This window comes from Amycolatopsis sp. ATCC 39116 (genome assembly GCF_000231075.2).
Classification (GTDB): Bacteria; Actinomycetota; Actinomycetes; order Mycobacteriales; family Pseudonocardiaceae; genus Amycolatopsis_E; species Amycolatopsis_E tucumanensis.
Genome location: NZ_AFWY03000028.1, coordinates 1 through 92,057 on the forward strand (window position 1 = coordinate 1; position 92,057 = coordinate 92,057).

The following is a 92,057-nucleotide window of genomic DNA, read 5'->3' on the forward strand; positions in this document are numbered from 1 at the left end:
CCTCGCCCCCGGCGCTCCGGCCCCCCGGCCCGTCCCGCGCCGTCCCAACGGCGGCCCGGCTTCCTCCGCCCTCGGCCCGGCTCGCCTCGCGGGGCCAGCCTCGCCCACGGCCCCGGCCCCCCACACCACCACCGCCCCCAACACCACCCCTACCCAGCAGACCCCAGATCCGCCGAGAACCACCGCTCCGGCCGCATCCTGATCACCACGTGCTCGCCCAGCCGCGTCCGTTCGTAGGCCACGAACTCCTCCACCTGGCCCGCCGGCAGGTACTGTCCCGCCATCTCCCGCGCCCGCTCCGGGGTGTCCGCCTCGATCGCCGTCACCGGGCCGGCCACCGACACGTACCGCACCGTCGGCCCGGTCCGCTGCACCATCAGGCTGAACCGGCCCGCGGCCTCGATCGCCCGCGCCTTCCGCGAACCCGGCGGCGTGCGGACCCACAGCTCACCGCCCGGCGTGTACCGGTACCAGACCGGGACCGTCAACGGCGCGCGGTCGGGCGCCTCCACGACCGACAGCGCGCCGACGTGCGGCTCGGCCAGGAACCGTTCGCGTTCTTCCACTGACAACGCCATGCGCCCGAGGCTAGGCGGGGGGTACGACAAAAACGGGGTGTCAGGGTCGTGACAGCCCGGTGTCAGCCGCGGCGGCGAAGGTGATCACACGCCCCCGAAGAAGGAGTCCCTCCGATGATCACTTTCGCCACCCCCGAGCCCATCACCGCCGGCCTGATGACCGCGGGCGCCCGGGTCCGCATCGCCGCGAGCGAGCGCCCGGACACCGTCGTGCGGGTCGAGCCCGTCGACCACGCGAACCAGTCCCACGTGAAAGTCGCCCAGCGCACCGAGGTCTCCTTCGCCGACGGCCACCTGTCGGTCAAGACCAGGAAGCCGGGCCACCGGGACGGTTCGGTCGTCGTCACCATCGAGCTGCCCGCCGGGTCGCGCCTGGTCCTGCACAGCACGTGGACCGACGTGCGCGCCGACGGCCGGTTCGGCGACTGCGAACTGAACCTGGGCTCGGGCCACGTCCAGCTCGACCACATCGCCGCGCTGCGCGGGAACCTCGCCGCCGGTTCGGTCGCCATCACCCGGATCGCAGGCCCGGCCGACGTCGACGGCGGCGCCGCCGCGCTGCGGATCGGCGAGGCCGGGGGCGCCGTCCGGTACCAGGGCTCGACCGGCACGGTCTGGATCGGCCACGCGAAGTCCGGCGTCGACCTCGGCAGCGCCAAGGGGAGCTTCCACATCGACCGGGCCGACGGCGGGGTCGTCGCCAAGGCGGGCGACTGCCCGATCCGGATCGGGCGGCTGGCCCGCGGCGTCGCGGAGCTGGTGAACGCCTCCGGGGGCATCGAGGTCGGCATCGGCGACCGCACCGCCGTCTCGGTGGACGCCCGCAGCACCAAGGGAACCGTGCGCAACTCCCTGCCCGCGCGGGAGAACTCGGCCGGCTTCGACGACCAGGTCAGCCTGCACGCCCGCACCCGGCTCGGCGACATCGTCGTCCACCGCGCGGCCGTCTGAACCTAATCCAGCTCGATGAGCCCCCGGCGCAGCGCGAGCGCCACCGCGGCGGCCCGGTCCTTCACGCCGAGCTTGGCATAGGCGTGCAGCAGGTGCGTCTTCACCGTCGCCTCGCTGATGAACAGCTTCGCGGCCGCGTCCTTGTTCGTGCCGCCGCGCGCGACGAGCGTCAGCACCTCGATCTCGCGCTGGCTCAGCTCCTCCCGGGCGGGCGCGCGCACCTGCCCCATCAGCCGGGTCGCCACGGCGGGGGAGAGCACCGCCTCACCCCGCGCCGCCGCCCGCACCGCCCGGAACAGCTCCTCCCGCGGCGCGTCCTTGAGCAGGTAGCCCGTCGCGCCGGCTTCGATCGCGGGCAGCACGTCCGAGTCGGTGTCGTAGGTGGTCAGCACGAGCACGCGGGCCGGGTTGCCGCGGCGCGCCAGCTCGCCGATCGCGTGCACCCCGTCGGTGCCCGGCATCCGCAGGTCCATCAGCACGACGTCGGGCCGCACGCGTTCGGCGAGCGTCACCGCCTCCGCGCCGTCCGCGGCCTCGCCGAGCACCTCGAACCCGTGCTCGGCCGTGAAGATCCCGCGCAGCCCGTCCCGCACCACCGGGTGGTCGTCGGCGAGCACCAGCGTGATCATGCGGCTCCGATCGCGGGCAGGCTGGCCGAGATGGCCGTGCCGGCGCCGGGTTCCGACTCCACCGCGAGCGTGCCCGCGAGCCGCTGCACCCGCTGCAGCATCCCGGGCAGCCCGAACCCGTCGCCGCGCCGCGCCGGGTCGAACCCGGACCCGTCGTCCCGCACGTCGAGCGTCACCTGATCCTCCATGTAGGACAACGTGAGGCCGACGCGCCGCGCGCCGGCGTGCTTGGCCACATTGGACAGTGCCTCCTGTGCGACGCGCAGCAGCGTGGCCTCGATCTCCGGGTGCATCGGGCGGGCGGTGCCGGTCGCGGTGAACTCGATCGCCACCTCCGACCGCTGCGCCCACCGCTCCGCCACCGCCTTCAGCGCGTCCGGCAGCCGCGCCTCGTCGAGCGGGCCGGGCCGCAGCGCGTGCACCGACCGCCGCGCTTCGGCGAGGTTCTCCCGCGCCAGCGCGGTGGCCGTGGCCACCCGCCGCCGCCACTCGCCGGGGTCCTGTTCGGCGGCCTCGAGCTGGGTGATGATCCCGGTGAAGCCCTGCGCGAGGGTGTCGTGGATCTCCAGGCTGAGCCGCTGCCGCTCCTCCATCACCCCGGCCTCGCGGGCCTGGGCGAGCAGCTGCCGGTGCAGGCCCGCGTTCTCCGCCTGCGCCGCCTCCAGTTGTTCCAGCGCCGCGCGCCGCGCCTCGTTCTGCTCGCTGACCTTGCGCGAAATGATGGTGCCGAAGCAGATCGCCCCGGTCTGCACGGTCACGATGGTCACCCACAGCACCGGCTCGGTGCTCAGCGCCTTGCCCGGCCCGCCCGCGCCGATCGTGTTGATGAGCAGGGATGTCGTGGCCAGCGCCAGCACGCCCAGCGGCGCGGGCTTGAGCCGCAGCGCGCCGAAGAAGCAGGTGAGCATGAAGACCAGGAACAGCACGTCCCGGAACATCAGCAGGGACGCCAGCGTCAGCGTCCCGGCGAACGAGACCGCCAGGGTGATCCCGTGCGACCGCCACCGCGGGGGCATCGCGGGGCCGGTCAGCAGCAACCACGCCAGCGCCGCCCCGGCCAGCGGCAGGGTGTCGGCGCGGTGGACGAGCAGGGTCGCCAGTCCCAGCAGCAGGTACGGCAGGTAGTGGTCGACCAGCCGGCTCCACGTCTCCGACAGCGGCCCGCCGGGGCCCTCGGCGAAGTCGAGGGACTGTGTCCAGGAGCGGCGGTTCACACCGGGCATTATCCGGTCCCCACACCCAGATCCCGCATCCGCGGCCACACCGCGGACCACGGTCCGGCGCGGCCGGTGGCCAGCCACAGCGCGGTGCCCTGGCCGAAGCCCGGGCCGTCGTCGATCCGCCCGGCCGGTGTGATCGCGGCGAAGTGCCCGGCCAGCACCGCCGGGTCGTCGCCGACGAACAGCACGTCTCGCGAGCCCTCCGGCGGCGTGCCCAGGTCCCAGTAGCCGCGGCTGCCGCTGTAGGGCTCGGGCAGCCCGAGCGGACGGCCGAAGCGGTCCAGCGCGGCGGCGTGCCAGTAGAAGCCGGTGACGATCGCGGTGCGGGCGGGGTCGGGCACCTGCCGGTAGGCGCGCGCCACCGACGCCGCGACGTCGGGCCAGCCGATCTCCGCGGTGGCGAACCCCGGCGCGGGCGCCCTGCCCAGCCAGGACACCGGGACCACGGGCAGCGCGAACGGCACCGCGATCAGCGCGCTGACCGCGTACACCGGCCAGGTCGCGACCCAGCGCCACCACCGCGCGGCCGCCCCGGCTTCCAGGCTCACGGCGGCGGCCGCCCAGCACACCGCGAACATCCCGGCCACGTAGTAGGACCGCCCGCCCGTCGCCAGGAACACCGCGGTGAGCCCGGCCGTGGCCGCCCCGAGGAACCGGTACGCGCGCAGCTCCGGCGACCGCAGCAGCCGCCACACCCCGTACAGCAGCAGGACCGCGCCCACCACGATCCCGGCGCCGGCCAGCATCCCGGGCAGGAACATCAGGCGCCCGCCGTAGACCTGCTCGACCTCCGCGCTGATCGCGGCGTTCATCTCCAGCTGCGGCCAGCCGTGCGCGGCCTGCCAGACCACCGTCGGCGCCGCGCCGGCCGCGGCGATCAGCGCGCCTGCCCACAGCAGCGGCCGCCGCAGCAGCCCGCGCGGCCCGAACACCAGCACGCAGATCCCGGCGACCAGCCAGAACGCCAGGACCAGGAACTTCACGTTGACCGCCACCGCGGTCACCACTCCCGCCCACACCAGCAGCCCGTCCGCGCGGGTGCGCACCCAGCGCACCAGCAGCCAGCACAGCACCGTCCACAGCAGCGGGTCGAACGTGGAGGTCGCCAGGTAGTGGCCGGTGCCGAGGAGCTGCCCGCTGATCGCGAAGGTCCCGGCGGTGAGCACCTGCGCGTGCCGCCCGCCGCCGAGCTCCCTGGCGATCAGCGCGGCGACGACCACCCCGGCGGCGGTCGCCAGCGTCGCGGGCAGCCGGAACACCACCAGCGACCCGGGCGCCAGCGCGTCCACCAGGTGCGCGAGCAGGGGGAGTGCCGGCGGCTGGTCGGCATACCCCCAAGCCAGATGCCGACCAGCCGCCAGGAAATACAGCTCGTCGCCGAAGTAGCCGTAGCGGCCGCTCGTGACGAGCAACAGCAGCCCGACGGCCCCCGCCATGGCGAGCACGGGAACGCGAGCGAGCTTCGCAACTCTGACGCCGCCCGGGGCCGTTCGGTTGCCCACGAAAGTCAACTTCTTCACTCCCACCGGAAGAAGCGGACGGCCAGACCACCGCAGACCAGGGCGAACACGATCATCGCCGCCAGCTGCAGCGGCTCCGGCGCGCCGCCGGTCCAGCACGCGCGCAGCGCGTTGAGCATCGCGCCGAGCGGCAGCACGTCGGCCAGCTCCCGCAGCACCCCCGGCAGGTTCTCCTTCGGCACCCACACCCCGCCGAGCGCGAGCATCGGGAAGAACACCGCGGTCCCGGCCCCGCCCGCGGTCCGGCCGGTCGGCGCGAGCGCGGCGACCAGCAGTCCCGCGGCGAACAGCGCCGTGGTGCCCAGGACGAGCGTGAGCAGGAAGCCGCCCGGGTTGGCGGGCAGCGCCAGGCCGAGCACGACGTGCCCGCCGACGACGATCAGCAGCACGACCACGAGCGCGGCGGCCAGGTTGACCAGCAGTTGCGCGGTGAGCAGGCGGGACGGCGGCACCGGGCTCGCCGCGAGCCGCCGCAGCACCCCGCGTTCCCGGTGGGTCGCCATCGCGCCGGGGAACAGTGTCAGCGCCAGCATCCCGATCAGGATCGCCACCGCGAGCGGCGCGATGAACCCGGACAGCGGCGGCTGGCCGCCGAACTCCTCGCTCGGCCGGTTCGCGTCCGCCAGCAGCCCGAACACCAGCAGCAGCGCGATCGGGACGCCGAGCACCGTGATCGGCGCCCCCGGGTCGCGCAGGAACAGTTTCGCCTCGACGGCGGTGAGCCTGGTGAGCATCAGCGGTCCCCCTGTCCGATCCGGCGGCCGGTGAGCGCGACGAACGCGTCGTCCAGCCCGGCCTGTGCCACCCGCAGCTCGCCGGCGACGATCCCGCGCCGCGCGAGGACGGACGTGACGGCGTGCAGCACGTTGCCGACGCCGCTGACCTCGACCTGCTCGCCGCGCCGCGTCACGGTCCGCACCTCGGGCAGGCCGGTGAACAGCTCGTCGGGCACCGGCTCCGACGGGCGGAACCGGATCACCTGCTCGTCGGCGACGCGCGCGACGAGCCCGGCCGGCGTGTCGACGGCGACCACGCGGCCGGCGTCGATCACCGCGATCCGGTCGCAGAGCCGTTCGGCTTCCGCCATGAAGTGGGTGACCAGCAGGATGGTCACCCCGCGGTCGCGGATGCCCTCGATGACCTCCCAGGTGTCCCGGCGGGCCTGCGGGTCCAGTCCGGTGGTGAGCTCGTCGAGCACCGCGACCTCCGGGTTGCCGATCAGCGCGAGCGCGATGGACACGCGCTGCTGCTGGCCGCCGGACAGCTTCCGGTAGGCCGTGCCGCGCCGCCCGGACAACCCCAGCTGTTCGAGCAGGGCGTCCGGATCGGCCGGGTTCCGGTAGAACGACGCGTACAACTCCAGCGCCTCGCCGACCCGGAGCTTGTCCGGCAGCCGGCTCTCCTGCAGCTGGACGCCCAGCCGCTGGCGCAGTTCCGCGGTGTCGCGCCACGGGTCGAGCCCGAGCACCGTCGCCCGGCCGCCGTCCGGGCGCCGAAGTCCTTCCAGGCACTCGACGGTCGTGGTCTTGCCCGCGCCGTTGGGCCCGAGAATCCCGAAGATCTCGCCCCGTTCGACCGTGAAGGACACGTCCTCCACGGCGGGCTTCCCGCCGTAGTGCTTCCTGAGGTTCCGCACCTCGATGACCGGCATCGTGCCGCCCCCTTTCCTCCGCCCGACCAGCATGCGGGGGAGGGGGCGGGCGCCGGATCGACTCCGCGGCGGGACTTCGCTCAGCCGCCCGGTGACCGGCCATCCACCGATCGGTGGATGCTCAGCGGCGGCGCCAGGTCAGCTCGATGCCGTGCGTGGCCAGCCAGCGGTCCACGCGGTAGCCGTGCGCGGCGAGGCCGTCGACGGCGTCGTAGGCGATCTCCAGCGCGCGCCGCGCCTCGCCCGCGGTGAGCAGCCCGGCGCCGGCCGCGGCGAGCAGCTCGTCGATGTCGACCACGTCGACCCGCTCGCCCTCGCGCACCACGAGGTCCAGGTACCAGTCGGTGGTGCGCCAGGTCGCGTCGTCGCGCTCGACCGAGACGACGTCGAGGTAGAAGTCCTGGTCGCGTTCGTGGCCGGGGCGGAACCAGAAGTCGGTCAGCCGCAGGCCGAGCGCGGGCAGCAACCAGGATTCGAGGTAGTGGAACTGGGCGCGGCCGGGGGTGGGCCGGGCGAGGTAGAGCCCGAACGGCTCGACCCGGTACTCCTCGACGGCGCGGGCGATGCCCTTGGGATCGGTGTTGGTCCGGTTCGCGACGTCGAAGGTCTCGATCTTCGGGGGGTGGATCGTCCCGGCGTGCGCGGTCATGCCTCCCATTCTGCTGGTTTACATAAGTTTGGGAACTGTCACGACGGTAGGGTGATCACGTGGCGGACGAGGCAGACGCGGTCGAAGGAGTGGCGCGGGTGGCCGCCGTGCTCGCGGAGCGGGCCACCGAGCTCACCGGCGATCTGGTGCAGTTGTACGCGCGCGAGCTGCCGAACCTGGTCAACGACGACGAGAGCGTCGTGAGCCTGCTGTCGGCGAGCGTCTACCAGAACGTGGACACCGCGCTGCGGATCTTCCAGCACGGCATCGACCCGCGCCGGGTGGAGGCGCCGGCCGCCGCGATGGAGTACGCGCGCCGTCTCGCCCAGCGCGGCACCCCGGTGGTCGACCTGATCCGCGCCTACTACCTCGGCCAGACCGCGCTCCTCGATTATTCCCTGCGCGAGGCGGTCAGGTTCGAGTCCGATCCGGAGCTGCTGGGCGCCATGATGGGGCACGCGCTGACCGGCGCGTTCGCCTTCATCGACCGCGTCACGCAGCAGGTGGTGTCGGCCTACCAGGAGGAACGCGACCGCTGGCTGGTCAACCGCAGCGCGGTCCGGGCCGCGAGGGTGCGCACCCTGCTTGAGGGCGGGGCCACCGACACCAGCGAGACCAGCCTCGGCTACCGGCTGCGCGGCACCCACCTGGCGATGATCGTGTGGCAGGACCCGGTCCCGGGCGCCGGGCACGTGCTCGGCGGGCTGGAGGCGGTCGCGGCCGAGCTCGCCGCGGGCCTGCCCAGCGCGGGCGCGCCGCTGTTCGTGCCGAACGACGAGGTCTGCGCGTGGGTGTGGGTCCCGCTGGAGCGGCCCGCGATGCCGGACGAGGAGCGCGTCCGGAAGGTGCTGGATAAGGCCGATCCGGGCATCCGGCTCGCGCTCGGCGACCCGGGGGAGGGGCTGGACGGGTTCCGGCGCAGCCACCGGCAGGCGCAGCGGGTGTACAACCTGGCCTTCGCCGCGGGCGAGCACTGCGACCGGGTCCTGACGTTCCGCGAGGTCGGGGCGATGGCCCTGATGGCGGGCGACATGGCGGCCGCGCGCGGCTGGGTCGCCGACACGCTGCGGGACCTCGCCACCGACGACGAGCAGCACGCCCGGCTGCGCGAGACGCTGCGGGTCTTCCTGGCCGCGGGCGGCAGCTACACCGCGGCGGCCACCCAGCTGACGATGCACAAGAACTCGGTGCAGTACCGGGTGCGCAAGGCGGAGGAGATGCTGGGCCGCCCGGTGTCGGAGAACCGCCTGGACGTCGAACTCGCGCTGCGGCTGTGCCACCGGCTCGGCGCGGCCGTGCTGGCGACGCCGTAACTGCGCTGCCTCCGCCGGCCCGCGCTTCGGAACCCGCGGCACCCGACCTCACCGGACGACACACCGGAACGGAACGCCTGGTTTGTCTCTTTCGGGTGTTTCATCGACCCCCGCGGCAGGCCGCGGTCCAGCGCTTTCGTCCTTCAGGACCAGTCCTGGCCCCCAGGATTGGGCCGACGGCACGAAGATTCCACGATTATTCCGGTTTACGCTTCGCCCATGGGGAACGTCGTCCACGCCGAGCCGACCGGAGTGATGGCCCTCGTGCGCCTGCGCCGGGGCGCCGCGGGTGAGCGCGACCGGGTCTGCCACCTCGTCCCGATCCCCGAAACCGGCCCCATCCCGGAGGTCCTGATCGCCCGCTGCGGCGCGCCGATCGCCTGCGGGAGCGCCGAGCTGCTGGAGCGGATCTGCGGCATGCCGTGCGAGTCGTGCCTGGCCCGCGCCGCCCGCGACCGCCGTCTGGCCTGCTAGAACGCCGCCTCGCTGAAAACTGTCGGTGGGTCGGCCTACCCTGGTTCCCGTGGCTTTCGCAACCGAACACCCCGTGCTCGCCCAGTCCGAGTTCCGGCCCGTCTCCGAGATCCCGCGCGCGGGCGGCCGGTTCGAGGTCGTCAGCGAGTACCAGCCCGCCGGTGACCAGCCGGCGGCCATCGACGAGCTCGCCAAGCGGCTCGAGCGGGGCGAGAAGGACGTCGTGCTGCTGGGCGCCACCGGCACCGGCAAGTCGGCGACCACGGCCTGGCTGATCGAGCGGGTGCAGCGGCCCACGCTGGTCATGGCGCCCAACAAGACCCTGGCCGCGCAGCTGGCCAACGAGCTGCGCGAACTGTTCCCGCACAACGCGGTCGAGTACTTCGTCAGCTACTACGATTATTACCAGCCGGAAGCCTACGTCCCGCAGACCGACACCTACATCGAGAAGGACTCGTCGATCAACGACGACGTCGAGCGGCTCCGCCACTCGGCGACGATGAACCTGCTCTCCCGGCGGGACGTCATCGTGGTCGCCTCGGTGTCCTGCATCTACGGCCTCGGCACGCCGCAGTCCTACCTCGACCGGTCCTCCAAGCTCGAGGTCGGCATGGAGGTCGAGCGCGACACGTTCCTGCGCGCGCTGGTCGACGTCCAGTACACCCGCAACGACCTGGCGTTCTCACGCGGCACGTTCCGGGTGCGCGGCGACACGGTGGAGATCATCCCGGCCTACGAGGAGCTGGCCGTGCGGGTCGAGTTCTTCGGCGACGAGGTCGACAAGCTGTACTACCTGCACCCGCTCACCGGCGAGATCGTGCGCGAGGTCGACGAGGTGCGGATCTTCCCGGCCACCCACTACGTGGCGGGGCCGGAGCGCATGGAGAAGGCGATCCGCGGCATCGAGGCGGAGCTGGCCGAGCAGCTGGAGCGCCTGGAGAAGCAGGGCAAGCTGCTGGAGGCGCAGCGGCTGCGCATGCGCACCAGCTACGACATCGAGATGATGCGGCAGGTCGGGTTCTGCTCGGGCATCGAGAACTACTCGCGGCACATCGACGACCGCCCTGCCGGGTCGGCGCCGGCCACCCTGATCGACTACTTCCCGGAGGACTTCCTCCTGGTCATCGACGAGTCGCACGTGACGGTGCCGCAGATCGGCGGCATGTACGAGGGTGACGCGTCGCGCAAGCGGACCCTGGTGGAGCACGGGTTCCGCCTGCCCAGCGCGCTGGACAACCGGCCGCTGACGTGGGAGGAGTTCACCGACCGGATCGGCCAGACGGTGTACCTGTCGGCGACGCCGGGGCCGTACGAGCTGGGCCAGACCGGCGGCGAGTTCGTCGAGCAGGTCATCCGCCCGACCGGCCTGATCGACCCGGAGGTCGTGGTCAAGCCCACCGAGGGCCAGATCGACGACCTGGTGCACGAGATCCGGGTGCGCGCCGAGCGGGACGAGCGGGTCCTGGTGACCACGCTGACCAAGAAGATGGCCGAGGACCTCACCGACTACCTGCTGGAGATGGGCATCCGGGTGCGGTACCTGCACTCCGAGGTGGACACGCTGCGGCGGGTGGAGCTGCTGCGGCAGCTGCGGTCGGGTGACTTCGACGTGCTGGTCGGCATCAACCTGCTGCGCGAGGGCCTCGACCTACCCGAGGTGTCGCTGGTGGCGATCCTCGACGCGGACAAGGAGGGCTTCCTGCGCAGCGGCACGTCGCTGATCCAGACGATCGGCCGCGCGGCGCGCAACGTCTCCGGTGAGGTCCACATGTACGCGGACAAGATCACCGACTCGATGCGGTACGCGATCGACGAGACGAACCGCCGCCGCGAGAAGCAGATGGCGTACAACAAGGAGCGGGGCATCGACCCGCAGCCGCTGCGCAAGAAGATCGCGGACATCCTGGACCGCGTCTACAGCGAGGCGGAGGACTCCGAGCAGGCGGTGCAGGTCGGCGGTTCCGGTCGCAACGCCTCGCGCGGCAAGAAGCCCGAGCAGGGCGGCCGCAGCTCCGGGGTGCTGGTGGACCGCGACGTGGCCGGCATGCCGCGCGCCGAGCTGGCCGACCTGATCCAGCAGATGACCGACCAGATGATGCAGGCCGCCCGCGACCTGCAGTTCGAGCTGGCGGCCCGCCTCCGCGACGAGATCGCCGAGCTGAAGAAGGAACTGCGGGGCATGGACGCCGCCGGCGTGAAGTGACCCTTCGCGGTGGTCGGCGCGGGGGTGCCGGCGACTCAGCCGGGATGGGGGCGTGAGTGGCCGGGCACCGGAGTGCCGGTGGCCGGCCTGGCCGCGGGGAGTGGCCGCGCACCGGAGTGCCGGTGGCCGGCTTGGCCGCGGGGAGTGGCTGAGCGCCGGGATGCCGGTGCCCAGCCACCCGGATGGAAGGAGCGGCCGTTGACCCGCGACGAGGTGATCGCGTGGTGCCTGGGTCAGCCGGGCGCCGTGGAGACCTATCCGTTCGGTGAGCACGTGCTCGTCGTGAAGGTCACGGGCAAGGCGTTCGCCTACATCGGCTTCGAGGAGAACTCGATCGCCCTCCGGTGCGGCGCCAACGCCGAGGAGGCCGCCACCGTGCGGGAACGCCACCCGGACGCCATGCGCCCCATGGGCTACCAGTCCCGCCACGGCTGGAACACGATCACCCTGGACAACCCCATCCCGGACGCCGAACTCCACGAACTGCTGTCCGCCTCCTACGACTACGCCCGCTCCTGAACCAGCCGCACGCACGTCACTGCTCGCCTCGGCTCGCGCGGGAACTCGCCATCCGCGCCCGACCGCCGCCGCTCGCTCTCGTGCTGCCGCAGCCGCTCGCGCCTGACCGCTGCTGCTCGCTCTCGTGCTGCCGCAGCCGCTCGCGCCTGACCGCTGCTGCTCGCTCTCGTGCTGCGGCAGCCGTTTGCGCCGGACCGCTGCTGCTTGCTCTCGTGCTGCGGCAGCCGTTTGCGCCGGACCGCTGCTGCTTGCTCTCGTGCTGCGGCAGCCGTTTGCGCCGGACCGCTGCTGCTTGCTCTCGTGCTGCGGCAGCCGTTTGCGCCGGACCGCTGCTGCTTGCTCTCGTGCTGGCGCAGCCGCTTGCGCCGGACCGCTGCTGCTTGCTCTCGTGCTGGCGCAGCCGCTTGCGCCTGACCGCCGCTGCTCGCTGCTCGTGCCGCTGCTCGTGCCGCTGCTTGCGGCTCGTGCTGCCGCTCGCCACTCCGCCGCCGCTCGTCATCCGCGCTGGGGCGCCGCTCGTCGCCGGCGCGGGCGCCGGCCGCTCGCGCGGCCGTCGGCGGAGAGTGCGGCCACCGTCCGCGCCCACCGCACCGCGCGCCGAACGCCACGGCATCAAACACCCACCACCAAGCGCCCCACGATCACTCGGCTTCCGGGGCCGGCTCCAGGATCCCGAAGATGTTCCCCTCGGTGTCCACGCAGTACGCGAGCCACCCGATCCCCGGGATCGGGCTGCGCGGCACCGCCACCTGGCCGCCCGCCTGCTCGACCCGCCGCACGGCCGCGTCGAGGTCGTCCACCTCGACGGTCAGCGGGAAGGCGTTCACCGGCGCGTCCTCGGCGGGCGCGGGGCCCTGCCGCGGCACCAGCCCGCCGTCGATGCCCGGTCCGTCGCCGGTGCTGATCAGCCAGTACGGGTTGCTGCCCCACCGCTCGAACGTCCACCCGAAGACCGTCGCGTAGAAGGTGACGGCTCGTTCCGGGTCGCTCGCGTGGATCTCGAAGTGCACCGGACGCGGCATGGCGGCCTCCGAGAGGCGGTGGGCGGGGAACCGAGAATGCTACCCGCCGAGCGTGGTCCGCACGTACTCCTCGATCGCCGCCAGCGAGGACGGGGCCGACCACACCCGCTCGACGAGCGCGTCGTCCCCGGCGCGCTGCTCGCCGATCCGCTCGTCGAACGGCCGGTGGATCTGCGCCTTCGTGTGCCGGAACGCGTCCGACGGCACCGCGGCCAGCCGCCTCGCCGTCTCGATCGCCCTCGGCAGCACCTCGTCCGGCGCGGCCAGCTCGTCCACCAGCCCGCGGGAAAGCGCTTCGCCGCCCGCGTAGGTCTCGCCGAGGAACGTCAGCCCGGGCAGCCGCTCCGTCCCGTACGCGCAGCGCAGGATCTCCAGGGCCACCAACGGGAACGGCACCCCGACGAGCAGTTCGGTGACGCCGATCCGGCCCTGCCGCTCGTTCAGGATCCGCCGGTCGCACGCCGCCGCCAGCACCGCCCCGCCGGCGATCGCGTGCCCCGTCACCGCCGCGACGACCGGTCCGGGGAACCCGAACACGGCCAGGAACGCGTCCGACAGCGCGGGCAGGAACTCCCGGAGGTAGGCCGGCCCGCCCGCGGCGACCCGCTTGAGGTCCACCCCGGCGGAGAACATCCCGTCGCGCCCGGTCAGCACCACGCCCTTCGCGCCGCCGAGCTCGGCCTCCTCCAGCCGCGCCACCAGCTCCCGGCACAGCTCGGTGTCCATCGCGTTCGCCTTGCCGTGGGCCAGTTTCAGCACGGCCACGTCGCCGGCCTTGTCCACCTCGATCGTCGTCATCGCCCCACCGTAGTGGGAAATCAGCTGGTGATGTCCTTCGTCGCGAAGCGCCGCGCGGCCAGCAGCGTGAACACGGTCGCGTAGATCACCGCGGACAGCGTCCCGGCGGCCATGTTCGTCCAGTCGATGTCGGTCGCGATCAGGTCCATCCAGCCGTACGAGTAGTGCGTCGGCAGGTAGTTGCGCAGCGTGCCCAGCGCGGTGATCTGGTCGAGGATCTGCGACAGGATCGCCGCCAGCACCGCCCCGCCGACCGCGCCCAGCGGCGCGTCGGTGAGCACCGACAACAACAGCGCCAGCCCCGCCACCCACGCCAGCTGGATCACCACGTACACGGTGGACAGCCCGATCGCGATCAGGCTCTGCCCGAACGGGATCGCGTCCCCGGTGGGGCTGACCGCGTCACCGGCGCCGTAGAAGATCAGACCCGCCACCAGGGCCACCAGCGGCAGCAGCACCAGCGCCACCACCGACAGCAACCCGGACGCGATCGCCTTCTGCCGCAGCAGCCGGTGCCGCGGCACCGGCATGGCCAGCAGGTACTTCAGGCTCGACCAGGACGCCTCGCTCGCGATCGTGTCCCCGAAGAACAACGCGACGATCGTGGGCAGCAGGAACGTCCCGGACACGAACAGCGCCAGCACGACGAAGTTCGGCGCGCTCGCCGTCGCCAGGTCGACGAACCCGCCGGAGCGCCGGTTCGGGCTGGACTCGCCGATCTCGAACGCCACCACCAGGATGAACGGCAGCAGCACGACGAACCCGAGCACCAGCTGGGTGCGCCGCCGCCGCAGCTGGCGCCGCAGCTCGACGCCCAGCCGCAACGTCCGCCGCGCCCGGTAGCCCTCGACCGCGCCGTCCGCGCCCACCCCGGAGTGGGTGTGCGCTGCGGCGTCGGTCAGCTCGTCCAGTGCCGCGGGATCGGTGTGGACCCCGTTCTCGCTCATGACGTTTCCTCTCCCACGAGCTGGAGGAACGCGTCCTCCAGCCGTCGCCGCGGCCCGGCCTGCTCGACCGCGACCCCGGCCCGGACCAGCGCCGCGACCGCCTCGGCGCGCGGCATCCCGTCCAGGTCGGCGTGCACGAGGGTCCCTTCGACGTCCACACCGGACACGCCGGGCACCCCGCGCAGGGCGTCGGCCGCCGCCTCCGGCCGGTCGACCCGGAAGGTGGCCTCGCCGCCGGCGGCCACGATGTCGCCGACCTCGCCCGCGGCCACCAGCCGGCCGCGGTGCATCACCACGACGTGCGTGCAGGTCTGCTCGACCTCGGCCAGCAGGTGGCTGGAGACCACCACGGTCCGGCCGGTCGCGGCGTACCGCTGCAGCACCTCGCGCATCTGGTGGATCTGCGGCGGGTCGAGCCCGTTGGTCGGTTCGTCGAGCACCAGCAGCTCCGGCAGCCCGAGCATGGCCTGCGCGATCGCGAGCCGCTGCCGCATGCCTTGGCTGTACGTGCGGACCTTGCGGTGCACGGCGTTGCCCAGCCCGGCGATCTCCAGCGCCTGCTCCAGGTGCGCCTGCTCGATCGGGCGGCCGGTCGCGTCCCAGTAGAGGCGCAGGTTCGCGGTGCCGGACAGGTGCGGCAGGAACCCGGAGCCCTCGACGAACGAGCCGATCCGCGACAGCACCGGCGCGCCGGGTGTGATCCGGTGGCCGAACACCCTGATCTCGCCGGCGGTGGGGGTGATCAGGCCCATCAGCATGCGCAGCGTCGTCGTCTTGCCGGCGCCGTTCGGCCCGAGCAGGCCGAGCACCTGGCCCGGTTCGACGCGGAAGGACAGGTCCTTCACGGCGGTGAGCCCGCCCGGGTAGGCCTTGGTCAGCCCGTCGATCACCAGCGGCACCCCGGCCAGGTCCGGGTCGGCCTGGTGCGACCGCCGCCTGCGCACCGCGGCCAGCGCGGCGACCGCCGCGGCGAGCGCGAGCGTGACGCCGATGCCCACGAGCGTGCCGACCGGCCACCCGCCGCCGACGGCGTTGCCCGGCACCACCGGCACCGCGATGGCCGGGTCGGCGAGCGAGACCCGGTACGCGGCCGGGGTCACCGGGGTCGCGTACGCCTGGTCGGTCGTCGTGACCACGAGCTGCAGGGCGTGCCCGGCCTCGACCGGCCGCACCACCCCGGGCAGCGTCACGGTCACCTCGGCGGTGCCGGACGACGGGATCGCCACCCGGACCGGGGCGATCTGGTTCGCCGGCAGCGTGCGGCTGCCGTCCGGGTTGAGGTCGTAGAGCTTGACGAACAGCACCGCCTCGCCGGTGCCGGACACCCGCAGCCGGACGGTCGACGAGCCGGTGATCAGCAGCTGCGAGTCGACGGGCGCGGTGGTGAACCGCGCGGACTGGCCGGGCGGGTCGAGGCTGAACAGTCCCGACAGCCGCGACGATCCGCTGACCAGCGCGTTCAGGCCGGGGATCCCGCTGACCGCGGCGGGCGTGCCGCCGGGCGGGTTGACGATCGTCTGCTCGTCGCCGTCGAGCTGCAGCGTCCGCCGCTGGGTCTGCGCGGGGTACTCGCCGGCGTCGACGGTGCGCACCGACGGCGAGCCCGACGCGCGCAGCGAGCCCTGCACGTCGTAGGAGAACCCGCTGAACGGGTTGCCGCCCTCGCCGGTGAGCTGGAACCACAGCCAGTCGCCGAGCTTCGCGCGCAGCTGCGGGCCCGGGCGGCCGCCGTCGTGCCCGCCGGTGTACCAGACCTGCTGCACCGTCCCGCCCGCCGCGGTGATCTGCCGCGCGGTGGCGTCGGACTGGTCGAGCCCGAACAGCGTGTCGGCCTCGCCCTGCACCAGCAGGGTCGGCGCGGTGATGTTCCCGGTGACCGCGGCGGGGGACAGGCGCTGCAGCAGGGCCGCGACCTGCGGGCTCACCTTGCCGGTCGTGGCCAGGTCGGCGTAGGCCCGGCAGATCTCGGCGGTGAACCGGCCGCACGTCGCCCCGCCGAGCTGCTGCGGCGCCTGCTGGGGGAGCGGCGCGGCGGCGGCCGAGCCGCCCCCGCCCGTGGTCCCGGCGGTCTGGGTGTCGTCGTCGGTCTCCTGGCCCGGCTCGGGCGCCTCCGCGCCCAGCCCGCCCGCGCCCGAGGGCGAGGTCCCGGCGGAGAAGAGCAGCCCGGCCCACGACTTCTTGAACACCCCGTCCGGGGAGAACGCGCCCGCCGCCGGGGTGCCCGCCGCGGGCGCCGCCGCCGCGGCCGCGTTCGGCGTGAGGCCCTGGGCCAGGTCGTTGTAGGTGATCACCGGCGTGATCGCGTCGACCCGCTTGTCCCGTCCGGCCAGCTGCAGCGCCAGCGCGCCGCCGTAGGAGGCGCCCAGCACGCCGACCCGCGGGTCGCCGGGGCCGTCCAGGCGGACCTCCGGGCGGGTGGCGAGCCAGTCGACCAGGCGGGCGGCGTCCGCGACCTCGAAGTCCGGGTCGTTGAGCCCGATCTCGCCGGTGCTGCGGCCGAAGCCGCGCGCCGAGTAGGTGAGCACCACGAACCCGCGCCGGGCCAGCTCCTGCGCGTCGCCGGCGACGCTGTTCTTGTCCCCGCCGAACCCGTGCGGCAGCAGCACCGCCGGGGCGGGCGTGCGCTCCGGCAGGTAGAGCGTGGTGTCCAGGCTGACCTTCGCGGCCGAGCCGGGCGCCGCGGGCACGTCGAGGATGGCGTCCTGCGTCGGTACCGCGGCGGGCTCGCTCGACGAGCGGGTCCAGACGAGCACGACGGCCGCCACCAGCAGGACGACGACCGCGAGGATCACCATCCGGGAACGGCGTGTGTGCGGGAGCGCGATTCGGGGCACACCGAAACCGTATGGGAGCTTTCCTGAGAACGCGTCAGCGCGGGTCCTGATCTTGGAATCCGGGTGATGAGGGTTACCTAAGGTGGTGTTCGTCCGGTTGATCAGGAAAGATGGATACGACGTGGAGGGGAGTATTCCTTCGCGGCGGTGTCGTCAGCACGGCGGTCCTTCGGGGCACCCGGCACCGTCGGCCGGATCCACCGGCGGAAGAGACCTCCGGCTAGCTGCTGCTGCGCGCTAACCGGAGGTATTGCGTAGATGAATGTCCCCGTGTGGCTGTGGGCTGCCACGGTTGCAGGCCTGCTCGTGCTGATCGCGATCGACCTCGTGATCGTCGACCGGAAGCCACATGAAGTCACCACCAAGGAAGCGGCCAAGTGGGTCGTCTTCTACATCACCTGCGCCGTGTTGTTCGGCATCGGCGTCTGGGTCCTCGCCGGGCACGACTACGGCGTCCAGTTCTTCACCGGGTACATCACCGAGTACTCGCTGTCGGTGGACAACCTGTTCATCTTCATGATCATCATGGCCTCGTTCCGGGTGCCCGCGATCCACCAGCACCGCGTGCTGCTGATCGGCATCCTGCTCGCGCTGGCCATGCGCAGCGTGTTCATCGCGGTCGGTGCGGCCCTGATCGCCCAGTTCGTGTGGGTGTTCTTCCTGTTCGGCGCGGTCCTGGTGTGGACGGCCATCAGCATGCTGCGCGGCAACGACCACGACGAGGAGTACCACGAGAACGCGGTCGTGCGGTGGATCCGCAAGGTCTACCCGGTCACCGACGACTTCCACGGCCACAAGATGACCATCAAGCGGGACGGCAAGCGCTGGCTGACCCCGATGTTCGTGGTGATCGTGGCCATCGGCAGCGCCGACCTGCTCTTCGCGGTCGACTCGATCCCGGCGATCTTCGGCATCACCCAGGAAGCCTTCCTGGTGTTCACCGCCAACGCGTTCGCGCTGATGGGGCTGCGGCAGCTGTACTTCCTGCTCGGCGGCTTGGTGAACAAGCTGGTCTACCTGTCCTACGGCCTGGCGGTCATCCTCGCCTTCATCGGCGCGAAGCTGATCCTGCACGCGCTGCACGAGTACCACGCGGTGCCGGACTGGCTGGACATCAACAACTGGGTCTCGCTGGGCGTGATCGTGGTCGTCCTGACCGCCACCACCGTCCTCAGCCTGGCCAAGGCCAAGCGGGACGAGAAGAAGAAGTCGGAGTCCCAGGCTCTTAGCGAGGCTAACGAAATCCGGTAGGTTCGGGGGCATGCGTCCCTCGGATCTCGAACTCCTCGCAGTGCCCGGCACTCCCGCGCTGCACGGCACCCTGCTGCTGACCGCGGTCACCACCCCCGACCTCGGCGGCAACACCTATCGCAGTTCGCTGTGGCGGGCCGCCCCCGACGGCGGGGCGGCCCGGCAGTGGACCCACGGCGAGCGGGACACCGATCCCGCGATCTCCCCGGACGGCCGCTGGGTGGCCTTCCTCCGCGCGGACGGCGACAAGCCGCAGCTGCACGTGATGCCCGCCGACGGCGGCGACGCCCGGCGCCTCACCGAACTGCCGCTCGGCGCCGGTGCCCCGGTGTGGGCGCCGGACTCGCGCCGCGTCGCCTTCACCGCGCGGGTGCCCGAAGCCGGCCGCTACGGTGCGCCGGACTCCGACGGCGAAGTCCTCGAACCGGCTGCGGAGGCGCCCCGCCGGATCACCCGCTACGACTACCGGCTGGACAACGTCGGCTTCCTGCGGGACCGCCCGCGGCGGCTGTTCGTCCTCGACGTCACCGACCCGGGTGAACCGGAGCCGCTGACCGACGACCAGGCCGACGTCTCCGACCCGGCGTGGCTGCCGGACGGTTCGGCCGTGCTGGTCGTCGCGCCCCGCGAGTGGGGCGCCACCGACACCGAGGAGAGCGACCTCTACCTGGTGCCTGCCGAGGGCGGCGAGCCGGTGCTCGCGGTGCGCAGTGCGGGCAGCGCCGCCAAGCCGTCGGTGACGGTCGACGGCACGATCCTCTTCTACGGCCAGGAGTACACGTGGCCGCACGTCGTGGCCCGCAACCCGGGTCTGTGGGCGGCCGAGCTGCCCGCCGACGGCGAGCCGGCGAAGCCGCGCCGCCTGACCGACGCGGAGTCCGTGTACTGCATGGCCGACGTGCCGCCCGCGCAGTTCCGCGACGAGGTCCTGGTGACCGTGCTCAACCGCGGCGCGATCGAGCTGCGGGCCGTGCCGCGCGACGCCGACCGGGCGCCGCTGGACGGCCTGAGCAGGCTGCTCGGTGACCGCGGCGCGGTGCGGTCGTTCGCGGTGGACGGGGAGCGGATCGCCGCGGTCGTGGCGCGGCCGGACAGTTCGGGTGACGTGGTGCTGCTCGACGGCCCGGACCAGTTCGTGCTCACCGACTTCTCGAAGCCGGTGCGGGAGAAGGGGATCCGCCCGGTCGAGGAGCTGACCGCCACGGCGCCGGACGGCTACCCGGTGCACGGCTGGCTGGTGCTGCCCGAGGGCGAGGGGCCGCACCCGGTGCTGCTCGTGGTGCACGGCGGCCCGTTCGCGGCCTACGACTGGGGCCTGTTCGACGAGGCGCAGGTGTACGCCGCGGCCGGGTACGCCGTGGTGATGGGCAACCCGCGCGGTTCGGCGGGCTACGGCGAGAGCCACGGGCAGGCGATCGTGCACGGACTGGGCACGGTCGACGTCGACGACGTGCTGGCGCTGCTGGACGCGGCGCTGGAGCGCGACGATCTGGACTCCTCGCGGGTCGGCGTGATGGGCGGTTCGTACGGCGGTTTCATGACGACGTGGCTGGCCGCCCACCACGGTTCGCGGTTCCGCGCCGCGTGGAGCGAGCGGGCCGTCAACGCGTGGGACTCGTTCACCGGCAGCTCGGACATCGGCTGGTTCTTCACCGAGGCCTACGTCGGCGCGGACCCGGTGGTGCAGCGCGAGCGCAGCCCGCTGACCTACGCCGCGCAGATCCGCATCCCGTTCGCGGTGGTCCACTCCGAGCACGACTGGCGGTGCCCGGTCGAGCAGGCCCAGCGGCTGTTCGTGGAGCTCAAGCGCAACGGCACGGAGGTCGAGATGCTCCTCTTCCCCGGCGAGGGCCACGAACTGAGCCGGTCCGGCAAGCCGCGCCACCGGGTGCAACGCTTCGACGCGATCCTGGACTGGTGGTCGCGCCACCTGGCGTGACTCGCCAGTGGTCGAGGCGGAGACGCCGGCCCGGATCAACGTCGAGGGCTGGCGCTCCGCCCGCGCACCTGGGACAGCTTGCGGGCCGAGCGCTTCCGCGCCCGGCCCGGCCTCCCCGGCCTCGGAGCCGGCTGGGTAACGCAGCCGGCTGGACAGCGGTGCGTCCCGGACCGGTTGCCCCGGCGCGCCCACCGGCGAGGTGGGGTCGTGGTACGGCGGGCGCGGGGATTTCCCGGCTCCGGTGCCGGCGCTCCGCAGAGCAGTAGGCGGGCTGGCGGCGGGGTTTTGCCACGCCTTGATCCAGGTGTGCCGGGACAGCACCGGCGCCCGCCGCCCCCGGAAATCCGCTGTTCCCGCGCGCTTCAGTTCAGCAGCACGTAGTTCAGCTCCTCGCACACCCGGCCCAGTGGCACGTCCAGCCCGGGGTGGTCGAGCGGCAGCAGCACGTCCGGCGCCAGCGGCAGCGCCTCGCCGGCCGGTGGGTCCCACAGGCACAGCGCGGGGTGCCCGCCGTCCATCGACGAGCGGTACCACAGTCCGTCCAGCTCCGGGAAGGCCGCGCGGATCGCCCGCGCCCACGCCTGCGTGATCTTCTTCGGCCCGCTCGAAATCTCCTGCGACGCCCCGACCCGCGTCGGCCACAGGCCGGTCAGGTCGAGCAGCCTCAGCGACCGCGACGGGCGCACCACGACCAGCCTCGGGAGCCGCGTCCTGCGGTCGACCAGCGACGTCGTCTGGAACACCTCCGCCACGCTCGTCCGCACAGTCAGCCCGAAGTACAGCACCCCGTGCCCCGGATCGGTGACGGCGCGCCCGTCCCGGCTGGGCGGCTGCGGGTCGAAGCGGCCGTGCGGCAGCGGGCCGGTGTAGCGGAACGTGTTCCACTGCTGCGGGTGGTTGCCGCCCGCGGTGAAGATCCGCACCAGCCGCCGCGTCGGCGGCACGGTCACGATGTCGACGTCGGCGCGCAGGGCAGCGAGGAGCTCAGCCCGCGACGGCGGGAGTGGCAAACGGGCCATGAGATGCGGGGCGGCCTCAGAACGGGGTGCCGAGCGTGGCGGCGAGCGCGGCGACCGGCTCGGGGTCGCCCCCGGCCAGCAGCCACTGCCGCGGGGTGGCGGGCCGCCCGCCGATCTGCAGGTCGGCCTGCTCGGTGTTCATGAACGCGGCCACGACCAGCGCGGGCTGGTCGTCCGGCACAGCGGCCAGCACGGCCTCCAGCCCGGGCAGCGCGCCCCGCTCGCCGAACTGCCACGACGGCAGCCGCCAGCCGCCCTGGTCCTTCCAGCCGGTCAGGCGCCGGTCGGCCAGCTTGTGCCGGATCCGGCTCGGGTCCACGCCCAGCCGCCGTGCGGCCTCGGCGACCGTGAGGGCGGACTCGGCCAGCACCGCGTGCGCCGCCACCGACGGCGCGCGGCTGTCCGGCTCGTCGTCGCGCCGGGGCGACAGATCGAGCCCCGCCTCGGCGAGCGCGGCCCGCTGCCCCTCGGAGAAGAAGGACACCGGGTCCGGGTTCGGCGGGGCGAGGCGGCGCGCGGCGTCCTCGACCAGCGAGAGGAAATCCGCGGCGTCGATCCGGAGGCCTGCCTTGGCGAGGACGTTCTCCAGCGCGACCGTCATGAGCCTCAGCATAGCGCTCGGCGTGCGGGTTCGTGCGCCCTAGGGGAAACTGTCCGCAGAGGACACGATCTTGTCCACTCTTGACATGTGTGGCGGGTCACTCTAGGTTCGGCCGAGTAATCGATTTCTCGCAGCGTGGCGAGGGGGGCCAGCATGGACGCGGAGCCACGGTCGCCCCTGGTCGAGCTGGCCGGGGTGAGCAAGTCCTACGGCGGAGTTCATGCGGTGCGTGACGTCGATTTCACTGTGCGTGCCGGAGAAGTCCACGCGCTGCTCGGGGAAAACGGCGCGGGCAAGTCCACTCTGATGAAGATCCTCTCCGGTGAGGTGGGCGGCCACCGCGGGGAAATCCGCATCGACGGCGAGCCCGTCCGGTTCGCCCGGCCCGCCGACGCGCAGCGCGCCGGGGTCGCGATGATCCACCAGGAACTCGACCTCGTCCCGGCGCTGCCGATCGCCGAGAACGTGTTCCTCGGCCGCGAGCCCCGCACCCGCTTCGGCACCATCGATCGCCGCCGGATGGTGCGCGAGACCGCGCGCCTGCTGGACCGCATCGGCGTCGCGCTCGACCCGCGCCGTCCGGTGGAGGAGCTGCGCACCGGCGAGCAGCAGCTGGTCACCATCGCGAAGGCGCTGTCGCTGGACGCCCGGATCATCGTCATGGACGAGCCGACCTCCGCGCTGTCCGCGCCGGAGATCGACCGGCTGTTCGCCGTGATCGCCGAACTGCGCCGCGCCGGCGCCGGCGTCGTCTACATCTCGCACCGCATGGACGAGATCGGCCGCGTCGCCGACCGCGCGACCGTGCTCCGCAACGGCGAGGTGGTGGCGGAGTTCGACGCGCGGGCGATGACCGCGCAGCAGGCGTCCGAGGCGATGGTCGGCAGGCCGGTCGAGTCGATGTTCCGCACCGGCGACGGCGCGGGCGCGGGGGAGGAGCTGCTGCGCGTCGAGGACCTGGTCGTGCAGTCGCGGCGCCCCGGCCGCCGTGATCCGGCCGGCATCAGCCTGCGGGTCGGGCGCGGTGAGATCGTCGGCGTCGCCGGGCTTCTCGGCGCGGGCCGCACGGAGCTGCTCGAGACGATCTACGGCGTCGGGGGACGCTGGTCCGGGCGGATCCTGCTGCGCGGCGAGGAGATCCGCCCGCGCGGCCCCCGCGCGGCGCTGCGCCTGGGCATCGCGTTCGTGCCCGAGGACCGGCGCGTCGCGGGCCTGGCGCTGGAGCACTCGGTGCTCGCCAACACGGTGCTGTCCATAGTGGACCGCATCGCGCGGGCCGGGGTGGTGCCGCGGCGGCGGGAACGCGCCGCGGCGCAGGAGATGGTCGACCGCCTCGGCGTGAAGCTCGCGTCGCTGCGGGACCCGGCAGGCTCGCTGTCCGGCGGCAACCAGCAGAAGGTCGTGCTGGGGCGCGGCCTGCTCACCGAACCCGCGCTGCTGCTGCTGGACGAGCCGACCCGCGGGGTGGACGTCGGCGCGAAGGCCGAGATCTACCGGCTCCTCGGCGAGGCGGCGAGCAGGGGCGTGGGGGTCCTGCTCGCGTCGTCGGAGCCCGCCGAGCTGATCGGCGTCTGCCACCGCGTGGTCGTGCTGCGGGACGGCCGCAGCGTGCGGGAACTGGACACGGCGAACACCACCGAAGCGGAGCTGCTGGCGTTCTCGATGGGCGAGGGGGCCGTCGAGGACCTGGTGGCGGAAGGGACGTCATGACCAAGGTGGCCGCGTTGCCCGACCTCGCCCGCCCCGGCGGCGGGCTGCTGGCGACGCTGTTCCGGTTCCAGAGCCTGTTCGGCCTGGTGCTGGTGTTCATCGCCGCGGTGGTGTACTCGCCGAGCAAGAACGGCGAGCTCGTGTTCCTGGACTCGGGCAACCTGTTCAACGTCGTGCGCTCGATGTCGGAGATCGGGATCCTCGCCGTCGGGATGACGCTGGTGATCCTCATCGGCGGCATCGACTTGTCCGTCGGGTCGGTGCTCGGTCTGGCCAGCGTCGGGGTGGCGGTCCTGCTCACCGAGAACGACCTCGGGCTGGTGCCGGCGGTGGCGCTGGTGCTCGCGATCGGGCTCGGGTTCGGGCTGCTGCAGGGGTTCGCGATCACCTCGTTCGGCATCCAGGCGTTCATCGTGACTCTGGCCGGCATGCAGATCGCGCGCGGCCTGGCGCGGATCTGGTCCGGCGGGCAGGGCGTGTCGATCACCTACGGCGAGGGGCCGGGGCAGGCGCCGGAGACGTTTTCGCTGCTGGGGGAGCGCACCTTCAACGGGCTGGTGCCGATCCCCGCGCTGATCTTCCTGGTGGTCGCCGCACTGGCGGTGGTGCTGCTGCGGGTCAGCGCGTTCTCCCGGCACATCTACGCCATCGGTGGCAACGAGAAGGCCGCGCGCCTGTCCGGCGTGCCGGTCAAGCGGGTGAAGATCATCGTGTTCGGCCTGTGCGGGCTGCTGGCGGCGCTGGCCGGGATCGTGCACGCCGGGCAGCTCAACTTCGGCGGACCCAACGACGGCGCGATGTACGAGCTGGACGCGATCGCCGCCGTGGTCATCGGCGGCACCAGCCTGATGGGCGGGCGCGGTTCGGTGGTCGGCACGGTGGCCGGCGCGCTGCTGGTCGGCGTGCTGCGCAACATCCTGGGCCTGAACAACGTGGACTCCAACGTCCAGTTGCTCGTGATCGGCCTGGTCATCGTGCTCGCCGCGGGGCTGCAGCGGCTGCGCCCGGCATCGGTTTCCTGACGAGAGGGGAAGAATCATGCGGAAGTCCCGTGGCCTGGCGGCGGTGGGCGCGTGCCTGCTGCTCGCGGCCTGCGGCACCACGAACGAGAACTCGGGCAGCGGCGGGGGCGCGCAGGGTGCGCCGGAGCGCTGCGGCGCCGACGGGCAGTACACGATCGGGATGAGCCAGGCCAACGTCGCCGAGCCGTACCGGCAGCGGATGGACGACGACATCCGCGCCGCGGCCGCGTCGGTGCCGCAGTTCACCGTCAACTTCGCCGACGCCGCGCAGGACAACTCGAAGCAGGTCGAGCAGGTCGACAACTTCATCACCCAGCAGGTCGACCTGCTCATCATCAGCCCCAACGAGGCGACGCCGCTGACCGCGCCGGTGAAACGCGCCTACGACAAGGGGATCCCGGTGCTGGTGCTGGACCGCAAGGTCGACGGCGACGCCTACACGTCGTTCATCGGCGCGGACAACGTCGACATCGGGCGGCAGGCCGGCGAGTACTTCAAGACGACGTTGCTGCCGAACGGCGGCAAGATCGGCGAGCTGCGCGGGCTGGCCGGGTCGACCCCGGCGCGGGAGCGGCACGACGGCTTCATGCAGGGCATTCAGGGCTCGAAGATCGAGATCGTGGCCGCGCAGGACGGCGACTGGCTGCGGGACAAGGGCCAGCAGCAGGCCGACGCGATCCTCAAGGCGAACCCGGACATCCAGGCGATCTACTCGCACAACGACCCGATGGGCGAGGGAGCCCGCATAGCCGCGACGAACGCCGGGCGGCCCGACCTGCCGATCACCGGGATCGACGGGTTGCCCATCGAGTCGGGCGGGCTGAAGGCCGTCGAGGCGGGCCGCCTGTCGGCGACGTTCATATACCCGACGGGCGGGCAGGAGGCGATCGCCGCGGCGAAGAGCATCCTGGTGGACTGCCGCCAGGTGCCGAAAACGCAGACGCTGCCGACGAAGCTGGTGACGAAGGACAACGCGGCGGCCACGTACGCGGAGCTGAACAGCGGGTCCTGACCGTGTCGCGCGCCGTCCCGTCGCCCCGGCGGCGGGACGGCCCCGGATCGCCGCCGGAAACGAACCCCGTCAGGCGCGGTGGCTGCTGCCCCGCTCGATGAGCTGCGCCTCCAGCGTCGTCGCGGTCGGGGGCAGCGAGCCATCGGCTATCCGGGCCAGCAGCAGCCGCGCCGCCTCCGCGCCGATCTCGTACGCCGGCTGGGCCACGACGGTCAGCGGCGGGTCGATGAGCGTCGCCCAGGGGACGTCGTCGAAGGCGACCACCCCGACGTCCCGCCCCAGCCGCAGCCCGGCGGCCCGCAGCGCCTCCAGCACGCCGATCGCCATCGCGCTGTTGGCCACCAGCAGCGCGTCGGGCGGCTCCGCCTCGGCCAGCAGCGCACGCGTCGCCGCCTCGCCGCCGGACGCCCGGTACTCGGCCCGCCGCTCGCGCCGCTTCCGCCGCCCGAGCGCGTCCCGGTACCCCGCCAGCCGGTCGTCGGCCGTGCGCACCCCCGCCGGCCCGGTCACGCACCCGACCCGCTGGTAACCGGCCGCCAGCAGGTGCTCGGCCGCCGCCCTGGCCGCGGCCCGGCTGTCGACCAGCACCTGATCACCGGTGCCCGCGCGCAGCGGCCGGTCCACCGCGACGACCGGCGTTCCGCGCCCCAGCAGCATCTCGACCCCGGCCCACTCGTCGGTCGGCGAGATCACCACCCCGGCCACCCGCTCCTGCAGCGCCACGTCGATGTAGCGGCGCTCCTTCTCGGCGCTCTCGTCGGAATTGCACAGCACCACGGAGTAACCGGCCGTCTGCGCCACGTCCTCGACGCCGCGGGCGATCGCGGTGAAGAACGGGTTCTCCACATCGGAGATGATCAGCGCCAGGACCGCGGTCTCCTGCCTGCGCAGGTTCCGCGCGAGCCCGTTGGGCTGGTAGCCCAGCTCTTCCGCGGCCGCGCGCACCCTGGCGACCAGCGCCGGATCCACTGTGGACACGCCGTTCAGCGCCCGCGACACGGTGGCCGTGGACACCCCGGCGCGCCGCGCCACATCGCTGATGGTCGCCACCGCGACCTCCCGTCTTCCTCGCCGCTCACGCGGTGGACGGGCGGCTATTGACACCGTCCGGGGTCCAGAATAGCGTCTTGAGTAATCGATTACCCGCCCTAGGAGGCAGCGTGGCCCGCATCGGCGTGATCAGCATTTCCGACGGGCGTGACCATGTGCACGCGCGCAACGCCCGGTTCATCCAGTCCAAACAGGACGAGCTCGTGCGGTCGCTGACCGCGGCGGGGCACGAGGTGGTCGCGGGCCGGGACCTGGTCGCGACCAACACGCTGGCCACGTCGGTGGCGCGCGAGGTCGCCGCCGCCGGGGTGGACGTCACGATCTTCTACTACGCGGTGTGGAGCTTCCCGCACTTCACGATGCTCGCCGCGGACGCCACGCGCAGCCCGCTGATCCTGGTCGCCAGCACCGACCCGACCGAGCCGGGTCTGGTCGGCATGCTCGCCGCGGGCGGCGCGCTGGACCAGATCGGCCGCGCCCACACCCGGTTGTGGGGCGCGCCGGACGACGCGGACCTGGCCGGCCGGGTCGGCGCGCACGCGCGGGCCGCCGCCGCGGTCGCGTCGCTGCGCGGGTCCACCTTCGGCCGCTTCGGCGGCCGCCCGATGGGCATGAACACCGCGGTCGCCAACACCGACCAGTGGATGCGCCAGTTCGGCGTCGACGTCGAGGAGATCGACCAGTACGAGCTGGTGCTGCGCGCGGAGAAGGCCGACGTCGGCGAAGCGGCCAAGGCGCGCCGCTGGATCGAGGAGCACGCGGCCGGGGTCCACTACGACGGCCAGAAGCTCACGCCCGAGCTGCTGGAGCGGCAGATCCGGTCGTACCTGGCGATCCGCGACATCATCGACGAGCGCAAGCTCGACTTCTCCGGCATCAAGGGCCAGCCGGAGCTGACCGAGCACTTCGCCACGATGGACGTCACCGAGGCTTTCCTCAACGACCCCTACGACTGGAACGGCCCCAAGCCGGTGCACGTCACCGCCACCGAGGCGGACATGGACGGCGCGCTGACCATGCAGCTCATGCACAAGATCTCCGGCGACCCGGTGCTGTTCGCCGACGTCCGCCACTACCACGCCGACCGCGACATCTGGGACCTGTGCAACTCCGGCCAGCACGCCACCTGGTACGCCGCGCGCAGCGACGACCCGGCGGAGAACCTGGCGAAGGTCCACTTCTACCCGGAGGTGTTCTTCTTCCCCGCGGGCGGTGCGTCGGTCCAGCACATCGCCGCGCCCGGGCAGATGACGCTGGGACGGCTCACCCGGCAGGCGGGGGAGTACCGTCTGCAGCTGATGCTGGGCGAGTTCGAGAACTACGACGACGAGACCAACGAGTCCCTGATGCGCCAGTCCACGCCGGAGTGGCCGCACGCGTGGGCGCGCCTGGACGCACCCGCCGAGACGTTCCTGTCGCGGTTCGGGGCCAACCACATCCACGCCATCCCGGGCGACCGCCGCGCCGAGCTGCGTGCCGCGGCCGGCCTGCTGGGCGTCGACGTGCACGAGTGGTCCCGTGACTGACCTGCTGCTCGGCATCGACATCGGGACGTCCAGCTCGAAGGGCGTCCTGGTCACCCGCGACGGCGAGATCGTGGCCCGCGCGTCGCGGGCGCACGACACCTCGTGCCCGCACCCGGGCTGGGTCGAGCACGACGCGGAAACCGTGTGGTGGCAGGACTTCCTGGCGCTGACCCGGGAACTGGTGGCGGCGGCCGGCGACCGGAAGCCGGCGGCGCTGGCCGTGAGTGGCATCGGGCCGGTGCTGCTGCCCGCCGACTCCGACGGCACCCCGCTGCGGCCGGCCATCCTGTACGGCGTGGACACCCGCGCCTCCCGGGAGATCGAGGAGCTGACCGCGGAGCTCGGCGCGGAATCCATTGTGGAGCGCGCGGGCACGGCGCTGTCGTCGCAGGCGGTCGGCCCGAAGTGGCGCTGGCTCGCCCGGCACGAGCCGGAGGTGTTCCGGCGCACCCGGCTGTTCCTGATGTGCAGTTCCTACCTGGTGCACCGGCTGACCGGCGAGTACGTCCTGGACCACCACTCGGCCAGCCAGTGCGACCCGATGTACGACCTGCGCGCGGGGGACTGGGCCGCGGACTGGGCGGCGCTGTGCGCGCCCGGGGTCGAGATGCCGCGGCTGGTGTGGCCGACCGAGGTGGCCGGTGTGGTGAGCGCGGCCGCGGCGGCGGAAACCGGTCTGCCGCAGGGCCTCCCGGTCACGGCCGGGACGGTCGACGCGTGGGCCGAGGCCGCCAGCGTCGGCGTGGCCGAGCCGGGCGACACGATGGTCATGTACGGCACCACGATGTTCCTCATCCAGGTGCTGGCCGACCCGCGCCCGCACACCGGCCTGTGGACGACGTGCGGCGCCTTCCCCGGCACGTACTCGCTGGCGGCCGGGATGGCGACCTCCGGCGCGATCACCGACTGGCTGCGCCGGCTCGTCGGCGGCGACTTCGCGACCCTGGTCGACGAGGCCGCGAAGGTGCCGCCCGGCAGCCGGGGCCTGCTGATGCTGCCCTACTTCGCGGGCGAGCGCACGCCGCTGTTCGACCCGGACGCCCGCGGCGTGCTGGCGGGGCTGACCACCTCGCACGGCATCGGCGAGATCTACCGCGCCGCGCTGGAGGGCATCGCCTACGGCGTGCGGCACAACCTGGAGGCCATGCGCGACTCCGGCGGCGCGGCGCGCAGGCTGGTCGCGGTCGGCGGCGGCACGCAGGGCGGGCTGTGGACGCAGATCGTCAGCGACGTGACGGGCGCCGACCAGCAGGTGCCCGCGGAGACGATCGGCGCGGCGTTCGGCGACGCGCTGCTGGCGGCCGTCGCGATCGGCGCGGAACCGGACGTCACGCGCTGGAACCCGGTGGCGAGCACGGTTCGCCCGGATCCGGCCGCGGTGGACACCTATGACCGGTTTTATACGCGGTACCGCGAACTCTACCCCTCCACAAAGGACATAACGCACTTTCTGGCCGAGCGTCAGCGGGAGAGCGGGCACTAGCCTTGGCCGGGTGTTTTCCGAACCCTCGGGCCAGGGCTGGCAGCAGGTCGGCGAACTCGTGCTCGCGCTGGTGCTGTGCTCGCTGATCGGCCTGGAACGCGAACTGAAGCAGAAGAGCGCCGGCTTGCGCACGCACACGCTGGTCGGGGTGGGCGCGGCGCTGTTCCTCCTGGTGAGCAAGTACGGCTTCACCGACGTGCTCGAGCCGGGGCGGATCGTGCTGGACCCGTCGCGGGTGGCGGCGCAGATCGTGTCCGGGATCGGGTTCATCGGCGGCGGGCTGATCTTCGTGCGGCGCGACGTGGTGCGCGGCCTGACCACCGCGGCGGTGGTGTGGATGAGCGTGGCGGTGGGCTGCGCGTGCGCGGCCGGGCTGCCGCTCCTGGCGGTGGTCGTCACCGCGGCGCACTTCGTGGTGGTCTACGGCTACCCGCCGCTGGTGCGGCTGCTGACGCGCCGGCGCCCCGCGACGACGACGGTCCGGCTGGCCTACCGGGACGGCGAGGGGGCGCTGCGCCGGATCCTGGAACTGGCGACCCGCTCCGGCTACTCGGTCCAGCAGGCCCTGACCAACCGCCGCGACTCCGGCGGCGTGATCGACCTGAGCATGCGGCTGCTCGGGCCGCGCGGCGTCGACGACCTGCTCGCCAGGCTGGCCGAGCAGCCCGGGATCCTCGCCGTCGAGACCGGCGCGATCGACGACACGAGCGAGTAGAAGTCGCAGGTCAGCGGGGTTGCACTACCCCGAGCGGGTGAAAAGCGGACGGTGATGTACCCGCCAGGTAACGATTGACGCTCGGCTTGCGAGGAATGGTTGACGCGCTCGGTGGAAGCGCGGTGAGCCGAGAGAAGACGACGCCATGGGTGTTGTTCCCACCGTGGGTCCCGGGCCGGGACCGCGGCGGCCGCTGGCCAGTTCGATGGCGGTGTTCGCCGCCCTCGGGGTGGTCCTGACGGTCGGCCTCACCTCGCTGCTCGTCGCCGGGCAGCGGTCCGCCGACCCGTCGGTGGGGTCGCTCAGCGGGGCCAGCGCGCCGGTCGTGGCGCCGGTCGCGCCCGTGCCGCAGGTGTCCTACGCCGTGACGTACGAGCTGACGGGCGGCGCCGGGGCGCTGAACGTGACGTACGTGGCGAAGGGCGCCGACATCGCGCAGGTCCTGGAAACGGACACCCCGTGGTCGGTGTCGATCGAGCGCACCGGGCCGCAGGGCTCGGACCAGTACTTCAGCCTGACGGCGCAGAACGCCGGTGGCGGCACCCTGACGTGCCGCATCATCGTCGACGGGGTCGTGGTGAGCGAGCGGTCCGTGTCGGCGCCGCAGGGGATGGTGCGCTGCTCGAAGTCGCTGCCCTGACCCGTCCGGGCCGCCTCCCGCGATCGCCGTGGGGCACGATCACCTCGTGAACGGTGCGACCCTGCATACCGGTCCGGTGCTGGCCGTCGTCCTCGCCGCGCTCGTCGCGGTGGGCGCCCTCGCGGTGTGGCTCGGCCGGCTCGGGCCGGGGTGGGCGGTCGCGACGGCGGCCGGTCGCGCGATCGTCCAGCTGGGCGCGGTGTCGCTGCTGATCACCGCCGTGCTCCGGTCCGGCTGGCTGACCGGGCTGTTCGTGCTGCTCATGTTCACCGTCGCCGCGGTCACCTCGGCCCGCCGCGTCGGGCTCCCGCTGCGCCGCGCGCCGTGGATCGCCGTCGCGCTGGCCGGCGGTGTCCTCCCGGTGCTCGCGCTGGTGCTCGGGTCGGGGGTGGTGCCGCTGGAGCCGATCGCGGTGGTGCCGATCGCCGGGATCGTCATCGGCGGCGCCATGAGCGCGACGTCCCAGGCCGCCCGCCGCGCCCTCGACGAGCTGGCCACACGCCACGGCGAGTACGAAGCCGCCCTCGCGCTCGGTTTCCTGCCGCGAGCGGCCGCGCTGGAGATCTGCCGTCCCAGCGCCGGGCAGGCGCTGATCCCCGCGCTCGACCAGACCCGCACGGTCGGCCTGGTGACCCTGCCCGGCGCGTACGTCGGCGTGCTGCTCGGCGGGGCCAGCCCGGTGCAGGCCGGGGTGACGCAGGTGCTGGTCCTGATCGGGCTGCTGGCCGCCGAGGCGATCGCCGTGCTCGTGGCGGTCCAGCTCGTGGCGGCGGGACTCGTCGATCGCGGTTAGCGTGGGGGCATGACTGTTGCGGACTTGGTGATCGACGGGTTCGGCCGCATCCAGGAGGTCGTGCACGAGGCCGTCGACGGGCTGACCGAGGACCAGCTGGCCGAGCGCCTCGACGAGGACGCCAACTCGATCGCGTGGCTGGTCTGGCACCTCACGCGCGTGCAGGACGACCACATCGCGGACCTGGCCGGCACGCCGCAGGTGTGGAGCGAGCAGGGGTGGCACGAGCGGTTCGGGCTGCCGTTCCGGCCGTCGGCGACCGGCTACGGGCACCGCTCCAAGGACGTCGCCGCGGTGCGCGCGGAGGCCAAGCTGCTCACCGGCTACCACGACGCAGTGCACGACTCGACGGTCGCGTGGCTGGGCTCGCTGCGCGAGGACCGGCTGGACGACGTGGTCGACGAAGCGTGGGACCCGCCGGTCACCCTCGGGGTCCGGCTGGTCAGCATCCTGTCCGACGACCTCCAGCACGCCGGGCAGGCGGCGTTCATCCGCGGCGTCCTGGAGCGGCGCTAGGTGTACTGCTAGGGCGGCGGGAACTCGGCCGCGACCTCGGCGGCGTCGTCCATCGCCGCCGGGTCCGGCCGCCCGCCACCGGGAGCGGCCTCGGCGATGACGACGAGCGAGCCGTCGCGCCGCGACCCGTAGTACTGCCCGGTGAACTCGACGCCGGCGAGGCCGAGCGCGCCGGCCGCGAGGGGCTCGACGTTGCCCGTGCCGTCGGTGTCGGCGAGCTCCTTGAGCTCGGCCGCGGTGCTCGCGGTGGGCATGCGCACCCACGCGATCGACACGACGACGGTGTTGCCGCGCGTGTCGCCGATGGCGAGGAGGAGCCGGTCCAGCTTGCGGCACGGGTGCTTCCGGAAGAACTGCTGGACCTGGCCGTAGGAGTGGGAGCCGCAGGCCGTCGCGGCGTGAGCGGCCTGCCGCAGCTGACGCAGGCCGATGCGGTTCCAGGCCTCGCCGCGCTGCCCCTTGCGGGCGGCGTCCTTGCCGGCCGACTTGCCGTGGGCGGAGGTGGCGGTGCCGCCGGTGACGCCGCCGCCCGTGGTCAATCCGGCTCCGCCCGCCGCGAGCGCACCCACCGCCACGGCCGCGACGACCGCCTTGCCGCCCTTCTTGGGGCGGTCCTCCCCGAAGGGGCGCTTCGTGCCGTTGATCGTGCGGACCATGGCCGAAATAGTCGCCGCTTCACCCCATTGGTTTCATCGTTCGCGGCGAAATCGCTCGAATGGCCCAGTCCCGAATTCCGGCGAGATTTCACATGCTCCCGGTATCCCCGAAAGAACCGCTGGTCGCGACTGACAAAACCGGCACTGTCCAAACAGGACAAGGAAGCAACCGAGGGTGTTCTCGCCGGTTCATCCGAACAGGACCCCGGATCGCTCACCTGGCCGTTGCCGCCAACCGATCACCGGTGGCACCGTCGAAGACATGCAGGCCTTCACTCTGCCCGAGTTCTACGTCCCCCATCCGGCCAGGATCAACCCGAACCTGGAGGGCACCCGCGCGCACAGCATGGACTGGGCGCGCCGCATGGGCATGCTCGACGCGGCCAAGCCCGGCGGAGGTGTGGTGTGGACCGAGGCGGCGCTGGCCAAGATGGACTACGCCCTCATGTGCGCCTACACGCACCCGGACTGCGAGGGCCCGGCCCTCGACCTGATCACCGACTGGTACGTCTGGGTGTTCTTCTTCGACGACCACTTCCTCGAGCAGTTCAAGTACTCCCGCGACATGGCCGGCGCGAAGGAGTACCTGGACCGCCTCGAGTTGTTCATGACCGCGCCCGGCCAGGAGCCGCCGGAGCCGGCGAACCCCGCCGAGGCCGGGCTGAAGGACCTGTGGGCACGCACGATCCCGGCGATGTCGGAGGGGTGGCGGCGGCGGTTCACGCTGAGCACCCACAACCTGATGGTCGAGTCGATGTGGGAGCTGGCGAACATCGACCTGGGCCGCGTCGCCAACCCCATCGAGTACATCCAGATGCGGCGGCGGGTCGGCGGTGCGCCGTGGTCGGCGAACCTGGTCGAGTACGCCGTGCGGGCCGAGGTGCCCGACCGGCTGTCGGCGACGCGGCCCGTCGAGGTCTTGTCCGACACGTTCGCCGACGCCGTGCACCTGCGCAACGACCTGTTCTCCTACCAGCGCGAGGTGCGGGAGGAGGGCGAGAACTCCAACGCCGTGCTGGTGCTCGAACGGTTCCTCGGCTGTTCCACGCAGGAGGCGGCCGAGCTGGTCAACGACCTGCTGACGTCGCGCCTGCAGCAGTTCGAGGACACCGCGCTGGTCGAGGTGCCCGCGCTGCTGGCCGAGCACGCGGCCCTGCCGCACGAGCAGATCGCCGTCGGGGCGTACGTGAAGGGGCTGCAGGACTGGCAGTCCGGCGGTCACGAGTGGCACGCGAGGTCCAGCCGGTACATGAACGAGGGCGCGGCCGAGGGCGGCTCCAGCCGGCTCACCGCCGGGCCGGTCCTGCGCACCCGGAGGCAGCAGCGCGACCACGTGCCGTTCACCAAGGTCGGGCACCTGCCGCTGCCCGAGATCTACATGCCGTACGCGTTCCGCATGAGCCCGCACCTGGAGGAGGCGCGGGAGCAGAACGCGCAGTGGTGCCGGGAGATGGGTTTCTACGATTCGGTGCCGGGTGTGGAGGCCGGCGGGGTGTGGGACGAGGAGCGGCTGCGCGGGATCGACCTGGCGCACTGCGCGTCGATGATCCACGCCGACGCCGATCCGGACGAGCTGCACCTGTCCACGGCGTGGCTGGCGTGGGGCACCTACGGCGACGACTACTTCCCGGCGGTGTTCGGCGCGGGCCGCAACGTGCCCGCCGCGAAGGTGACCAACGACCGGCTGTCGCTGTTCATGCCGCTGGACGCGGGGGAGACGCCGGAGCCGCTGACCCCGCTGGAGCGCGGCCTGCAGGACCTGTGGCGGCGCACGGCGACCCCGCTGAGCGGCGACGCGCGGCGGGTGTTCCGGAAGGCGGTCGAGGACATGACCGCGAGTTGGGTGTGGGAGCTGGCCAACCAGGCGCAGAACCGCATCCCGGACCCGATCGACTACGTCGAAATGCGGCGGCGCACGTTCGGCTCGGACATGACGATGAGCCTGGCGCGGATCACGCACCTGACCGAGGTGCCGCCGGAGCTGTTCGGCACGAGGACGCTGCGTGAGCTGGAGACCGCGGCGCAGGACTACGCGTGCTTCGCCAACGACCTGTTCTCCTACCAGAAGGAGATCGAGTTCGAGGGCGAGCTGCACAACATGGTGCTGGTGGTGGAGCACTTCCTCGGCCTGGACCGGCTCGCTGCGCGGGACGTGGTGAACGACCTGATGACGGCGCGAATGCGGCAGTTCGAGCACATCCTCGCCACGGACCTGCCCCAGCTCTTCGAGGACGCCGAACTGGACCAGCCCGCCCGCGACGCGCTCCTCCGCCACGCCGACGAGCTGAAGGACTGGATGTCGGGCATCCTCGAGTGGCACCGCCAGTGCGTGCGGTACACCGAGCCGGAGCTCAAGCGCCTGACCACGCCCGCGGCGCCGGCGTTCCCCGCCGGGCTCGGCATGTCGGCCCTCCGGCTGGCCGACCGCTTCCGGGCCGCCTCGGCCTGACGCCCCGCGCGGCCACGGGCGGGGGTGAGCGGCGGGTGGTTCAGGCCGGGGCGATCAGTTGCCGAGGGCGGCGCGGTCGCGCCTGGCGCGGCGCGGGCAGTGGCGAGCAGCCTCCGTCCGGGAGACCGTTCACGCCGAGCGGCAGCTCCCGAGCAAGATCACTCCCGGAGAAGTCACCCCCGCCGGGAATCACCCCCGCCGGGAATCACCCCCGCCGGGAGATCACCCGCGCCGGGAGAGTCACCCCTCCGCCGGGGGATCACTTCGCGGGGGAAATCACCCGCGCCCGGCGGCTTCCTTCGCGCCGCGCACGGCGAGCTTGTCCGCGCGTTCGTTCTCGGGGTGTCCGGCGTGCCCCTTGATCCAGTGCCACTGCACCTCGTGCGCGCCGATCGCCGCGTCCAGGCGTTGCCACAGGTCCGCGTTCTTCACCGGCTCGCGGCTCGCCGTCTGCCAGCCGTTCGTCTTCCAGCGCGGCATCCACTGCGTGACGCCGTTGCGGACGTAGCTCGAGTCCGTGTACACCCGCACCACCGAGGGCCGCGTCAGCGCCTCCAGCGCGCGGATCGGCGCCATCAGCTCCATGCGGTTGTTCGTCGTCGTGCCGGGCTCGCCGCCGTAGAGCTCCTTCTCGTGCCGCCCGTAGCGCAGCACCGCGCCCCAGCCGCCCGGCCCGGGGTTCCCGCTGCACGCGCCGTCGGTGTAGATGTCCACGACCGGCCCGTCCTCCTGCACGTGCGGAAGCGTAGCAGCGGCAACGAATCGTTCACCCCACGGCCACACCCGATCAAGTAACTTCCGCGCTCCGGGCGCGACTCCAGGAGGAGGCCCTCCGGACTCACCCGCGGGAGTGGATCATGCGTTACCGGCCCATCGGCAGCGATCCCCTGGACGGGCGGCTCGGCCGCTACATCCCGGACGACTGGCGCCACCTGGAGAACTACCCGATCACCGCGCTGCCGGAGGTGGACCGCCCCAGCGCCGTGCCCGTGGTGATCGGCGTCAACTGGTACGAGGCGTTCGACGAGCCGGAACGCGACGAGCGGTCCGGCGAGATCTTCATCGGCCACCGCCGCGACCTCGGCGCCATCCGGGGCGGGCACTGCGTCTGCCTGGAACCGGGCGGCAGCCCCGACACCGACGACTGGTACCGCTTCTACGACCAGGGCAGCGAGGGCGCGTGCGTCGGTTTCGGCTGGTCGCGCTGCATGACCCTGCTGAACAAGGGCCTGTATGCCGCGCGCTGGCTGTGGGACCGCGCCAAGGAACGCGACGAGTGGCCGCAGACCAACCCCGGCGACGACGAGGGCACCTCCGTCCGCGCCGCCGCCGAAGTGCTCGTCGCCGCCGGTCACGTGGACTGGCAGGAGGACTTCGCCAGGGACGACTCGGGCGAGCGCGCCGGCTACGAGCCGGACGTGGCCGACGGGATCCTCGCGTTCCGCTGGGCGACCTCCGCCGCGGAGGTGCGCCAGGTGCTCGCCAACTCGCGCGCCGACGAGCTGAACGCGGTGCCGATCCTCAACTCCTGGGGCGGCAACTACCCGCACCGGGTGTGGATGCCCGACGAAGTCCTCGACCGGCTCATCGGCGAAGACGGCGAAGTCGCGATCCCGACGGACCGCTGACATGACCGCCTACCCGGACCGCGACGCGGTCGAGAAGCGCGTGCACGAGCGCGAGGACGAACGCCTGCGCAAGATCGCCATCCTGGCCGAGCCGTTCGGGCTCGCCAGGGCCGACGACCCCGGCCGGGTCGCCACCCGCATCGACCGGCTGAGCCGGTCCCGCCCGGACGTCCGCCCGGTCGACCCGGTCGCGATCGCGGAGGGGGAGGAGGGCGCGCTGCGCGACGCGGGCACCGTGCTGGAGCGGATCATCCGCACCGACGACCTGCTCGGTGTCGGCTACCTCGAAGGCGGGGTGCGCGCGGCGAAGGCGGTGGGCCGCATCTCCATCCGCGACGACCGCGGCCGCCTGCGCGGTTACGGCACCGGATCGCTGGTGTCGCCGGAGCTGCTGCTCACCAACCACCACGTGCTCGCCGACGCCGCGACCGCCGCGTGCAGCGTCGTCGAGTTCGACTACCAGGACGGCGCCGACGGCCTGCCGTTGCCGGTGCGGCTGTTCGCGCTGGACCCGAAGCGGTTCTTCGCGGCCGACCAGGGCCTGGACTTCGCGCTCGTCGCGGTCCGGGCCACCGCCGCGGAACTCGCGGCGTTCGGGTTCAACCGGCTCGTCGAGGCCGAGGGCAAGGCGATCGTCGGCGACTACGTGACGATCGTGCAGCACCCGAATGGCGAGCGGAAGCAGATCGCGTTGCGGGAGAACCGGATCGTCGACGTGCTGGAGCGTTTCCTGCACTACGAGACGGACACCGAACCGGGCTCGTCGGGCTCGCCGGTCTTCAACGACCAGTGGGAGATCGTGGCGCTGCACCACGCCAGCGTCGCCGCGCCGCGGCAGGGCGAACTGGGCGGCGTCGTCAACGAGGGGGTGCGCGTCAGCCGCCTGCTGGCCGCCCTGCGCGCCCGCACGTTCCCGCCCGAGCAGCAGGCCCTGCTGGCCGGCGTGTTCGGCGAGCCGTCGCCGGTGGTGGCCGCTCCCGTCACCGAGGCCATCCGCATCGACCCGGACTACGGCAACCGGTCCGGTTACGACCCGGATTTCCTGGCCGGGCACCGGGTTCCGCTGCCCGAGCTGTCCCCGGACCTGGCGCCGCTGGCCGCGGTGAACCGGCAGGCCACGAGCGAGCCGAAGCACGTGCTGCCCTACCACCACTTCAGCGTGGTGCTGAACAAGCAGCGCCGGCTCGCGTTCTTCACCGCGGTCAACATCGACGGCGCCACGAGCGTCCGGTTGCGCCGCGAGAAGGACAAGTGGTCGCTGGATCCGCGGGTGCCGGAGGAGGAGCAGACCGGTGAGCCGGTCTACGCGGACAACCCGCTCGACCGCGGGCACCTCGTGCGCCGGCTCGACCCGGCGTGGGGGCCGTCGCGGGAAGCGGCGAAGTCGGCCAACGACGACACCTTCCACTTCACCAACTGCACGCCGCAGCACGAGGACTTCAACCAGAACCGCACGACGTGGGCGGGGCTGGAGGACTACGTCCTGGAGAACGCCGACAACCGGGACCTGCGGGTCAGCGTCGTCACCGGCCCGGTGTTCGCCGCCGACGACGACCAGTACCGGGGCGTGCAGCTGCCGCGGCAGTTCTTCAAGGTGGTGGCGATGGTCCGGCAGGACGGCAGCCTGTCGGCCACCGGCTACCTGCTCAGCCAGGAAAAGCTGTTGCAGGGCCTGGAGGCCGCGGCCGAGTTCTCCTACGGCGCCTACCGCACGTTCCAGGTGCCGGTCCGGCGCATCGAGGACCTGACCGGGCTGTCGTTCGGCCCGCTCCGCGACGCGGATCCGCTGGGGCAGCAGGAATCGGCGACGACCGCGAAGGAGGTCGGCGGGCCCGCGGACCTGGTCCTCTAGGGCGTCACGCCCGCGGCGTCACCAGGGCGCCCGCCCGACGTTCTGCTCCGCGACGTGCCGCAGCACGATGTCCTCGGCGGGCTCGTCGGCGGCGGGCAGGCTGTGCAGCATCCCCGCCGCGCGCAGCGCGCGTTCGACCGGGCGGGCGCCGGTGCCGGTGACCCGCAGGGCGGCGCCGCGGCGCGCGGCGGCCTGCTGGGTCTCGACGAGCACCGTCAGCCCGGCCGTGCCGAGGAAGGTGACCTCGGACAGGTCCAGTACGAGCAGCGTCACCGGCCCGCGCAAGCGGTGCCCGATGACCGCCGACAGTTCAGGCGCGGTGGCCAGGTCGACGTCGCCGCCGACCTCGACGAGCAGGGTGTGCGGCGCGGGCTGGGACACGTCGACCGTGAACGCGCCGGCGTCCGGGGCCTGGGTCGATCGGGGAACCGGAATGGCCCCCTGCGTGACGGGGGCGGAGCGGGTTTCCGGAGAAGCCATGAGCACGGCCTCCACACTGCGCGGCGAGCGCCTGTCGGATACGTCAAGACGGCTACCTGCTCAACCGCAGGCCCGATGCTACCCCCGCGGCACCACTTCTGCGAGGCGCCCAGGTCAGCGGCCGGCGAGCTGGGCGGCCGCGGCGTGCAGGCCGGTCAGCGCGGCCTCCTCGTCGAGGCGGCCGGGCACGAACAGCACGCACGCGCTCGCCACGCGGCCGGCCCGCAGCGAGACGGGCACCGCCAGCGCGCCGATGCCGGGCAGCACCTCGCCGGTGGTGCGCACGTGGCCCAGTTCGCGGGCCAGGGTGACCTCGGGCCGTTCGTTCGGGCGCGGCGGGAGCGCGGCGAGCAGGGCGAGACCGGGCGCGCCGCGCGTGATCGGGTGGCGCACACCCGGCCGGTAGGACACCGGGCCTGCGGCGGCCGGCGGTTCGACGGTGACCAGCGTGAGCGCCTCCTCGCCGTGGGGGACGGCGAGGAACGCGACGGTCCCGGTGGCCTCGGCGACCGGCGTGAGCGCGGAGTGCGCCAGCGACTGCAGATCCGAGCGCACGGCCGAGGCGACGGTGAGCACGGCCAGACCCACCTCGTAGCGGCCCGCCGCGTCGCGCTGCAGGTAGCCGTGCGCCTCCAGCGTGCACAGGACGCGGTAGGCGATCGACCGGTGCAGGCCGGTGACCTCGGCGATCGTCGCCGTCGTGCACGGGGCGTGCTCGGCGACGGCCTCGAGCACGGCCAGCCCCCGTTCGAGTGTTTGCAGCCCCGCGCCTCCGACGACCTTGCCTTCTGCCATGCCGCCCTCGTACTGTTCTCTCAGAAATAGAACTCTCTGCTCGATAATAGAGTAAGGACAGCGTCGTGACCACGGTCGGCATCGTCGGGGCGGGCATCGCCGGGCTGCACCTCGGCCTGGCCCTGCGTGCCGCCGACGTCCCGGTCACGCTGTACGCCGACCGGCCCTTCGACGAGCTGGCCGCCGGCCCGCTGCTCAACACGGTCGCCCACCACCACCCGCTGCTGGAACGCGAGCGGGCGCTCGGCGTGCACCACTGGCCCGCGGCGGAGTTCGGATACCGGGCGCACCACCACTGGATCGGCGGCCTCCGCTTCACCGGCCGGTTCACCCACCCGTCGTGCGCCGTCGACCACCGCCTCTACCTGCCGCGGCTGGCCGAGGACCTGGCCGCGCGCGGCGGGCACGTCGAAGTGCGCGAGGCCGGCCCGCGCGACCTGGGCGCGCTGGCCCGGCGGCACGAGCTGCTCGTCGTCGCGTCCGGGCGGGGCGCGCTGAGCGGCCTGTTCCCGCGCCGCCCCGAGCACAGCCCGCACGACGCGCCACGCCGGCTGGTGTGCGCCGGTCTGTACACCGGCATCGCGCCTGCCGAACCGGCCGCGGTCACCATCGGCGTCGCGCCGGGCCAGGGCGAGCTGCTGGAGATCCCGCTGGTGTCCCGGCACGGCCGGGTCACCGCGCTGCTGTTCGAGAACGTGCCGGGCGGCGACCTCGCGGTGCTGAACGAGCTGTCCCCGGCGGAGGACCCGGCGCTGTTCCGCAAGACCGTGGTGGAGAAGCTGCACGAGCACCACCCCGCGACGGCCGAGCGCCTGCTCGGCGACTTCGCCCTCACCGATCCGCGCGACCTGCTGCAGGGCGCGGTCACGCCCGCGGTGCGGGAGGACTTCCTGTCGCTGGGCGACGACAGGTTCGCCCTCGCGCTCGGCGACGCCCACGTCGTCGTCGATCCGGTGATGGGGCAGGGCGCGAACATCGCCGCCTACAGCGCGGCCGTGGTCGCCGCGGAGATCGCCGCCGAAACCGTCTACGACGAGGTGTTCTGCCGCCGGGTCGCGCGGGCGCGCGAGGAGGTTCTGCTGGGCGCGTCGGCGTGGACGAACCTGGTGCTGGACCCGCCGCCGTGGCTCGGCGAGCTGTGGCGGGGCCTGGCGGACGACCCGCGCCGCGCGGACGAGTTCACCGACAACTTCGACCACCCGGACCGGCAGTGGCGCGCGCTGGCCACCCGGCGCCGGGTGCGGGCGTTCCTCGACGGAAGCTGACCGGGAGAGCGGAGGACAACGTGGTCCACACAGCGACGAAGATCCTGAGCACGCGGGCGGCGCCCGGCGGCGAGAGCGTCGACTACTGGCGGCACGTCATCTCCGACGCGTTCGTGCCGCTGGAGGCGGCCGCGCCGGAGCCGTCGTTCCGCGGCGAGGTGCGCATCGACCGCCTCGGCTCGACCTTGGTGTCCAGAGTGGACGCCGGGCCGCACCGCGTCCGCCGCACGAAGGCGATGATCGGCGCGAGCGAACGCGGCTACTACAAGCTGGGCCTGCAGGTGCGGGGCAGCTGCCTGCTCGTGCAGGACGGCCGGGAGGCGCTGCTCGGGCCAGGCGACTTCGCGTTGTACGACACCGACCGGCCCTACACGCTGGCCTTCGGCGAGCCGACCTCGATGGCGGTGTTCATGTTCCCGCGCGAGCGGCTGCGCCTCGGCGCCGGGGGAGCGCGGCAGGTACTGGGGCAGCCGATCCGCGGCGACGACGAGCCGGGTTCGCTGCTGTCGCCGCTGTTCCGCCGGCTGGTGCGCCAGCTGGGCGGCGCCGCGTCGCCGATCCCGCTGGCCGACGCCGTGCTGGACCTGCTGGCCGCGCTGCTGACCGAACAAGCGGGCGCGGCGCCGGATTCGCTCGTCCTGCAGGCCCAGTCCTACATCGACACGCACCTGTCCGATCCGGACCTGTGCCCGGATTCGGTCGCCGCCGCGCTGCACATCTCCACCCGGTACCTGCAGAAGCTGTTCGCCGAGCAGGGCACCGGTGTCGCGAGCTGGATCCGCACCCGGCGGCTGGAGCAGTGCCGCCGCGACCTGTCCCGGCCGGAGCTGACCCGCCCGGTGAGCGCGGTGGGCGCCGCGTGGGGCCTGCCGGACGCGGCGCACTTCAGCCGCGCCTTCAAGGCCGCGTACGGGCTCAGCCCTCGGGAGTTCCGCGCCCAGGCGCTGTCCTGACGCCCGGCCGTTCGCGAATCGTCAAGAAGCGTTCGCCTGAGGGAAAGACCGGCAGGGCCGCGCCGCGCAGGATGGTCCCATGAACCTGACCGGGCAACTGCTCATCGGCGGCGAGTGGACGGCCGCAGCGGGCGGAGGCGTATTCGAGACCGTCGACCCGGCCACCGCGCGGCCCATCGGCACGGTCGCCGACGCGCGGCAGGCCGATGTGGACAGTGCCGTCGCCGCTGCCCGCGCCGCGTTCGAACCGTGGCGCCGCCTCAGCCCCGCCGCCCGCGCGCGCATCCTGTGGCGCGTCGGCGACCTGATCGACGAGCACGCCGACGAACTGGCCGCGCTGGAGACCCGCGACCAGGGGCAGCCGATCGGCATCGCGCGGAACGTGTCGGTCGCCGCGGCCGCCGAGCACTTCCGCTACTACGCGGGCTGGGTCACCAAGATCGAGGGCGAGACCTCGCCGGTGTCCGTCCCGGACGTCCTCCAGTACACCCGCCGCGAGCCGGTCGGCGTGTGCGCGCTCATCACGCCGTGGAACTTCCCGCTGATGATCGCGTCCTGGAAGCTCGCCCCGGCGCTCGCCTGCGGCAACACCGTCGTCGTCAAGCCCGCCGAGCAGACCCCGCTCACCACGTTGCGCCTGGCGCGGCTGATGGTCGACGCCGGTGTCCCGGCCGGCGTGCTCAACGTCCTCACCGGCGGCCCGGAGGCCGGCCGCGCCCTGGTGGACCACCCGGACGTGGACAAGGTGTCGTTCACCGGCTCCACCGACGTCGGCCGCGAGATCGTCCGCGGCAGCGCGGGCAACCTCAAGCGGGTGTCGCTGGAACTCGGCGGCAAGGCGCCCGCCGTCGTCCTGCCCGACGCCGACCTGCCCGCCGCGGTCCAGGGCTGCCTGCAGGGCGCGCTGCTCAACTCCGGCCAGGTGTGCGCGGCCTACACGCGGTTCTACGTGCACAGCTCCCTGGTGGACGAGTTCGGCGACCGGCTCGCGCGGGCCGCCGAGAAGATGGTCATCGGCCCCGGCCTGGACCCCACGACCCAGCTGGGCCCGCTCGTCTCGGCCGACCACCTGTCCGCTGTGGACACGGCCGTGCGCAAGGCCGCGGCCGAGGGCGCCCGCATCGCCACCGGCGGCGAAACCACCGGCAGCGACGGCTACTTCTACCGCCCGACCGTCCTCACCGGGGTCACCGACGACATGGCCGTCGCCCGCGACGAGATCTTCGGCCCGGTGCTCGCGGTGCTGCCGTTCGACGACACCGACGAAGTGGTGCACCGCGCCAACGACACCGAATACGGCCTCGCCGCGTCCGTGTGGACCCGCGACCTCAGCGCCGCGCACCGGCTCGCCGACGCCATCCGCGCCGGCACCGTCTTCATCAACATGCCCAACCCCGTCGACGCGGCGGCGCCGTGGGGCGGGTTCAAGTCCAGCGGGTGGGGCCGCGAGATGGGCAGGCACGCCATCGAGCTGTACACCGAGATCAAGAGCGTCTGGACCCACCTGTGAGGAGAGGAGCGACCATGCCGAACATCGGCATCATCGGCGCCGGGATCGCCGGCCTGCAGCTGGGACTGCTGCTGCGCGAGCACGACGTCCCGGTGACGATCTACACCGACAAGACCGCGGCCCAGCTGGCCGGCGGGCGGCTGCTCAACAGCGTCGCCCACCACGCGCCGACGCTGAAGCGCGAGCGCGAGCTGGGCATCGACTTCTGGCCGGTGGAGGAGTACGGCTACTCCTGCCACCACCACTACGTCGGTGGTCCCGAGCCGATGTCCTGGCGCGGCGACTTCGCCGAGTGGTCCAGCGCCGTCGACTACCGCCTCTACCTGCCCAAGCTCACCGAGGCGTTCGAGGAGCGCGGCGGGCGGCTGGAGGTCCGGACGCTGCAGGCCGAGGACATCGAGCCGATCGCCGACCGGCACGACCTGCTCGTCGTCGCCGCCGGTCGGGGTGCGTTCGCCGCGTTGTTCCCGCGCCGCCCGGAGCTGAGCCCGTATGACGGGCCGCAGCGGATCCTGTCCGTCGGCCTTTACCAGGGCATCACCTACTCGGAGCCGAAGGGCGTCACCATCAGCGCCTCGCCCGGGCACGGCGAGCTGCTGGAGATCCCGATGTACGGCAAGGACGGGTTCACCACCGCGCTGCTGTTCGAGAACGTGCCGGGCGGCGACCTGGAGATCCTCGGCCGCCAGTCCTACGACGCCGACCCGAAGGCGTACGAGCGGCTGGTGCTGGACAAGCTCGCCAAGCACCACCCGCAGACGTTCGAACGCGTCGACCCGGCGAGCTTCGCGCTGACCGGCCCGCTGGACATCCTGCAGGGCGCGCTGACGCCGACCGTGCGGCAGGACTACGCGAAGCTGCCGAACGGCAAGTTCGCGTTGGCGATCGGCGACGTGCACACCGTGGTCGACCCGGTCGTCGGGCAGGGCGCGAACTCGGCGTCGCACTCCGCGTGGGTGACCGGGCAGGCGATCCTGGAGGACTACGGGTTCGACGAGCTGTTCTGCCAGGACGTGGCCGCACGCCGCGCCGACGTCGTGCTGGGCGCGGCGAACTGGACCAACCTGATGATCGGCCCGCCGCCGGAGCACCTGCTGCGCCTGTTCGGCGCGATGCACGCGGACAAGGCGATCGCCGACGAGTTCACCAACAACTTCGACTACCCGGACCGGCAGTGGCGCATCCTCGCCACCGCCGAGCGCACGCACGAGTTCCTGGCCCGCCACGCGAAGGCCTGAGGAAGGGAGTTTTTCCGCATGTACCGGCTGACCGTGTTGTACCCGCCGCCCGCGGACCCGGAGCACTTCAAGCAGTACTACGTCAGCACGCACCTGCCGCTCGCGGCGCAGCTGCCCGGCCTGCGGGCCATGCGGTACAGCTTCGACGTGGCCGCGATGGGCGGGGAGAGCCCGTACTTCGCCATCTGGGAGGGCGAATTCGACTCGGCGGAGGCGATGGCCGCGGCGATGTCGTCGGAGCAGGGCCAGGCTGTGGCCGGGGACGTGCCGAACTACGCGACGGGCGGGGCGCAGATCCTGCACTACGCGCCCGTCGAAGGCTCGTGACCGTGGGCGTGGCGACCGACCCGCGCCGGTTCCGCACGGCGATGGGCCGGTTCGCCACCGGGGTCACGGTGATCACGACGCGGACCGCCGAGGGGCACGTGCACGGCATGACCGCGAACGGGTTCCTGTCGGTGTCGCTGGACCCGCCGCTGATCCTGGTGTCGCTCGGCGCCTGCACCATGGCGCGGCACCTCGAGGCGGGCGACCGGTACGCGGTGACCGTGCTGTCCGCGGAGCAGGAGGAGGTGTCCCGCCACTTCGGCGGGCGCCCGTCCCTGTCGGTGGAGTTCACGTCGGAGGGCGCGTACGACTTCGTCCCCGGCGGCCTGGCGTTCATCGGCTGCCGGATCGTGGACCGCCACCCCGCCGGGGACCACACGCTGTTCCTCGGGGAGGTCGAGCACCTGGCCTACCGGGACGGCGCGCCGCTGCTCTTCTACACCGGCTCGTACCGGACACTGCACGCCGGCCTGACGGAGGACGTGTTCTTCTACTGAGCGGGACCGCCGGCTGGGCTTGACGTTTCAGCCGGCGGTTCCGGCGGTGGGTTCGCAGACGCTGCCCCACCACACGAAATCCCGTGCCCGCGTGGCGGCCACAAGACGCTGCCTGTTCCGCAACTCGGTGGATTCCTCTCGCGCAGCGCTGCTCGGCCTGTCCCCGCCGTCGAACTGCACCACCAGGACTGCGCGGAACTCGAGTCCTTTCGCGCGGTGCACGGTGCCGATCTTCAGCCGGTCGTCGGGGGCGCCGGTGTAGTCCTCGAGGGGCAGGGTCGCGATTCCGGCCTCGTGCAGGAGTTTCCGGCACCGAACAAGGTCCCGGTGGTGGAACACGATCAGGGCGGTCTGCCCGAGCGGCGCCGGCATCGTCGCGATCTGTTCCAGTAGCGCGGCGGGAAGCTCGGCGGCGGGGCCGGACCAGGACCGGCACTCACCTCCGCTGTTGATCGCCTCGACCTGGCCGAGAACGACTCCCGGCCCGCCGTCGAGATCGTCGACCTCGTTGGTCGCGTCCAGACCCCGCGCGAAGTCGAGCACACCCCTGCGGTTGCGGTAGTTGACCCGGAGGACCTCACCTCGTCCTTGAACCGGGATGCCTGCGTCGGAGAGCCGCCAGCCGCCCGGGTAGACCTGCTGTTGCCCGTCGCCGACGAGCAACAAGCGGTTCGGTCCATCACCGGCCAGACGTCGCAACAGCCGGAGCCCGGTCAGGGTGATGTCCTGCACCTCGTCGACGGCGATCGCGGCGTAGCCCTGGGCCAGGGGCTCCCGGCGGAGTTCGACGTCCCCGAGCTGGATCATGTCGTTGTAGTCGTGCAGGTCGCGCTCGGAGAGTTTGGCCTGGTAGGTCTCGTAGAGCTCCCAGACGAGCTCCTTGTGGCGCGCGTCCAGCCGCAGTTTCCGGCCTCGCCGGGGAGCGTGGAGGTATTCCTCGAACGTGGTCAGCCCTCGGCCTTTGATGACGCGATCGACCTCCGCCCGCCAGTAGTCGATCGACGATTCGAGCTCCCGCAGGCTCGCGCGGTGCACCGTCCAGGCACGGGCGAAGGCCGTGTTGATGCCGCGGGTGCTGACCCGGACCGCACGTCCACGGGACTGGAGGAAGCGTCGAAGCCAGGCGTGCAGATGCAGGAACTCGACGCGTTCGGCGACTTCGGGCGCGAGCCGCCGGAAGGACGCCGCGTGCACGGTGGGAAGGTTCCGGACGAACGTGCTGAACAGGAGCGGCCCGGTGCTGTTCCGCGCGAGGCGGCGCAACCTGTGCAGCACCACCACCGTCTTCCCGGTTCCGGCCGGACCGCTGATTCTGGCCGGCCCGTTGTAGTCGCGAGCCACGATCGCGTGCTGGTGCGGGTGCAGGAACGTCAGCCAGCTGTCGAAGGGGCGTGCTTGCGCCGCTTCGACCTCGTTCTCCGCGAGGCTCGCCGCATCGAGCAGACCGGCGGTCTCGGGCCGCGCCTCCGGCGGGTCCACCGCCAGGCGTGCGTAACCGGAGAGGAGATCCCCCGCCTGCCGTGCGACGACGTGCACCTGACGCCGGGTGAGGTGCGCGTCTTCGCGGCGGAACAACCGCGCGAGGTCGGTCTCCGGCAGCGACCAGTGCGGCCCGGCCGCCCGGGCCGTTCGCCCCGCGCCCGTCCCAGGGCCGACGATGACTGGATGAATCGCGCTGACCGGCACGACTCGTCCACGTTGGTCTGTAATGCCCGCGCAGCGTTCTTCGGCGTAGCGGAACACCGTCCGCGCGGTCTGCTCGCGCACGCGCTCTTCAGTGATGATCAGGGCAAAGATGCCGTTGGCGTTGATGAGGAACGCGTCGGGCCTGTTCCCGGCACGTTCGTGCAGGTCTTCGCGGACGAAGAGGTGCGCGTTTCCCACCGTGCGGGCCAGTAGCGCGCCGAGGACCCTGCGCGGCAGGGAATCGAGCCGGGGGAAGCTCGACTCCAGCAACCGGACCGATTCCTGATACACGCGGCGTTCGGCGTGCTTGCTCAGGTTCACGCGTTCTCCCGAAGTCGCCACTTACCGCATGCACGCTATTACGCTGCGCGCTGGTCAGCGCTCGAATCTCGAGGCTTCACTCGGATGGCGCAGGAGAATGTCCGGGTTGAGCGCGGACGTTCCGGGCGGGCGAAGTCGGCCGCTTGCCGGCTGGGCGCGGCCCACCGTGGGGACGAGGGGCGCGCCGACGGGGACGCGCCCCTCATCTGTCCGATGAAGAGCGGTCGGGCGATCACCAACCGCGCTCGCGCCACTCCGCCAGCTTCGGCCGCTCCGCGCCGAGCGTCGAGTCGTCCCCGTGGCCCGGGTAGAACCACGTCTCGTCCGGCAGCCGGCCGAACACCCGCGTCTCCACGTCGCCCAGCAGGGACTGGAAGTCCTCCGGCGAGTTCGTCTTCCCGACGCCGCCGGGGAACAGCGAATCGCCCGTGAAGAGGTGCGTGCTGCCGTCCGTGTCGCGGTACAACAACGCGATCGAGCCCGGAGTGTGCCCCCTCAGGTGAATCACCTCGAGTGTGCAGTCACCCACCGTGAGGGTGTCGCCGTCCTCGACCAGGAAGTCCGGGGGGACCGGCAGCACTGAAGCGTCCAACGGGTGAGCCGCCGTGTTCGCTCCGTACGCGCCCGCCACCGCGCCCAGCGCCTGCCAGTGGTCGGCGTGCTGGTGGGTCGTCACGATCGTGCGCAGCGCGGGACGGTCCGGCCCGTGACCGATGAGGTCCGAGATCCGCTCCGGGTCCGCCGCGGCGTCGATCAGCAGCGCCTCGTTCTGCCCGCGGCAAACCAGCAGGTAGGCGTTGTTGTCCATGGGGCCGACCGACAGCTTGGTGATGGCCAGCCGGTCCAGCACGCGCCGGGCCGCGTCCCCGCCCGGCTCCACGTGGCCGGTGTAGTCCTCTACGACGTTCACGCCGCCAACCGTAGTCGCCGCGCCACATCGCGTTCCACCCGTTCAGGTTGGTCTCGGATCGGTAACGTAGGCTCCGAGCGTCCCCGAACCCGATCTTGCGAGACGCCCCGAGACGTGCCGAGCTTCCTCCCCGAGAACCCCCGCGCCAGCACCCGCCGCATCAGCTGGGACGCCGTCCGCGTCCTGGCGGTCCTGGCCGTGATGCTGGGTCACATCACCCACCAGGGCCCGCTGGCCCACACCGAGCTGAACGACTACCCGGTCAAGGTCACCGCCCAGTTCGGCGCCGCGATCCTGATGGTCGTCTCCGCGTTCTTCGTGTGCCAGACCGTCCGGCGCGGCGACAGCGGGCGGTGGATGTGGAAGAAGGCCGCCCGGCTCGTCCCGCCGTACCTGGTCGCGGTGCTGCTGACCTACTTCGTCATGCGCTGGGCGGACGCCTCGTTCAACGGCCAGGAGTTCGGCAGCCACTGGTGGGACAAGCTGTTCGGCCCCACCACCGACGGCGTGGCCTGGGCGAGCTCCTGGTACGTGCCGGTCGGCTGGGACCTCCTCGTCAACCTGACCATGATCCAGGGCTGGCACCAGGGGTTCATCTGGCTCGACGGCTCCTACTGGACGCTGCCCGTCCAGCTGATGGTCTTCGCCGGCGCCGCGCTGCTGTGGTCGCGCACCCCCTGGTTCCGGTCGCCGCACGCGGCGCGGCACGCGAAGCTGCTCGCCTGGGCGATGGTCGTCGTCCCGCTCGTCCTGCGGTTCTGGGTGTTCGGCGTCACGAACACCTCACCGTGGGCGTTCGCCGTCGTCTTCGGGTTCGGGCTGCACCGGCTGCACGCGTTCGCCGCCGGCGTCGCGGTGTGGCTCTGGTCGCGCGACCGGTTGTCCACGCCGCACCTGGCGCTGCTGCTCGCCGCCGTCGTCGCCGCGCAGGACCTGCACCTCTACCCGTTCCACGTGGCGTTGCCCACGGACCCGTCGCGGCTGCCCTCCATCATCGGGTTCGCGCTGGTGCTCGTCCTGGTGTGCGCCGCGGCGAAGGGCCCGGACTGGACGTTCCTGCGCCCGCTGGCGCCGGTAATCGGCTGGTTCGCCGGAATTTCCTACGGCGTGTACCTGTTGCACCAGGAACTGGGCTACATCCTGGCCAAGGCGCTGCAACTCGCGGGACTGCCGGGCTGGGCGCGGCTGCCGCTCGTGCTGGGGGCGGCGATCGGCGCCGGGTGGCTGCTCACGAAGTTCGTCGAACGGCCGGCCCACCGCTGGCTGACCACGCCGCGCGGCGCCACCGCGCCGCCGCCCCGGAGGGCTCCGGACGACCTCGTCCGCGAGGAGCCGACCGGTCCGGCTCCGGTTTCTGTCGGTGGGTCGTCCTAGCATGGATGCGGCTGGCTGATCCGGCCGTCACATTCCAGGGAAGGGACCTCATCCGTGGCTGATCGCCTCGTTGTTCGCGGTGCGCGCGAGCACAACCTCCGCGGCGTCGACCTCGACCTGCCCCGGGACAGCCTGATCGTGTTCACCGGCCTGTCCGGGTCGGGCAAGTCGAGCCTGGCCTTCGACACGATCTTCGCCGAGGGGCAGCGGCGGTACGTGGAGTCGCTGTCGGCGTACGCCCGGCAGTTCCTGGGGCAGATGGACAAGCCGGACGTCGACTTCATCGAGGGCCTGTCGCCCGCGGTGTCGATCGACCAGAAGTCCACCTCGCGCAACCCGCGCTCCACCGTGGGCACCATCACGGAGGTCTACGACTACCTCCGGCTCCTCTACGCGCGCGCGGGCAAGCCGCACTGCCCGCAGTGCGGTGAGCCGATCAGCAAGCAGACCCCGCAGCAGATCGTCGACCAGGTGCTGGCCATGGAGCAGGGCACCCGGTTCCAGGTGCTCGCGCCGGTCGTGCGCGGCCGCAAGGGCGAGTACCTCGACCTGTTCAGCAACCTCCAGCAGCAGGGCTACTCGCGGGCGCGCATCGACGGGCAGGTGTACCAGCTCACCGACCCGCCGAAGCTGAAGAAGCAGGAGAAGCACCACATCGGCGTCGTGGTCGACCGGCTGACGGTCAAGTCCTCGGCGAAGCAGCGGCTGACCGACTCGGTCGAGACCGCGCTGCGCCTGGCGGACGGGCTGGTCGAGCTGGAGTTCGTCGACCTGCCGGAGGGCGACCCGCACCGCATCCGCGGGTTCTCCGAGAACCTCGCCTGCCCGAACGGCCACCCGCTGGCCATCGAGGACCTCGAGCCGCGCTCGTTCTCGTTCAACTCGCCCTACGGCGCGTGCCCGGAGTGCACCGGCATCGGCATCCGCAAGGAGGTCGACCCGGAGCTGGTGGTGCCCGACGACGAGCTGTCGCTGGCCGACGGCGCGATCGCGCCCTGGTCGGGCGGGCAGAGCGCCGAGTACTTCCAGCGGCTGCTGGAGTCGCTGTCGGAGACCATCGGCTTCCGCATGGACACGCCGTGGCGCAAGCTGCCCGCGAAGGCGCAGAAGGCGGTCCTGCACGGCGTCGACGAGCAGGTCCACGTCCGCTACCGCAACCGCTACGGCCGCCAGCGCAGCTACTACGCGAGCTTCGAGGGCGTCATCCCGTTCCTGGAGCGGCGGCTGGACCAGACCGAGTCCGAGTACATGCGCGAGCGGTACGAGGGCTACATGCGCGAGGTGCCGTGCCCGGCGTGCCAGGGCAGCAGGCTCAAGCCGGAGATCCTCGCGGTCACCCTGGAGCACGCCGAGCGCGGCGAGCGGTCGATCGCCGAGGTGTGCGCCCTGTCCATCGAGGAGGCCTCGGAGTTCCTCGACGGCCTCAAGCTGGGGCAGCGCGAGGCGATGATCGCCGGCGCGGTGCTGAAGGAGATCCAGGCGCGGCTGCGCTTCCTGCTCGACGTCGGCCTGAACTATCTGTCGCTGGACCGCGCGTCGGCCACGCTGTCCGGTGGTGAGGCCCAGCGCATCCGGCTGGCCACCCAGATCGGGTCCGGGCTGGTGGGCGTGCTGTACGTGCTGGACGAGCCGTCGATCGGCCTGCACCAGCGTGACAACCGCCGTCTGATCGACACGCTGACCAGGCTGCGCGACCTGGGCAACACGCTGATCGTCGTCGAGCACGACGAGGACACCATCCGCGCCAGCGACTGGGTGGTCGACATCGGCCCCGGCGCCGGTGAGCACGGCGGGCACATCGTCCACAGCGGACCGTTCGCGAAGCTGCTCAAGAACAAGAAGTCGCTGACCGGCCAGTACCTGTCCGGGCAGGAGGTCATCCCGGTGCCGGCGATCCGGCGGCCGGCGAACAAGAAGCGGCAGCTGACCGTGGTCGGCGCGCGGGAGCACAACCTGCGCGGCGTGGACGTGTCGTTCCCGCTGGGCTGCCTGGTGTCGGTCACCGGCGTGTCCGGGTCGGGCAAGTCGACGCTGGTCAACGACATCCTTGCGACGGTGCTGGCGAACAAGCTCAACGGCGCCCGCCAGGTGCCGGGACGGCACACCCGCGTGCGCGGCCTGGACCACGTGGACAAGCTGGTGCGCGTCGACCAGTCGCCGATCGGCCGCACGCCGCGGTCCAACCCGGCGACCTACACGGGTGTGTGGGACCACGTGCGCAAGCTGTTCGCGGCCACCACCGAGGCGAAGGTGCGCGGCTACCAGCCGGGCCGGTTCTCGTTCAACGTCAAGGGCGGCCGCTGCGAGGCGTGCGCGGGCGACGGCACGATCAAGATCGAGATGAACTTCCTGCCCGACGTGTACGTGCCGTGCGAGGTCTGCAAGGGCGCCCGGTACAACCGCGAGACGCTCGAGGTGCACTACAAGGGCAAGACGGTCTCCGACGTCCTCGACATGCCGATCGAGGAGGCCGCCGAGTTCTTCGAGCCGATCAAGGCGATCCACCGGCACCTGCAGACGCTGGTCGACGTCGGCCTCGGCTACGTGCGGCTGGGCCAGCCCGCGCCGACGCTGTCCGGCGGCGAGGCGCAGCGCGTGAAGCTCGCGTCCGAGCTGCAGAAGCGCTCGACAGGCAAGACGGTGTACATCCTCGACGAGCCGACCACCGGCCTGCACTTCGAGGACATCCGCAAGCTGCTCGGCGTCATCAACGGCCTGGTGGACAAGGGCAACAGCGTGATCGTGATCGAGCACAACCTCGACGTGATCAAGACCTCCGACTGGGTCATCGACCTGGGCCCGGAAGGCGGCTCCGGCGGAGGCACCGTCGTCGCCGAGGGCACACCGGAGCACGTCGCCACGGTCGAAGGCAGCTACACGGGCAAGTTCCTGCAGGAACTGCTGAACTGAATCGGGCGCGCCGCGCGGCCGGCCAGCCGCGCGGCGCGTTCCCGGCCGCGTCCGGACAGTGCGGTGCCGGGCGCACCGGCACCGCGCCCGGCTGGTGACCGTCGTGGGCGGCGATCCGCTCCTGGCTCGCCGGACACCGCCGGACGCCAGGCGGTGCGGGCCGGTTCGGACCTGCCGAAAAGCCCGGCGGTGCGGTCCGGCACGGGGTCGCGCCTCGCGCATCCGCCTGCCGGCGCTCCCGGCACGCGGCCAAGCGTGCCGGGCCGGTGAACCGCGGAGCACGCCCTCTCGTGTCAATGGGATGACCCGGTCGCCGTGCACCGGGCTCGCACCGCGGGAGGTGCCCGATGACCCGCCTGCTCGTCGCCGTGATCGTGGCGGTGTTCGCGTCCGCGTGCGGCCCGGCTGCGCCGGAGCGCCCGCCTGCCGATCTGCGCGTCGCCGTCATCAGCGGGCTCGGGGAGGTCGTCGCCGACGACCAGGGCCGCACGCTCTACCGCTTCGAGCTGGACAGCGCGTCACCACCGGCGAGCAACTGCGCCGGCGCCTGCGCGACCCTGTGGCCGCCGGCAGCCGCCGGTGCCGCCGCGCCGACCACCGACGGGATCGACCGCGCGCTCGCCGGGGTTCTCGTCCGCGCGGACGGCGTGCGGCAGCTCACGCTCGGGGGCCGGCCGCTGTACCGCTACGCCAACGACACCGCACCCGGCCAGGTCAACGGCCAGGGCGTCGACGGCACCTGGTTCGTGGTCGCCCCGTCCGGGGCGAAGGTGACCGCCACCCCCGCCGACGGCGGGTCCGGCTATTGATCTTGGCGGATACTCGGTGCCATGCGGGTCAACGCCTACCACTTCCGGGACACCTGGCTGCTCTCCGCGCCCGCGCGCGCCGTCTTCGAGGTGGTCACCGATGTCGCCGGGTATCCGCTCTGGTGGCCGGACGTGCGGGAGGTCACCCGGGTCGACGAGGACACCGCTCAGCTCGTCTGCCGCGCCGCGCTGCCGTACGCGCTCGTCGTCCGCATGCGCCGGGCCGAGCAGGATCCCGATCGCGGCCGCCTGCGTGTCCACCTGACCGGCGACCTCGAAGGCTCGCTCGCGGCGGTCGTCCTCGGCAGGCCGGGCGGCACCCGTCTGGAGATCACCCAGCGGGTCCTCGCCACGAAACCGCTGCTGCGCACCCTCTCCCCGCTGGCCCGGCCGGTGTTCCGCGCCAACCACGCCCTGATGATGCGGCGTGGCCGGCGCGGACTCCAGCACCACCTCAGCGCAGCGGGTGCGCGCTGAAGAACCGCAGGATCACCGGCGTCGCGTCGATCACCGACGGGACGTCCGAATCCGGGTTGGGCGCGGTGCTCGGCCAGTCGTGGCCCAGGCCCTCGACCCGGTAGTGCACGACGTCCGCATCACAGGACCGCCACCGCTCGACCCGCACCCCGTCGCCGAGGTCACGCACCACGGGTTCCGGGGCGCACCCGTCGCGCGACGCCCAGCCCGCCAGCCAGTCCGGAATGGACGGCAGCCCGCGCGCCGGATCGCCGGCGTAAGGAATTGTCGTGTCCGCGGTGCCGTGGAAGTCCAGCACCGGCGCCGGCCGCGACGGGTGGCACTCGCCGCCCTGCGGGTAGAACGCCCCGGACACCGGCGCGAACGCCGCGATCCGCCCGCTCAGCCGGCAGGCCAGCACCCCGGTGAACCCGCCGCCGTTGGACTTGCCCGCCGCGAACACGCGCCGCGGGTCGACGCACAGCTCTCGCTGCAGCTGATTCAGCAGGTCGCTGGTGAACAGCACGTCGTCCGCGGCGGCCGAGTACGGCGCGCCCGTCCACGCGCTCTTCCCGTCGGTCCCGATCAGACCCTGCGGGTAGACCGCGATCACCGACCGGCCGGAGAAGCCGGACAGCTCCTCCTGGTACTCGGCGGTGCGGCCGTGCCCGTGGAAGGACAGGACCAGCGGATCCGGCCGGTCGGGCCGGTAGTCCGCCGGAACGTGCAGCAGATAGCTGCGCGTGAGCCCGCCCGAGGTGACGGTGCGGGTCACGCTCTGTCCCGCCGGCACGGGTGCGGGGTGGCCGCAGCCGGCGGAAGGCACGGGGAAGCCGACGATTCCGGACGCGGTGGCGGCCGGCGCGGCCAGGAGGGTGCCGGTGATCGCGGCGACCACCGCGATCACCAGCCGCCGGGCGCGCATCAGACGCCGGCCTTCACGGGCTCCCGCGCCGGCTCGGCCGCGGGGTGGTCGTCCACCAGCGTGGTCTCGTTGAACGGGTCCTGCCCGGACAGCACCCGCTGGGCCCGCGACCGGTCGAACTCCTTGGTCCAGGACCCGATGACGACCGTCGCGACGGCGTTGCCCGCGAAGTTGGTCACCGCGCGCGCCTCGGACATGAACCGGTCGATGCCGAGGATGAACCCGACGCCGCCGACCAGGTCCGGCCGGTGCGACTGCAGCCCGCCCGCCAGGGTCGCCAGGCCCGCGCCGCTCACACCGGCCGCGCCCTTCGACGCGATGATCATGAACACCAGCAGGGAGATCTGCTCGCCGACGGACAGCGGGCTGCCCTGCGCGGTGGCGATGAACAGCGTCGCCATCGTCAGGTAGATCGCGGTGCCGTCCAGGTTGAACGAGTACCCGGTCGGCACCGTGATGCCGACGACCGGCTTGGACACGCCCAGGTGCTCCATCTTCGCGATCAGCCGCGGCAGCGCCGACTCCGACGACGACGTCGACACGATCAGGATGAACTCGCGGGTGAGGTACCGCAGCAGGCTGAAGATGTTGATCCGCGCGCCCAGCCACAGGATCGCGCCGAGCACGATCACCACGAACAACGCGCACGTGACGTAGAACCCGACCATCACCACCGCGAGGCTCTTCAGCGCGTTCCACCCGGTCGCGCCCACCACCGCGGCGATCGCGCCGAACGCGCCCACCGGCGCCGCCCACATGATCATCGACAGGATGCGGAACACGAGCTTCTGGATGTGCTCGATGCCGCGCAGGATCGGCTTGCCCGCCTCACCCATCTTCTGCAGCGCGAAACCGGCGAGCAGCGCGACCAGCAGCGTCTGCAGCACCGAACCCTCGGTGAACGACGACACCAGCGAGGTCGGGATGATGCCGAGCACGAAGTCGGTGGTGCCCTCGCTGCCCTTGCTGGCCTGTTCCTGCGCCTTCGCGATCGACGACGGGTCCAGGTGCAGGCCGCTGCCCGGGTGCAGCAGGTTGCCCACGATCAGGCCGATGGCCAGCGCGAACGTGGACATCACCAGGAAGTAGCCGATGGCCATCAGGCCGACCTTGCCGACCTTCGCGGCCTTGGCGACCGACCCGATGCCGAGCACGATCGTGCAGAAGATGATGGGGGAGATCATCATCTTGATCAGGTTCACGAACCCGGTGCCGAGCCAGGCGAGGCTCTTGCCGAAGCCGGGGAACAGGATCCCGACCGCGACACCGAGGACGACCGCGGCGATGACCGCGAGGTAGAGGTAGTGCATCCGGTCGCGGCGCGGCTTCGCGCCGGCCGGTGGTGCCGTAGGCAACGTTGCCTCCTGTGGGGACGTGACGCGCCCAGTCCGGCGCAGTTCGCGTGGAACTATCGGCCACGGGTATGACCGCGGTCACCGTTGTGTTCATAGAGTTCGCGGCGCGACCGGCGTCCCCGGGCGGCCGGCCCGGCCGGTGTGCTGGGATGGCGGGGTGCGGATCACGAGCAGGCGCTGGAGCCTCGCGCGGCAGCTGCTCCTGCTGCAGGTGGCGGGAGTGGCCGTGCTGGTCGCGGTCGGGGCGCTGCTGGCCTACTTCGACGCCGCCCGCGCGGTGGAGGCCCGCGCGCAGGACAAGGTGGTCGCCATCGCGAGCACCCTCGCCGACTCGCCGACGGTGCTCTCCGCGTTGAGACTGCCCGCTCCGAGCACCGAACTGCAACCCTTCGCCGAGCAGGTGCGGCGCGACACCGGGGTCGACTTCATCACGATCATGGATCCGGACGGCATCCGCTACACCCACCCGAACCCGGAGCTGATCGGGCAGCGGTTCCTCGGCACGATCGACGTCGCGCGGCAGGGCCGGGTCTACACCGAGACCTACACCGGCACGCTCGGCCCGTCGATGCGCGCGGTGGTGCCGGTGTTCGACGCGGAGCGGCGCGTGGTCGCGCTGGTGTCGGCAGGCATCAAGGTCGACGCCATCTCGGCGGCGCTGGCGCAGCGGATCTGGACGCTCGCCGCGGTGGCCGGCGCGGCCCTGGTGGTGGGCATCGCGGGCAGCTACCTGGTCAGCAGCAGGCTGCGGCGGCAGACCCGCGGTCTCGCCCCGGCCGAGCTGAGCAGCATCTTCGCCTACTACGAGGCGACCCTGCACGCGGTGCGCGAGGGGCTCGTGCTGGTCGGCGCGGACGAGCGGGTGGTGCTGTGCAACGACGCCGCCCGCGAGCTGCTCGGCCTCGGCGCGGACCCGACCGGCAAACCGGTCACCGAGCTGGGGCTGCCGCCGAGCCTGGTCGGGGCGCTGCGCGGCCAGGAGCCGCGGCGCGACGAGATCCACCTGACCGACGTGCGGGTGCTGGTGGTGAGCACCGCACCGGTGCGGTCCCGCGCCCGCGCGAAGGACCACGGCACCGTCGTCACCCTGCGCGACCACACCGACCTGCAGCTGCTCACCGGCGAGCTGACCACCGCGCGCGGGCTCGCCGAGTCGCTGCGGTCGCAGGCGCACGAGGCGGCCAACCGCCTGCACACGGTGGTGTCCCTGGTGGAGATGGGCCGCACCCAGGAAGCGGTCGAGTTCGCCACGGCGGAGCTGGAGATCGCGCAGCGGCTCACCGACCAGGTGGTCGGCGCGGTGTCCGAACCGGTGCTGGCCGCGCTGCTGCTCGGCAAGACCGCCGAGGCCAGCGAGCGCGGCGCCGAACTGGTGCTGACCGAGGACACCGCCATCGAGGACACCGACACCGGCATCGAGCCACGTGACCTGATCACCGTGCTGGGCAACCTGATCGACAACGCGATCGACGCCGCCATCGAGGCCGCGGGTGAGCGGCCGGAGCGGCCGCGGGTCACGGTGACCGCGAAGATCGAGGGGGAGGAGCTGCTGTTGCGGGTCGCCGACAACGGCCGGGGCGTGCCGGACGAGGCGCGGCGGCGCGTGTTCGAGCGCGGCTGGACGACCAAACCGGACGGTCACGGGCTGGGCCTGGCGCTGGTCGGGCAGGTGGTGCGGCGCAACGGCGGACGGGTGGACGTGGCCTCCGGCGAGGGCGCGGTGTTCACCGTGCGGCTGCCGGTGCGGCAGGAGGTGCCGCGGTGATCCGGGTGCTCGTGGTCGAGGACGACCCGGTCGCCGCCGAGGCGCACCGGACCTACGTGGAGCGGGTCGCCGGGTTCACCGTCGCCGCGGTCGTCCACTCCGGCGCGGAGGCGCTGCGGTTCTTCGAGCGCGACACCGCCGACCTGGTGCTGCTCGACTTCTACCTGCCCGACACGCACGGCCTCGCGGTGTGCCGGGCGTTGCGGGCAGCGGGCAACCTGGTGGACGTCATCGCGGTGACCTCGGCTCGGGACCTGGCGGTGGTGAAGGCCGCGGTGTCGGTCGGGATCGTGCAGTACCTCATCAAGCCGTTCACCTTCGCCTCGCTGCGGGACAAGCTCGACCGGTACGCGAAGTTCCGGGAAAGTTTCGGGGAAACCGGCGAGGTCGGGCAGTCCGAGGTGGACCGGGCGTTCGCGGCGCTGCGCTCGCCGGTGGCGACGGCCCTGCCCAAGGGGATGAGCGGGCAGACCCTGGACGCGGTGGTCTCGGCGCTGCGGGACGAACCGGACGGGCTGTCCGCGGGCGCGGCCGCCACCGCGACCGGGGTGTCCCGGGTTACCGCGCGGCGGTACCTGGAATACCTCGCGGACAACGGACTCGCGCGACGAGAGCCCCGATACGGACAGGTCGGGCGGCCGGAGGTTTGGTACCGGGCCGTGACGTGAAGGACGCTACGATCCGCGGCATGAGCCAGCCTTACCAGCAGCAGCCCCGGTTCCCGATCCTGCTGTCCACTATGAACGATTTGCCCGGCTACCGGGTCGTGCGCGTGTACGGCGAGGTGTTCGGGCTGACGGTGCGCAGCCGGAACATGTTCTCCAACCTCGGCGCCGGCTTCAAGGCGATGGCGGGCGGCGAGCTGAAGGGCCTGTCGAAGCTGCTGTCCGATTCGCGGTACGAGGCGCTGGGGCGGCTCTGCCAGGAGGCGATGGCCTTCGGGGCGAACGCGGTGCTGAGCATGCGCTTCGACTGCAACGAGATCGCCCAGACCGCGAGCGAGATCGCCGCCTACGGCACGGCGGTGTACGTGGTGCCCGACGGCACGGACGCAGGCGCGCAGCAGGCCGCGCAGCAGCAGTACCAGCAGCAGCCGCAGGCACAGGGGCAGCAGGGACAGGGCCAGTTCCAGCAGGGCTTCGCGCCGCAGCAGTGACCGCGGGCGCCGGCCCGGCCGTCATCGCGGCCGGCCCGGCACGCCCGGCCGCCGCTGCCACGGGCGCGGCCCGTCGAGGGGCCGGTACTCCACGCCGAGTGCGTCCAGCCGCGGCAGGTGGTGCTCGGCCAGCCGCGTGTGGAACTCCGCGCCATCGCGTTCGGGCGGGCTCCACACGACCTCGGCGAAGGCGCACAACCGCGGGAACGTCGCGTAGTCGACCCGCCGCACCGAGTCCAGGTGCTCGGTCCACACCTGCGCCTGCGCCCCGAGCACCCCGGGCGGCGGCTCCCAGCGGTGGACGTCGGCCAGGGTCCGCACGAACCCGACCGGGATGGGCTCGTCGTCGCCGTCGGCCTGCCGGTGGTCGAGGTACACCGCCTGCTCGGGACACGCGACGACCTGGCAACCGGCGTCGATCGCCCGTGCCACCTGGGTTTCGTCCCGCCACGCGCCGATCACGGTGCCGGCGGGCAAGGCGGTCCCGGCGTCCAGGACCTCGTCCCAGGCGTGCGCCCGCCGGCCGCGCGCGTGCAGGTGCTCGATCATCCGCGCGGTGAACTTGCCGTGCTCCGGTGTGGCGCCCGGCGCCTCGTCCCCGCCGACGCCGATCACCTCGGACGGGAAGATGTCCAGCACCTCGTCGAAGACCGCGCGGAAGAACTCCACTGTGGACTCCGACGGGTCCAGCAGGTCGGTGCTGACGCCCCACGACGTCCACACGTCGAGCTCGCGCCCGCCGCCCAGCTCCGGGTACGCGGCGATCGCCGCGCGGGCGTGGCCGGGCACGTCGATCTCGGGCACCACCGTGATCGCCCGCGCCGCCGCGTAGGCGACGATCTCCCGCAGGTCGTCGCCGGTGTAGAACCCGCCGTGCGGCCGCCCGTCGCGCTCCGGGCCGTCGTGGCGGCCGACCATCGACTCCCGCCGCCACGACCCCACCTCGGTCAGCCGCGGGAACGCCGGGATCTCCACGCGCCAGCCCTGGTCGTCGGTGAGGTGCAGGTGCAGCACGTTCAGCTTGTGCGCGGCGAGCAGGTCGGTGAACCGCAGCACCTCGGCCTTGGTGCGGAAGTGCCGCGCCACGTCGAGCAGGCAGCCGCGCCAGGCGAACCGCGGGTGGTCCACCACCGTCCCGCACGCCAGCTCCGCCGTCCCGCGCAGCGGCACGGCGCGGAACGCGTCCGGCCCGATCAGCTGCCGCAGCGTCTGCCGCGCGTAGAACTCGCCCGCGGCGTCCGGCGCCTCGATCAGCACCCCGTCCGGCCGGATCGTGAGCCGGTAGCCCTCCGCGGGCAGGTCCGCCGCCCGCACCTCGACCGGCGCCGGCCACCGGCACGTCCCGGGCGCGGCGGTGACCGACACCGGCCGGGGGAGCAGCGCGGTCAGCGGGGTCACCCCTTCACCGCCCCGGCCATGCCGCCGACCAGCCTGCGCTGGACGAGCACGAAGAACACCAGCACCGGCACGGTCATCAGCGTCGAGGACGCCATGATCGCGCCCCAGTCGTTCTCCTCCGGTTTGAAGAACACCAGGATCGCCTGCGGCAGCGTCTGGTTCTCCGAGCGGGAGATGATGAACGTCTTGGCGAACAGGAAGTCGTTCCACGCGTGGATGAACGACAGCACGCTCGTCGCCACGAGGCCGGGCGCCACGAGCGGGAACAGGATCTGCCACACGAACCGGAACCGGCTCGCCCCGTCCACCTTCGCCGCCTCTTCGAGTTCGGCGGGCACCGCGGCGACGAAACCGCGCAGCATCCAGATCGCGAACGGCAGGCTGAACGCCAGGTGCACCAGCACCAGCGAGCCCAGTTCGTTGAGCCCGAACGCGGGCGCCACCTGCCCCACCGAGCGCATCAGGAAGAACAGCGGGATCGTCAGCGCCTCCACCGGCACCATCTGCGCGACCAGGAGCATCACCAGCAGCACCGTGCGGCCGCGGAAGCGGAACCGGGTCAGCGCCACCGCGGCCAGGAACGCGAACAGCAGCGACAGCGCCACCACGACGAGCGCGACCACCAGGCTGTTGAGGAAGTACCGGCCGAACCCGGACACGGTCAGCACTCGCTGGAAGGAGCCCAGCGACGGCGCGAACGTCCACGGCGCGGCCGACTGCACCTCGCCCGGTGGTTTCAGCGCGGTCAGCACCATCCAGTACAGCGGGAACGCGACCACGGCGGCGACGAGCACGGTGACGATCTCGGCGAGCGTGCGGCCCGGTTTCCGCACCAGCGTCGTCATGCCAGCCCCGCCCGCTGGGACCGGACGTACAGCCCGGTGACGGACAGCAGCAGCACGGTCATCACCACCCCGATCGCCGCGCCGAGGCCGTAGCGCGAACCGGCGAAGGCCTGCTGGTAGGCGTAGACGTTGAGCACCAGGTTCCGTCCCGCGACGCCACCGCCGCTGGTCATCACGTAGATCTGCGTGAACACCTTGAAGTCCCAGATGATCGACTGCACGGTCGCGATCAGCAGCATCGGCCGCACCATCGGCAGCAGCACCGAGGTCGTCGTCCGCCACGCGCCCGCACCGTCCAAAGTGGCCGCCTCGACCACTTCGGCGGGCACCGCGCGGATTCCGGCGTACATGGTCACCAGGACGAACGGGAACGAGCACCAGATCACCTCCAGCGCCACCAGGCCGAACGCGCTGGTGGTGCCGAAGGTCCAGGAGTGCCCGGCCATGCCGCCGAAGCCGAGCGACGCGAGTGCCTCGTTGACCAGCCCGAAATCGGCGTCGAAGAGGAACAGCCAGATGTAGGACCCGGCCACCGCGGGTGTCGCCCACGCGCCGAGCGCGGCGAGGAACAACAGCGTGCGGGGCACCGCGCGGACCTTGCTCGCCAGCACCGCCAGACCGGTGCCCGCCACCAGGCTGCCCACCACGCACACCGCCGCGAACACGACGGTCTTGGCGAGCACGGTCCAGAACGTGGCGCTGCCGAGCAGTTCCACGTAGTTCGCCAGCCCGAGGAACCGCAGCGGCGCGTTGCCCGCCGCCTCGGCCTGCCCGTAGTCGTAGAACGAGATGACGACGAGCTGGTAGATCGGGTAGGCCAGCACCACCAGCAGCAGGATCGCGGCGGGGGCGAGGTAGCGGACGGCGGCGGGGCCGTCCCCGCGCCTGCGGCGGCGCGGGGACGGTGCGGGCGGCGCTGTCGGCGCCTCGGGCGCCAGCAGGTTCGGGGTGGCCACGTCAGCCGCCGAAGGCCTGGTTCATCGCCTCGTTCGCGGCCGCGAGCGCGGCGTCCGGGCTCTTCTCCCCGGTCGCGATCTGCTGCACCGCGGTCGGCAGCACGCCCTGCGCGTCGATGCGCGACCAGGCCGGGCTGGACGGCACGAACTTCGTGCCCGCCTTGAGCGTCGCCACGAAGGGCTCCAGGAACGGGTCGCTCGCCGCCACCTGGTTCTGCACCGCGGTCAGCGTCGGCAGGTTGCCCATCGCCTCGTACATCCGCGCCTGGTACTTCGCCCCGGCGAGCAGTTCGGCGAACTCGGTGGCCAGGCCGCGGTGGCTGGTCGCGCGGAAGACGCCGAGCAGGTTGCCACCGGCGAACGCGGGCGCGACCGACCCCGGCTGCGTGCCGGGCAGCGGCACGACCGCGTACTTGCCCCGCACCGCGCCGGCTTCCACGGCCTTGCGGTTGAAGTCGCCGCCGATCGTCATCGCGGCCTTGCCCCCGGCGAACGCCTGCACGCTCTGGGTGCCGGTCGAGTTCGCGCACTGCTCCGGCGGGCAGATGCCTGGGCTGAGCAAGCTCGCGTAGGCGCTGACCCCGGCCGCGGTGGCGGGCGAGGTGAGGTCGCCGCGCCAGGCGCCGCCGGTGTTCCGGGCGACCTCGCCGCCGTGGGCCCACACGAACGGCAGCAGCGCGTAGGTGTACTTGCCGCCGACCGAGATGCCGTACAGGTCGGGTCGCGCGGCGCGGATCGCGCGGGCGGTCTCGGCCAGCTCGGCCAGCGTCGCCGGCGGCCGCAGGCCGAGTTCGGCGAACACGTCGGTGCGGTAGTAGAGCGCGCGGATGCCCGTGTACCAGGGGATGCCGTAGGTCTTGCCGTCCGCCTTCGCGGTGTCCAGGACGCTCGCCTGCAGCCCGGCGCCTTCCGGCCAGGCGCGGATGTCCTCGGTGAGGTCGGCGAGCGCGCCCGTCTGGGCGTAGCTCGCGACGTCGGTGTTGCCGAACTCGGCGACGTCCGGCGCGCTGGCCGGATCGTTGAAGGCGCCGGAGAACCGGTCCGCGCGGCCTTCCACCGGGATCCACTGGACGTCCACCTTGACTCCGGCGTGCGCGGCTTCGAATTCCGTGACCGCGTCCTTCACGACCGCTTCCTTGGGCGCGCGGTTCGCCTCGTCGAACAGCCAGACCCGCAGGGTTCCGGTCTTCTCGTCACCACCGGGCCCGGCAGGCCCGGTCTGGGCCGGCGCGCAGGCCGCGGCGGTGGCCACGACCGCGAGCGCGGCGAGGGTACGACGGATTCTCAACGCAGCCTCCGTTGCGTGTCACGCAATGTGCGTTTCGCTATTGGCAACAGAGCCTAAATCGGACGTTCACCTCGCCACAAGGTCTAGACCATTACCACTGCGTAACTCCCTCAGCGGAACAACACGGTGGCGACCTCGGGCACCGACAGTTCGCCCTCGGCCGCGCCGAGCCGTCCGGTCGCCGGATCGCGGGGCAGCCAGGTGACCGTCCCGGAACGCTGGTTCGACACGTACAGCCGGCGCGCGGACGTGTCGAAGGTGAAGTGGCGCGGCCAGTTCCCGCCCGTCGGCGCCGCCTGCACCGGCGTCAGCGCGCGACCGGTGCGCAGCGCCGCGATCGTGTTCGCGCCACGCACCGAGACGTACACGAACCGGCCGTCCGGGGACACCGCGATCTCCCCGGGGTAGTCCTGGTCCCGCACGCCCACCGGCACCGCGTCGCCGAGCCGGACCTCGCCGCGCACCGGGTCCCACGTGCCCGGCACGACCGCCGGGTCCAGCTCGCACGCCACGTACAACGCGCGCCCGCCCGGGTGGAACGCGAGGTGCCGCGGCCCGGTCCCCGCGGGCAGCGAGACTTGCTGGTGGGCGACCAGCTTCCCCGCGTCGAGCCGGTAGACGTACACCGAGTCCGTGCCCAGGTCCACGGCCAGCACCCACCGGCCGGACGGATCGGGCAGGACCTGGTGCGCGTGCGGCTGCGCGCCCGCGTGCCGCACCAGGTCCGTGGCCTCGCCGAGCGTCCCGTCGCGCCGGATCGGGTGCACCACCAGCGATCCCGACGTGTAGTTCGCAGTCAGCAGGTGCCGCCCGGCCACCGAGAGGTGCGTCGGACCGGCCCCGAGCGTCGAACGGCTGCCGAGCACCGCCGGCTTCAGCGGATCACGCACGTCGACCGCGGTGACCGTGCCGTCCTCGGTCTCGTTGGTCGCGTACAGCAGCTTCTTGTCAGCCGACAACGCGAACCACGACGCGGCGGGCACGCCCGGCACGGTGAACCCGCGCCGCAGGCCCGCCTCGCCGGCGAGGGCGACGTCCAGGCCTGCGGCGTAACTGCCCACGAAAGCCACCCGCGGCGGCGACGAGGGGATGGTCACCGGAACGGCCAGCAGGCCGGTAGCGCCGAGAAAGGTGCGGCGGCGGATGTCCGGCACGGCACTCCTCCTACACGATCGCCATCAGGATCGCGGACATCGCGAACCCCGACACGGACAGGATGGTTTCCAGGACGGTCCAGGTCTTGAGCGTTTCGCCGACGGTCAGCCCGAAGTACCGCGACACGATCCAGAACCCGCCGTCGTTGACGTGCGAGGCGATGATCGACCCGGCGGCGATCGCGACCACGATCAGCGCCAGCTGCGCCTGCGAGTACCCGGCATCGGCCAGGCTCGGCGCGATGATGCCGCCGGTGGTCACGATCGCGACCGTCGCCGAACCCTGCGCGAGCCGCAGCCCGCAGCTGATCACGTAGGCGGCCGCGATCACCGGCAGGCCACCGGCCTGCAGCGAGTCGGCCACCGCCTTGCCGATCCCGGTCGCCGACAGCACCGCGCCGAAGAACGCGCCCGCGCCCACCACCAGCAGCAGCATCGCCACCGGGCGCAGCGCGGCGGCCGACAGCGCGGACAGCTCCTGGCCGGTCATCCCGCGGCGGGTGCCCAGCAGCCAGGACGCGAGCAGCACGGCGATCGTGAGCGCCACCGCGGGCGTGCCGACGAACGCCGCCACCCCCGCGGCCGCGGAGTTCTTCGGCAGCCAGATGCTGCCGAACGTGCCGGCCAGGATCAGCACCAGCGGCACCGCGATGATCGCCGACACCAGCCCCAGCGACGGCCCGGGCCCCTCCTCGCCGTCCTCGTCGACGATCATCTCCGCCGGAACCTCGATGTTCATCCGCTTGCCGATCCACGACGGGAACACCACGCCGGCGAGGAACCACGCGGGCAGACCGCACACCGCGCCCATCAGGATGATCCAGCCGAGGTCGACGTGCAACAGCCCGGCCGCGGCCACCGGGCCAGGGTGCGGCGGGATGAACGCGTGCGTCATGGACAGCCCGGCCAGCAGCGGCAGGCAGTACAGCAGCAGCGACCGGCCGCCCTGCCGCGCGGCGACGTACACGAGTGGCGCCAGCACGAAGATGCCGATGTCGAAGAACACCGGAACCCCGAAGATCAGGCCGGCCAAGCCCATCGCCAGCGGCGCGCGCTTCTCGCCGAAGGCCCGCAGCAGCGCGCCGGTCAGCACCCGCGCCCCGCCGGACTTCTCCAGGATCGCGCCGAGCAGCGTGCCCAGCCCGATGATCGCGGCGATATGGCCGAGGATCCCGCCGAAACCCTTTTCCAGCAACGAGTCCGACGTCTTCTGCGCGGTGCCGACGATCGTGCCGACCGGCAGCCCGGCCGCCAGCGCGGTGAGCAGCCCGACGATGATCAGGGCGATGAACGGTTCGGTCTTGAACCGGATGATCATGACCAGCAGGACGGCGATCGACACCGCCGCGAGCGTGAGCAGCCCTCCGGTGGAGTGCTGCAGCCAGTCGATCAAGCGGACCTCCTGAGTGAACGGCCGGCGAGCGCGCCGGTGGGCCTGCCGTCGTCGATGGCCGCGACGCCGTTGACGAAGACGTAGGGGATGCCCGCGGCCTGCTGCCGCGGGTCGTCGAAGGTGGCCGTGTCGGCCACGGTGTCCGGGTCGAACAGCACCAGGTCGGCCGCGTACCCCGGCTTCACCAGCCCGCGGTCGGTCAGCCGCAGCCGTCGTGCGGCCCGCCCGGTCAGGTGCGCGACGCAGTCGGCGAGGTCGAGCACGCCCAGCTCCCGCACGTACCGCGCGAGGTAGCGGGGGAAGGTGCCCCAGGCCCGCGGGTGCGGCCGGTCGCCGACGAGCAGGCCGTCGCTGCCGCCGGTGTGCGTGCGGTGGCGCATGATCGCCTGCACGTTCTCCTCGTGCCCGACGTGCATCAGGCACGACGTGCCGAGCCGTTCGGAGACCAGCACGTCGAAGTACAGCCGCGCGGCGGGCACCCCGGCGCGCCGGGCGGACTCGGCCACCGAAAGCCCGACCAGGTGGGCGTTTTCGGCCGTGCGCACGCCGTTGATCTCGATGCACTCCCAGTCGATCGGCACGCCGTGCGCGCCGTCGGAACCGGTTTCCTCGATTTCGGCGCGGATCCGCTCCCGCGTCTCCGGATCGGCCAGCCGCTCCAGTGTCGCGTCGATCCCGCCCTCGGCAGCCCAGCTCGGCAGCAACGCGGACAGGTACGTCGCGCCGGGCAGGTACGGGTAGGTGTCGAGGGTGATGTCCACGCCGTCGTCGAGCGCGGCGTCCAGCAGCCGCAGCAGATCCGGCGCCCGGCCCTTGTTGACGGAGAAGTTCATGGTGGCGTGCGCCAGGTGCAGCGGGCACTTCGCGCGGCGGCACACCTCGACCATCTCCGCGAACGCCTCCAGCGCGCCCGCGCCGTAGCTGCGGTGGTGCGGGCTGTAGTAGCCGCCGCGCGCGCCGACGACCTCGCACAGCGCGACCAGTTCGTCGTCGTCGGCGTACATGCCCGGGGTGTAGGTCAGGCCCGAGGACATGCCGACCGCGCCCTCGTCCAGGCCGGTCGCGACCAGCTCGCGCATCCGGTCCAGTTCGGACTCCGTGGCAGGCCGGTCGTCGAACCCGACGGCGAGCATCCGGACGGTGCCTTGCGGGACCAGGTAGGCGGCGTTGACGGCGACGCCGCGATCGAGCCGGTCCAGGTACTCGCCGACCGAGCGCCAGTTCCAGTCGAACCCGGGCGGGTCGTCGTTCCAGCCGGCGAGCTGCTCGCGTAGCGCGGCCAGCGTGGTGTCGTCGACCGGGGCGTAGGACAGCCCGTCCTGGCCGAGCACCTCGGTGGTCACGCCCTGGGACACCTTCGCCAGGTGGTCCGGCGCGGCGAGCAGCTGCAGGTCGGAGTGCGAGTGCATGTCGACGAAACCGGGCGCGAGCACCAGCCCGTCCGCGTCGATCACCCGCGTGCCGGTCAGGCCGGGGCCGATGTCCGCGATCCGGCCGTGCTCCACACCGACGTCGGCCCGGAACAGGGGAGCGCCGGTGCCGTCGGCGATCCGCGCGCCACGCAGAACGAGGTCCATTGTGGACTCCTAGAAGTAGGTGCGGACGAAGTCCACGACGGTGTCGCCGTCGACCACGGGCAGCAGCGGCCACTTGTCGAACACGGTGCACGGGTGGGACAGGCCGAGCCCGACCCAGTCGCCGACCCGCAGCGGCGAATCCGGTGGCAGCGCGACGAAGGCGTGCTGGTCGTTGAGCGCGGTGACGGTGTGGCCGGTCAGCTTCGCCGGTGGCTCACCCGGACGCCGGTGCCACTGCGGCTCGGGCAGGCCCTCGTCGAAGGAGGCGTCCCGCTTGCCCAGGGTCAGCAGGGCGAGGTCGCCGGTCGGACGCGAGGTCACCTGGGCCCAGGCGCGCAGCGCGGAGCGGAACTGCGGGGTCCCGGCGATGCGCGGCTGCTCGCCGAGCGGGGAGATGCCGCGGTAGAAGCCGTCGTCGTGGGTCAGGTAGGTGCCGCTGCGCAGGACCGGCACCACCGGCAGGCCGTCCCAGTCCCCGGTGAGCGCGGCGGCGACCTGGTCGAAGTAGGCGCTGCCGCCTGCCGTGACGATCACCTGGTCCAGCCCGGCGAACAGGCCGCGACGCCCGATCGCGGCGGTGAGCTCGCGCAGGCGACCGAGGTAGGTGTCGACCGTCCGCCGCGATTCCGGGCCCGGGTCGTGGGCCAGCGCGCCCTCGTAGCCGCCGGTGCCGGCCAGTCGCAGGGCCGGGCTCGCGTGCGCGGCTTCGGCGATCGCCAGCGCGGTGTCCAGGTCGCGCGCGCCGGTGCGCCCGCCGTCGCCGCCCAGTTCGACCAGCACGTCGACCTGGCGGCGTGTCCCGCGCAGCGCCTCGGTCATCAGCTCGACCGACGCGACCGAGTCCACCCAGCAGCTGAACTCGAACTCCGGGTGCGCGTCCAGCTCCGCGCCGAGCCAGCGCAGCGCGGCGGAGTCGACGAGCTGGTTGGCCAGCAGGACCCGGGACACGCCGAAGGCGCGGTAGATCCGCAGCTGGCTCGCGTTGGCCGCGGTGATGCCCCACGCGCCGTGATCCGCCTGCCGCGCGAACAGCTGCGGCGCCATAGTGGTCTTGCCGTGCGGCGCGAGCCGGACGCCGACCTGGGCGCACCACTCCGCCATGGTCCGCAGGTTGTGCTCCAGCGCGTCCGCCTCCAGCACCACCACCGGACCGACGAAACCGCCGGTGAACAGGCCGGGCCGGCGCGCGGCGGCCTCGGCGAGGGTGAGCCCCCACAGGTCGGCGGGGAGGGATTTGAACCGCCAGTCGAGCCGTTCGCCCGCGATCGCCGCCAGCGCGGCCGGGTCGAGGGTGCACTCGGAGGAAGCCATTCGAACTCCGTTGCGTGTTGTGCAACGCACGTTGCGCAAAATGAATGCGATAGGTGTAGCATCCGGTTCGTGGCAGGTCAATGGAGCGAACGTGAGCCAGAGTCTTGATCGCGGGCTGAGCCTGCTGACCGCGCTCGCCGGCGGCGCGACCACCCTGGACGAGCTCGCCGACGCGCTCGGCGTGCACAAGTCGACGGTGCTGCGGCTGCTGCGGACCCTGGAGGCGCAGCACTTCGTGCAGCGCGAGGGCGCGCGGCACTACCGGCTCGGCAGCGCCCTGTTCGACCTGGCCAACCGCGCGCTGGAGGGCCGGGACGTGCGGCGCGAGTCCGCGCCCGCCCTGGCCGCGCTCAACGACCGCACCGGGCACACCGTGCACCTGGCCACCTACGAAGACGGCGAGGTCGTCTACGTCGACAAGTACGAGGGCAGGCACAGCGTGCGGATGTACTCCCGCGTGGGCAAGCGCGCGCCGCTGCACTGCACGGCGGTCGGCAAGGTCCTGGTGGCCGCGCTGCCGGAGGCCCAGCGGGAGAAGGTCGCGCGCGACCTGGACTACCCGCGGCTGACCGCGAACACGATCACCACGGCCGACGAGTACCTGGCCGAGCTCGCGCGCGTCGCGGAGCGCGGGTACGCGGTGGACAACGCCGAGCACGAGGACTTCATCCACTGCGTGGCCGCGCCGGTGCGCGGACCGGGTGGGGCGGTGCTCGCGGCGGTGTCCCTGTCGGTGCCGAAGGTGCTGCTGGACTACGACGGCCTGCTGGCGCTGCTGCCGGACCTGCGGGCCGCCGCCGAGGACGCGTCCACCCACAACGGGTGGACCCGATGAGGAAGGAACTCCTACATGGCGAAGGTCGCGATCACCACGGAGAACGCCCCCAAGGCCGCGGCGAACTACTCGCCGGCCGTGCGCAAGGGCAACATCCTCCAGCTGGCCGGGCAGGTCGCGTTCGACCCGAAGACCGGGGAGGTCGTCGGCGCCTCCGTGGGTGAGCAGACGCGCCAGGTGTTCCGCAACCTGGAGGCGGTGCTCACCGAGGCCGGCGCCGGCTGGGAGGACGTCGTGATGGTGCGCGCGTACCTCACCGACACCGGCCACTTCGCCGAGTTCAACGAGGTCTACAACCAGCTCATCCCGGAGCCGTACCCGGCCCGCACCACCGTGTACGTCGGGCTGCCGAAGGGCCTGCTGGTGGAGATCGACCTGCTGGCCGTGGTGGACTGATTCCCGGCCGGAATGCTTCCGGGTCGACGCGACAGCGCCCGGCAGGGAGTCCCCTGCCGGGCGTTGTCCGGACCTTGGTGTTGTGCGGGCCGACTCGTCAGTAGGCGGGGCCGGTGTACTTCTCGCCAGGGCCCTCGCCCGGCGCGTCGGGCACGGCCGAGGCCTCCCGGAACGCCTTCTGCAGCGACTGCAGCCCGTCCCGCAGGGGAGCGGCGTGCACGCCGAGGTACTCGGCCGAGGCGGTGACCAGGCCGGCGAGCGCGGTGATCAGCCTGCGGGCCTCGTCGAGGTCGCGGTGCGGGCTGGTGTTCGGGTCCTCGTCGGCGAGCCCGAGCCGCTCGGCCGCCGCGGACAGCAGCATCACCGCGGCCCTGCTGATGACCTCGACGCTGGGGATGTCCTGCAGGTCGCGGACGGGCGGGGAAATATCGCCCGGGTCGGGCGCGTTGGAACCATCGTCAAGCACGTCTGGTACCCTTCCACGTGCGACCAGTCCCCGAGGAATCGGGGGCGGCAAGTGGAGCCCCGCTCCCACCCGAGCCGCCGCACGAGGCAGCCGGGTCCGGTCCCGCCACGGGCGTTGCCCGTGGCGGCGGAACGTTCGTCGTAGCCGTCGGACGTGATCGGAAAGCAGGGCCCCGCATCCTGGCCATCAGGCCTGGGACGGGGCCCGTGGTATGTGGGCACCAGGTCGAGCAGGCTAGACAACACACCTCGGACCAAGGAGGCCACATCAGCGCCGAGACACGCATCAACGAACGCATCCGCGTTCCCGAGGTCCGGCTCGTCGGACCGAACGGCGAACAGGTCGGCATCGTCCGGATCGAGGATGCGCTCAGGCTCGCCCAGGAAGCGGATCTCGACCTCGTCGAGGTCGCCCCGCAGGCGCGCCCGCCGGTCTGCAAGCTCATGGACTTCGGCAAGTTCAAGTACGAGAGCGCGCAGAAGGCCCGCGAGTCACGCCGTAACCAGCAGCTCACCGTCATCAAAGAGCAGAAGCTGCGCCCCAAGATCGACCAGCACGACTACGAGACGAAGAAGGGGCACGTGTCCCGCTTCCTCGCCGCGGGGAACAAGGTCAAGGTGACCATCATGTTCCGCGGTCGTGAGCAGTCGAGGCCGGAGCTGGGTTTCCGGCTGCTGCAGAAGCTCTCCGAGGACGTGGCCGAGCTCGGTTACGTGGAGGCGTCCCCGAAGCAGGACGGCCGCAACATGATCATGGTGCTGGCGCCGCACAAGAACGCCAAGCCCAAGCAGAAGGCCGCCAAGGAACCCGTCGACTCCTGACGGGCGCCGCGACCGACGCAGTTCGCAGCACACCGGGATCTCCGGTGTGCTGCACCATGAAAGAGAGCACTCAAATGCCGAAGATGAAGACGCACAGCGGGACCTCGAAGCGGATTCGGGTCACCGGCAGCGGCAAGCTTCGCCGCCAGAAGGCCGGCCGCCGCCACCTGATGGAGAAGAAGTCGAGCCGGGTCACCCGCCGCCTGGAGGGCACCGGCGAGGTCGCCAAGAACGACGTCGGCCGGGTCAAGCGGCTCCTCGGCCGCTGACGCCTCTCCTCTTCCGCCGTAAACCCCCCGGGGCGCCGACCGCGCCCCCTGAGATCGACAGGACGGACCCGTGGCACGCGTCAAGCGGGCGGTCAACGCCCAGAAGAAGCGTCGCGCAACTCTCGAACTGGCCAGCGGTTACCGCGGCCAGCGCTCGCGGCTGTACCGCAAGGCGAAGGAGCAGATGCTCCACTCGCTCAACTACGCCTACCGGGACCGCCGTGCCCGCAAGGGTGACTTCCGCCAGCTGTGGATCACCCGCATCAACGCGGCCGCCCGCCAGAACGGCGTGACCTACAACCGCTTCATCCAGGGCCTCAAGGCCGCTGGTGTCGAGGTCGACCGCAAGATCCTCGCCGACCTCGCCGTCAACGACCCCGCGGCGTTCACCGCGCTGGCCGAGCTGGCGAAGCAGAACGTGACGACCGGGCCGAGCGACGAGAAGAAGTCGGCCTGAGCGAGCACACCGATCTGACCCGGCCCGGGGCGGCTCCGTTCACCGAACGGACCCCCCGGGTCGTTGCTGCGCGGCGCCTGACGCGCCGCGCCGAGCGCGACAAGACCGGCCGGTTCCTCGCCGAAGGCGCCAACGCCGTCGGCGCGGCACTGGCCCGCGATCCCGGCGCGGTGCACGAACTGTTCGTCACCGACCGCGCCGCGCAGGCTCATCCGGACCTGGTCGACGCCGCGGGCGAAGCGGGCGTGCGGGTCTCGCCGATCACCGACCGCGCCGCCGCCGGGCTGTCGGAAACCGTGACGCCGCAAGGGATCGTGGCCGTCTGCTCACTGCTCGACCGTCCCCTCGACGGGCTGCTCGGCAGCACCGCCCGGCTGGTCGCCGTGCTCGACGGCGTGGCCGACCCCGGCAACGCGGGCACCGTCATCCGGGTCGCCGACGCGGCGGGCGCCGACGCGGTCATCCTCACCGGCGACAGCGTCGACCCGCACAACGGCAAGTGCGTCCGCGCCTCCGCGGGCAGTCTCTTCCACCTCCCTCTCGCGCGCGTGCGCGACACCGCCGCGGCGCTCGCCGCCTGCCGCGAGGCCGGGCTGCGCCTGCTCGGCGCCCACGGCTACGCCGAGACCGAGCTGGGTTCGGTCGACGCCGCCGCGCCCACCGCTTGGGTCTTCGGCAACGAGGCCCACGGGCTCTCGCCCGAGGTCCTCGCCGCCGTCGACCTGCCGGTGCGGATTCCGCTCTACGGCGCGGCGGAGAGCCTAAACCTGGCCACGGCGGCCGCCGTGTGCCTCTACACCAGCGCGATGGCGGCCCGTCGTCCGGCCGGGTGACGCGCCGGTCCCGGATCGCGATCGCCTAGAATCCACCGGTAATCGTCACGTGTGCACCTCGCACGGCGGATCCCGTCCAGCGGACACCGAGGAGTTATGTCCGGAGCCACCGAGAAGCAGGACCTGACCCCGGCCGAGGCAACCTCGCCCGAGACCCTGGGGGCGGCGGTGAAGCACGCCGAGGCCGAGTTCCAGGCCGCAGGCGACCTGGACGCCCTGGCCGCGGTGAAGCCGGCCCACCTGGGTGACCACTCGCCGCTGATGCTCGCCCGCCGCGCCATCGGCTCCCTGTCCAAGCAGGAGAAGGCCGAGGTCGGCAAGCGGGTCAACGAGGCGCGCCAGGCCATCCAGGCCGCGTTCGACGCCCGGCGGGCCAAGCTGCTGGCCGAGCGGGACGAGCGCGTCCTGCGCGAGGAGGCCGTCGACGTCACGCTGCCGTGGGACCGGATCCCGCGCGGCGCGCGGCACCCGCTCACCACGGTGAGCGAGCGGATCGCCGACGTCTTCGTCGCCATGGGCTGGGAGGTCGCCGAGGGCCCCGAGCTGGAAGCCGAGTGGTTCAACTTCGACGCCCTCAACTTCGCCAAGGACCACCCCGCCCGGCAGATGCAGGACACCTTCTACGCCGGTGAGCCGGGCTCCGGCCTGGTGCTGCGCACGCACACCTCGCCGGTGCAGGCCCGCACGCTGCTGCACCGCGACCTGCCGGTGTACGTCGTCTGCCCCGGCCGCACCTACCGCACCGACGAGCTGGACGCCACCCACACCCCGGTGTTCTCGCAGGTCGAGGGCCTCGCGGTGGACAAGGGCATCACGATGGCCCACCTCAAGGGCACCCTGGACGCGTTCGCCCGCGCGATGTTCGGCGAGAAGTCCAAGACCCGGCTGCGCCCGCACTTCTTCCCCTTCACCGAGCCCTCCGCCGAGGTCGACGTCTGGTTCGAGGAGAAGGCGGGCGGCCCCGGCTGGGTCGAGTGGGGCGGTTGCGGCATGGTGCACCCGAACGTGCTGCGTGCCTGTGGCGTCGACCCGGACGTCTACTCCGGCTTCGCGTTCGGCATGGGCATCGAGCGGACCCTGCAGTTCCGCAACGGCATCCCCGACATGCGCGACATCGTCGAGGGCGATGTCCGCTTCACCCTTCCCTTCGGAACGGAGGCCTAAGTGCGAGTCCCCGTCAGCTGGCTGCTCGAGCATCTGGATGCCGGCGAGGTCGGACCGCAGGAGCTGGCCGAGGCCTTCGTCCGCATCGGCATCGAGGTCGACGAGGTCCGGCCGCTGGACCAGGTCACCGGGCCGCTGGTGGTCGGCCGCGTCGCCGAGATCGAGGAGCTGACCGGCTTCAAGAAGCCGATCCGGTTCTGCCGGGTCGACGTCGGCGAGGAGGCCTCCGAGGACGAGCCCGCCGACGACGAGGGCCCCTCGGGCATCCGCACCCGCGGCATCATCTGCGGCGCCACCAACTTCGTCGAGGGCGACCTGGTCGTCGTGGCGCTGCCCGGCACGGTGCTGCCCGGGCCGTTCGAGATCACCTCGCGCAAGACCTACGGCCGCGTCAGCGACGGCATGATCTGCTCCGCCCGCGAGCTCGGCCTCGGCGACGACCACACCGGCATCCTGGTGCTCCCGCCGTCGACGGCCAGCCCCGGCGACTCCGGCCACGAGGTGCTCGGCCTCGGCGACACCGTCCTGGAGCTGACGCCGACCCCCGACCGCGGCTACGCCCTGTCGGTCCGCGGGCTGGCGCGCGAGCTGGCCGCCGCGCTCGACGTGCCCTTCGGCGACCCGGCCGCGCTCGACCTGCCGCCCGCCGAGGGCGAGGCCTGGCCGGTCGAGATCGAGGACCCCACCGGCTGTGACCGGTTCGTGGTGCGCCGGGTGACCAGCCTGGACGCCGGAGCCCCGACCCCGTGGTGGATGCGCCGCCGCCTGCTGCTCGCCGGGATCCGGTCGATCTCGCTGGCCGTGGACGTCACCAACTACGTCATGCTCGAGCTGGGTCAGCCGCTGCACGCGTGGGACACCGCGTCGCTGCAGGGCGGCCTGGTCGTCCGCCGCGCGAAGCCTGGGGAGAAGCTCACCACCCTCGACGACGTGGAGCGCACGCTCGACGCCGACGACGTCGTGATCGCCGACGAGCGCGGACCGGTGTCGCTGGCGGGCACGATGGGCGGCGCGAGCACCGAGATCAGCACCGAGAGCACCGACGTCCTGATCGAGGGCGCCCACTGGGACCCGCCGTCGATCAGCCGCACCGCGCGGCGCCACAAGCTGTTCTCCGAGGCCGCGAAGCGGTTCGAGCGGTTCACCGACCCGCAGGTCTGCGCGGCGGCGGTGGAGCGAGCCTCCCGCCTGCTGCGCACCTACGGCGACGGCAGCATCCAGCCCGGCCGCACCGACGTCGGTTCCGTCGAGCCGCCGTCGCCCATCACGATGCCGATCAGCCTGCCCGACCAGATCGCCGGCGTGCGCTACGAGCGTGGCGTCACCGTCCGGCGGCTGAACCAGGTCGGCTGCAAGGTCACGGTCGGCGCGGGTGACGACGGTGTCGCGACGGTGACCGCGACGCCGCCGAGCTGGCGTGGCGACCTGAAGCAGCCTGCCGACCTCGTCGAGGAGGTGCTGCGGCTCGAGGGTTACGACAGCATCCCGTCGGTGCTGCCCACCGCCCCGGCCGGCACCGGTCTGAGCGCTGCGCAGCGGCGCCGCCGCACCGTGTCGCGGGCGCTGGCCGAGGCCGGTTACGTCGAGGTCCAGCCGTTCCCGTTCGTCGGCGAGACGGTGTGGGACGCGTTCGGCCTGCCTGCCGACGACGTGCGCCGCAAGACGGTGCAGGTGCGGAACCCGCTGGAGGCGGACAAGGACCGCCTGGCGACGACCCTGCTGCCCGGTCTGCTGGAGACGTTGCAGCGCAACGCTTCCCGCGGCTTCAAGGACCTCGCGTTGTTCCACATCGGACAGGTCGTCCTGCCCGGCGCGAGCCCCGTGCCGATGCCGGAGCTCGGGGTCGGCGGACGCCCGACGGACGAGGACCTGGCGCAGCTGGAGGCGGCGGTGCCCGCCCAGCCGCAGCACGTGGCCGTGGTGCTCGCCGGCCAGCGCGAGCAGGCCGGCTGGTGGGGCAAGGGCGAGCAGGCCGGGTGGGCCGACGCCGTCCAGGCCGCGCGCCTGGTCGGCCAGGCCGCCGGTGTCGAGCTGCGGGTGCGCAACGCCGAGCTCGCGCCGTGGCACCCCGGCCGCTGCGCCGAGCTGCTCGTCGGCGACTGGCCCGTGGGGCACGCCGGTGAGCTGCACCCCAAGGTGATCGAGGCGCTCGGCCTGCCCAAGCGGACCGTGGCGATGGAACTGGACCTGGACGCGATCCCGCTGCAGGACCGCAGGCCGGCCCCGGTGATCTCGCCGTACCCGCCGGTGCTGCTCGACGTCGCGCTGGTCGTGGACGCGAAGGTGCCCGCCGCGGATCTCGCTGAGGCACTGGTGGTCGGCGGCGGCGATCTGCTCGAGGACGCCTCGCTGTTCGACGTCTACACCGGCGACCAGGTCGGCGAGGGCAAGCGGTCGCTGGCCTACAAGCTGCGTTTCCGCGCCCCGGACCGCACGCTCACCGTGGAGGAGGCGACGCAGGCGCGCGACGCCGCCGTGGCCGAAGCGGCCTCGCGCCACGGCGCGGAGCTGCGCGCCTAGGGCCGTCCACCGCCGAGGTGTTTGAGCGCTTCCCGCACTGACAACGGCGACAGTGCGGGATGCGCCTCGACGAAGGCGCGCACCCAGTCCGGCTCGGTGCGCGCGTAGTCGCGCAACGCCCAGCCGATTCCCTTGCGCAGGAAGAAGTCCCGGTCGTCCTGGTTGGCCTCGATCGCCGATGCCAGCAGGTCGCGGTCGGTGTCCGCCTTGGCGGTCACCTGGCAGATCACCGCCGTCCGGCGCCGCCACTTGTCCTCGTCGTGGGCCCAGCGCCGCAGCACCGGCGTCATCCGCTCCCGGTCGGCTCGCAGGATCGGCCCCACACGGTGGATGGCGACGTCGTCCACGTAGTCCCACCACGCGCCCGTGACGATCATCTCCTCGTAGAGCGGCATCAGCGTGTGGTCCTGAAACCGCGCGTAGGCCCGGTGCCCGGTGAGGTCGATCGCCAGGTAGCGCTCCTCCCGGAAGGCGGCCTCGCGCCACAGCGCCAGGACCGCCGCGACGAACGATTCCCGGTCCGGCAGCGGATGTTCGGCGAAGACGCGCCGCGCCAGCTTCGCCCGCTCTGGTTTGTACACGCCCCGGAAGTCCATCTCGGACTTCAGGTACCGGCGCATGTGCGCCGCCTTCACCGGATCGGCCAGCTCCGCCAGCCCCGAGCGCGCCGCCCGGACCAGTTCGTCTGCGTCGTCCATCCGCAGTTCCTTCCCCGTCGGGTGGCATCCAGGATCCCGCCGCGAGTCGGCTGGCGGAAAGCGCCGTGATCCACGATCTTGTCGTGAGGTTCTGACCGCACAGTCGACGAGAAGGAGCACTGTGAGCAAGCTCGTGCCCGCGATCCTCGCGGCCGGTGCGCTGGCGAGTTGCCTGGTGGCGGTGCCCGCGGCCGCCGCACCGCCACCGCCCGCCGAGTTCACGCCCGCCCCGATCAGCTGGGGCCCGTGCGGAGCGGCCGGCCTGGCTCGCGCCGGCGCCGAATGCGGTTTCCTCGAGGTGCCGATGGACTACCGGGATCCGGCCGGCGCGAAGATCTCGCTCGCCGTCTCGCGCGTCCGCCACACGAGCGCCGACTACCAGGGCGTGATGCTCGTCAACCCCGGCGGTCCCGGTGGCTCCGGGCTGGCGCTGTCGACGATCGGCCGGGCCGTGCCGAAGGACGCGGGTGCGTCCTACGACTGGATCGGCTTCGACCCGCGCGGCGTCGGGGCCAGCAAGCCGGCGCTGTCCTGCGACCCGGAGCACTTCGCGTACAACCGCCCTGCCTATGTGCCGTCCACACCGGACTTGGAGCGGACCTGGCTGCAGCGCTCCCGCGACTACGCCGCGGCGTGCGAGAAGAACGGCCCGCTGCTGCGGCACATGCGCACCACCGACGTCGCCCAGGATCTCGACAGCCTGCGCAAGGCGCTGGGCGCCGAGCAGATCAACTACTACGGCTTCTCCTACGGCACCTACCTCGGCCAGGTGTACGCCACGCTGTACCCGCAGCGGGTCCGGCGGATGGTGCTGGACAGCAACGTCGACCCACGCAAGGTGTTCTACCAGGCCAACCTGGACCAGGACGTGGCCTTCGACCGCAACATCAAGATCTACTTCGACTGGATCGCCCGCCACGACGGCGTCTACCACCTGGGCACGACGGGCAAGGCCGTCGAGGACCTGTGGTACGCCCAGCAACGCGAGCTGACCCAGGCGCCGGCGGGCGGCGTGATCGGCCCGGCGGAGTGGACGGACATCTTCCTGCAGGCCGGCTACTACCAGTCGACCTGGACGGGACTGGCCGAGGCCTTCGCGGGCTGGGTGCACCAGCGGGACTGGCAGACGCTCAAGACCCGCTACGACAAGACGAACTCGCCCAGCGACGACAACGGGTTCGCCGTCTACAACGCCGTGCAGTGCACCGACGCGCCCTGGCCGCGGAACTGGACCACCTGGAAGGTGGACAACTGGATCACCCATGCGAAGGCGCCGTTCGAGACCTGGGGCAACGCCTGGTACAACGCGCCGTGCCGCACCTGGCCAGTGCCCGCGGGCAAGCCGGCCGACGTGGATGGCCGTGATGTCGCGGGCGCACTGCTGATCGGGGAGGAGCTGGACGCGGCGACCCCGTTCGAGGGCAACCTCGAGGTGCGCCGCCGGTTCCCGCAGTCGAGCCTGATCGCGGAGCCGGGCGGCACCACCCATGCCGGTTCGCTGTCCGGGAACGCGTGCGTGGACGACCGGATCGCGGACTACCTCGCCACCGGAGCGCTGCCGCCGCGGCAGAGGGGCAACGTCCCGGACGCGGTCTGTGAGCCACTGCCTGAGCCGGTGCCGGAGGGCGCGCCCGACGCCCGCACGGACCGGGGCGGGCCCGGGCAGCCGGCGGAGCTGCGCGAGGCGCTGCCTTAGCGAGCGCCCGTCTATGCCGCCGGTGCGGTGCGGCTCGTGCTCGCGACCGGGGCGTTGCCGCCGCGTCAGAGGCGCAACGGCCCGGACGCCGTCTGGGAGCCGCTGCCCGAGCCGGTGCCGGAGGGCGTACCTGGCGTCCGTGGGGGTCGCGGCGGATTCGGGCAGCTGGTCGAGCTGCGCGACGCGTTGCGTTAGTTCGCCCCCGCTCGCGCGGCCGGTGTGGTGCGGCTGCTGCTCGCCACCGGGGCGTTTCCGCTGCGCCGGAAGGGCAACGGCCCGGCCGCGGTCTGTGAGCCACTGCCCGAGCCGGTGCCGGAGGGCGTACCTGGCGTCCGTGACGAGCGGGGCGGGTTCGGGCGGCCGGCGGAGCTGCGCGAGGCGCTGCGTTAGCGAGCGCCCGCCTGCGGGGCTGGCGCAGTGCGGCTGGTGCTCTCTACCGGTGCGTTGCCGCCGCGGCAGAGGGGCAGCGGCCCGAACGCGCTCTATGAGCCACCGCCCGAGCCGGTGCCGGAAGGCGCGCCTAGCGCCCATGCGGACCGGGGCGGGTTTGGGCAGCTGGTCGAGCTGCGCGAGGCGCTGCGTTAGCGGGCGCCGTTCCACGTTGCCGACGCGGTGTGACTCGTGCCCGCTACCGGGGCGCCGCGCCGGCAGGGCAACGGCCCGGACGCCGTCCGCGAGCCACTGCTCGAGCCGATGCCGGAAGGCGCGCCCGGCGCCCGTGCCGGGCCCGAGCAGCCAACCGAGCGGCGCGACGCCCTGCTTGCCGCGGTGCGTTTCTGACCGCCCGTCCATGCGGCCGACACAGCGCGGCTCATGCCTGGTCATCGGCTCGTCCTCACCGGGGTGAGCCCGCGGATCGGCTCGGCCACGAGCCCGTACCGCGCCGTGAGCCGCGGGTAGCAGCGCGCCAGCGTGGCGGCGTCGAGCGCGGGCCGCTCGCCGGGTGGCGACCCCTGGGGACCGGCCGCACCCAGGACCGACGCGAGAGCCTCCCGGCACGCCGCTGCCACCTCGCCGGTCCCCGGCGGGGCCAGCAGCCGGAGCGCGAGGCCGGCGAGTTCGCCGGATCGGGTGATCTCCAGCGGGTCGGCCGGGAAGCTCGCCAGCACGTCCGGGTCCACCAGCGCCCGGTGGTACGCGCGCCGCCCCCGCAGCACCAGCCAGCACACGCCGTCCCGCAGCTGACCGGCCCCGGCGCCGCCGAGGACCAGGCCGAACGCCGTCCACACGTCCCACCGGCAGGCCCGCAGGTGCAGGCGCCGGAAGTGGTGGTGGAACCGGATGACCTCCAGCGCCGGGCGCCCGCGCAGCAGCTCGCCGATCTCGGCGACGGTGCGCCCGGCGACCAGCCGCCAGAACTGGTGTTCCCTCATGTCTCCCCCAGTGGTCCGCGATGAGGTGAACAACGTTAGGACCGGGGTACGACAATTTCGGTTCGCGACCACCCGGCGACGCTTGGTGACCGAAAACTGTCGGTGAGGGTCGCTAGCGTGCCGGGCATGAACATCATCGAAGAGCACCGGAGCACTCTCCGGGCCGGTAACACCACCTTTTCCATCGAGGTCACCGCGCTGCCGGGCGGCGGCCGTGACGCGCTCGCCGACCGTCTCGTGATCAGGGTCGGCGCCGCCGGCGCCGAGGGCGAGCCGGTGGCCGACGGCCAGATCGAGGTCGCCGCCGGTGCGGCGGCGACACTCGGCTCGGTGCTGTCGGAGACCCTGCGGCACCACGCGGCGCTGGCCGATCCGGGTGGCCGAAGAGGCCGCGACCGGCCGGCAGGTCAGGGCAAGCCGTGGACGCCGGAGCTCGACGCGGAACTCGAGCGACGGTGGATCGCGGGGGAGAGCGTCGCGGACATCGCCCGCGAGCTCGCCCGCAGTCCCGGCGGCATCCGGGCGCGCCTGCCGCGGGTGGGGTGCGACCCGGAACGCCGCGGCGAGTACCTGCCCGATCCGCCCAGCATGCGTCCCGCGCCGGAGGGGAGCGGAGATGCGGCCTGAGCCGGACGCCTCACCCGCTGGCGTGGGCCCAACGGCCGGATTCCGGAGGTGACGATGACCGCTGAGCGCTGACACCGCAGCCCCGGCCGGTGTGACCCTGCCGGAACTCGTTTGATTGATCTTCCGCCGCAATGCATAATCATACGTATGACGGTGAAGGTCGCGGTGGCCGGGGCGAGCGGGTACGCGGGCGGGGAAGCCCTCCGCCTGCTGCTGGCGCACCCCGAGGTCGAAATCGGTGCGGTGACGGCGGCGAGCAGCGCGGGCACACCGCTGGGTCAGCACCAGCCCCACCTGGTCCCGCTGGCCGGGCGCATCCTGCAGGAGACCAGCGCGGAGACGCTGGGGGGCCACGACGTGGTCTTCCTCGCGCTGCCGCATGGTCATTCAGCGGAGATCGCGGCCCAGCTCGGGCCCGACGTCCTGGTCGTCGACCTGGGCGCCGACCACCGCCTGACCAGCGCGGCCGACTGGCAGCGCTGGTACGGCGGCGACCACGCCGGGACCTGGCCCTACGGCCTGCCCGAGCTGCCGGGCGCGCGCGAGAAGCTGGCCGGCGCCAAGCGGATCGCCGTCCCGGGCTGCTTCCCGACCGGGGGCACGCTCGCGCTGGCTCCCGCACTGGCAGCGGGCCTGGTGCGGCCGGAGGTGACCATCACGGCCGTGACGGGCACGTCCGGCGCGGGCAAGAGCCTCAAGCCGCACCTGCTCGGTTCCGAGGTGATGGGCTCGGCGAGCGCGTATGGCGTCGGCGGCGCGCACCGGCACACGCCCGAGTTCGCGCAGAACCTGACCTCGGTGGCCGGCGTGCCGGTGACCGTGTCGTTCACGCCGGTCCTCGCGCCGATGCCGCGCGGCATCCTCACCACGGCGAGCGCGCCGCTGGCAGGCGAGACCGACACGGCGGCGGCGCGCGCGGTGTACGAGAAGGCCTACCAGGCCGAGCCGTTCGTGCAGGTCCTGCCCGAGGGCAGCTGGCCGGTCACCTCGGCGACGCTGGGCTCGAACAACGTGCAGCTGCAGGTCGCGGTGGACGCCGACGCGGGCCGCCTGGTCGTCGTGGCCGCGATCGACAACCTGACCAAGGGCACCGCGGGCGGCGCCATCCAGTCCATGAACATCGCACTCGGTCTCCCCGAGACCACCGGCCTTCCGACAGTAGGAGTCGCACCGTGACCGTGACCGGACCCAAGGGGTTCCGCGCCGCAGGCGTGGCCGCCGGGATCAAGGCATCCGGCGCCCTGGACCTCGCGCTCGTCGTCAACGACGGGCCCGAGCAGGCGGCGGCGGGGGTCTTCACCCGCAACGTCGTCAAGGCGGCGCCGGTGCTGTGGTCCCAGGAAGTGCTGCGGCACAAGCGGTTGCGCGCGGTCGTCCTCAACTCCGGCGGCGCGAACGCGGCCACCGGGCCCGGCGGCTTCCAGGACACCCACGCCACCGCCGAGAAGGTCGCCGAACTGCTGGAGGTCGGCGCGATCGACGTCGCGGTGTGCTCGACCGGCCTGATCGGGGAGCGGCTGCCGATGCCCGCCGTGCTGTCCGGTGTGGACGCCGCGGTCAAGGCGCTGGACACCACGAGCGAATCGGCGCTGGCCGCCGCGACCGCCGTGATGACCACGGACACCAAGCCGAAGCAGACGCTGCGGAGCCACGACGGCGGCTGGAGCGTCGGCGGTTTCGCCAAGGGCGCGGGCATGCTCGCCCCGAACCTGGCCACGATGCTGTCCGTCCTCACCACCGACGCGGTCGTCGACCCGGACGCGCTCGACGCCGCGCTGCGGGCCGCCACCCGCGTCACCTTCGACCGCCTCGACGTCGACGGCGGCACGTCCACCAACGACACCGTCCTCGTGCTCGCCTCCGGGGCCAGCGGCGTCACGCCGGGCCTCGACGAGTTCACCGACGTCCTCACCGCCGCCTGCATGGACCTCGTCCAGCAGCTGCGCGCGGACTCCGAGGGCGTCACGAAGGAGGTCGACGTCGTCGTGCGCGGCGCGGCCAGCGAGCAGGACGCGATCAACGTCGGCCGCACCGTCGCCGAGGACAACCTGGTCAAGACCGCGTTGTTCGGCTCGGACCCGAACTGGGGCCGCGTCGCGATGGCCGTCGGGCGTGCCCAGGCCGAGATCGACCCGGGCACGCTGTCGATCAGCATCAACGGCGTCACGTTGTTCGCGAACGGCACCACGGCGGCCGACCGCTCCGCCGCGGACCTGTCCGGCCGTGCCATCGAGATCGTGATCGACCTGGGCGTCGGCGCCAGCACGGCCACGATCTTCACCACCGACCTGTCGCACGCCTACGTCGAAGAGAACAGCGCCTACTCCTCATGACTCCTCCCGAACTGGTCGCGGCCGACGACCGGATGGCCACCGCGGCAGAGAAGGCCGGCGTGCTGATCGAGGCCCTGCCGTGGCTGCAGCGGTTCCACGGCGCCACCGTCGTCGTCAAGTACGGCGGCAACGCGATGATCGACGACGAGCTCAAGCGCGCGTTCGCCCAGGACATGGTGTTCCTGCGGCTGGCCGGCCTGCGCCCGGTCGTCGTGCACGGCGGCGGCCCCCAGATCACCGCCATGCTGAGCAGGCTCGGCATCGAAGGCGAGTTCCGCGGTGGCCTGCGCGTCACCACCCCGGAGACGATGGACATCGTCCGCATGGTCCTGGTCGGGCAGGTGAGCCGCGAGCTGGTCGGGCTCATCAACGCCCACGGCCCGTACGCGGTCGGCATCTCCGGTGAGGACGCGCAGCTGTTCACCGCCGAACGCAAGCAGGCCACCGTGAACGGCGAGTCCGTCGACGTCGGCCTGGTCGGCGAGGTCGCCTCGGTCAACCCGGACGCGGTGCTGGACATCGTCAACGCGGGCCGCATCCCCGTGGTGTCCACAGTGGCCCCCGACGCGGACGGCGTGGTGCACAACGTCAACGCCGACACCGCGGCGGGCGCGCTCGCCGCCGCGCTGGACGCCGAGAAGCTGGTCGTGCTGACCGACGTCGAGGGCCTCTACGCGAACTGGCCGGACCGCTCGTCGCTGATCGACCGGATTCGCGTGGACCGGCTCGAAGAACTGCTCCCGACCCTGGCCAGCGGCATGATCCCGAAGATGGAGGCCTGCGTGCGCGCGGTGCGCGGCGGCACCCGCCGTGCCCACGTCATCGACGGCCGCATCGCCCACTCGGTCCTGCTCGAGGTGTTCACCTCGCGCGGGATCGGCACCATGGTCCTCCCCGAACAGGAGTCCTGATGGACGCACTCTCCTCCAACGCGGACGGCAGGCAGCACTGGCAGTCCGCGCTCATGGACAACTACGGCACCCCCGGCCTCACCCTGGTGCGCGGCGAGGGCGCCCGCGTCTGGGACGCCGACGGGGCCGAGTACGTCGACCTGGTCGGCGGCATCGCGGTCAACGCGCTGGGGCACGCCCACCCGGACATCGTGGCCGCGGTGACCGAGCAGATCACCAAGCTGGGCCACACCTCCAACCTCTACGTCAACCCGGTGACCGTCGAGCTGGCCGAGGCGCTGCTCGACGTCGCCGGCCTGACCGGGCAGGGCAAGGTCCTGTTCGTCAACTCCGGCGCGGAGGCCAACGAGGCGGCGCTGAAGATCAGCAGGCTCACCGGCCGCACCAAGGTCGTCGCCTGCGAGGGCGCCTTCCACGGCCGCACGATGGGCTCGCTGTCGCTGACCGGCCAGCCCGGCAAGAAGCAGCCGTTCGAGCCGCTGGTCCCGGGCGTGGTGCACGTCCCGTTCGGCGACGTGGACGCCCTGCGCGCGGCCGTCGACACCGAGACCGCCGCGGTGTTCCTCGAGCCGATCCTCGGCGAGGGCGGCGTCGTCCCCGCGCCCGACGGCTACCTGCAGGCCGCGCGCGAGATCACCAAGGCTGCCGGCGCCCTGCTGGTGCTCGACGAGGTGCAGACCGGCATCGGCCGCACCGGCGACTGGTTCGCCTTCCAGCGGGCCGGGATCACCCCCGACGTCATCACCCTGGCCAAGGGCCTCGGCGGCGGCCTGCCGCTGGGCGCGGTGATCGGCGTCGGCGAGGCGGGCGAGTTGTTCAAGCCCGGCCAGCACGGCACCACGTTCGGCGGCAACCCGGTCTGCTGCGCGGCCGGGCTCGCGGTGCTGCGCGCGATCTCCCGCGACGGCCTGATCGACCACGTCTCCCGCGTGGGCAAGGACATCGCCGCCGGCGTCGAGGAGATGGCCCACCCGCTGGTCAAGGGCGTGCGCGGCGCCGGCCTGCTGATCGGCATCACGCTCGGCGAGCCCGTCTCGCCCGCCGTCGCCCAGGCCGCCCAGGCCGCGGGCTACCTGGTCAACCCGGTCGCTCCCGACACGATCCGGCTGGCCCCGCCCCTGATCCTGAGCCAGGAGCAGGCCGAGGGCTTCCTCGCCGCGCTGCCCGGCGCGCTCGACACCACCACCACGAAGGACTGACTGCCCGATGCTCCGCCACTTCCTGCGCGACGACGACCTGACCCCGGACGAACAGCTGGCCGTCCTCGACCTGGCCGCCGAGCTGAAGAAGGACCCGCTGTCCAACCGGGCACTGGCCGGCCCGAAGTCGGTGGCCGTGCTGTTCGAGAAGAACTCGACCCGGACCCGGCTGTCGTTCGAGGTCGGCATCGCCCAGCTGGGCGGCCACCCGATCATCGTGGACGGCCGCTCGATGCAGCTCGGCCGCGAGGAGACGATCGAGGACACCGCGCGGGTGCTCTCCCGCTACGTCGACGCCGTCGTCTGGCGCACCTTCGCCCAGCAGCGCATCGTGGCGATGGCCTCGGCCGCCACGGTCCCGGTGGTCAACGCACTCACCGACGAGTTCCACCCGTGCCAGGTGCTGGCGGACCTGCAGACCATCCGCGAGCGCAAGGGCAGGCTGGCCGGCCTCACGCTCACCTACCTCGGCGACGGCGCCAACAACATGGCCCACTCGCTGCTGCTCGGCGGGGTCACCGCGGGCCTGCACGTGCGGGTCGTGGCGCCGGAGGGCTTCCAGCCGGACGCCGACGTGGTGACCGACGCCAAGAAGCGGGCGGCGGAGACCGGCGGCAGCGTCGGCCTGTTCACCGAGCCGCACGCCGCGGTCGAGGGCGCCGACGTGCTGGTCACCGACACCTGGACCTCGATGGGCCAGGAGAACGACGGCATGGACCGGGTCACCCCGTTCAAGAAGCTGCAGGTCAACACCGAGCTGCTGGCCGAGGCCGGGGACGACGCGATCGTGCTGCACTGCCTGCCCGCCCACCGCGGCTGGGAGATCACCGACGAGGTGATCGACGGCCCGGCCAGCGCGGTGTGGGACGAGGCCGAGAACCGCCTGCACGCGCAGAAGGCGCTGCTGGTCTGGCTCCTGGAGCAGGAGGCTTCGCGACGATGAATCGCGCCGCCCGGCAGGCCCGCATCGTCGAGCTGGTCTCGTCGATGGCCATCCGCAGCCAGACCGAGCTGGCGAAGCTGCTGGCGGCGGAGGGCGTCGAGGTCACGCAGGCTACGTTGTCCAGGGACCTCGACGAGCTGGGCGCGGTCAAGCTGCGGGGCGCGGACTCCGGCGCGCCGGTGTACGTGATCCCCGAGGACGGCAGCCCGGTGCGCGGGGTCCAGGGCGGGACGTCGCGGCTGTCGCGGTTGCTGGCGGAGCTGATGGTGTCGGTGGACGCGTCCGGGAACCTGACGGTTCTGCGCACGCCGCCGGGCGCGGCGCAGTTCCTGGCCAGCGCGATCGACCGGGCCGCGCTGGAGGAGGTGGTCGGGTCGATCGCGGGCGACGACACCGTCGCGGTGATCGCCAGGGAGCCGCTCACCGGCCGGGACCTGGCCGACCGGTTCTCGGCGCTGGCGCGGCGTTCCTCTACTTTGGACTTGCACGACGACGGATGAGCGAAGGCTGAGACGAACACATGGCAGACAACGGCCAACCGGGGATCGCGCTCTGGGGCGGGCGCTTCAGCAGCGGACCGGCCGAGGCGATGGCGGCGCTGAGCGCGTCGACCCACTTCGACTGGCGGCTGGCGCCCTACGACATCGCCGGTTCCCGGGCCCACGCCCGGGTGCTGCACCGGGCCGGGCTCCTCACCGAGGACGAGCTGACCCGGATGCTCGCCGCCCTGGACGCGCTCGCCGCGGACGTCGCCTCGGGTGAGTTCACGCCGACGGTCGCCGACGAGGACGTGCACACCGCCCTGGAGCGCGGCCTCATCGAGCGCGCGGGCGCCGAACTGGGCGGCAAGCTGCGCGCCGGCCGGTCCCGCAACGACCAGGTCGCCACGCTGTTCCGGATGTGGCTGCGCGACGCGGGCAAGCGCGTCGCGGCCGGCACGCTGGACGTCGTGGACGCACTGGTCGCCCAGGCGCGCCGCCACCCGGACGCGATCCTGCCGGGCCGCACCCACCTCCAGCACGCCCAGCCGGTGCTGCTGGCGCACCACCTGCTCGCCCACGCGCAGTCGCTGCTGCGCGATGTGAGCCGGCTGCGCGACTGGGACGCCCGCACGGCCGAGTCGCCCTACGGTTCGGGCGCGCTGGCCGGGTCGTCGCTCGGGCTCGACCCGGAGGCCGTCGCCGCCGAGCTGGGCTTCGCCACCAGCGTGGACAACTCGATCGACGGCACCGCGTCCCGCGACTTCGCCGCCGAGTTCGCGTTCGTGCTGGCCATGCTGGGCGTGAACCTCTCCCGCATCGCCGAAGAGGTCATCATCTGGAACACCGCCGAGTTCGGCTACGTGACGCTCGACGACGCCTGGGCCACCGGCAGTTCGATCATGCCGCAGAAGAAGAACCCCGACGTCGCCGAGCTGACGCGCGGCAAGTCCGGACGGCTGATCGGCAACCTGACCGGCCTGCTCGCCACGCTCAAGGGCATGCCACTGGCCTACAACCGGGACCTGCAGGAGGACAAGGAACCGGTCTTCGACTCGGTCGAGCAGCTGGAGCTGCTGTTCCCGGCCATCGCCGGGATGGTCGGCACCCTGACCTTCCACACCGGGCGCCTGGCCGAGCTCGCCCCGGCCGGCTTCACCCTCGCCACCGACATCGCCGAGTGGCTGGTGCGGCAGGGCGTGCCGTTCCGCGTCGCGCACGAAGCGGCGGGGGAGTGTGTGCGGGTGGCCGAGGCGCGCGGCGCGGGCCTGGACGAACTCACCGATGAAGAGCTGGAGAAGATCAGCCCGGCGCTCACCCCGCGGGTGCGGGAGGTGCTGACCGTGGAGGGCTCGGTGGCTTCCCGCGACGCCCGCGGCGGCACCGCCCCGGCGCGCGTGGCCGAACAGCTGGAGCGGCTCGTTGCGCGGGTCGCCGACCACCGGCAGTGGATCGGGTGAACCTCGACCACCTCGTCTACGCGACACCGGACCTCGCCGGGACGGTGGCGGAGCTGCGCGGGCGCGGGATCGACCTCGTGCCCGGCGGCCCGCACCCGGGGCGCGGCACGCGCAACCACCTGACCGGGCTCGGCGACGGGGCCTACCTGGAGGTCATCGGCCCCGACCCGGAGCAGGAGGCGCCGGACGGGCCGCGCTGGTTCGGCATCGACGACCTGTCCGGCCCCCGGCTGGTCGCCTGGGCGATCCGGGTGCCGGACCTGGCCGCGGCGCTGGAGCGGTCGCGGGCCGCCGGCTACCCGTTCGGCGACGCGCGGCCGATGTCGCGACGGCGGCCGGACGGCGTGCTGCTGAGCTGGTCGCTGGCTTTCCCAGCGCAGGACGGGGAAGTGGTGCCGTTCCTGATCGACTGGCAGGACTCGCCGCACCCGAGCGAGAGCCTGCCCGAGCGTGCATCGCTGGTGTCGCTGACCGGCGTCCACCCTGATCCGGGCCTCGTCGCGGGCCCGCTCGCCGCGGTGGACGCCGCGCTGACGGTCGTCACCGGCCCGGCCCCGCGGCTGGAAGCGGAGCTCGCCACGCCCGGTGGCGAGGTGGTACTGCGATGACCGGACGCCTGTTCAAACGCGAGGAGCTGGCGATCGACCCGGTCGACCTGGCCCACGTCCTGCTCGGCTCGGTGCTGGAGTGCACGGGCTCCGAGGGCACCGTACGCGCGCGGCTGGTCGAGGTGGAGGCCTACCGCGGGGAGGACGACCCCGCGTCGCACTGCTACCGCGGGCGCACCGCGCGCAACACGGTCATGTGGGGCCCGGCGGGTCACCTGTACGTGTACTTCGTCTACGGCATGCACTTCTGCGCCAACGTGGTCGGCCGGGAGGACGGCGAGGCGGGAGCGGTGCTGTTGCGCGCCGCCGAGATCACCGACGGCGCCGACCTGGCCCGATCCCGGCGCAAGGCCGCGCGCAAGGACGTCGAGCTGGCCCGCGGGCCGGCGCGGCTGACGTCCGCGCTCGGCATCGGCCCGCAGCACAACGGCGCCGACCTGGTGGACCCGCAGTCGCCGGTGCGCCTGCTGACGGGGGAGGAGATCCCCGCCGAGCGCGTCCGGTCCGGCCCGCGGGTCGGGGTGGCGGCGGCGATGGACACCCCATGGCGGTTCTGGATCGACGACTCCCCGGCCGTGTCGCTCTACCGGCGCGGCGGACGGGCCCGCCCCGCCAAATAGTCGGTTGACCTCGTAGGAGAGTATCGAGCCGTGAGCGAACACATCCTCGACGAACTGTCCTGGCGCGGGCTGATCGCGCAGTCCACCGACATCGACGCGCTGCGGAAGGACCTGGACGCCGGTCCGCTCACCCTCTATGGCGGCTTCGACCCGACCGCGGAAAGCCTGCACGCCGGCCACCTCGTCCAGCTGCTGACGCTCGCCCGGTTCCAGCAGGCGGGCCACCGGCCGATCGTGCTCGGCGGGGGAGCGACCGGCCAGATCGGCGACCCGCGGGACGTCGGCGAGCGCTCGCTGGTCACGCCTGAGGTGACCGCCGCCCGGCTGGAGAAGATCCGGGTGCAGCTGGAGAAGTTCGTGATCTTCGACGACTCGCCGACCGGGGCGATCGTGGAGAACAACCTGAACTGGTTCAAGGACGTGTCGGCGCTGGACTTCCTGCGTGACGTCGGCAAGCACTTCTCGGTGAACGTGATGCTGGCGCGGGAGACGGTGAAGCGGCGCCTGGCCTCCGACGGCATCTCCTACACCGAGTTCAGCTACCTGCTCCTGCAGTCCTACGACTACCTGACGCTGTTCCGGAAGTACGGGACGAAGCTGCAGATCGGCGGCTCGGATCAGTGGGGCAACATCGTCGGCGGCGTGGACTACATCCGCAAGGTCGACGGCGCGAGCGTGCACGCGCTGACCACGCCGCTGGTCACCGACTCGGAGGGCCGCAAGTTCGGCAAGTCCACCGGCGGCGGGAACCTGTGGCTCGACCCGGAGATGACCTCGCCGTACGCGTGGTTCCAGTACTTCGTGAACGTCGCGGACTCCGACGTCCTGCCCTACCTGCGCATGCTGACCTTCGTGCCGCGCGAGGAGATCGACGAGATCGCGCGGCTCACGGAGGAGAAGCCGCACCTGCGGGCCGGCCAGCGCCGGCTCGCCGAGGAGCTGACGACGCTGGTGCACGGGGAGGACCAGACGCGCCAGGTCATCGCCGCGAGCCAGGCGCTGTTCGGCCGCGGTGAGCTGGCGGAGCTGGACGCCCGCACGCTCGACGCGGTCATGGCCGAGGTGCCGGTGGGCGAGGTGCGGCTCGCGGACGAGCCGACGATCGTCGACCTCCTCGTGGCCACGGGTCTCGTGGACAGCAAGGGCGCTGCCCGCCGCACCGTGAAGGAGGGCGGCGCGTACGTGAACAACGCGAAGATCGCCGACGAGGAGTGGCGGCCGGAGCTCGGGGACGCCCTGCACGGGACGTGGCTCGTGGTCCGCCGCGGCAAGCGGAACACCGCCGGGGTCAAATTGCTGGCCTGACCAGGGCAAACGCGGTTAAGGGACCCCCCTGTTCGAGGGGGGTTTCCGACCATGTAAAGTTCTCTTCGTCGCCAGGGAGACCGGGCCGGGGCCGAGAGGCCCAGGAGCGCGGGGTACCGGGCGGGGGGTCACGAACCAAGCTCCCACCGATGGTGGTAGAGTGGGTGACCGCCGCCGGACGAAACCACAGCGAAATTGGAGTCGCGAGACTTCGCGCGCT

General features: G+C 72.5%; 88 protein-coding genes. 55 read left to right on the forward strand and 33 right to left on the reverse strand.

Going from position 1 to position 92,057, the window contains the following annotated elements:
- Positions 1-149: 149 nt before the first annotated feature.
- Complete coding sequence (locus AMY39116_RS0324975; RefSeq protein ID WP_027936209.1) at positions 150-578, reverse strand: pyridoxamine 5'-phosphate oxidase family protein; 429 nt, start codon at positions 576-578, stop codon at positions 150-152.
- Positions 579-692: 114 nt separating this feature from the next.
- Between AMY39116_RS0324975 and AMY39116_RS0324980 the strand changes: the two genes are divergently transcribed.
- Positions 693-1,529: a hypothetical protein gene (locus AMY39116_RS0324980; protein ID WP_020420352.1), complete on the forward strand. Its 837-nt coding sequence runs from the start codon at positions 693-695 to the stop codon at positions 1,527-1,529.
- Between the two features lie 2 nt (positions 1,530-1,531).
- Here the strand turns inward: AMY39116_RS0324980 and AMY39116_RS0324985 are convergent, their stop codons facing one another.
- The 6 genes from AMY39116_RS0324985 to AMY39116_RS0325010 form a co-directional block, all read right to left on the reverse strand.
- Entirely contained in the window at positions 1,532-2,158 is a 627-nt protein-coding gene (locus AMY39116_RS0324985) for a response regulator transcription factor (protein ID WP_020420353.1), read from the reverse strand.
- On the reverse strand, positions 2,155-3,381 hold the full coding sequence (locus AMY39116_RS0324990) for a histidine kinase (protein ID WP_020420354.1): 1,227 nt from the start codon (positions 3,379-3,381) through the stop codon (positions 2,155-2,157). The genes AMY39116_RS0324985 and AMY39116_RS0324990 overlap by 4 nt, the downstream gene beginning before the upstream one ends.
- Positions 3,381-4,814 (reverse strand): glycosyltransferase family 39 protein, encoded by a 1,434-nt coding sequence (locus AMY39116_RS0324995; protein ID WP_020420355.1) that lies wholly within the window; start codon positions 4,812-4,814, stop codon positions 3,381-3,383. Before AMY39116_RS0324995 ends, AMY39116_RS0324990 begins: the two co-directional genes overlap by 1 nt.
- A gap of 80 nt (positions 4,815-4,894) precedes the next feature.
- On the reverse strand, positions 4,895-5,632 hold the full coding sequence (locus AMY39116_RS0325000) for an ABC transporter permease (RefSeq protein ID WP_020420356.1): 738 nt from the start codon (positions 5,630-5,632) through the stop codon (positions 4,895-4,897).
- Positions 5,632-6,549 (reverse strand): ABC transporter ATP-binding protein, encoded by a 918-nt coding sequence (locus AMY39116_RS0325005; protein WP_020420357.1) that lies wholly within the window; start codon positions 6,547-6,549, stop codon positions 5,632-5,634. The genes AMY39116_RS0325000 and AMY39116_RS0325005 overlap by 1 nt, the downstream gene beginning before the upstream one ends.
- A gap of 121 nt (positions 6,550-6,670) precedes the next feature.
- Positions 6,671-7,198, reverse strand: coding sequence for a DUF402 domain-containing protein (locus AMY39116_RS0325010; protein WP_020420358.1), 528 nt, complete (start codon positions 7,196-7,198; stop codon positions 6,671-6,673).
- A gap of 59 nt (positions 7,199-7,257) precedes the next feature.
- Here AMY39116_RS0325010 and AMY39116_RS0325015 point away from each other — a divergent pair, with 59 nt between their 5' ends.
- The 4 genes from AMY39116_RS0325015 to AMY39116_RS0325030 all read left to right on the forward strand — a co-directional run bounded on the left by AMY39116_RS0325015 (position 7,258) and on the right by AMY39116_RS0325030 (position 11,707).
- Positions 7,258-8,511 (forward strand): CdaR family transcriptional regulator, encoded by a 1,254-nt coding sequence (locus AMY39116_RS0325015; protein WP_020420359.1) that lies wholly within the window; start codon positions 7,258-7,260, stop codon positions 8,509-8,511.
- A gap of 219 nt (positions 8,512-8,730) precedes the next feature.
- Positions 8,731-8,985 carry a hypothetical protein gene (locus tag AMY39116_RS0325020; protein ID WP_020420360.1) on the forward strand — a complete coding sequence of 85 codons (255 nt, stop codon included), beginning with the start codon at positions 8,731-8,733 and terminating at the stop codon, positions 8,983-8,985.
- Positions 8,986-9,034: 49 nt separating this feature from the next.
- Positions 9,035-11,188 carry an excinuclease ABC subunit UvrB gene (gene uvrB, locus AMY39116_RS0325025; protein WP_027936210.1) on the forward strand — a complete coding sequence of 718 codons (2,154 nt, stop codon included), beginning with the start codon at positions 9,035-9,037 and terminating at the stop codon, positions 11,186-11,188.
- Between the two features lie 198 nt (positions 11,189-11,386).
- On the forward strand, positions 11,387-11,707 hold the full coding sequence (locus tag AMY39116_RS0325030; RefSeq protein WP_020420362.1) for an MmcQ/YjbR family DNA-binding protein: 321 nt from the start codon (positions 11,387-11,389) through the stop codon (positions 11,705-11,707).
- A 641-nt stretch (positions 11,708-12,348) separates the two neighbouring features.
- Here the strand turns inward: AMY39116_RS0325030 and AMY39116_RS0325035 are convergent.
- From AMY39116_RS0325035 to AMY39116_RS0325050, 4 genes are read right to left on the reverse strand one after another with little or no spacing between them, the layout of a single operon-like run.
- Positions 12,349-12,729, reverse strand: coding sequence for a VOC family protein (locus tag AMY39116_RS0325035; protein WP_020420363.1), 381 nt, complete (start codon positions 12,727-12,729; stop codon positions 12,349-12,351).
- Between the two features lie 39 nt (positions 12,730-12,768).
- The gene (locus tag AMY39116_RS0325040) at positions 12,769-13,527 is read right to left on the reverse strand and encodes an enoyl-CoA hydratase/isomerase family protein (RefSeq protein WP_020420364.1); all 759 of its coding nucleotides are present in this window, start codon (positions 13,525-13,527) and stop codon (positions 12,769-12,771) included.
- Positions 13,528-13,547: 20 nt separating this feature from the next.
- A complete protein-coding gene (locus AMY39116_RS0325045; RefSeq protein WP_020420365.1) occupies positions 13,548-14,474 on the reverse strand; it encodes an ABC transporter permease in 927 nt (308 codons plus the stop codon).
- A complete protein-coding gene (locus AMY39116_RS0325050) occupies positions 14,471-17,269 on the reverse strand; it encodes an alpha/beta fold hydrolase (protein WP_020420366.1) in 2,799 nt (932 codons plus the stop codon). The genes AMY39116_RS0325045 and AMY39116_RS0325050 overlap by 4 nt, the downstream gene beginning before the upstream one ends.
- Before the next feature lie 297 nt (positions 17,270-17,566).
- Here AMY39116_RS0325050 and AMY39116_RS0325055 point away from each other — a divergent pair, with 297 nt between their 5' ends.
- Positions 17,567-18,559 (forward strand): TerC family protein, encoded by a 993-nt coding sequence (locus AMY39116_RS0325055; RefSeq protein ID WP_027936212.1) that lies wholly within the window; start codon positions 17,567-17,569, stop codon positions 18,557-18,559.
- Between the two features lie 10 nt (positions 18,560-18,569).
- Entirely contained in the window at positions 18,570-20,498 is a 1,929-nt protein-coding gene (locus AMY39116_RS0325060) for a S9 family peptidase (protein WP_020420368.1), read from the forward strand.
- A gap of 362 nt (positions 20,499-20,860) precedes the next feature.
- On the opposite strand, the gene AMY39116_RS0325065 is transcribed toward AMY39116_RS0325060, so the two are convergent.
- Together AMY39116_RS0325065 and AMY39116_RS0325070 are read right to left on the reverse strand one after the other, a co-directional pair.
- The gene (locus AMY39116_RS0325065; protein WP_020420369.1) at positions 20,861-21,517 is read right to left on the reverse strand and encodes an RES family NAD+ phosphorylase; all 657 of its coding nucleotides are present in this window, start codon (positions 21,515-21,517) and stop codon (positions 20,861-20,863) included.
- A gap of 16 nt (positions 21,518-21,533) precedes the next feature.
- A complete protein-coding gene (locus AMY39116_RS0325070) occupies positions 21,534-22,118 on the reverse strand; it encodes a hypothetical protein (protein ID WP_020420370.1) in 585 nt (194 codons plus the stop codon).
- Positions 22,119-22,271: 153 nt separating this feature from the next.
- On the opposite strand from AMY39116_RS0325070, the gene AMY39116_RS0325075 reads away from it, so the two are divergent.
- Genes AMY39116_RS0325075 through AMY39116_RS0325085 form a run of 3 tightly spaced genes read left to right on the forward strand, consistent with a single transcriptional unit; the run spans position 22,272 to position 25,862 of the window.
- Positions 22,272-23,828, forward strand: coding sequence for a sugar ABC transporter ATP-binding protein (locus AMY39116_RS0325075; protein WP_020420371.1), 1,557 nt, complete (start codon positions 22,272-22,274; stop codon positions 23,826-23,828).
- The gene (locus tag AMY39116_RS0325080; protein WP_020420372.1) at positions 23,825-24,850 is read left to right on the forward strand and encodes an ABC transporter permease; all 1,026 of its coding nucleotides are present in this window, start codon (positions 23,825-23,827) and stop codon (positions 24,848-24,850) included. The genes AMY39116_RS0325075 and AMY39116_RS0325080 overlap by 4 nt, the downstream gene beginning before the upstream one ends.
- Before the next feature lie 16 nt (positions 24,851-24,866).
- Positions 24,867-25,862, forward strand: coding sequence for a substrate-binding domain-containing protein (locus AMY39116_RS0325085; protein WP_020420373.1), 996 nt, complete (start codon positions 24,867-24,869; stop codon positions 25,860-25,862).
- 69 nt (positions 25,863-25,931) lie between these two features.
- On the opposite strand, the gene AMY39116_RS0325090 is transcribed toward AMY39116_RS0325085, so the two are convergent.
- Positions 25,932-26,912 (reverse strand): LacI family DNA-binding transcriptional regulator, encoded by a 981-nt coding sequence (locus tag AMY39116_RS0325090; protein WP_020420374.1) that lies wholly within the window; start codon positions 26,910-26,912, stop codon positions 25,932-25,934.
- A 110-nt stretch (positions 26,913-27,022) separates the two neighbouring features.
- Here AMY39116_RS0325090 and AMY39116_RS0325095 point away from each other — a divergent pair, with 110 nt between their 5' ends.
- The 6 genes from AMY39116_RS0325095 to AMY39116_RS0325120 all read left to right on the forward strand — a co-directional run bounded on the left by AMY39116_RS0325095 (position 27,023) and on the right by AMY39116_RS0325120 (position 32,585).
- A complete protein-coding gene (locus tag AMY39116_RS0325095) occupies positions 27,023-28,438 on the forward strand; it encodes an L-fucose/L-arabinose isomerase family protein (protein ID WP_020420375.1) in 1,416 nt (471 codons plus the stop codon).
- The gene (locus AMY39116_RS0325100; protein ID WP_020420376.1) at positions 28,431-29,921 is read left to right on the forward strand and encodes an FGGY-family carbohydrate kinase; all 1,491 of its coding nucleotides are present in this window, start codon (positions 28,431-28,433) and stop codon (positions 29,919-29,921) included. Before AMY39116_RS0325095 ends, AMY39116_RS0325100 begins: the two co-directional genes overlap by 8 nt.
- Positions 29,922-29,931: 10 nt before the next feature.
- Positions 29,932-30,636: an MgtC/SapB family protein gene (locus AMY39116_RS0325105; RefSeq protein ID WP_020420377.1), complete on the forward strand. Its 705-nt coding sequence runs from the start codon at positions 29,932-29,934 to the stop codon at positions 30,634-30,636.
- Between the two features lie 145 nt (positions 30,637-30,781).
- Positions 30,782-31,276 (forward strand): MmpS family transport accessory protein, encoded by a 495-nt coding sequence (locus tag AMY39116_RS0325110; protein WP_039791744.1) that lies wholly within the window; start codon positions 30,782-30,784, stop codon positions 31,274-31,276.
- 46 nt (positions 31,277-31,322) lie between these two features.
- The gene (locus AMY39116_RS0325115) at positions 31,323-32,069 is read left to right on the forward strand and encodes an ABC transporter permease (protein ID WP_020420379.1); all 747 of its coding nucleotides are present in this window, start codon (positions 31,323-31,325) and stop codon (positions 32,067-32,069) included.
- 9 nt (positions 32,070-32,078) lie between these two features.
- Positions 32,079-32,585: a DUF664 domain-containing protein gene (locus AMY39116_RS0325120; protein ID WP_027936214.1), complete on the forward strand. Its 507-nt coding sequence runs from the start codon at positions 32,079-32,081 to the stop codon at positions 32,583-32,585.
- Between the two features lie 8 nt (positions 32,586-32,593).
- Here AMY39116_RS0325120 and AMY39116_RS0325125 read toward each other — a convergent pair whose 3' ends face one another.
- Positions 32,594-33,241, reverse strand: a complete 648-nt coding sequence (locus AMY39116_RS0325125; RefSeq protein ID WP_020420381.1) for a hypothetical protein — start codon at positions 33,239-33,241, stop codon at positions 32,594-32,596.
- A 262-nt stretch (positions 33,242-33,503) separates the two neighbouring features.
- Between AMY39116_RS0325125 and AMY39116_RS0325130 the strand changes: the two genes are divergently transcribed.
- Positions 33,504-35,690 (forward strand): geosmin synthase, encoded by a 2,187-nt coding sequence (locus tag AMY39116_RS0325130; RefSeq protein WP_020420382.1) that lies wholly within the window; start codon positions 33,504-33,506, stop codon positions 35,688-35,690.
- A gap of 276 nt (positions 35,691-35,966) precedes the next feature.
- On the opposite strand, the gene rnhA is transcribed toward AMY39116_RS0325130, so the two are convergent.
- The gene (rnhA, locus tag AMY39116_RS0325135) at positions 35,967-36,425 is read right to left on the reverse strand and encodes a ribonuclease HI (RefSeq protein WP_020420383.1); all 459 of its coding nucleotides are present in this window, start codon (positions 36,423-36,425) and stop codon (positions 35,967-35,969) included.
- Positions 36,426-36,547: 122 nt separating this feature from the next.
- Between rnhA and AMY39116_RS0325140 the strand changes: the two genes are divergently transcribed.
- Both AMY39116_RS0325140 and AMY39116_RS0325145 read left to right on the forward strand, forming a co-directional pair.
- Entirely contained in the window at positions 36,548-37,318 is a 771-nt protein-coding gene (locus AMY39116_RS0325140; RefSeq protein ID WP_020420384.1) for a hypothetical protein, read from the forward strand.
- Position 37,319: 1 nt separating this feature from the next.
- Positions 37,320-39,170 (forward strand): DNA/RNA non-specific endonuclease, encoded by a 1,851-nt coding sequence (locus AMY39116_RS0325145; RefSeq protein ID WP_020420385.1) that lies wholly within the window; start codon positions 37,320-37,322, stop codon positions 39,168-39,170.
- An 18-nt stretch (positions 39,171-39,188) separates the two neighbouring features.
- Here AMY39116_RS0325145 and AMY39116_RS0325150 read toward each other — a convergent pair whose 3' ends face one another.
- Both AMY39116_RS0325150 and AMY39116_RS47620 read right to left on the reverse strand, forming a co-directional pair.
- Entirely contained in the window at positions 39,189-39,650 is a 462-nt protein-coding gene (locus tag AMY39116_RS0325150; protein WP_235716219.1) for an STAS domain-containing protein, read from the reverse strand.
- A 114-nt stretch (positions 39,651-39,764) separates the two neighbouring features.
- Positions 39,765-40,445 (reverse strand): IclR family transcriptional regulator, encoded by a 681-nt coding sequence (locus AMY39116_RS47620; protein ID WP_020420387.1) that lies wholly within the window; start codon positions 40,443-40,445, stop codon positions 39,765-39,767.
- A 65-nt stretch (positions 40,446-40,510) separates the two neighbouring features.
- Between AMY39116_RS47620 and AMY39116_RS0325160 the strand changes: the two genes are divergently transcribed.
- From AMY39116_RS0325160 to AMY39116_RS0325185, 6 genes are all read left to right on the forward strand, one after another.
- Positions 40,511-41,710 (forward strand): styrene monooxygenase/indole monooxygenase family protein, encoded by a 1,200-nt coding sequence (locus tag AMY39116_RS0325160; RefSeq protein WP_020420388.1) that lies wholly within the window; start codon positions 40,511-40,513, stop codon positions 41,708-41,710.
- A 20-nt stretch (positions 41,711-41,730) separates the two neighbouring features.
- Complete coding sequence (locus AMY39116_RS0325165; protein WP_020420389.1) at positions 41,731-42,663, forward strand: helix-turn-helix domain-containing protein; 933 nt, start codon at positions 41,731-41,733, stop codon at positions 42,661-42,663.
- A gap of 79 nt (positions 42,664-42,742) precedes the next feature.
- Entirely contained in the window at positions 42,743-44,173 is a 1,431-nt protein-coding gene (locus AMY39116_RS0325170) for an aldehyde dehydrogenase (protein WP_020420390.1), read from the forward strand.
- A gap of 14 nt (positions 44,174-44,187) precedes the next feature.
- Positions 44,188-45,411, forward strand: a complete 1,224-nt coding sequence (locus AMY39116_RS0325175; protein WP_020420391.1) for a styrene monooxygenase/indole monooxygenase family protein — start codon at positions 44,188-44,190, stop codon at positions 45,409-45,411.
- Positions 45,412-45,429: 18 nt separating this feature from the next.
- Complete coding sequence (locus AMY39116_RS0325180; protein WP_020420392.1) at positions 45,430-45,738, forward strand: EthD family reductase; 309 nt, start codon at positions 45,430-45,432, stop codon at positions 45,736-45,738.
- Between the two features lie 2 nt (positions 45,739-45,740).
- Positions 45,741-46,235: a flavin reductase family protein gene (locus tag AMY39116_RS0325185; RefSeq protein WP_235716220.1), complete on the forward strand. Its 495-nt coding sequence runs from the start codon at positions 45,741-45,743 to the stop codon at positions 46,233-46,235.
- A gap of 27 nt (positions 46,236-46,262) precedes the next feature.
- Here AMY39116_RS0325185 and AMY39116_RS0325190 read toward each other — a convergent pair whose 3' ends face one another.
- Positions 46,263-48,242, reverse strand: a complete 1,980-nt coding sequence (locus AMY39116_RS0325190) for a UvrD-helicase domain-containing protein (protein ID WP_020420394.1) — start codon at positions 48,240-48,242, stop codon at positions 46,263-46,265.
- Positions 48,243-48,474: 232 nt separating this feature from the next.
- Positions 48,475-49,152, reverse strand: coding sequence for an MBL fold metallo-hydrolase (locus AMY39116_RS0325195; protein WP_020420395.1), 678 nt, complete (start codon positions 49,150-49,152; stop codon positions 48,475-48,477).
- A gap of 114 nt (positions 49,153-49,266) precedes the next feature.
- On the opposite strand from AMY39116_RS0325195, the gene AMY39116_RS0325200 reads away from it, so the two are divergent.
- The 4 genes from AMY39116_RS0325200 to AMY39116_RS0325215 all read left to right on the forward strand — a co-directional run bounded on the left by AMY39116_RS0325200 (position 49,267) and on the right by AMY39116_RS0325215 (position 54,722).
- Positions 49,267-50,526 (forward strand): acyltransferase, encoded by a 1,260-nt coding sequence (locus AMY39116_RS0325200; protein WP_020420396.1) that lies wholly within the window; start codon positions 49,267-49,269, stop codon positions 50,524-50,526.
- Between the two features lie 54 nt (positions 50,527-50,580).
- Positions 50,581-53,436, forward strand: a complete 2,856-nt coding sequence (uvrA, locus tag AMY39116_RS0325205; protein WP_017981962.1) for an excinuclease ABC subunit UvrA — start codon at positions 50,581-50,583, stop codon at positions 53,434-53,436.
- A 347-nt stretch (positions 53,437-53,783) separates the two neighbouring features.
- A complete protein-coding gene (locus AMY39116_RS43560; protein WP_020420397.1) occupies positions 53,784-54,245 on the forward strand; it encodes a hypothetical protein in 462 nt (153 codons plus the stop codon).
- A 21-nt stretch (positions 54,246-54,266) separates the two neighbouring features.
- Complete coding sequence (locus tag AMY39116_RS0325215) at positions 54,267-54,722, forward strand: SRPBCC family protein (protein WP_020420398.1); 456 nt, start codon at positions 54,267-54,269, stop codon at positions 54,720-54,722.
- On the opposite strand, the gene AMY39116_RS0325220 is transcribed toward AMY39116_RS0325215, so the two are convergent.
- Together AMY39116_RS0325220 and AMY39116_RS0325225 are read right to left on the reverse strand one after the other, a co-directional pair.
- Positions 54,700-55,626: a PHB depolymerase family esterase gene (locus tag AMY39116_RS0325220; RefSeq protein WP_020420399.1), complete on the reverse strand. Its 927-nt coding sequence runs from the start codon at positions 55,624-55,626 to the stop codon at positions 54,700-54,702. The two genes, AMY39116_RS0325215 and AMY39116_RS0325220, sit on opposite strands and share 23 nt — an antisense overlap.
- A complete protein-coding gene (locus tag AMY39116_RS0325225) occupies positions 55,626-56,936 on the reverse strand; it encodes a C4-dicarboxylate transporter DctA (RefSeq protein ID WP_020420400.1) in 1,311 nt (436 codons plus the stop codon). The genes AMY39116_RS0325220 and AMY39116_RS0325225 overlap by 1 nt, the downstream gene beginning before the upstream one ends.
- A gap of 202 nt (positions 56,937-57,138) precedes the next feature.
- On the opposite strand from AMY39116_RS0325225, the gene AMY39116_RS0325230 reads away from it, so the two are divergent.
- From AMY39116_RS0325230 to AMY39116_RS0325240, 3 genes are read left to right on the forward strand one after another with little or no spacing between them, the layout of a single operon-like run.
- Positions 57,139-58,746, forward strand: coding sequence for a sensor histidine kinase (locus AMY39116_RS0325230; protein WP_020420401.1), 1,608 nt, complete (start codon positions 57,139-57,141; stop codon positions 58,744-58,746).
- Entirely contained in the window at positions 58,743-59,414 is a 672-nt protein-coding gene (locus AMY39116_RS0325235; RefSeq protein WP_020420402.1) for a response regulator, read from the forward strand. Before AMY39116_RS0325230 ends, AMY39116_RS0325235 begins: the two co-directional genes overlap by 4 nt.
- A 20-nt stretch (positions 59,415-59,434) precedes the next feature.
- Positions 59,435-59,902 carry a YbjQ family protein gene (locus AMY39116_RS0325240; protein WP_020420403.1) on the forward strand — a complete coding sequence of 156 codons (468 nt, stop codon included), beginning with the start codon at positions 59,435-59,437 and terminating at the stop codon, positions 59,900-59,902.
- Positions 59,903-59,923: 21 nt separating this feature from the next.
- Here the strand turns inward: AMY39116_RS0325240 and AMY39116_RS0325245 are convergent, their stop codons facing one another.
- From AMY39116_RS0325245 to AMY39116_RS0325280, 8 genes are all read right to left on the reverse strand, one after another.
- Complete coding sequence (locus tag AMY39116_RS0325245) at positions 59,924-61,300, reverse strand: beta-N-acetylhexosaminidase (RefSeq protein WP_020420404.1); 1,377 nt, start codon at positions 61,298-61,300, stop codon at positions 59,924-59,926.
- The gene (locus AMY39116_RS0325250; protein WP_020420405.1) at positions 61,297-62,145 is read right to left on the reverse strand and encodes a carbohydrate ABC transporter permease; all 849 of its coding nucleotides are present in this window, start codon (positions 62,143-62,145) and stop codon (positions 61,297-61,299) included. The genes AMY39116_RS0325245 and AMY39116_RS0325250 overlap by 4 nt, the downstream gene beginning before the upstream one ends.
- Positions 62,142-63,101: a carbohydrate ABC transporter permease gene (locus AMY39116_RS0325255; RefSeq protein WP_020420406.1), complete on the reverse strand. Its 960-nt coding sequence runs from the start codon at positions 63,099-63,101 to the stop codon at positions 62,142-62,144. Before AMY39116_RS0325255 ends, AMY39116_RS0325250 begins: the two co-directional genes overlap by 4 nt.
- 1 nt (position 63,102) lies before the next feature.
- A complete protein-coding gene (locus AMY39116_RS0325260; RefSeq protein ID WP_027936217.1) occupies positions 63,103-64,389 on the reverse strand; it encodes an extracellular solute-binding protein in 1,287 nt (428 codons plus the stop codon).
- A 110-nt stretch (positions 64,390-64,499) separates the two neighbouring features.
- Positions 64,500-65,543 carry a lactonase family protein gene (locus AMY39116_RS0325265; protein WP_020420408.1) on the reverse strand — a complete coding sequence of 348 codons (1,044 nt, stop codon included), beginning with the start codon at positions 65,541-65,543 and terminating at the stop codon, positions 64,500-64,502.
- Positions 65,544-65,553: 10 nt separating this feature from the next.
- Positions 65,554-66,936, reverse strand: coding sequence for a GntP family permease (locus tag AMY39116_RS0325270; protein ID WP_020420409.1), 1,383 nt, complete (start codon positions 66,934-66,936; stop codon positions 65,554-65,556).
- Positions 66,933-68,513: an amidohydrolase family protein gene (locus AMY39116_RS0325275; protein WP_020420410.1), complete on the reverse strand. Its 1,581-nt coding sequence runs from the start codon at positions 68,511-68,513 to the stop codon at positions 66,933-66,935. Before AMY39116_RS0325275 ends, AMY39116_RS0325270 begins: the two co-directional genes overlap by 4 nt.
- Before the next feature lie 9 nt (positions 68,514-68,522).
- Complete coding sequence (locus AMY39116_RS0325280; protein ID WP_020420411.1) at positions 68,523-69,824, reverse strand: amino acid deaminase; 1,302 nt, start codon at positions 69,822-69,824, stop codon at positions 68,523-68,525.
- Between the two features lie 91 nt (positions 69,825-69,915).
- Here AMY39116_RS0325280 and AMY39116_RS0325285 point away from each other — a divergent pair, with 91 nt between their 5' ends.
- On the forward strand, positions 69,916-70,659 hold the full coding sequence (locus AMY39116_RS0325285; protein WP_020420412.1) for an IclR family transcriptional regulator: 744 nt from the start codon (positions 69,916-69,918) through the stop codon (positions 70,657-70,659).
- A gap of 15 nt (positions 70,660-70,674) precedes the next feature.
- A complete protein-coding gene (locus tag AMY39116_RS0325290) occupies positions 70,675-71,055 on the forward strand; it encodes a RidA family protein (RefSeq protein ID WP_020420413.1) in 381 nt (126 codons plus the stop codon).
- 97 nt (positions 71,056-71,152) lie between these two features.
- On the opposite strand, the gene AMY39116_RS0325295 is transcribed toward AMY39116_RS0325290, so the two are convergent.
- Positions 71,153-71,521: a DUF1844 domain-containing protein gene (locus AMY39116_RS0325295; protein WP_020420414.1), complete on the reverse strand. Its 369-nt coding sequence runs from the start codon at positions 71,519-71,521 to the stop codon at positions 71,153-71,155.
- 206 nt (positions 71,522-71,727) lie between these two features.
- Here AMY39116_RS0325295 and infC point away from each other — a divergent pair, with 206 nt between their 5' ends.
- The 6 genes from infC to pheT all read left to right on the forward strand — a co-directional run bounded on the left by infC (position 71,728) and on the right by pheT (position 77,585).
- A complete protein-coding gene (infC, locus tag AMY39116_RS0325300) occupies positions 71,728-72,342 on the forward strand; it encodes a translation initiation factor IF-3 (protein ID WP_017981979.1) in 615 nt (204 codons plus the stop codon).
- 74 nt (positions 72,343-72,416) lie between these two features.
- Positions 72,417-72,611, forward strand: a complete 195-nt coding sequence (gene rpmI / locus AMY39116_RS0325305) for a 50S ribosomal protein L35 (protein ID WP_020420415.1) — start codon at positions 72,417-72,419, stop codon at positions 72,609-72,611.
- Between the two features lie 70 nt (positions 72,612-72,681).
- Positions 72,682-73,068, forward strand: coding sequence for a 50S ribosomal protein L20 (rplT, locus tag AMY39116_RS0325310; protein WP_017981981.1), 387 nt, complete (start codon positions 72,682-72,684; stop codon positions 73,066-73,068).
- Positions 73,069-73,082: 14 nt separating this feature from the next.
- The gene (locus AMY39116_RS0325315; RefSeq protein WP_084506156.1) at positions 73,083-73,901 is read left to right on the forward strand and encodes an RNA methyltransferase; all 819 of its coding nucleotides are present in this window, start codon (positions 73,083-73,085) and stop codon (positions 73,899-73,901) included.
- 96 nt (positions 73,902-73,997) lie between these two features.
- Positions 73,998-75,065: a phenylalanine--tRNA ligase subunit alpha gene (gene pheS, locus AMY39116_RS0325320; RefSeq protein WP_020420417.1), complete on the forward strand. Its 1,068-nt coding sequence runs from the start codon at positions 73,998-74,000 to the stop codon at positions 75,063-75,065.
- The gene (pheT, locus tag AMY39116_RS0325325; protein ID WP_020420418.1) at positions 75,066-77,585 is read left to right on the forward strand and encodes a phenylalanine--tRNA ligase subunit beta; all 2,520 of its coding nucleotides are present in this window, start codon (positions 75,066-75,068) and stop codon (positions 77,583-77,585) included.
- Here the strand turns inward: pheT and AMY39116_RS0325330 are convergent.
- Complete coding sequence (locus tag AMY39116_RS0325330; protein WP_020420419.1) at positions 77,582-78,283, reverse strand: DNA alkylation repair protein; 702 nt, start codon at positions 78,281-78,283, stop codon at positions 77,582-77,584. The genes pheT and AMY39116_RS0325330 overlap by 4 nt on opposite strands.
- 121 nt (positions 78,284-78,404) lie before the next feature.
- On the opposite strand from AMY39116_RS0325330, the gene AMY39116_RS0325335 reads away from it, so the two are divergent.
- The 4 genes from AMY39116_RS0325335 (at position 78,405) to AMY39116_RS46305 (ending at position 80,759) form a co-directional block, all read left to right on the forward strand.
- On the forward strand, positions 78,405-79,979 hold the full coding sequence (locus tag AMY39116_RS0325335) for an alpha/beta hydrolase (RefSeq protein ID WP_020420420.1): 1,575 nt from the start codon (positions 78,405-78,407) through the stop codon (positions 79,977-79,979).
- A gap of 36 nt (positions 79,980-80,015) precedes the next feature.
- Complete coding sequence (locus AMY39116_RS46295) at positions 80,016-80,174, forward strand: hypothetical protein (RefSeq protein ID WP_157358686.1); 159 nt, start codon at positions 80,016-80,018, stop codon at positions 80,172-80,174.
- A 27-nt stretch (positions 80,175-80,201) separates the two neighbouring features.
- Entirely contained in the window at positions 80,202-80,369 is a 168-nt protein-coding gene (locus tag AMY39116_RS46300; protein ID WP_157358687.1) for a hypothetical protein, read from the forward strand.
- Positions 80,370-80,600: 231 nt separating this feature from the next.
- On the forward strand, positions 80,601-80,759 hold the full coding sequence (locus AMY39116_RS46305; protein WP_157358688.1) for a hypothetical protein: 159 nt from the start codon (positions 80,601-80,603) through the stop codon (positions 80,757-80,759).
- 41 nt (positions 80,760-80,800) lie between these two features.
- On the opposite strand, the gene AMY39116_RS44785 is transcribed toward AMY39116_RS46305, so the two are convergent.
- Positions 80,801-81,352 carry a DUF4240 domain-containing protein gene (locus tag AMY39116_RS44785; protein WP_020420422.1) on the reverse strand — a complete coding sequence of 184 codons (552 nt, stop codon included), beginning with the start codon at positions 81,350-81,352 and terminating at the stop codon, positions 80,801-80,803.
- Between the two features lie 126 nt (positions 81,353-81,478).
- On the opposite strand from AMY39116_RS44785, the gene AMY39116_RS0325355 reads away from it, so the two are divergent.
- From AMY39116_RS0325355 to tyrS, 11 genes are all read left to right on the forward strand, one after another.
- The gene (locus tag AMY39116_RS0325355) at positions 81,479-81,979 is read left to right on the forward strand and encodes a helix-turn-helix domain-containing protein (protein ID WP_020420423.1); all 501 of its coding nucleotides are present in this window, start codon (positions 81,479-81,481) and stop codon (positions 81,977-81,979) included.
- 147 nt (positions 81,980-82,126) lie between these two features.
- On the forward strand, positions 82,127-83,155 hold the full coding sequence (argC, locus tag AMY39116_RS0325360) for an N-acetyl-gamma-glutamyl-phosphate reductase (protein WP_020420424.1): 1,029 nt from the start codon (positions 82,127-82,129) through the stop codon (positions 83,153-83,155).
- Positions 83,152-84,312 carry a bifunctional glutamate N-acetyltransferase/amino-acid acetyltransferase ArgJ gene (gene argJ / locus AMY39116_RS0325365; RefSeq protein ID WP_020420425.1) on the forward strand — a complete coding sequence of 387 codons (1,161 nt, stop codon included), beginning with the start codon at positions 83,152-83,154 and terminating at the stop codon, positions 84,310-84,312. The genes argC and argJ overlap by 4 nt, the downstream gene beginning before the upstream one ends.
- Positions 84,309-85,223 carry an acetylglutamate kinase gene (argB, locus tag AMY39116_RS0325370; protein ID WP_017981990.1) on the forward strand — a complete coding sequence of 305 codons (915 nt, stop codon included), beginning with the start codon at positions 84,309-84,311 and terminating at the stop codon, positions 85,221-85,223. The genes argJ and argB overlap by 4 nt, the downstream gene beginning before the upstream one ends.
- On the forward strand, positions 85,223-86,422 hold the full coding sequence (locus AMY39116_RS0325375; protein ID WP_020420426.1) for an acetylornithine transaminase: 1,200 nt from the start codon (positions 85,223-85,225) through the stop codon (positions 86,420-86,422). The genes argB and AMY39116_RS0325375 overlap by 1 nt, the downstream gene beginning before the upstream one ends.
- 7 nt (positions 86,423-86,429) lie before the next feature.
- On the forward strand, positions 86,430-87,365 hold the full coding sequence (gene argF / locus AMY39116_RS0325380; RefSeq protein ID WP_020420427.1) for an ornithine carbamoyltransferase: 936 nt from the start codon (positions 86,430-86,432) through the stop codon (positions 87,363-87,365).
- The gene (locus AMY39116_RS0325385) at positions 87,362-87,865 is read left to right on the forward strand and encodes an arginine repressor (protein WP_020420428.1); all 504 of its coding nucleotides are present in this window, start codon (positions 87,362-87,364) and stop codon (positions 87,863-87,865) included. Before argF ends, AMY39116_RS0325385 begins: the two co-directional genes overlap by 4 nt.
- 20 nt (positions 87,866-87,885) lie before the next feature.
- On the forward strand, positions 87,886-89,304 hold the full coding sequence (gene argH / locus AMY39116_RS0325390) for an argininosuccinate lyase (RefSeq protein ID WP_020420429.1): 1,419 nt from the start codon (positions 87,886-87,888) through the stop codon (positions 89,302-89,304).
- Positions 89,301-89,912: a VOC family protein gene (locus tag AMY39116_RS0325395; RefSeq protein WP_020420430.1), complete on the forward strand. Its 612-nt coding sequence runs from the start codon at positions 89,301-89,303 to the stop codon at positions 89,910-89,912. Before argH ends, AMY39116_RS0325395 begins: the two co-directional genes overlap by 4 nt.
- A complete protein-coding gene (locus AMY39116_RS0325400; protein WP_020420431.1) occupies positions 89,909-90,532 on the forward strand; it encodes a DNA-3-methyladenine glycosylase in 624 nt (207 codons plus the stop codon). Before AMY39116_RS0325395 ends, AMY39116_RS0325400 begins: the two co-directional genes overlap by 4 nt.
- A 30-nt stretch (positions 90,533-90,562) precedes the next feature.
- Positions 90,563-91,837 (forward strand): tyrosine--tRNA ligase, encoded by a 1,275-nt coding sequence (gene tyrS / locus AMY39116_RS0325405; protein WP_020420432.1) that lies wholly within the window; start codon positions 90,563-90,565, stop codon positions 91,835-91,837.
- Positions 91,838-92,057 lie beyond the last annotated feature (220 nt).

Excerpts from the sequence above, each read along its gene's own strand:
- AMY39116_RS0324975 (WP_027936209.1), bottom strand. The coding sequence starts at position 578 with ATGGCGTTGTCAGTGGAAGAACGCGAACGGTTCCTGGCCGAGCCGCAC.
- AMY39116_RS0324980 (WP_020420352.1), top strand. The coding sequence starts at position 693 with ATGATCACTTTCGCCACCCCCGAGCCCATCACCGCCGGCCTGATGACC.
- AMY39116_RS0324985 (WP_020420353.1), bottom strand. The coding sequence starts at position 2,158 with ATGATCACGCTGGTGCTCGCCGACGACCACCCGGTGGTGCGGGACGGG.
- AMY39116_RS0324990 (WP_020420354.1), bottom strand. The coding sequence starts at position 3,381 with ATGCCCGGTGTGAACCGCCGCTCCTGGACACAGTCCCTCGACTTCGCC.
- AMY39116_RS0324995 (WP_020420355.1), bottom strand. The coding sequence starts at position 4,814 with ATGGCGGGGGCCGTCGGGCTGCTGTTGCTCGTCACGAGCGGCCGCTAC.
- AMY39116_RS0325000 (WP_020420356.1), bottom strand. The coding sequence starts at position 5,632 with ATGCTCACCAGGCTCACCGCCGTCGAGGCGAAACTGTTCCTGCGCGAC.
- AMY39116_RS0325005 (WP_020420357.1), bottom strand. The coding sequence starts at position 6,549 with ATGCCGGTCATCGAGGTGCGGAACCTCAGGAAGCACTACGGCGGGAAG.
- AMY39116_RS0325010 (WP_020420358.1), bottom strand. The coding sequence starts at position 7,198 with ATGACCGCGCACGCCGGGACGATCCACCCCCCGAAGATCGAGACCTTC.
- AMY39116_RS0325020 (WP_020420360.1), top strand. The coding sequence starts at position 8,731 with ATGGGGAACGTCGTCCACGCCGAGCCGACCGGAGTGATGGCCCTCGTG.
- AMY39116_RS0325035 (WP_020420363.1), bottom strand. The coding sequence starts at position 12,729 with ATGCCGCGTCCGGTGCACTTCGAGATCCACGCGAGCGACCCGGAACGA.
- AMY39116_RS0325040 (WP_020420364.1), bottom strand. The coding sequence starts at position 13,527 with ATGACGACGATCGAGGTGGACAAGGCCGGCGACGTGGCCGTGCTGAAA.
- AMY39116_RS0325045 (WP_020420365.1), bottom strand. The coding sequence starts at position 14,474 with ATGAGCGAGAACGGGGTCCACACCGATCCCGCGGCACTGGACGAGCTG.
- AMY39116_RS0325050 (WP_020420366.1), bottom strand. The coding sequence starts at position 17,269 with ATGGTGATCCTCGCGGTCGTCGTCCTGCTGGTGGCGGCCGTCGTGCTC.
- AMY39116_RS0325055 (WP_027936212.1), top strand. The coding sequence starts at position 17,567 with ATGAATGTCCCCGTGTGGCTGTGGGCTGCCACGGTTGCAGGCCTGCTC.
- AMY39116_RS0325060 (WP_020420368.1), top strand. The coding sequence starts at position 18,570 with ATGCGTCCCTCGGATCTCGAACTCCTCGCAGTGCCCGGCACTCCCGCG.
- AMY39116_RS0325065 (WP_020420369.1), bottom strand. The coding sequence starts at position 21,517 with ATGGCCCGTTTGCCACTCCCGCCGTCGCGGGCTGAGCTCCTCGCTGCC.
- AMY39116_RS0325070 (WP_020420370.1), bottom strand. The coding sequence starts at position 22,118 with ATGACGGTCGCGCTGGAGAACGTCCTCGCCAAGGCAGGCCTCCGGATC.
- AMY39116_RS0325075 (WP_020420371.1), top strand. The coding sequence starts at position 22,272 with ATGGACGCGGAGCCACGGTCGCCCCTGGTCGAGCTGGCCGGGGTGAGC.
- AMY39116_RS0325080 (WP_020420372.1), top strand. The coding sequence starts at position 23,825 with ATGACCAAGGTGGCCGCGTTGCCCGACCTCGCCCGCCCCGGCGGCGGG.
- AMY39116_RS0325085 (WP_020420373.1), top strand. The coding sequence starts at position 24,867 with ATGCGGAAGTCCCGTGGCCTGGCGGCGGTGGGCGCGTGCCTGCTGCTC.
- AMY39116_RS0325110 (WP_039791744.1), top strand. The coding sequence starts at position 30,782 with ATGGGTGTTGTTCCCACCGTGGGTCCCGGGCCGGGACCGCGGCGGCCG.
- AMY39116_RS0325120 (WP_027936214.1), top strand. The coding sequence starts at position 32,079 with ATGACTGTTGCGGACTTGGTGATCGACGGGTTCGGCCGCATCCAGGAG.
- AMY39116_RS0325125 (WP_020420381.1), bottom strand. The coding sequence starts at position 33,241 with ATGGTCCGCACGATCAACGGCACGAAGCGCCCCTTCGGGGAGGACCGC.
- AMY39116_RS0325130 (WP_020420382.1), top strand. The coding sequence starts at position 33,504 with ATGCAGGCCTTCACTCTGCCCGAGTTCTACGTCCCCCATCCGGCCAGG.
- AMY39116_RS0325140 (WP_020420384.1), top strand. The coding sequence starts at position 36,548 with ATGCGTTACCGGCCCATCGGCAGCGATCCCCTGGACGGGCGGCTCGGC.
- AMY39116_RS0325145 (WP_020420385.1), top strand. The coding sequence starts at position 37,320 with ATGACCGCCTACCCGGACCGCGACGCGGTCGAGAAGCGCGTGCACGAG.
- AMY39116_RS0325150 (WP_235716219.1), bottom strand. The coding sequence starts at position 39,650 with ATGGCTTCTCCGGAAACCCGCTCCGCCCCCGTCACGCAGGGGGCCATT.
- AMY39116_RS47620 (WP_020420387.1), bottom strand. The coding sequence starts at position 40,445 with ATGGCAGAAGGCAAGGTCGTCGGAGGCGCGGGGCTGCAAACACTCGAA.
- AMY39116_RS0325170 (WP_020420390.1), top strand. The coding sequence starts at position 42,743 with ATGAACCTGACCGGGCAACTGCTCATCGGCGGCGAGTGGACGGCCGCA.
- AMY39116_RS0325175 (WP_020420391.1), top strand. The coding sequence starts at position 44,188 with ATGCCGAACATCGGCATCATCGGCGCCGGGATCGCCGGCCTGCAGCTG.
- AMY39116_RS0325180 (WP_020420392.1), top strand. The coding sequence starts at position 45,430 with ATGTACCGGCTGACCGTGTTGTACCCGCCGCCCGCGGACCCGGAGCAC.
- AMY39116_RS43560 (WP_020420397.1), top strand. The coding sequence starts at position 53,784 with ATGACCCGCCTGCTCGTCGCCGTGATCGTGGCGGTGTTCGCGTCCGCG.
- AMY39116_RS0325215 (WP_020420398.1), top strand. The coding sequence starts at position 54,267 with ATGCGGGTCAACGCCTACCACTTCCGGGACACCTGGCTGCTCTCCGCG.
- AMY39116_RS0325220 (WP_020420399.1), bottom strand. The coding sequence starts at position 55,626 with ATGCGCGCCCGGCGGCTGGTGATCGCGGTGGTCGCCGCGATCACCGGC.
- AMY39116_RS0325225 (WP_020420400.1), bottom strand. The coding sequence starts at position 56,936 with ATGCACTACCTCTACCTCGCGGTCATCGCCGCGGTCGTCCTCGGTGTC.
- AMY39116_RS0325240 (WP_020420403.1), top strand. The coding sequence starts at position 59,435 with ATGAGCCAGCCTTACCAGCAGCAGCCCCGGTTCCCGATCCTGCTGTCC.
- AMY39116_RS0325250 (WP_020420405.1), bottom strand. The coding sequence starts at position 62,145 with ATGACGACGCTGGTGCGGAAACCGGGCCGCACGCTCGCCGAGATCGTC.
- AMY39116_RS0325275 (WP_020420410.1), bottom strand. The coding sequence starts at position 68,513 with ATGGACCTCGTTCTGCGTGGCGCGCGGATCGCCGACGGCACCGGCGCT.
- AMY39116_RS0325280 (WP_020420411.1), bottom strand. The coding sequence starts at position 69,824 with ATGGCTTCCTCCGAGTGCACCCTCGACCCGGCCGCGCTGGCGGCGATC.
- AMY39116_RS0325290 (WP_020420413.1), top strand. The coding sequence starts at position 70,675 with ATGGCGAAGGTCGCGATCACCACGGAGAACGCCCCCAAGGCCGCGGCG.
- rpmI (WP_020420415.1), top strand. The coding sequence starts at position 72,417 with ATGCCGAAGATGAAGACGCACAGCGGGACCTCGAAGCGGATTCGGGTC.
- pheS (WP_020420417.1), top strand. The coding sequence starts at position 73,998 with ATGTCCGGAGCCACCGAGAAGCAGGACCTGACCCCGGCCGAGGCAACC.
- AMY39116_RS0325330 (WP_020420419.1), bottom strand. The coding sequence starts at position 78,283 with ATGGACGACGCAGACGAACTGGTCCGGGCGGCGCGCTCGGGGCTGGCG.
- AMY39116_RS44785 (WP_020420422.1), bottom strand. The coding sequence starts at position 81,352 with ATGAGGGAACACCAGTTCTGGCGGCTGGTCGCCGGGCGCACCGTCGCC.
- AMY39116_RS0325355 (WP_020420423.1), top strand. The coding sequence starts at position 81,479 with ATGAACATCATCGAAGAGCACCGGAGCACTCTCCGGGCCGGTAACACC.
- argC (WP_020420424.1), top strand. The coding sequence starts at position 82,127 with ATGACGGTGAAGGTCGCGGTGGCCGGGGCGAGCGGGTACGCGGGCGGG.
- argB (WP_017981990.1), top strand. The coding sequence starts at position 84,309 with ATGACTCCTCCCGAACTGGTCGCGGCCGACGACCGGATGGCCACCGCG.
- AMY39116_RS0325375 (WP_020420426.1), top strand. The coding sequence starts at position 85,223 with ATGGACGCACTCTCCTCCAACGCGGACGGCAGGCAGCACTGGCAGTCC.
- argF (WP_020420427.1), top strand. The coding sequence starts at position 86,430 with ATGCTCCGCCACTTCCTGCGCGACGACGACCTGACCCCGGACGAACAG.
- AMY39116_RS0325385 (WP_020420428.1), top strand. The coding sequence starts at position 87,362 with ATGAATCGCGCCGCCCGGCAGGCCCGCATCGTCGAGCTGGTCTCGTCG.
- argH (WP_020420429.1), top strand. The coding sequence starts at position 87,886 with ATGGCAGACAACGGCCAACCGGGGATCGCGCTCTGGGGCGGGCGCTTC.
- AMY39116_RS0325400 (WP_020420431.1), top strand. The coding sequence starts at position 89,909 with ATGACCGGACGCCTGTTCAAACGCGAGGAGCTGGCGATCGACCCGGTC.